This is a genomic window from Streptomyces sp. NPDC101776, assembly GCF_044766845.1.
Classification (GTDB): Bacteria; Actinomycetota; Actinomycetes; order Streptomycetales; family Streptomycetaceae; genus Streptomyces.
In genome coordinates this window covers 1-112,475 of sequence record NZ_JBIWMV010000006.1, presented here as the reverse complement: position 1 = coordinate 112,475, position 112,475 = coordinate 1, and the positions used below count along the sequence as shown (strand labels likewise).

General features: G+C 69.8%; 101 protein-coding genes, 1 tRNA gene and 1 pseudogene (1 of these 103 running past the window's edge). 58 read left to right on the top strand and 45 right to left on the bottom strand.

Going from position 1 to position 112,475, the window contains the following annotated elements:
* Positions 1-640 carry the 3' portion of a Zn-dependent alcohol dehydrogenase gene (locus tag ACIRRY_RS21110; protein WP_403974848.1) on the top strand. The gene continues 410 nt to the left of window position 1, outside the view, so only the last 640 of its 1,050 coding nucleotides appear in the window; its start codon lies off the left edge, out of view; it ends in the stop codon at positions 638-640.
* Positions 641-703: 63 nt separating this feature from the next.
* On the opposite strand, the gene ACIRRY_RS21105 is transcribed toward ACIRRY_RS21110, so the two are convergent.
* Positions 704-1,768 carry a GlxA family transcriptional regulator gene (locus ACIRRY_RS21105; protein ID WP_403974846.1) on the bottom strand — a complete coding sequence of 355 codons (1,065 nt, stop codon included), beginning with the start codon at positions 1,766-1,768 and terminating at the stop codon, positions 704-706.
* An 85-nt stretch (positions 1,769-1,853) separates the two neighbouring features.
* On the opposite strand from ACIRRY_RS21105, the gene ACIRRY_RS21100 reads away from it, so the two are divergent.
* Positions 1,854-3,254, top strand: coding sequence for an MFS transporter (locus tag ACIRRY_RS21100; protein ID WP_403974844.1), 1,401 nt, complete (start codon positions 1,854-1,856; stop codon positions 3,252-3,254).
* A gap of 3 nt (positions 3,255-3,257) precedes the next feature.
* Here ACIRRY_RS21100 and ACIRRY_RS21095 read toward each other — a convergent pair whose 3' ends face one another.
* The 3 genes from ACIRRY_RS21095 to ACIRRY_RS21085 form a co-directional block, all read right to left on the bottom strand.
* The gene (locus ACIRRY_RS21095; RefSeq protein WP_403974841.1) at positions 3,258-3,551 is read right to left on the bottom strand and encodes an SCO0607 family lipoprotein; all 294 of its coding nucleotides are present in this window, start codon (positions 3,549-3,551) and stop codon (positions 3,258-3,260) included.
* A gap of 101 nt (positions 3,552-3,652) precedes the next feature.
* The gene (locus tag ACIRRY_RS21090) at positions 3,653-4,210 is read right to left on the bottom strand and encodes a VOC family protein (RefSeq protein WP_403974839.1); all 558 of its coding nucleotides are present in this window, start codon (positions 4,208-4,210) and stop codon (positions 3,653-3,655) included.
* 76 nt (positions 4,211-4,286) lie between these two features.
* The gene (locus tag ACIRRY_RS21085) at positions 4,287-4,931 is read right to left on the bottom strand and encodes a flavin reductase family protein (RefSeq protein ID WP_403974836.1); all 645 of its coding nucleotides are present in this window, start codon (positions 4,929-4,931) and stop codon (positions 4,287-4,289) included.
* 251 nt (positions 4,932-5,182) lie between these two features.
* On the opposite strand from ACIRRY_RS21085, the gene ACIRRY_RS21080 reads away from it, so the two are divergent.
* On the top strand, positions 5,183-5,773 hold the full coding sequence (locus ACIRRY_RS21080) for an HAD family acid phosphatase (RefSeq protein WP_403974834.1): 591 nt from the start codon (positions 5,183-5,185) through the stop codon (positions 5,771-5,773).
* Positions 5,774-5,795: 22 nt separating this feature from the next.
* Here ACIRRY_RS21080 and ACIRRY_RS21075 read toward each other — a convergent pair whose 3' ends face one another.
* The 4 genes from ACIRRY_RS21075 to ACIRRY_RS21060 form a co-directional block, all read right to left on the bottom strand.
* Positions 5,796-6,593: an enoyl-CoA hydratase/isomerase family protein gene (locus tag ACIRRY_RS21075; protein WP_403974831.1), complete on the bottom strand. Its 798-nt coding sequence runs from the start codon at positions 6,591-6,593 to the stop codon at positions 5,796-5,798.
* A complete protein-coding gene (locus tag ACIRRY_RS21070; protein ID WP_403974829.1) occupies positions 6,590-8,815 on the bottom strand; it encodes an acetate--CoA ligase family protein in 2,226 nt (741 codons plus the stop codon). Before ACIRRY_RS21070 ends, ACIRRY_RS21075 begins: the two co-directional genes overlap by 4 nt.
* A gap of 138 nt (positions 8,816-8,953) precedes the next feature.
* Entirely contained in the window at positions 8,954-10,147 is a 1,194-nt protein-coding gene (locus ACIRRY_RS21065; RefSeq protein WP_403974827.1) for a flavin-containing monooxygenase, read from the bottom strand.
* 288 nt (positions 10,148-10,435) lie between these two features.
* Positions 10,436-12,043: a subtype B tannase gene (locus ACIRRY_RS21060; protein ID WP_403975567.1), complete on the bottom strand. Its 1,608-nt coding sequence runs from the start codon at positions 12,041-12,043 to the stop codon at positions 10,436-10,438.
* A 221-nt stretch (positions 12,044-12,264) separates the two neighbouring features.
* On the opposite strand from ACIRRY_RS21060, the gene ACIRRY_RS21055 reads away from it, so the two are divergent.
* From ACIRRY_RS21055 to ACIRRY_RS21035, 5 genes are read left to right on the top strand one after another with little or no spacing between them, the layout of a single operon-like run.
* Entirely contained in the window at positions 12,265-12,714 is a 450-nt protein-coding gene (locus ACIRRY_RS21055) for a DoxX family protein (RefSeq protein WP_403974825.1), read from the top strand.
* The gene (locus ACIRRY_RS21050) at positions 12,714-13,142 is read left to right on the top strand and encodes a Zn-ribbon domain-containing OB-fold protein (RefSeq protein ID WP_403974822.1); all 429 of its coding nucleotides are present in this window, start codon (positions 12,714-12,716) and stop codon (positions 13,140-13,142) included. Before ACIRRY_RS21055 ends, ACIRRY_RS21050 begins: the two co-directional genes overlap by 1 nt.
* 12 nt (positions 13,143-13,154) lie before the next feature.
* Complete coding sequence (locus tag ACIRRY_RS21045) at positions 13,155-13,754, top strand: GNAT family N-acetyltransferase (RefSeq protein WP_403974820.1); 600 nt, start codon at positions 13,155-13,157, stop codon at positions 13,752-13,754.
* Complete coding sequence (locus ACIRRY_RS21040; RefSeq protein WP_403974818.1) at positions 13,754-14,647, top strand: GNAT family N-acetyltransferase; 894 nt, start codon at positions 13,754-13,756, stop codon at positions 14,645-14,647. Before ACIRRY_RS21045 ends, ACIRRY_RS21040 begins: the two co-directional genes overlap by 1 nt.
* Positions 14,648-14,657: 10 nt before the next feature.
* The gene (locus ACIRRY_RS21035) at positions 14,658-15,353 is read left to right on the top strand and encodes a pyridoxal 5'-phosphate synthase (RefSeq protein WP_403974815.1); all 696 of its coding nucleotides are present in this window, start codon (positions 14,658-14,660) and stop codon (positions 15,351-15,353) included.
* A 1,379-nt stretch (positions 15,354-16,732) separates the two neighbouring features.
* On the opposite strand, the gene ACIRRY_RS21030 is transcribed toward ACIRRY_RS21035, so the two are convergent.
* Positions 16,733-17,047: a hypothetical protein gene (locus ACIRRY_RS21030; RefSeq protein WP_403974812.1), complete on the bottom strand. Its 315-nt coding sequence runs from the start codon at positions 17,045-17,047 to the stop codon at positions 16,733-16,735.
* Positions 17,048-17,241: 194 nt separating this feature from the next.
* On the opposite strand from ACIRRY_RS21030, the gene ACIRRY_RS21025 reads away from it, so the two are divergent.
* Together ACIRRY_RS21025 and ACIRRY_RS21020 are read left to right on the top strand one after the other, a co-directional pair.
* Positions 17,242-18,057, top strand: coding sequence for a helix-turn-helix transcriptional regulator (locus ACIRRY_RS21025; protein WP_403974809.1), 816 nt, complete (start codon positions 17,242-17,244; stop codon positions 18,055-18,057).
* Positions 18,058-18,059: 2 nt separating this feature from the next.
* On the top strand, positions 18,060-18,233 hold the full coding sequence (locus ACIRRY_RS21020) for a DUF397 domain-containing protein (protein ID WP_403974806.1): 174 nt from the start codon (positions 18,060-18,062) through the stop codon (positions 18,231-18,233).
* 373 nt (positions 18,234-18,606) lie between these two features.
* Here ACIRRY_RS21020 and ACIRRY_RS21015 read toward each other — a convergent pair whose 3' ends face one another.
* Positions 18,607-18,732 carry a hypothetical protein gene (locus ACIRRY_RS21015; RefSeq protein WP_403974803.1) on the bottom strand — a complete coding sequence of 42 codons (126 nt, stop codon included), beginning with the start codon at positions 18,730-18,732 and terminating at the stop codon, positions 18,607-18,609.
* Between the two features lie 180 nt (positions 18,733-18,912).
* Here ACIRRY_RS21015 and ACIRRY_RS21010 point away from each other — a divergent pair, with 180 nt between their 5' ends.
* Entirely contained in the window at positions 18,913-19,158 is a 246-nt protein-coding gene (locus ACIRRY_RS21010) for a hypothetical protein (protein WP_403974800.1), read from the top strand.
* 130 nt (positions 19,159-19,288) lie between these two features.
* The gene (locus tag ACIRRY_RS21005) at positions 19,289-20,482 is read left to right on the top strand and encodes an acyltransferase family protein (RefSeq protein WP_403974797.1); all 1,194 of its coding nucleotides are present in this window, start codon (positions 19,289-19,291) and stop codon (positions 20,480-20,482) included.
* Here the strand turns inward: ACIRRY_RS21005 and ACIRRY_RS21000 are convergent.
* Positions 20,380-21,552 (bottom strand): thiolase C-terminal domain-containing protein, encoded by a 1,173-nt coding sequence (locus ACIRRY_RS21000; protein ID WP_403974795.1) that lies wholly within the window; start codon positions 21,550-21,552, stop codon positions 20,380-20,382. The genes ACIRRY_RS21005 and ACIRRY_RS21000 overlap by 103 nt on opposite strands.
* 76 nt (positions 21,553-21,628) lie before the next feature.
* On the opposite strand from ACIRRY_RS21000, the gene ACIRRY_RS20995 reads away from it, so the two are divergent.
* The gene (locus tag ACIRRY_RS20995) at positions 21,629-22,819 is read left to right on the top strand and encodes an acyl-CoA dehydrogenase family protein (protein WP_403974793.1); all 1,191 of its coding nucleotides are present in this window, start codon (positions 21,629-21,631) and stop codon (positions 22,817-22,819) included.
* Positions 22,816-23,301 (top strand): nitroreductase/quinone reductase family protein, encoded by a 486-nt coding sequence (locus tag ACIRRY_RS20990; RefSeq protein WP_403974791.1) that lies wholly within the window; start codon positions 22,816-22,818, stop codon positions 23,299-23,301. The genes ACIRRY_RS20995 and ACIRRY_RS20990 overlap by 4 nt, the downstream gene beginning before the upstream one ends.
* 60 nt (positions 23,302-23,361) lie before the next feature.
* On the opposite strand, the gene ACIRRY_RS20985 is transcribed toward ACIRRY_RS20990, so the two are convergent.
* A complete protein-coding gene (locus tag ACIRRY_RS20985) occupies positions 23,362-23,997 on the bottom strand; it encodes a TetR family transcriptional regulator (RefSeq protein ID WP_200685729.1) in 636 nt (211 codons plus the stop codon).
* A gap of 134 nt (positions 23,998-24,131) precedes the next feature.
* On the opposite strand from ACIRRY_RS20985, the gene ACIRRY_RS20980 reads away from it, so the two are divergent.
* From ACIRRY_RS20980 to ACIRRY_RS20970, 3 genes are all read left to right on the top strand, one after another.
* Positions 24,132-24,854: a VOC family protein gene (locus ACIRRY_RS20980; protein WP_403974789.1), complete on the top strand. Its 723-nt coding sequence runs from the start codon at positions 24,132-24,134 to the stop codon at positions 24,852-24,854.
* Positions 24,855-25,033: 179 nt separating this feature from the next.
* On the top strand, positions 25,034-27,379 hold the full coding sequence (locus ACIRRY_RS20975; protein ID WP_403974787.1) for a PQQ-binding-like beta-propeller repeat protein: 2,346 nt from the start codon (positions 25,034-25,036) through the stop codon (positions 27,377-27,379).
* Between the two features lie 32 nt (positions 27,380-27,411).
* Positions 27,412-27,909, top strand: a complete 498-nt coding sequence (locus ACIRRY_RS20970) for a hypothetical protein (RefSeq protein ID WP_403974785.1) — start codon at positions 27,412-27,414, stop codon at positions 27,907-27,909.
* Positions 27,910-27,912: 3 nt separating this feature from the next.
* On the opposite strand, the gene ACIRRY_RS20965 is transcribed toward ACIRRY_RS20970, so the two are convergent.
* From ACIRRY_RS20965 to ACIRRY_RS20955, 3 genes are read right to left on the bottom strand one after another with little or no spacing between them, the layout of a single operon-like run.
* Positions 27,913-28,686 carry an enoyl-CoA hydratase/isomerase family protein gene (locus ACIRRY_RS20965; RefSeq protein WP_403974783.1) on the bottom strand — a complete coding sequence of 258 codons (774 nt, stop codon included), beginning with the start codon at positions 28,684-28,686 and terminating at the stop codon, positions 27,913-27,915.
* Positions 28,683-29,099: a Zn-ribbon domain-containing OB-fold protein gene (locus ACIRRY_RS20960; protein WP_403974781.1), complete on the bottom strand. Its 417-nt coding sequence runs from the start codon at positions 29,097-29,099 to the stop codon at positions 28,683-28,685. The genes ACIRRY_RS20965 and ACIRRY_RS20960 overlap by 4 nt, the downstream gene beginning before the upstream one ends.
* 4 nt (positions 29,100-29,103) lie before the next feature.
* Positions 29,104-30,252 (bottom strand): lipid-transfer protein, encoded by a 1,149-nt coding sequence (locus tag ACIRRY_RS20955; protein ID WP_403975564.1) that lies wholly within the window; start codon positions 30,250-30,252, stop codon positions 29,104-29,106.
* 114 nt (positions 30,253-30,366) lie between these two features.
* Between ACIRRY_RS20955 and ACIRRY_RS20950 the strand changes: the two genes are divergently transcribed.
* Positions 30,367-31,953, top strand: coding sequence for a FadD3 family acyl-CoA ligase (locus ACIRRY_RS20950; RefSeq protein ID WP_403974779.1), 1,587 nt, complete (start codon positions 30,367-30,369; stop codon positions 31,951-31,953).
* A 128-nt stretch (positions 31,954-32,081) separates the two neighbouring features.
* On the opposite strand, the gene ACIRRY_RS20945 is transcribed toward ACIRRY_RS20950, so the two are convergent.
* Both ACIRRY_RS20945 and ACIRRY_RS20940 read right to left on the bottom strand, forming a co-directional pair.
* Entirely contained in the window at positions 32,082-32,318 is a 237-nt protein-coding gene (locus tag ACIRRY_RS20945; RefSeq protein WP_403974776.1) for a hypothetical protein, read from the bottom strand.
* Between the two features lie 230 nt (positions 32,319-32,548).
* A complete protein-coding gene (locus ACIRRY_RS20940; protein WP_403974773.1) occupies positions 32,549-35,506 on the bottom strand; it encodes a BTAD domain-containing putative transcriptional regulator in 2,958 nt (985 codons plus the stop codon).
* Positions 35,507-35,716: 210 nt separating this feature from the next.
* Between ACIRRY_RS20940 and ACIRRY_RS20935 the strand changes: the two genes are divergently transcribed.
* From ACIRRY_RS20935 to ACIRRY_RS20925, 3 genes are all read left to right on the top strand, one after another.
* Positions 35,717-36,961 carry an amidohydrolase family protein gene (locus ACIRRY_RS20935; protein ID WP_403974770.1) on the top strand — a complete coding sequence of 415 codons (1,245 nt, stop codon included), beginning with the start codon at positions 35,717-35,719 and terminating at the stop codon, positions 36,959-36,961.
* Positions 36,958-37,881, top strand: coding sequence for an LLM class F420-dependent oxidoreductase (locus ACIRRY_RS20930; RefSeq protein WP_403974767.1), 924 nt, complete (start codon positions 36,958-36,960; stop codon positions 37,879-37,881). Before ACIRRY_RS20935 ends, ACIRRY_RS20930 begins: the two co-directional genes overlap by 4 nt.
* Before the next feature lie 105 nt (positions 37,882-37,986).
* Positions 37,987-38,637: a response regulator transcription factor gene (locus tag ACIRRY_RS20925; RefSeq protein ID WP_403974764.1), complete on the top strand. Its 651-nt coding sequence runs from the start codon at positions 37,987-37,989 to the stop codon at positions 38,635-38,637.
* A gap of 31 nt (positions 38,638-38,668) precedes the next feature.
* Here ACIRRY_RS20925 and ACIRRY_RS20920 read toward each other — a convergent pair whose 3' ends face one another.
* Positions 38,669-39,463, bottom strand: coding sequence for a hypothetical protein (locus ACIRRY_RS20920; RefSeq protein WP_403974761.1), 795 nt, complete (start codon positions 39,461-39,463; stop codon positions 38,669-38,671).
* A gap of 62 nt (positions 39,464-39,525) precedes the next feature.
* Positions 39,526-40,260 carry a hypothetical protein gene (locus tag ACIRRY_RS20915; RefSeq protein WP_403974758.1) on the bottom strand — a complete coding sequence of 245 codons (735 nt, stop codon included), beginning with the start codon at positions 40,258-40,260 and terminating at the stop codon, positions 39,526-39,528.
* Positions 40,261-40,440: 180 nt separating this feature from the next.
* Here ACIRRY_RS20915 and ACIRRY_RS20910 point away from each other — a divergent pair, with 180 nt between their 5' ends.
* From ACIRRY_RS20910 to ACIRRY_RS20895, 4 genes are all read left to right on the top strand, one after another.
* The gene (locus ACIRRY_RS20910) at positions 40,441-41,211 is read left to right on the top strand and encodes an SDR family NAD(P)-dependent oxidoreductase (RefSeq protein WP_403975563.1); all 771 of its coding nucleotides are present in this window, start codon (positions 40,441-40,443) and stop codon (positions 41,209-41,211) included.
* Positions 41,212-41,299: 88 nt separating this feature from the next.
* On the top strand, positions 41,300-42,418 hold the full coding sequence (locus tag ACIRRY_RS20905; protein WP_403974755.1) for an LLM class flavin-dependent oxidoreductase: 1,119 nt from the start codon (positions 41,300-41,302) through the stop codon (positions 42,416-42,418).
* 86 nt (positions 42,419-42,504) lie between these two features.
* A complete protein-coding gene (locus tag ACIRRY_RS20900) occupies positions 42,505-44,226 on the top strand; it encodes an amidohydrolase family protein (RefSeq protein WP_403974752.1) in 1,722 nt (573 codons plus the stop codon).
* Between the two features lie 50 nt (positions 44,227-44,276).
* The gene (locus ACIRRY_RS20895) at positions 44,277-45,710 is read left to right on the top strand and encodes an aldehyde dehydrogenase family protein (protein ID WP_403974749.1); all 1,434 of its coding nucleotides are present in this window, start codon (positions 44,277-44,279) and stop codon (positions 45,708-45,710) included.
* 22 nt (positions 45,711-45,732) lie between these two features.
* On the opposite strand, the gene ACIRRY_RS20890 is transcribed toward ACIRRY_RS20895, so the two are convergent.
* Positions 45,733-46,125 carry a nitroreductase/quinone reductase family protein gene (locus ACIRRY_RS20890; RefSeq protein WP_403974746.1) on the bottom strand — a complete coding sequence of 131 codons (393 nt, stop codon included), beginning with the start codon at positions 46,123-46,125 and terminating at the stop codon, positions 45,733-45,735.
* A 51-nt stretch (positions 46,126-46,176) separates the two neighbouring features.
* Between ACIRRY_RS20890 and ACIRRY_RS20885 the strand changes: the two genes are divergently transcribed.
* Positions 46,177-47,019: an endonuclease/exonuclease/phosphatase family protein gene (locus ACIRRY_RS20885; RefSeq protein WP_403974744.1), complete on the top strand. Its 843-nt coding sequence runs from the start codon at positions 46,177-46,179 to the stop codon at positions 47,017-47,019.
* On the opposite strand, the gene ACIRRY_RS20880 is transcribed toward ACIRRY_RS20885, so the two are convergent.
* Both ACIRRY_RS20880 and ACIRRY_RS20875 read right to left on the bottom strand, forming a co-directional pair.
* Positions 47,016-48,641 (bottom strand): WD40 repeat domain-containing protein, encoded by a 1,626-nt coding sequence (locus tag ACIRRY_RS20880; protein WP_403974741.1) that lies wholly within the window; start codon positions 48,639-48,641, stop codon positions 47,016-47,018. The two genes, ACIRRY_RS20885 and ACIRRY_RS20880, sit on opposite strands and share 4 nt — an antisense overlap.
* Positions 48,642-48,723: 82 nt before the next feature.
* Complete coding sequence (locus ACIRRY_RS20875; protein WP_403974738.1) at positions 48,724-50,265, bottom strand: CehA/McbA family metallohydrolase; 1,542 nt, start codon at positions 50,263-50,265, stop codon at positions 48,724-48,726.
* Positions 50,266-50,503: 238 nt separating this feature from the next.
* Here ACIRRY_RS20875 and ACIRRY_RS20870 point away from each other — a divergent pair, with 238 nt between their 5' ends.
* From ACIRRY_RS20870 to ACIRRY_RS20860, 3 genes are all read left to right on the top strand, one after another.
* Entirely contained in the window at positions 50,504-53,089 is a 2,586-nt protein-coding gene (locus tag ACIRRY_RS20870; RefSeq protein WP_403974736.1) for a bifunctional FO biosynthesis protein CofGH, read from the top strand.
* A gap of 93 nt (positions 53,090-53,182) precedes the next feature.
* Complete coding sequence (locus tag ACIRRY_RS20865; RefSeq protein ID WP_403974733.1) at positions 53,183-53,737, top strand: hypothetical protein; 555 nt, start codon at positions 53,183-53,185, stop codon at positions 53,735-53,737.
* A gap of 949 nt (positions 53,738-54,686) precedes the next feature.
* Entirely contained in the window at positions 54,687-55,805 is a 1,119-nt protein-coding gene (locus ACIRRY_RS20860; protein ID WP_403974730.1) for an ADP-ribosylglycohydrolase family protein, read from the top strand.
* Position 55,806: 1 nt separating this feature from the next.
* On the opposite strand, the gene ACIRRY_RS20855 is transcribed toward ACIRRY_RS20860, so the two are convergent.
* Positions 55,807-57,384: a sodium:solute symporter family protein gene (locus ACIRRY_RS20855; RefSeq protein ID WP_403974728.1), complete on the bottom strand. Its 1,578-nt coding sequence runs from the start codon at positions 57,382-57,384 to the stop codon at positions 55,807-55,809.
* 135 nt (positions 57,385-57,519) lie between these two features.
* Positions 57,520-58,308: an SDR family oxidoreductase gene (locus ACIRRY_RS20850; RefSeq protein WP_403974726.1), complete on the bottom strand. Its 789-nt coding sequence runs from the start codon at positions 58,306-58,308 to the stop codon at positions 57,520-57,522.
* An 89-nt stretch (positions 58,309-58,397) separates the two neighbouring features.
* Here ACIRRY_RS20850 and ACIRRY_RS20845 point away from each other — a divergent pair, with 89 nt between their 5' ends.
* Positions 58,398-59,237, top strand: coding sequence for a hypothetical protein (locus ACIRRY_RS20845; protein WP_403974723.1), 840 nt, complete (start codon positions 58,398-58,400; stop codon positions 59,235-59,237).
* On the opposite strand, the gene ACIRRY_RS20840 is transcribed toward ACIRRY_RS20845, so the two are convergent.
* Positions 59,238-61,184: an MFS transporter gene (locus ACIRRY_RS20840; protein ID WP_403974720.1), complete on the bottom strand. Its 1,947-nt coding sequence runs from the start codon at positions 61,182-61,184 to the stop codon at positions 59,238-59,240.
* Between the two features lie 188 nt (positions 61,185-61,372).
* On the bottom strand, positions 61,373-64,516 hold the full coding sequence (locus ACIRRY_RS20835; protein ID WP_403974718.1) for a D-alanyl-D-alanine carboxypeptidase: 3,144 nt from the start codon (positions 64,514-64,516) through the stop codon (positions 61,373-61,375).
* Between the two features lie 302 nt (positions 64,517-64,818).
* On the opposite strand from ACIRRY_RS20835, the gene ACIRRY_RS20830 reads away from it, so the two are divergent.
* From ACIRRY_RS20830 to ACIRRY_RS20820, 3 genes are all read left to right on the top strand, one after another.
* Positions 64,819-65,571 carry a GPP34 family phosphoprotein gene (locus tag ACIRRY_RS20830; RefSeq protein ID WP_403974716.1) on the top strand — a complete coding sequence of 251 codons (753 nt, stop codon included), beginning with the start codon at positions 64,819-64,821 and terminating at the stop codon, positions 65,569-65,571.
* 370 nt (positions 65,572-65,941) lie between these two features.
* Positions 65,942-66,799, top strand: coding sequence for a helix-turn-helix transcriptional regulator (locus ACIRRY_RS20825; RefSeq protein WP_200691425.1), 858 nt, complete (start codon positions 65,942-65,944; stop codon positions 66,797-66,799).
* Positions 66,800-67,074: 275 nt separating this feature from the next.
* Positions 67,075-67,284 carry a DUF397 domain-containing protein gene (locus ACIRRY_RS20820; RefSeq protein ID WP_200691424.1) on the top strand — a complete coding sequence of 70 codons (210 nt, stop codon included), beginning with the start codon at positions 67,075-67,077 and terminating at the stop codon, positions 67,282-67,284.
* 161 nt (positions 67,285-67,445) lie between these two features.
* Here ACIRRY_RS20820 and ACIRRY_RS20815 read toward each other — a convergent pair whose 3' ends face one another.
* The 3 genes from ACIRRY_RS20815 to ACIRRY_RS20805 all read right to left on the bottom strand — a co-directional run bounded on the left by ACIRRY_RS20815 (position 67,446) and on the right by ACIRRY_RS20805 (position 69,922).
* The gene (locus ACIRRY_RS20815; RefSeq protein WP_403974712.1) at positions 67,446-68,303 is read right to left on the bottom strand and encodes a MerR family transcriptional regulator; all 858 of its coding nucleotides are present in this window, start codon (positions 68,301-68,303) and stop codon (positions 67,446-67,448) included.
* Between the two features lie 80 nt (positions 68,304-68,383).
* Positions 68,384-68,887 (bottom strand): glutathione peroxidase, encoded by a 504-nt coding sequence (locus tag ACIRRY_RS20810; RefSeq protein ID WP_403974709.1) that lies wholly within the window; start codon positions 68,885-68,887, stop codon positions 68,384-68,386.
* A gap of 69 nt (positions 68,888-68,956) precedes the next feature.
* The gene (locus ACIRRY_RS20805; RefSeq protein ID WP_403975562.1) at positions 68,957-69,922 is read right to left on the bottom strand and encodes an ArsR/SmtB family transcription factor; all 966 of its coding nucleotides are present in this window, start codon (positions 69,920-69,922) and stop codon (positions 68,957-68,959) included.
* A gap of 72 nt (positions 69,923-69,994) precedes the next feature.
* Between ACIRRY_RS20805 and ACIRRY_RS20800 the strand changes: the two genes are divergently transcribed.
* The 3 genes from ACIRRY_RS20800 to ACIRRY_RS20790 all read left to right on the top strand — a co-directional run bounded on the left by ACIRRY_RS20800 (position 69,995) and on the right by ACIRRY_RS20790 (position 73,923).
* A complete protein-coding gene (locus ACIRRY_RS20800; RefSeq protein WP_403974707.1) occupies positions 69,995-71,206 on the top strand; it encodes an MFS transporter in 1,212 nt (403 codons plus the stop codon).
* A 285-nt stretch (positions 71,207-71,491) separates the two neighbouring features.
* Positions 71,492-72,613, top strand: coding sequence for a GNAT family N-acetyltransferase (locus ACIRRY_RS20795; RefSeq protein WP_403975559.1), 1,122 nt, complete (start codon positions 71,492-71,494; stop codon positions 72,611-72,613).
* A gap of 197 nt (positions 72,614-72,810) precedes the next feature.
* On the top strand, positions 72,811-73,923 hold the full coding sequence (locus ACIRRY_RS20790; RefSeq protein WP_403974705.1) for a DUF475 domain-containing protein: 1,113 nt from the start codon (positions 72,811-72,813) through the stop codon (positions 73,921-73,923).
* On the opposite strand, the gene ACIRRY_RS20785 is transcribed toward ACIRRY_RS20790, so the two are convergent.
* The 3 genes from ACIRRY_RS20785 to ACIRRY_RS20775 form a co-directional block, all read right to left on the bottom strand.
* A complete protein-coding gene (locus tag ACIRRY_RS20785; protein ID WP_403974703.1) occupies positions 73,920-74,330 on the bottom strand; it encodes a hypothetical protein in 411 nt (136 codons plus the stop codon). The genes ACIRRY_RS20790 and ACIRRY_RS20785 overlap by 4 nt on opposite strands.
* 103 nt (positions 74,331-74,433) lie before the next feature.
* Positions 74,434-74,506 (bottom strand) — tRNA-Arg (locus ACIRRY_RS20780).
* Positions 74,507-74,895: 389 nt separating this feature from the next.
* Complete coding sequence (locus tag ACIRRY_RS20775; protein ID WP_403974700.1) at positions 74,896-75,807, bottom strand: helix-turn-helix transcriptional regulator; 912 nt, start codon at positions 75,805-75,807, stop codon at positions 74,896-74,898.
* A 143-nt stretch (positions 75,808-75,950) separates the two neighbouring features.
* Between ACIRRY_RS20775 and ACIRRY_RS20770 the strand changes: the two genes are divergently transcribed.
* Positions 75,951-76,892 carry an NADP-dependent oxidoreductase gene (locus ACIRRY_RS20770; RefSeq protein ID WP_403974698.1) on the top strand — a complete coding sequence of 314 codons (942 nt, stop codon included), beginning with the start codon at positions 75,951-75,953 and terminating at the stop codon, positions 76,890-76,892.
* A gap of 543 nt (positions 76,893-77,435) precedes the next feature.
* Here ACIRRY_RS20770 and ACIRRY_RS20765 read toward each other — a convergent pair.
* Complete coding sequence (locus ACIRRY_RS20765; RefSeq protein ID WP_403974695.1) at positions 77,436-77,606, bottom strand: hypothetical protein; 171 nt, start codon at positions 77,604-77,606, stop codon at positions 77,436-77,438.
* A gap of 236 nt (positions 77,607-77,842) precedes the next feature.
* Here ACIRRY_RS20765 and ACIRRY_RS20760 point away from each other — a divergent pair, with 236 nt between their 5' ends.
* Positions 77,843-79,330, top strand: a complete 1,488-nt coding sequence (locus ACIRRY_RS20760; protein ID WP_403974692.1) for an aldehyde dehydrogenase — start codon at positions 77,843-77,845, stop codon at positions 79,328-79,330.
* A gap of 164 nt (positions 79,331-79,494) precedes the next feature.
* Here ACIRRY_RS20760 and ACIRRY_RS20755 read toward each other — a convergent pair whose 3' ends face one another.
* Entirely contained in the window at positions 79,495-79,995 is a 501-nt protein-coding gene (locus tag ACIRRY_RS20755; RefSeq protein ID WP_403974690.1) for a flavin reductase family protein, read from the bottom strand.
* 262 nt (positions 79,996-80,257) lie between these two features.
* Positions 80,258-80,707: a hypothetical protein gene (locus ACIRRY_RS20750; RefSeq protein ID WP_403974688.1), complete on the bottom strand. Its 450-nt coding sequence runs from the start codon at positions 80,705-80,707 to the stop codon at positions 80,258-80,260.
* Here ACIRRY_RS20750 and ACIRRY_RS20745 point away from each other — a divergent pair.
* From ACIRRY_RS20745 to ACIRRY_RS20715, 7 genes are all read left to right on the top strand, one after another.
* Positions 80,694-81,809 carry an MFS transporter gene (locus ACIRRY_RS20745; protein ID WP_403974685.1) on the top strand — a complete coding sequence of 372 codons (1,116 nt, stop codon included), beginning with the start codon at positions 80,694-80,696 and terminating at the stop codon, positions 81,807-81,809. The genes ACIRRY_RS20750 and ACIRRY_RS20745 overlap by 14 nt on opposite strands.
* A gap of 712 nt (positions 81,810-82,521) precedes the next feature.
* Positions 82,522-83,520, top strand: coding sequence for a LacI family DNA-binding transcriptional regulator (locus ACIRRY_RS20740; RefSeq protein ID WP_403974682.1), 999 nt, complete (start codon positions 82,522-82,524; stop codon positions 83,518-83,520).
* Positions 83,521-84,008: 488 nt separating this feature from the next.
* Positions 84,009-85,307, top strand: a complete 1,299-nt coding sequence (locus tag ACIRRY_RS20735) for an ABC transporter substrate-binding protein (RefSeq protein ID WP_403974680.1) — start codon at positions 84,009-84,011, stop codon at positions 85,305-85,307.
* 51 nt (positions 85,308-85,358) lie between these two features.
* Positions 85,359-86,243, top strand: a complete 885-nt coding sequence (locus ACIRRY_RS20730) for a carbohydrate ABC transporter permease (RefSeq protein ID WP_403974677.1) — start codon at positions 85,359-85,361, stop codon at positions 86,241-86,243.
* Between the two features lie 6 nt (positions 86,244-86,249).
* Positions 86,250-87,146, top strand: a complete 897-nt coding sequence (locus tag ACIRRY_RS20725; protein ID WP_403974674.1) for a carbohydrate ABC transporter permease — start codon at positions 86,250-86,252, stop codon at positions 87,144-87,146.
* Positions 87,143-89,776, top strand: a complete 2,634-nt coding sequence (locus ACIRRY_RS20720; RefSeq protein ID WP_403974671.1) for a family 78 glycoside hydrolase catalytic domain — start codon at positions 87,143-87,145, stop codon at positions 89,774-89,776. The genes ACIRRY_RS20725 and ACIRRY_RS20720 overlap by 4 nt, the downstream gene beginning before the upstream one ends.
* A 58-nt stretch (positions 89,777-89,834) precedes the next feature.
* Positions 89,835-91,268 carry a family 43 glycosylhydrolase gene (locus tag ACIRRY_RS20715; RefSeq protein WP_403974669.1) on the top strand — a complete coding sequence of 478 codons (1,434 nt, stop codon included), beginning with the start codon at positions 89,835-89,837 and terminating at the stop codon, positions 91,266-91,268.
* A 194-nt stretch (positions 91,269-91,462) separates the two neighbouring features.
* Here ACIRRY_RS20715 and ACIRRY_RS20710 read toward each other — a convergent pair whose 3' ends face one another.
* Positions 91,463-91,873: a winged helix-turn-helix transcriptional regulator gene (locus ACIRRY_RS20710; protein ID WP_403974667.1), complete on the bottom strand. Its 411-nt coding sequence runs from the start codon at positions 91,871-91,873 to the stop codon at positions 91,463-91,465.
* Between the two features lie 252 nt (positions 91,874-92,125).
* Here ACIRRY_RS20710 and ACIRRY_RS20705 point away from each other — a divergent pair, with 252 nt between their 5' ends.
* The 6 genes and pseudogenes from ACIRRY_RS20705 to ACIRRY_RS20680 form a co-directional block, all read left to right on the top strand.
* Positions 92,126-92,620 (top strand): MarR family winged helix-turn-helix transcriptional regulator, encoded by a 495-nt coding sequence (locus ACIRRY_RS20705; RefSeq protein ID WP_403974664.1) that lies wholly within the window; start codon positions 92,126-92,128, stop codon positions 92,618-92,620.
* A gap of 155 nt (positions 92,621-92,775) precedes the next feature.
* Positions 92,776-93,384 carry a DsbA family protein gene (locus ACIRRY_RS20700; RefSeq protein WP_403974661.1) on the top strand — a complete coding sequence of 203 codons (609 nt, stop codon included), beginning with the start codon at positions 92,776-92,778 and terminating at the stop codon, positions 93,382-93,384.
* Between the two features lie 46 nt (positions 93,385-93,430).
* Positions 93,431-94,240, top strand: coding sequence for an MBL fold metallo-hydrolase (locus ACIRRY_RS20695; RefSeq protein ID WP_403974659.1), 810 nt, complete (start codon positions 93,431-93,433; stop codon positions 94,238-94,240).
* 2 nt (positions 94,241-94,242) lie between these two features.
* Entirely contained in the window at positions 94,243-94,653 is a 411-nt protein-coding gene (locus ACIRRY_RS20690; RefSeq protein WP_403974657.1) for a nuclear transport factor 2 family protein, read from the top strand.
* Between the two features lie 36 nt (positions 94,654-94,689).
* Positions 94,690-95,070 (top strand): nuclear transport factor 2 family protein, encoded by a 381-nt coding sequence (locus ACIRRY_RS20685; protein WP_403974654.1) that lies wholly within the window; start codon positions 94,690-94,692, stop codon positions 95,068-95,070.
* Positions 95,071-95,283: 213 nt separating this feature from the next.
* Positions 95,284-95,461, top strand: a pseudogene (locus ACIRRY_RS20680) (ABC transporter substrate-binding protein); the annotation flags it as partial.
* Positions 95,462-95,478: 17 nt separating this feature from the next.
* On the opposite strand, the gene ACIRRY_RS20675 reads toward ACIRRY_RS20680, so the two are convergent.
* Positions 95,479-96,771: a cellulase-like family protein gene (locus ACIRRY_RS20675; protein ID WP_403974652.1), complete on the bottom strand. Its 1,293-nt coding sequence runs from the start codon at positions 96,769-96,771 to the stop codon at positions 95,479-95,481.
* A gap of 159 nt (positions 96,772-96,930) precedes the next feature.
* Between ACIRRY_RS20675 and ACIRRY_RS20670 the strand changes: the two genes are divergently transcribed.
* Positions 96,931-98,979, top strand: a complete 2,049-nt coding sequence (locus ACIRRY_RS20670) for a glycoside hydrolase family 2 protein (protein ID WP_403974649.1) — start codon at positions 96,931-96,933, stop codon at positions 98,977-98,979.
* Between the two features lie 81 nt (positions 98,980-99,060).
* Here ACIRRY_RS20670 and ACIRRY_RS20665 read toward each other — a convergent pair whose 3' ends face one another.
* The 4 genes from ACIRRY_RS20665 to ACIRRY_RS20650 form a co-directional block, all read right to left on the bottom strand.
* Positions 99,061-101,133, bottom strand: a complete 2,073-nt coding sequence (locus ACIRRY_RS20665) for a beta-galactosidase (protein ID WP_403974647.1) — start codon at positions 101,131-101,133, stop codon at positions 99,061-99,063.
* Positions 101,134-101,358: 225 nt separating this feature from the next.
* Entirely contained in the window at positions 101,359-102,288 is a 930-nt protein-coding gene (locus tag ACIRRY_RS20660; protein WP_403974645.1) for a carbohydrate ABC transporter permease, read from the bottom strand.
* A complete protein-coding gene (locus ACIRRY_RS20655; protein WP_403974642.1) occupies positions 102,285-103,196 on the bottom strand; it encodes a carbohydrate ABC transporter permease in 912 nt (303 codons plus the stop codon). Before ACIRRY_RS20655 ends, ACIRRY_RS20660 begins: the two co-directional genes overlap by 4 nt.
* Before the next feature lie 64 nt (positions 103,197-103,260).
* Positions 103,261-104,604, bottom strand: coding sequence for an ABC transporter substrate-binding protein (locus tag ACIRRY_RS20650; protein WP_403974640.1), 1,344 nt, complete (start codon positions 104,602-104,604; stop codon positions 103,261-103,263).
* Between the two features lie 148 nt (positions 104,605-104,752).
* On the opposite strand from ACIRRY_RS20650, the gene ACIRRY_RS20645 reads away from it, so the two are divergent.
* The 6 genes from ACIRRY_RS20645 (at position 104,753) to ACIRRY_RS20620 (ending at position 110,041) form a co-directional block, all read left to right on the top strand.
* Entirely contained in the window at positions 104,753-105,514 is a 762-nt protein-coding gene (locus ACIRRY_RS20645; RefSeq protein WP_403974637.1) for an SDR family NAD(P)-dependent oxidoreductase, read from the top strand.
* Positions 105,515-105,581: 67 nt separating this feature from the next.
* Positions 105,582-106,349 (top strand): FadR/GntR family transcriptional regulator, encoded by a 768-nt coding sequence (locus ACIRRY_RS20640; protein ID WP_403974635.1) that lies wholly within the window; start codon positions 105,582-105,584, stop codon positions 106,347-106,349.
* Positions 106,346-107,491 (top strand): galactonate dehydratase, encoded by a 1,146-nt coding sequence (gene dgoD / locus ACIRRY_RS20635; protein WP_403974633.1) that lies wholly within the window; start codon positions 106,346-106,348, stop codon positions 107,489-107,491. Before ACIRRY_RS20640 ends, dgoD begins: the two co-directional genes overlap by 4 nt.
* Positions 107,492-107,537: 46 nt before the next feature.
* The gene (locus tag ACIRRY_RS20630; RefSeq protein ID WP_403974631.1) at positions 107,538-108,158 is read left to right on the top strand and encodes a bifunctional 4-hydroxy-2-oxoglutarate aldolase/2-dehydro-3-deoxy-phosphogluconate aldolase; all 621 of its coding nucleotides are present in this window, start codon (positions 107,538-107,540) and stop codon (positions 108,156-108,158) included.
* 53 nt (positions 108,159-108,211) lie between these two features.
* Complete coding sequence (locus ACIRRY_RS20625) at positions 108,212-109,132, top strand: sugar kinase (protein ID WP_403975557.1); 921 nt, start codon at positions 108,212-108,214, stop codon at positions 109,130-109,132.
* Between the two features lie 15 nt (positions 109,133-109,147).
* Positions 109,148-110,041 (top strand): SMP-30/gluconolactonase/LRE family protein, encoded by an 894-nt coding sequence (locus ACIRRY_RS20620; RefSeq protein WP_403974628.1) that lies wholly within the window; start codon positions 109,148-109,150, stop codon positions 110,039-110,041.
* A 42-nt stretch (positions 110,042-110,083) separates the two neighbouring features.
* Here ACIRRY_RS20620 and ACIRRY_RS20615 read toward each other — a convergent pair whose 3' ends face one another.
* From ACIRRY_RS20615 to ACIRRY_RS20600, 4 genes are all read right to left on the bottom strand, one after another.
* On the bottom strand, positions 110,084-110,470 hold the full coding sequence (locus ACIRRY_RS20615) for a winged helix-turn-helix transcriptional regulator (protein ID WP_403974626.1): 387 nt from the start codon (positions 110,468-110,470) through the stop codon (positions 110,084-110,086).
* Positions 110,467-110,646 (bottom strand): hypothetical protein, encoded by a 180-nt coding sequence (locus ACIRRY_RS20610; protein WP_403974624.1) that lies wholly within the window; start codon positions 110,644-110,646, stop codon positions 110,467-110,469. Before ACIRRY_RS20610 ends, ACIRRY_RS20615 begins: the two co-directional genes overlap by 4 nt.
* A gap of 62 nt (positions 110,647-110,708) precedes the next feature.
* A complete protein-coding gene (locus tag ACIRRY_RS20605; RefSeq protein ID WP_403974622.1) occupies positions 110,709-111,386 on the bottom strand; it encodes an SDR family NAD(P)-dependent oxidoreductase in 678 nt (225 codons plus the stop codon).
* Between the two features lie 206 nt (positions 111,387-111,592).
* The gene (locus ACIRRY_RS20600; protein WP_403974619.1) at positions 111,593-112,285 is read right to left on the bottom strand and encodes a TetR/AcrR family transcriptional regulator; all 693 of its coding nucleotides are present in this window, start codon (positions 112,283-112,285) and stop codon (positions 111,593-111,595) included.
* Positions 112,286-112,475 lie beyond the last annotated feature (190 nt).

Here is a 112,475-nt window from a genome sequence, read left to right as displayed (position 1 = left end):
CGTGCAGGCCGTACGGATCCCCAAGGACATTCCGATGCCGTCCGCCGCGCTCATCGGGTGTGGGGTGCTGACGGGCGTCGGTGCGGTGCTCAACCGGGCCCGGGTCGATCGGGGGGACACGGTCGTCGTCATCGGGACCGGGGGGATCGGGCTCAACGTCATCCAAGGGGCGCGGATCGCGGGGGCGTCGCGGATCGTCGCGGTCGACGCGAACCCGGCGAAGGAGAAGGCGGCACGGCAGTTCGGCGCGACCGACTTCCTGCTGTCCACGGAAGGGGTGCGGGACCTGCTGCCCACGGGGGCGGACCACGCCTTCGAGTGCGTCGGCCGGGTCGAACTGGTCCGGCAGGCCGTCGACCTCCTCGACCGCCACGGCCAGGCGATCCTGCTCGGCACGGCACCGGCGACGGCGGAGGCGTCCTTCCTCGTCTCGTCGATGTTCCTGGACAAGTCGATCCTCGGCTGCCGGTACGGATCGTCCCGACCCCAGCGGGACATCCCGCTGTACACCCAGCTGTACCGCCAAGGGCGGCTGCTGCTCGACGAGTTGGTCACCAGGACGTATCCGGTGGAGGACTTCGAGGAGGCGGTGGGGGATCTGGGGGCGGGGCGGGTGGCCAGGGGCGTGCTCACCTTCTGACGGCCCGGGACGGCGTTCGGAGTTGTCCACAGGTGGGGGGAATTCGCGGGCCGTGGCGCTCGGTCAGTTGAGGGTGCCGACCGTGCCGTAGTCCTCGGAGTCGGTAGTTGCCTCCGTTGCTGCTCCCGTCGCCCCCGTCCGAAAGGTGCGCCGATATCCGGTCGGGGTGACGCCCAGGGCCGACTGCAAGTGCTGGCGCATGGACTGGGCCGTGCCGAAGCCGGCGTCCGTGGCGACCTGGTCCATGGAGAGGTCGGTGGACTCCAGGAGGTGGCGGGCGCGTTCGACGCGCTGTTGGGTGAGCCACTGGCCGGGGCTGATGCCGACCTCCTCGCGGAAGCGGCGGGTGAAGGTGCGGACGGACATCGCCTCCTGCTCGGCCATGTCCCGGAGCTGGATGGGTTCGTGGAGGCGGGCCAGGGCCCACGCGCGGGCGGCGGTCGTGGTCGCCACCTGCGGGTCCGGGACCGGGCGGTGGATGTACTGCGCCTGGCCGCCGTCCCGGTGGGGCGGTACGACGGTGCGGCGGGCGACGTCGTTGGCGACGGCGGTGCCGTGGTCGCGGCGCACCATGTGCAGGCACAGGTCGATGCCGGCGGCGACACCTGCGGAGGTGAGGACGTCGCCGTCGTCGATGAACAGGACGTCCGCGTCGACCTCGATCTGCGGGAACAGCTCCTGGAAGCGGTCGGCGTCGGCCCAGTGCGTGGTGGCGGGGCGGCCGTCGAGGAGTCCCGCGGCGGCGAGGACGTAGGCGCCGGTGCAGATGGAGGCGAGGCGGGTGCCGGGGCGGATGAGGGCGAGGGCGGCGGCGAGTTCGGGGGTGAGGACGCCCTGCTCGAAGACCGGGCCGAGTTCGTACGACGCCGGGACGATCACCGTGTCGGCGGTGGCCAGGGCCTCCGGGCCGTTCGGGACCTGGATGGCGAAGTCGGCGTCGGTGTCGACCGGGCCGGGCGGGCGCACCGAGCAGGTGACGACCTCGTACAGCAGCCGCCCCTCGGCGTCCCGGGGGCGGCCGAAGATGCGGTGCGGGATGCCCAGCTCGAAGGGGAGGAGACCGTCGAGGGCGAGGACGACGACGCGGTGCGGGCGGAAACCGTCGGTTGCGGTGGTGGCTGTGGCCATGGCCCGATTGTATGGCCCGATCCTAGCGAATGCTGGCCTTCGGGCCAGTGGCTCGGGAGGGGCGGAATGCCGGAAGCTCGTTGACGTGACGCAGACAAGCGATGCCACGTCCGGCACCACCGAGGAGCCCGAGCCCGCGCCCGAGGCCGAGCCCAAGCCCGAGGTCGGGGCCGGGGTCGGCTCCACGCCCCGTAGCCGTAGCCGAGTCCGCCCGTGGCGGAGCCGCGTGATGTCACTGCACCGCGGCTGGTTCGTCGCCGCTGTCACCTTCGTGACGATCATCGGTGCGGCGGCCTTCCGTTCGCTGCCCGGGCTGCTGATCGATCCGCTGCACCAGGAGTTCGGCTGGTCGCGCGGGACGATCGGGGCGGCGGCCTCGATCAACCTCGCGCTGTACGGGCTGACGGCCCCCTTCGCGGCGGCGCTGATGGACCGCTTCGGCATCCGGCGGGTGGTCGCGGTCGCGCTGACCGTGATCGCGCTGGGTTCGGGCCTGACGGTGTGGATGACGGCACCGTGGCAACTGCTGCTGTGCTGGGGCCTGTTGGTGGGTCTGGGCAGTGGTTCGATGGCGCTCGCGTTCGCGGCGACGGTCACCAACCGCTGGTTCACCACGCGGAAGGGCCTGGTCACCGGCATCCTCACGGCGGCGTCGGCGTCCGGCCAGTTGATCTTCCTGCCGCTGCTGTCCTGGATAGTCGAGGAGCACAGTTGGCGCCCGGCGGCGGTCACCGTCTCCCTCGCCGCCCTCGCGGTGGTCCCCTTCGTCTGGCTGCTGCTGCGGGACCACCCGGCGGACGTGGGCGTGAAGCCGTACGGCGCGACCGAGTTCGTACCCAAGCCGGAACCGGTCACGGGCGCGGCCCGCCGTACGGTCAACGTGCTCTTCAAGGCGGTCCGCACCGGCCCGTTCTGGCTGCTGGCCGGCACCTTCGCGATCTGCGGCGCGTCCACGAACGGCCTGATCCAGACCCACTTCGTGCCCGCCGCGCACGACCACGGCATGCCCATCACGGCGGCGGCCTCGCTGCTCGCGGTGATCGGTGTCTTCGACGTCGTCGGCACGATCGCCTCCGGCTGGTTCACCGACCGCTTCGAACCCCGCCGCCTGCTCGCCGTCTACTACGCCCTGCGCGGCATCTCCCTCCTCTTCCTCCCCATGCTGCTGGCCCCCACGGTCCACCCCCCGATGCTCTTCTTCATCGTCTTCTACGGCCTCGACTGGGTCGCCACGGTTCCCCCGACCCTCGCCCTGTGCCGCGAGCAGTACGGCGAGGACAGCGCGATCGTCTTCGGCTGGGTCCTCGCCTCGCACCAGATCGGCGCGGCTCTGGTCGCCTTCCTGGGCGGGGTCGCCCGGGACGCGTTCGGGTCGTACGACATGGTCTGGTACGTGTCTGGGGCGCTGTGCGCGGTGGCGGCGTTGATGGCGCTGGTGATCCGGAGGCGCCCGGTCGTGGGGATGGGTTCGGTGGCGGTGGCGTGACGGCTACGGGGCGGAGGTGATGTTCCCCTTCGCGTCCACGGTGTGGGTCTGCCAGTACGTGTCCCACTTGTCCTCGACGTGCTGCGGCACCTTCCCCTTCGGGTAGCGCGCATAGCCGCTCGGCGGGTTGTCGCCGTTCTTCACACAGGCACCGCCCGCGGTGCTGCCCACGGCCAGGACCGGGTACTCGCCCGAGCTGCACATGGCGTCCGCCGTGGTGAACGAGCAGGCGGACAGCAGCCCGGCGGCGGATATCAGGACGGACGTGAGAACGGCGACTCGTGTGCGCTTGCTCATGGTTGGGCTCCCCCGGTCAGATGCTCGAATCGGTCTGAGAGCAAGGCTGCCGGAGGCGGAGCCGACCTTCATGAGTACGTGGGCTCAGATCGGCGCGCGGGTTACTCAGGAGCACTCGTCCGCACGGGCGCGCTGCTGCGCCCGCGCTCCCGGCCGCTGAGTTCGGCGTCGAAGGTCTCCTGGGCGACGCGCATGGCCTCGGCGTACTCGGGTCGGCGGAGCCGCTCCCACATCTCCTCCTCGGGGACGTCCTCCACCTGGGCGACGACCCACCAGATGTTGCCGAAGGGGTCCTTGACCCGCCCGCCGCGCTGTCCGAAGGCGTGGTTCGCGAGAGGGGTGACGACCCGGGCGCCGGCGTCGACGGCCCGGGTGAAGGCGTGGTCCGCGTCGGGTACGAACACGCGCAACAGGCTCGGCAGCACGGGCCAGTCAGGGCTTCGGTCGAAGGCCGGCACGACGGTGTCCCCGACCCGGATCTCCCCGTGCCCGATCGCCCCGCCCTCGGTCACCACCCGCCCCAACTCCTCCCCGCCGAACGCCGCGGCGACGAAGTCGAGGAAGGCTCCGGTGTCGTCGGTGACGACCCAGGGCGCGATGGTGGTGTAGCCGTCCGGCGCGGAGCCGGTATCGGCATGGGTGTGCTGTCGGTCGGTCATCGGGGTGCCCTTCGTCGCTGCCGGGTGTCGGGGCGACGGTAGGGGCGGGTTAGGCCAGCTTCTGACCTACTGACAATTAGACGAACCGCCCCCGATGGAACAGCAGCGGAGCCCCGTCTCCCTCTCCCATGACGCCCAGCCCGTCCACCCGTCCCACCACGATCAGGTGGTCGCCCCCGGTGTGCACCGCGTGGATCGTGCAGTCGACCCAGGCCGCGGCGCCGGTGAGGCGCGGGGAGCCGGAGACGGGGGAGGCGTCGTACGGGACGCCGGTGAACTTGTCCGTGCCGCTGACCGCGAAGCCGCGGCACAACTCGCCCTGGTGGGCGCCGAGTACGTTGACGCAGAAGACGCCGGCGCGGGCGATGCGGGGCCAGGTCGTGGAGGTGCGGCCGACCATGAAGACGACGAGCGGCGGGTCGAGGGAGAGGGCCGAGAAGGACTGGCAGGCGAAGCCGGCCGGGCCGGGCTCGCCATCGGCCGCGGGGGCGGTGATCACGGTCACGCCGGTCGCGAAGTTGCCCAGTACGCGCCGGAATTCACCCGGGTCGACCGGTGCCCGCTCGTCGTCCGCGACGCACCGGAGCTCCGGCCGCGGCAGCGCCTCGACAGGCTGCGCGGCCGGAGCGCTTCCGGCCGACCTGGCTGACCCGGACGACCCGGCAGAACCGGCCGACCTGAGGTAGCGGACGGCGGCCGCTGCGGCCCCTGCTTGTCCCATCACCCACCCATTGAAGCTGACGGTTCATCAGATAGGAAGGGGTGCGCGCCCGCACTTGACCGGGCTTGACTGTGCTTGCCCGTGCCTCGCGTTGACGGCCGATTCACAGTTTCCCGGGCAGAACATGGGAGTCACGTCGCCGCACGGACCCCTTGGAGTCACCTCCGGCACACCCACCGTCAGCAGTGTTGCGGAACGACCGCCCCCGGTAACCACCGTTGGGCTGCCGTGACTTGAGGAGCCCGCACCCGATGAACCGTCTCACCGCACGCGGCGGCGCCCTGGCCGCCGTGGCCGGCGTCGCTCTCGCGCTCGCCGCCCTGCCCGCGCAGGCCGCCGACTCGACCGTGACCGAGTCCCAGTGGCTGACCGACGTCGCCGCCGTCACCGGCCCCGCGCAGACCTACATCGACTCCCGCGCCGCCGCCAACACCTCGGGCGCCAAGCAGGCGATCGTCCTCGACATCGACAACACCTCGCTGGAGACCTACTTCGAAGGCGGCATCACGCCCCCCGCCACCCCGCCGGTCCTCGCCCTCGCCAAGGACGCGCACGCCAAGGGCATCAGCGTCTTCTTCGTCAGCGCCCGCAGCAACCTCTTCAACGTGGTCACCAAGGCCAACCTGACCTCGGTCGGCTACACGGTCGACGGCCTCTACGCCCGCACCGTCGCCCAGTTGCTGACCGAGTCGATCGCCGACTTCAAGACCTCCCAGCGCAAGGCGATCGAGGCGAACGGCTACGACATCATCGCCAACATCGGCAACAACACGACCGACCTGACGGGCGGCTACGCCGACACGACGTACAAACTCCCTGATTACGACGGCCTGTTGGACTGACGACCCCCGCGGGCGCCCCGGGTCACCGCCCCCGGTACTCGGGGCTCCTGCGCTCCACGAAACTCGCCACGCCCTCCCGCGCGTCCTCCGTCGTCATGTTGATCTCCTGGGCCGCCGCCTCCGCCGCGAAGGCGGTCGTACGGTCGCTGTCCAGGGACGCGTTGACGAGCTGCTTGGTGAGGGCGAGGGCGCGGGTCGGGCCGCCGGCCAGGCGTTCCGCCCACTCGCGGGCCGTCTTCTCCAACTCCCCTTCCGGTACGACCCTGTTGACGAGACCGAGCCGTTCCGCGTCCGGTGCGGTCAGCGCGTCGCCGAAGAACATCAGCTCCTTCGCGCGCTGCGGGCCGATCAGCCGGGGCAGCAGATACGCGCCGCCGCCGTCCGGGACCAGGCCGCGCCGTACGAACACCTCGATGAACTTCGCCGATTCCGCGGCCAGTACGAGATCGCAGGCCAGGGCCAGATGAACGCCCAGCCCCGCCGCCGTGCCGTTCACCGCGGCGATCACCGGTTTCTCGCAGTCCAGGACGGCGGCGATCAGGCGCTGCGCGCCCTGGCGGATCACCCGGGCGACATCACCGGCGATCCGCTCCTCGCCCGCCGCCCCGCCCCGCAGATCCGCGCCCGCGCAGAACCCGCGCCCGGTACCGGTGAGGACCACCGCCCGTACGGAGGGGTCGGCCGATGCCTCGCCCAACAGGGCGATCAGACGGTCCCGTTGGGCCGGGGTGATCGCGTTCAGCGCCTCGGGGCGGTTGAGGGTGAGGTACGCGACGCCGCCCGTGATCGTCCGCGTGACCTCGTCCGTCGGCTCGCTCATCGGCACACCGCCAGCGCGTCCAAGGCCACCGCGCCCTGTCCCCGGGGCAGCACCATCAGCGGGTTGATGTCCAACTCCGAGAGGACGTCGCCCAGTTCGAGGGCCATCCGCTGCACGCGCAGGATCACCTCCACCAGTGCGTCCAGGTCGGCCGGTGGCCGTCCCCGCACCCCGTCCAGCAGCGGCCGCCCGCGCAACTCCCCCAGCATGTCCTGGGCGTCCTCCTCGCCGAACGGCGGCACCCGTACCGCGACGTCCCGCAACACCTCCACCAGGACCCCGCCCAGCCCGACCGTCACCGTCGGGCCGAACAGCTCGTCCTGGGTGACGCCGACGACCATCTCTACGCCCCGTTCGACCATCTGGCAGACCAGGACACCGTCGAGGGTCACGTCCTCGTAGCGCGCGATGTCCGTCAACTCCCGGTAGGCGTCGCGGACTTGGCTGGCCGAGGTCAGGCCCACCTTCACCAGGCCGAGCTCCGTCTTGTGCGCGATCTGCCCGCCGGACGCCTTCATCACCACCGGGTAGCCCACCAGCCCCGCCGCCCGTACGGCCGCCGCCGCGCTGGTCACCAACTGCTCGCGCGGGACCCGGATTCCGTACGCCCGCAGGAGCTGTTTCGCCGCGTGCTCGCTCAGTTGCTGGCCGGGGTGCATCAGGGCTTGGGCCTTGCGGAACGAGGGGGAGACGGTGCGGGGGGCCTCGTCGAAGGGGGAGCGGTAGGCGCGGACGAAGCGGTGGTGGGAGAAGTAGGCGCGCAGCGCCGTGATGCAGTTGCCCACGGTGCGGAAGGTTGCCACCCGCGACGACCCCAACAGCACCTCGCGGTACGCCGGTTCGGTGCCGACCGGCGATCCCCACACCACGCACACCAGCTTGTCCGTCCGCTCGGCCGCGGCCACCAGGTCGGCCACCAGCCGGTCGCTGAGCGGCGGGAACGGCCCGGTGATCGGGCAGACCAGCACCCCCACCTCAGGGTCGTCGAGGATCGCGTCGATGATCTTCCGGCCACGCCAGTCACCCACCGGGTGACCGCCGTTGTCGACCGGGTTCGCCACGCTCAGATACGGCGGTATCCACTCGTGGAGTTCGGCCTGCTTGGCGTCCGACAGCTGCGGGAGGTACAGACCCGCCTCGCTCGCCAGGTCGGCGAAGTGGGCGCCCGTGCCGCCGGAGATGGAGTACACGACGACCCCGTCGGCCGTAGGAGGCTTCGCCCGCGCCAACAGGGCTGCGGTGTCCTGGAGTTCGTCCAGGCCGTCGACGCGGATCACACCGAACTGACGCATCGCCGCGTCCACCACCGTGTCCGCGCCGGTGAGTTTGCCGGTGTGGGACGCGGCCGTACGGGCGCCGGTCTCGGTGCGGCCGACCTTGACCGCGACCACCGGGACCTTGCGGCGGGCGGCGCGGTCGGCGGCGAGGAGAAAGGAACGGCCGTCCTTGAGGCCCTCGACATAGCAGGCGATGGCGCCCACTTCGGGGCGCTCGGCGAAGTAGGAGATGAAGTCGGCCGTCTCCAGATCGGCCTCGTTGCCGGTGGGGGCCCAGTGGGAGAGGCGGATGCCGAGTTCCTGGAGCGCGAAGACCGGGCGGCCCTGGTGTCCGGACTGGGTGATGAGGGCGATCGCGGGCCCTTCGAGGTCCTCGCGGAAGTTCTCGAAGGCGTTGAGGTTGGTGTTCGGGCCGAGGAGACGGAGCCCCGACCGCCCTACGGCGGCGGCCAGTCGGGCCTGCGCGAGGGCGCCCGCCTCGCCCGTCTCGGCGAAGCCGGACGCGAAGGCGACGGCGAACTTCACCTTCGCCTCGGCGAGTCGCTCGATCACGGGGAGGGGGTCGGCCACCAGCACCACGGCCAGGTCGACCTGTTCGGGCAGTTCGGAGATGGAGGGGAAGCAGGGCACGCCGAAGACCGTGGCGCGGGTGGGGTGCACCGGATGCAGACGGGCCCCCACCCGTCCTGCCCAGGCCATGAGTTGGCGGGTGATGCCCGTGTTCGGGCGTCCCTCCGCGTCCGAGGCGCCGATCACGGCGACCGACTCGGGGCGGAAGAAGCGGTCCAGGTCGGGTACGCCGGCGTACAACGGCCGTCCGCCGACGTCGAGATCGTCGACGTCGGCGGGCCTGCCGTGGACGGCGGGGCCGGGTTGCTCCCCGCAGGCGATGACCCGGGCCCGGCGGGAGTCGGTGGTGAGGGTGCCGTGGGTTGATCCAAGCATCGGTCCGCCCCGCTCCTGTGTGACGGCAAAGTCAACTGACGCAGTGTCAGATTACTGAACTGACACTGCGTCAGGAACTGTCGTGCACGCAAAGAACGGACGGACCCCGCGTCCGCGGCATGATCCGCCGGGCAGGCCCTAGCTCACGGCACCTCTGCGGACGGACTTGGCGAGGGCCTTCGCGATCTTCTCCGCGTCGATGGCCAGTTCGCGGAACATGCCGCTGATGGGGTTGGTGAAGCCGGTGAAGTACAGGCCGGGCGCGTCCTTCGGGGTGTGCGCGCCGTTCACGACCGGCTTGCCGCGGGCGTCCAACACGCCCAGGTGGCCGACGAGTTGCTCCAGGGAGCGGTGGTATCCGGTGGCCGCGATCACGGCGTCCGGCTCGATGCGGTCGCCGCCGGCGAGGACCACCTTGCCGTCCTCGAAGCTCTCCACGGTCGCCACGACCTCGACCTTCCCCTTCCGCACGGCGTCGATGAGACCCACGTCCTGCACGGGGATCGACCCTTCCTTGACCCGGCTGTACAGCCCGGTGTCGGGGCGCGGCAGCCCCTGCTCCGTCAGGTCCGGCATGGTCAGCTTGGCCACCGGCCCCGCGAGCCGGTCGACCAGACGGACCGGCAGTCGTCGTACGAGAATGCCCGTGTACTGGGCCGCCCAACCCGCGGTCGAGCGGCGCAGGATGTGCGGAACCGTGCGGACGGCGAGCCGGACGCGGGACGCGCCGCCCTCCACCAGGTCCACGGCGATCTCCGCACCCGTGTTGCCGACGCCGACGACCAGGACGTCCCGGCCGGCGTAGGGCTGGGCGTTGCGGTAGTCGGCGGCGTGCAGGAGTTCGCCGGTGTAGGTGTCGCGGCCGGGCCAGTCGGGAATCCGGGGGGTGTGGTTGGTGCCGGTGGCGACGACGACCGCGCGGCCGGTCAGCTCCCGGCCGCCGGTGGCGTGCAGCAGCCAGCCGGTACCGTCGGCCGAGCGCTCGACGCGGGAGACCTCGACGCCGGTGACGATCTCCAGCTCATGGACCTCGGCGTACTTCTCCAGATAGCGCACCACGTCGTCCCGCGCGACCCAGCGGCCGAACCGGCGCGGCATCGTGAGCCCGGGCAGCCCCGACAGCCGGCGGGTGGTGTGCAGATGGAGCCGGTCGTAGTGGCCGCGCCAGGACGCGCCGACCCGGTCCGACTTCTCCAGTACGACGGCTCGGATGCCCTGCGCGCGCAGCGCGTACGCGGCGGCGAGTCCGCCGGGGCCGCCGCCGATGACGTACACGGGGCGGTCTGCGGTGTTCTGCGGCGCCGGGGTCAGGGACGCGGTGGAGTCGGCCATGAGCGCGAGCGTAATCACATCCCACGTTGATGGGTCTCGGTCAAGCCCGGAATTGGTTGCGGATTGATCACGGGTGTGGAGGGGCGGGTGAGGTCGGTGGCGTAGAGCCTCTGGTTGTGAGGGGCGGATGGGGGCGAATGGAGGGCGGATGCGGGTGGCGGACGCGGGTGGCGGAGGCGGGTCCGGACATGCCACGACGCCGAGCCCGCGCTGTCCGCGGTTGGGCTCGGCGTCGTGGGGCGGTGACCGGAATGTATGACGGGAAACCGGTACCGCGTCCTGGGGGGTCTACTTGCCGCGCTTGGCCTTGTGGCCCGTCACCTTCGCGATCCAGGTGATGAAGTCGCCCGGGTCGGTGTTGGCGCCGTGGCCCTCGTCCCAGTAGTAGATGTGGTTCACGTCGTCGCCCAGGTTGTCGAGGCGGGCGGCGAGGTTGGCGGCGACCGTCAGCGCGGTGTCCGAGTCCTTGGTGCCGAGGCGGATCCACCAGTGCTTCGAGCGGTTCGGGTTGACCTTCTCGACCAGGTGGAACATCGGGTTCATCAGGTCGAGCTTCGCGGGGATGTCGCTCGCAACTCGCTTGCCGCTCAGACCGGTTGAGTCGTTCTTCGCGCCGTACGCCGTGAAGTGGCGGGCCAGGGTCGTGCCCGTGCCGAACTCGTTGTTCTCGCCGGCCGACAGGTCGAAGGCGTCGAAGGCGGGGGTGTCCTTCTTGCGGGCGCCGACGTGGGTGAGGAAGTCGGCCCAGGTGAAGGTGGCCTTGCCGGCGGACCAGGTGATGAAGGTGTTGGCCTTCAGATAGGTCGCGCGGGCGGAGTCGGAGAGGGCGGCGAGGTACGTGGTGGCCGAGGGCTCCAGGTACTGCTCGACGAGGTACGAGTCGAGGTTGCGGGCATTCAACGGACCGAAGCCACCAAGACCGCGCAGCTTCAACCCGGCCTGGTACTCGGCGAATTGCCCCTGAAGCGCCTTGGAGACCGTCTGGTCGACGAGCTTGCCGGTGCTCAGGTCGTTGGCGCCCCAGTTCCACTCGTAGGCGCCGTCGGCGTGCTCCAGGTCGGTGATCGGGCACCATGCGCCGGTCGCGAAGATCGCGTCGGAGGCGTCGGCCGCGCCGATCTCCTTGAGGTACCTGTCGTAGATCGGGCTGTCGCCGGAGGCCCCGAGCAGCGAGGACAGCGCACCACCGGCACTCGTACCGGCGGAGACGATCCGCTCGACGTTGCCCGGGATGCGCCCCTTGTTGGACTTGATGTACCGGACGGCGGCCTTGAGGTCGACGATCGCGGTCGGGGCGGTGCCGTAGTACTCGCCGGCGGAGTTCTTGAGGGTACGGCCGCGGGCGCCGGGCTCGATGACGACGTAACCGGCGGCCAGCGCGAGGAGCTGGTTGCTGGAGGTGGCGCCGCCGGTGGCGTTGGTGTTGCCGTTGGCGCCGGGGGCGGCGGCGCTCGCGGACGCGGATGAGGACGCCGGCGCGCTGGGGGCGCCACTCGGTGCGGCCCCGCCGCCCATCGCCGAACCGCCGCCGCCGACCTCGGTGGCGGTCGCGACGGAGGCGGGCAGATAGCCGCCGATGGAGTTGGCGAGCAGGATCGGCGCGTTGCTCGCGTCGACGGTCTTGCCGTCGATCTCGACCGGGGAGCTGACGATCAGCGACTGATACGTGGCGTCGACCGGCTTGGCGACGTAGGTGATCGCCTTCCAGAAGTGGTAGACGACCGTGTGCTTCGTGCCCGCGGTGTCCGTGACGGTCTTCGTCAGCTTCGTGTAGGCGTCCGGGTCGAAGACCAGGGAGTCCGAGGAGGTTTTCGAGCCGCTCGCGTCACTGGAGGCGTTCGCGTTGAGCGCGATGCCACCGACCGCCGCGACCCCGGCGGTCGCGCCGATGCCCATGACCACCGTCCTGCGCTTCACTGCCCTGTGCTTCACCGTGCTGCCTCTCGTCTGCCCGACCACTTCTTCCTGACCTTGCGCTTGCGAACGTATTCGGCGGCGAACAAAATCGTCAACAATCCGCGAGTGATTCATGGGGGACCCACAGCGGCACGGCCGGACCACAGGAATTCCATGGCTGCCTCTCGGCTTTCTTCAGGTTCTGACGTACCGTCAGATTCATGGATGCGATCTGGCTCAGCGGAGCGGACTGGCTCGCGGTCCTCCGCATAGGACTCGGGCTTTGGTGGCTGGAGAGCTGGCGGCACAAGGACAAGAAGGCGTGGTTCGAGCGCGGCACGGGCATCGCGTGGGCGGCCGACGTGGCGGCCAAACACCGTTGGACGACGGTCCGTTCGGGCTTCGACGTGATGGTCGCGCCGCGCCCGCGGACGATGTCGTACGTCGTCGTCTACGCGGAGTTGGCGGTCGCCCTGGGCCTGATCGCGGGCTTCCTCACCCCGGTCGCCCTGGTCGGAGGCCTGCTCCTCAACATCCTCTACTTCACGCTCATGATCCACGACTGGGCGGAGCAGGGCCAGAACGCGATGATGGCCCTTATCTCTCTCGTGGCCCTGTTCGCGATGTCCTGGCAGGTGTGGTCGGTGGACGCGGCGCTGGGATGGTTCTGATGCCTGAGAGTGCTGTGCGCCACGACCTCCCCGAGCCGGACGCGTTCACCCGCCCCTACTGGGAGGCGGCCGCACAGGGCCGACTCCTCCTCCGCCGCTGCGCGGACTGCGGCCGGCCCCACCACTACCCCCGCGAGTTCTGCCCCCACTGCTGGAGCGACAACGTCACCTGGGAACCCGCGAGCGGCCACGCCACGCTCTACACCTGGTCCGTCGTCCACCGCAACGACCTGCCGCCCTTCGGGGAGCGGGTGCCGTACGTGGCGGCGGTGGTCGATCTCGCGGAGGGCCCGCGGATGATGACGGAGATCGTGGAGCCCGGGCCCACCGGACTACGGGCCGGGATGCCGGTCGAGGTGACGTTCCGGGACGGGGTACCGGTGTTCAGGCCACGAAAAAATGACGTACCCGGTGCGCCCGGCGCTTGATTCAATGGCGCGATGGCCCACATACGCGAGCGGTCTCCGCACCACCCCTTTCCCGAGCTGAAGGGTCATGGGCTTCGGCTGCGCCCCTGGGACGCCGACGCGGACAGTGATGTGAGGGACTGGCTGCGGGGAGTGTCCGACCCCGAGTTCCAGCGCTGGAACACCCCGTTGCGGCCGGTCACGGACGTCACCAGCGCCCGCGAGTCGCTGCGCTCCCGCGCCGAGAACGCGGCGGACGGTGTCAGCGCGTCGTACTGCGTCACGGACGCGGTCGGCGGTACGACGCTCGGGCACATCGGCGTCAACGACATCGACCACGTCATGAGCGTCGCCCGCGTCGGCTACTGGACCCTCCCCGAGGCCCGCGGCCGCAACGTCGCCACCCGTGCCCTCACCCTCGCCGCCCGCTGGGCCCTGACCGACCTGGGCCTGCACCGCCTCGAACTGGGCCACGCCCTGGGCCACGACGTCTCCTGCCGCGTCGCCGAACGCTGCGGCTTTCCGGCGGAGGGGACGTTGCGCGGGGCGATGTTCGAGGCGGGGCGACGGGACGTGTTCCGTGACGTACATCTGCACGGACGCCTGGCGACGGACCCGGAGGTGGAGCTCTGATGACCGACCACTGGCGCATCACCGAGGACCTGGACGAATTCCTCACCCGTGCCGGGGGCTTCCTGCGCTCCCGCCCGGCGCTGCACACGGTCCTGCTGACGGTGACGGACGGGCTGCGCAGCCGGGGGCTCCACATCTACGGCGCGGGCGACCCGGTGTTCGGCGTACTGGAACGCGACGGCGCTGTGAGTGCGGCCTGCTTCCGTACGCCACCGGGCCCCCTGGTGCTGACCGCCCTCACGGCCGCGGAGGCCACCGCACTGGCCGCCCAACTCGCCGATCGTGGCGACGAGTTGCCGGGAGTCACCGGCGAACGGGACACGGCGGAGGCCTTCGCGGAGGCGTGGGCACGGTGGGCCGGAGCGGTGTCCGAGCTCCATGTGCGCCAACGCCTCTATCGTCTGGGCGAGTTGACGATCCCGGCGCCCCTTCCACCGGGTCGGCCGAGAGTCGCGATGGCAAAGGACCGCGAACAACTCATGCGCTGGTTCGTCGAGTTCGCCGAGGCGGTCGGTGAGGGCGGGGGTGGCGCCATGCAGAGCCCCGGCGGTTGGGCCGACGCGCGGATCGCGTACGGCGGGGTCACGTTCTGGGAGACCTTGGACGGTACGCCGGTGTCGATGGCCGGGGTCACGGCGAAGGTGGCCGGCCAGATCAGGGTGGCGCCCGTCTATACCCCGGCGGACCTCAGGGGCCGGGGTTATGCCGGTGCGGTCACGGCGGAGGTGAGTCGGGTCGCGCGGGCGGCGGGCGCGGAGGAGGTACTCCTCTTCACAGACCTCGCGAACCCCACCAGCAACGCTTTGTATCAACGGATCGGGTACCGCCCGGTGGAGGACTTCGCCGGGTACGACTTCAGATCAGCCTCAGCCTCAACTCCATCCCCGAGGTGATACTCGACCCATGGCAACGGGAACGGGACCAGATCTTCACGAACTGCTGCGATCACTACGGGTGTGGGCCCCGGAGGTGACCAAGCTGCCGCCGCTGGACCCGACCACGGTCCCCGACACCCCCCTCGTCCTCTTCACCACCTGGTTCGCGGAGGCGGTGGCGGCGGGCGAGATCGAACCGCACGTGATGTCACTCGCGACGCGGGACGGTGACCCGGAGACGGAGGGCGGCGGTCTCCCGGACGTACGGATGGTGATGCTGCACGGCGCGGACAATGACGGCTGGTCCTTCGCCACCCACACCACGAGCCGCAAAGGCCACCAACTCACTGCCTTCCCCTACGCCGCCCTCTCCTTCTACTGGCCCCTCCTCGGCCGCCAAGTCCGCCTACGAGGCCCCGTCATCCCAACGACACCGACCGAATCCCAAGCTGACCTGCACGCCCACTCGACGGGTGCCCTGGCTGCGGCATTGACCGGCCACCAGAGTGAAGTCCTCTCATCCTTGGGCGAGTTGACGCGAGCGTCGGAAGAAGCCTGGGAAGTCGCCCAACGAGAACCGGAGACGCCGGCCCCGTCCTGGTCCCTGTACCGCGTGTTTCCTGACGAGGTCGAGTTCTTTCAAGGGGATGCGCTGCGGAGGCATGTGCGCCTGAGCTATGTCCGGGGGGAGCGGGGTTGGGAGAGGGGGTTGCTGTGGCCCTGAGCTGTGGTGTGACTGTTGGGCCACTCGCTTCTTTGTGAGTGTCGGGATTGTGTGAGCCGAGTAAAGGGCGCTCCCTGCGGTCGCGTCGGCTGCGCCGATTTCGCTGCGCTCCACCCTTGACTCGGCTCACACAATCCCGTTTGAGAAGCGAGCGAGCGGCCCGGAGGAATGGGTGGCCGACCTGTGAATACCCTTGCCTGTACTGCGTTGTGGCCCGGTGTGGAGGGTGCGCGCTGGCGTCTCGCCTGCACGCCGGGTGGGCTTAGCGGCCAACGGTGAGTGGGGACTTCCGAGGTGGGAGGGGAGCAAGAAGATATTCCGGGCCTGCGGTGTGCGGGGACGCGTCTGCGTGTCGCCTGCACGCCGGGCGGGCGGGCGGTTTAGCGGCCGGCAGTGGGTGGGGGGCCTTCGTGCGAGATTCTGGTTCTGCGTGCGTGTAGGGGTGGCTGGTGTCTTGCCGGTATGCCGGGTCGGCTTGGCGGCTTTCGCCTGGTGGGGACTTCCGTCGGAAGCCTCCGGGGACGGCAGGAAGCCTTCAGGTCGGCAGGGAGGTTACGCGCCAGCCAGCCAGCCAGCCAGCCAGCCAGCCAGCCAGCCAGCCAGCCAGCCAGCCAGCCGGTCATGGTCAGTCAGTTGGTCGGTTCTGGGGATGGCCTGGCCGGCGGCAGGTCCTCGTCTGCCGATCGGCCTCCCTGTCGGGGTGTCGGTCCGCAGAAGGGTGACAGTCCGGGGAGGAGTGTCACCCTTCCCTGACTCGGTAGCCCCCGCCCCGGGTCTTCCGTCCTGCCCTGCCGACCCTAGTCCTCTCTGGAAGCTGGGGTCTTTTCTAACCGGTCAAGGTGCATGACGGTGGTTAGTTTTACCCCCAGCCTCCAGCACCCACCCATCCCCTCCACCCATCTCCACCCGTCTCCCCTCACCGGCCGGTAGTCGCTGAGCCGGCCCGATGTGCAAGGCGGACTGTCGGCGCACGCCTGCGGGCCGCAGGTCTTGGGTCTCCTGTTCCGGAAGTCCCCACTCGCCGTTGGCCGCTGAGCCGGCCCGGCGTGCTGGTGAGACGCGAGTGCGCCCCTGCGCGTCGCAGGTCCGGAGTCTCGTACGGAAGTCCCCGCCGGGCGTTGGCCGCTGAGTCGGCCCGGCGTGCAGGCGAGACGGCAGCGCGAACCCTCCACACCGGCCCGCAACGCAGTACAGGCAAGGGCATTCACAGGTCGGCCACCCATTCCTCTGGGCTGCTCGCTCGCTTCTGGAACGGGGTGGAGCGGGTCGTGTCAAGGGTGGAGCGGAGCGGAATCGGCGTAGCCGACGCGACCGCAGGGAGCGCCCTTTACTCGGGCCGTGGAAGCCCGACACTGGCTGAGAAGCGAGTGGCCCAACGGTCACTGGTGATCGCGCTCGTCATCAACATCCGTTGTCAACTGCGCCATCAACACCCCATGCAATAACTCCGCGTCCACGAACTCCCCGACCTCCGGCGCCCCGCACCGCCAACTCAACGGATACGTGTTGCCCTCCGGCGCCGGCACCCCGATGTACTCGTCCTGCGTCGACCGCGAGAACCTCCGTACGCCAGGCGGCCAGTCGTGTTCCGCGCTCTCTCCGGGGGCCAGGAGGAAGTACGTCCACCTGCGACCGCTCCCTTCCCGTACGACGGGACCGGGGTGGCCGTCGGTGAAGGTGGAGAGGTGGTGCACGGCCGCTTCCCCTCGGATGCCGCCTACTCGGATCGCGTCGAAGTGGACTCCAGCCAGGCGTAGTTGAAGGCCAGACTTAGGGACCCAATTCGGGCTGAGTTTCTCCGTCATGGGTATGAGAGTCGCCGCGATTGCTTAGCGTGACTAGGCAGACACGATGCACATTGCCGTTTGTGGGGAGGAGCGTGGTTGTTGTGGGGGCCGAGGGTGAGGTGTCCATGGGGCGGAAACTTGTGGGGGACCTGCTGCGGATTCACCGGGCGAGGCTGGGCCTGACGCAGAAGGACGCCAGCGAGATCGTCCGAATCTCCGAGTCGCTGTTCGGAGCGTATGAACGGGCCGAGCGGATTCCGACGACACGGTTTCTGGAGGACGTCGACGGGGGTTTGGACGGGCGCGGTGCTTTTCTCGCCTGCATCGAGATGATGGAGGAGGAGAAGTACCCGCCGAAGTACTTGAACTGGGTCCGGCTTCAGCGGCTCGCCCGAATCATCAGCGGATACGAGACGTTGGTGATTCCGGGGCTTCTCCAGACGGAGGCCTACACGCGGGCCCTGTACGTGTCACGTGTACCCGCCTACACGGAAGAGGAGATCGAACGACACGTCGGCGCACGGTTGGAACGGCAGGCTGTGCTGACTCGCAACCCGCCGCCCCGCGTGAGCTTCGTGGTCGAAGAGTCGGCACTGGAGCGGGAGTTCGGCGGCCCGGGGGTGCTCAAAGAGCAGTTGCTGCACCTGCTCGAACTGATGCGGACGGTGAATCACCTGACGGTGCAGGTCATGCCGACGAAACGGCACGTGCACGCAGGTTTGCAGGGGCCGATGCAACTGATGAGCACCGAAGAGGGCCGTAATCTCGTCTTCGTCGAGTCGCAGGCAGGGAGTACGTTGATCTCCAAGCCGGAGCAGGTCAACGGGCTGTTCGACCTGTACGGCATGCTGCGGGCCCAGGCGCTCACGCCTTGGGAGTCTGCGGAGCTCATCGAAGACAAGGCGGGGAGACTGTGAACGTGAATGAGCTGACCTGGGTCAAGTCCAGCTACAGCACGAACGAGGGCGGTGAGTGCCTCGAAATAGCCCCCACCCCCCACGCCATCCACATCCGCGACTCAAAACACCTCACCGGCCCCACCCTCGAAGTAACCCCCACCACCTGGACCGAGTTCCTCCGCACCGTCCGTTGAGGCGTACGGCCGGCGTTGCCGTCGCGGTGTCGATCGGCTCCCTCACCTCCTTTGGCACCGGTGTGAGCGACAAGGCGCCCTCGATCACCGTGCCGGAGGTGTTCTACCTGCGGCCCGTCGGCGACAAGTCCGGGCCTCATGACAAGGCACCCTTCGCGTTCTCGGGAGACAACGGCAAGACCCTCACCGTGGACGTACTGTCCGGCGCGGAGACAGCGGTCGTACTCCGGAAGAGCGGGAACTGTACGGGCAGCCCCGCACATGTGACGTGTGAGGTGGGGGCTGAATACGACAGTTCGACGGGGAGCGGGAGTGTCTCCCCGGTCGCGGCCGAGGGCAGCACGCCGGGGGACGTGGGGGTGCTCCGGTTGACCTACACGGACCGGAACGGGAAGAAGAAGGTCACCGCGCGGACGAGGGCGGTGGTGGGGGAGCCGGTCGTCGTCCGGAACACCGGCGAGGTGCCGGTCAACGGGCTGGGGCTCGAAGTCAGCGTCAATGACCTGGAGTTCGAGGAGCAGTACGCCAACTGCCGTTATCCGGGCTTCTATCGGATGCACTGGGCTGTATGCCGGTTCCCGGACCTCCGTATCGCGCCGGGGCAGACCGTGGTCATCAAGCCCGCGCCGCGGCTCCGCACCCCGAAGACGAAGATGTACGTCTCCTTCAGCAGCAAGGCGTGGGTGGGGATCACGGTGAGGGGCCGGCCCTTCGGGCTGGAGCCGGGGTCGCCGGGACGGGCACGTATGCCAAGGGTGGCGGCTGGACCAACATCGTGCTCGACACCCACGCCGACTACTCCGTCTCCGACGTGGACCTGTACGGCAAGCCCGGCAAGACCCAGACCTTCACGTTCACGACGCGCCTCGGCGACCCGGACCCGGCCAACGACAAAGCCGTCATCACGGTCCACCCCGACCGTTGAACTGCCCGGCCGGACACCACGTACCACTTGCTGACAGAAGGACCAGAGAGAGCAAGGCGAGTGTCAGAGAGAGGGCCGAGCGATTTCCGTCGATACGAGCCGTCCGGTCGGAACAGCCGTCCGGCGGCAGGTGCTGGGCCTGGACGGACTGCGCGGGCTGGCCGCCCTGTACGTGGTGCTGTTCCACTGCTGGCTGTACACCTTCCCGGGCTATCCCGACAGCGCGGCGCCCGCATGGCTGGACGTGTTGATGTTCGGCCGTATCGCCGTCGTCTTCTTCCTGGTGCTGTCCGGTTTCTCCCTGGCGATCTCCCCGGCGCGGCACGGCTGGCGGTCGGGCGGTATCGCCGAGTTCCTGCGCCGCCGCGCCTGGCGCATCCTGCCGCCGTACTGGGCGGCGTTGGCGATCAGCCTCGTTGTTTCGCTGTATGTGGTGCCGGCTTCGCACTACGGGCCGCCTGACGGTTCGTCACTGCTCGTCTACGGCCTTGTCCTTCAGGACATGTTCTTCGCCCCGACGCCGAACGGGGCGTTCTGGTCGATCGGTGTGGAGGCCGAGCTGTATCTCCTCTTCCCGCTGATCCTTCTCGTCCGGCGACGGTTCGGCGCGGCGGCCGTGGCCGCGTGTGTGACCCTCCCGGTGATCGCTCTTGGGCTGCTGGCCACCGACGCGAACCCGGTCGAGGGCGACAACTGGCTCGCCCCGCATCTCGCTCCCGTCTTCGTCGCGGGAGTGCTCGGCGCGGGGATCGTGGTCGCCTCGGAGCGGGTTCGGCGGCTGCCGTGGGGGTGGTTCGCAGCCGCGGCCGCGGTGCCTGTGCTCGCCCTCGGGGTCGTCCAGGGGAACGTCTGGACCGTGCACCACTACTTCTGGGTCGATCTCGCCATCGCCCCCTCAATGGCCATGCTGCTGGCCGCGGTTGCCACCGGCCGGCCCGCCCCGCTCGTACGGCTGCTCATCACACGGCCCCTTCAGGCCCTCGGGAATTTCTCCTACAGCCTCTATCTGATCCATCTGCCGGTCGTCCTGGTCGTCGTGCGTCGCGTGGCCCCGCACTTCGTCGCGCCGGGCATGCCCACGTTCTGCTTCACCCTCGCCGTGGGCCTGCCCGTCTCGGTGCTCGGCGCCTGGCTGTTCGCCGAGCTCTTCGAGATGCCCTTCAAGCGGAACCGGTCCTGGAAGTCCCTCAGCGGCGTGCTTGGCCGTTCGCGCCCGGGTACTCAGTCCCGGCCCAGCACCACCGTTCCCGAGGAGCAGAACCAGCCGCCCGTCCCGGAGGCGACTCCGAGTCGCGGCAAGTCCCCGTCCGCGCCCGTCACTTGACGCGCCCCGGCCTCCCCGCGCAACTGCCGTACCGCCTCCACCAGCAGGAACAGGCCCCGCATACCGGGGTGTTGGGCCGACAGCCCGCCCCCGTCCGTGTTCACCGGCAACTCCCCGCCCGCGACCCGCAACCGTCCCTTCTCCACGAAGGCACCCCCCTCGCCCTTCGCGCAGAAACCCAGATCCTCCAGCGTCACCAACGTCATGTACGTGAACGCGTCGTAGATCTCCGCGAAGTCGATCTCCTCGGGTCCGACTCCGGCCCGTTCGAAGGCCAGTCGGCCGCTCACCGCCGCCGGTGACACCGTGAAGTCCGGCCACTCGGACATCGAGGCGTGCGAGACGTGTTCTCCGGTGCCGAGTACCCATACCGGTGGCGTACGGCAGTCGCGTACGTACTCCTCGGCCGCCAGCAGGATCGCCGCGCCGCCGTCGGACCGTATGCAGCAGTGGAGTTTGGTGAAGGGGTCCGCGATCATCGGGCCGGAGAGGACGTCGTCCACCGTGATCGGGGTGCGGAACATCGCCTCGGGGTTGAGTGCCGCGTTCGCGCGGGCCTGTACCGCCACCTCCGCCAACTGCTCGATCGTCGTGCCGAATTCGAGCATGTGGCGGCGCGCGGCCATCGCGTACTTGGCGATCAGCGTGTGGCCGTAGGGGACTTCGAACTGGAGCGGGCCCCGCGCGCCGAAGGAGAGGTTGCCGGTGCGGCGGCCCGCCTTGATGTCGGCGCGGGCCGTCGAGCCGTAGACCAGCAACACGGCGTTCGCGTGGCCCGCCGCTATCGCGTCCGCCGCGTGGGCCGCCATGACCTCCCAGGTCGAGCCGCCGACGGAGGTGGAGTCGACCCACGTCGGGCGCAGGCCCAGGTATTCGGCCACCTCGACCGGCGCGAGCGTGCCCAGGCCCGCCGACGCGAAGCCGTCCACCACGGATCGGTCCAGGCCCGCGTCCGCCAACGCGCGGCGGGCCGCCTGGGCGTGCAGGGCGTAGGGGGTCGTGTCGTCCACGCGTCCGCAATCGGACAGCGCCACGCCCACCACGGCGACCTTGCGGCTCCCCGGTGTCATGAGGCGCCTCCTCCCTCTGTGCATATCGTGCCCGGACTCCTAATATGACGGACCGTCAGATCTGGAGGGAAGTGTCATGGACGCCAGCTTCACCGCCGAGCAGGACGAGATCCGCCGTACCCTCCGCGAACTCCTCACCAAGCGCTGCGGACCGGCCGAACTCCGCGCCGCCGTCGACAGCCCGGTCGGGCACGATCCCGCGCTGTGGGCCGCGCTGGCCGACAAGTTGGGGCTGCCGGGGCTCGCGCTCCCGGAGTCGTACGACGGCGTCGGCGCCTCGGCCACCGAACTCGCCCTGGGGTGTGAGGAGATGGGCCGGGCTCTCGCCCCCTCGCCGCTCCTCGCCACCGCCGTGCTCGTCGCGCCGCTGGTGCTCGGAATCGGTACCGAGGCCCAGCGCGCCCGGTTGCTTCCCCGTATCGCCGCCGGGTCCTTGACCGCCGCCCTCGCGATACCCGGTCCCGCCCTCACCACCGCCCTCACCCTCACCGGTCCCAACGACGGCGAGTGGGCGGGCGGCGGGCGTGCGGGTGGTGTCCAGGCGCGGCAGGCCCCGGACTCCGGCTGGCGGCTGTACGGGGAGGTCGGGCAGGTCCTCGACGGGCACAGTGCCGAGCTGCTGCTCGTGGCCGCCCATGCCGGAGGGTTCGCCCGGTCGCGCACCTTGCTGTTTCTCGTGGCGGGGGACGCGGACGGGCTGGTGCGGGTGCGGCAGACCGCCCTTGATGCCACCCGGCCGCAGGCTCGCCTCGAACTGCGGGATGTGGAAGGGGAGTTGCTGGGTCTCGATGACGGTCCGCGACTGCTACGAGAGCTTTCCGCGCTCGGCGACTCCGCCGCCACCGTGCTCGCCGCCGAAGCCGTCGGGGCCGCCGACCGGGCCTTGGAAGGGACCGTCCAACACGTCAAGCAGCGGGAGCAGTTCGGGCGGGCGATCGGGTCGTTCCAGGCGGTGAAGCACCGGCTGGCCGATGTGTATGTGCAGGTCCAGGCGGCCAAGTCCGCCGCCTACTACGCCGCTTGGGCGATCGGCAACGGGGAGCGGGTCGGCGGGCTCGCCCTCGCCCAGGCGCTGGAGGCGCTGCGCGGGGCCGCCGCCGAGGGGATCCAACTGCACGGCGGGATCGGGTTCACCTGGGAACACGAGGCCCATCTCTACTTCAAGCGTGCCGCCGGCGACGAGCTGCTCTTCGGGCCGGTGCACCGGCTGCGGGCGCATGCCGCCGAGGGTGTGCGCCTCTTCGAGAACCGTGAGGTGACGGTGTGATCGGTGTGCGTGCGGTGCAGAAGGTGTCGTCGACGCGGGCGTTCGCGCGGATCGCCCCGCATGTCATCCCCGCCATGGACCGGGCCGTGCACCGGCTCACGCGCGGGAAGGTGCTGCTCAGCGCCCAGATGCTGCCGGGGGTGATCCTGACCTCGACCGGGGCGCGGAGCGGGCAGCCGCGCCGTAGTCCCCTTGCCTGCATGCCGGAAGACGGCGGCTGGGTTCTCGTCGGGTCCAACTTCGGGCGTACCGGGCATCCCGCCTGGACGTACAACCTGATCGCCCGTCCCGACGCCGAGATCAGCTGGAAAGGGGATGAAATCCCCGTCACCGCAAGGCTGTTGGAGGGCGAGGAGCGGGCCGCGGTGTGGAAGACCGCGCTGGCGTTCTGGCCGCCGTACGCGACGTACCAGAAACGGATCGAGCGGGAGATCCGGCTGTTCCGGATCACACGCAGGGCAGGCGGCGGTCCACCGGAGTGAACCGCCGCCCGCGAGACAGGACTTGGGACCGTGGAAGTCAGAGCCTGGGAAGCAGAGCTCCTACTTCGTGGGCTTCTTGCCGGTCACGCCCAGGTGGACCAACAGCGCCAGGTTCGGCTTGAGTTCAGCCTGCTTGACGCCCCACGTCTGGAAACCCTTCTGGTGCGAGGCGACGGCCGCGAGCATCGCGACCAGTGAACCGGCGACCGCCGCCGGGTTCACGTCCTTGTCGACCTTGCCCTTGGCCTGCAACTCGGCTACCGCGTCCGAGAGGGAGTTGTTCACGGAGTTCAGGATCTTCATCCGGATCTTGTAGAACCGTTTGTCGCCCTCGGCGGCACCGAGGTCGACGACCCTGAGGATCGCGTCGTTCCGGCGCCAGAACTCCAGGAATCCGTCCACGAGTTCCTGCGAGGTCTGCCAGCCGGCCTTGCCGACCCATGACCGGCCGGCGAGCAGATCGGTCAACTGACCGCCCTCCGTGGCCATTTGCTCGGCGATCTCCAGGACGGCGCCTTCGACGTCCGGGAAGTACTGGTAGAAGGTCGCGGGCGAAGTACCCGCCTTCCGGGCGACATCGATGACTTTGACGTCCCGGTAAGGGGAAGAGCTCAGCATCTCGCTCAGGCAGTCGAGCAGCTTCTGCCGGGTCGCCTGCCCACGCCGGCCGGCCACGCGGCCGTCGACGGTACGCACTTGTCCTGTCATGCCGTCAGCTTACCGAGGGGTGATCGGAGCGCGATTCGGCCGACTGCAAATGGGGTGCACGAGGGTCCAGAGGGTGGTGTGCCTGGTCTGCGGGGTGCGTGCGTCGCCGTTACTTTGACGGTATGGCCGAAAACAGGGCATCCGCGTACGGAGAGGGCGTCCCCTGCTGGGTGGACGCGCAGCTTCCGGACCTGGCGGCGGGCAGGCGGTTCTACGGTGAGCTCTTCGGGTGGACCTTCGAGGAGGCGTACGGCGGCTCCGTATGGGCCCGCAAGGACGGCGAGGCCGTCGCGGCGCTCGCCCACAAGGCGGACGGGCGGATGCCGACCGTGTGGACGGTCTACTTCGCGACGCCGGACGTGGTGCGGCTTGCGGGGCGGATCAGGGCGGCCGGCGGGCAGGTCGTGACGGCGCCGGTTTCCGTGGGGGAACTGGGCACGGCCGCCCTCGCGGCCGATCCGGAGGGGGCCGTCTTCGGGCTGTGGCAGGCGGCCCGCCATCCCGGTTTCGGCACTCGGCACAAGGCGGGCACCTTCGGCTGGGCCGAGCTGTACGCCCGCGACACGGCGACCGCCAACACCTTTTACGGCGGACTTTTCACAGACGCCCTGTTCGGACCGGAGGCCGCCCCCGACTTCGGGCGCGCGCCCGTCTCCGACGTCTTTCCGGTGGAGATGCCGCCGCATTTCCTCGTGCACTTCCGGGTCGAGGACATCGCCGCTGTTCTGGGGGCCGTGCGGCGGCTGGGCGGGCGGGTCCAGGTCCCGCCCTTCGAGACGTCGTACGGGAATGTGGCGGTCGTCACGGACAATCAAGGGGCGTCGTTCGCGTTGCTGCAACGCTGACACCTGGATGTTTGTCCGGAGATATGTCGAGACACCCCGATTAGTCGCCGGGTTCGCAACCTGTGGCCCGGCCAGGAAGAATCAGGGTGCGTGCCGCCATGGCGGTGCGGTGGTGAGACGCTGCACGGGGTCGCGTACATAAGTGGGTGGCGTGGCCCGTACGGGGAGGTGGCAGGCAAGTGGTGGATCAGCTGACGCAGCACGATCCGCGGCGGATCGGGCCGTTCGAGGTGCTCGGACGGCTGGGCGCGGGCGGCATGGGGCTGGTCTATCTCGCGCGCTCGGCGTCCGGCCGGCGGGTGGCGATCAAGACCGTGCGGACGGAACTCGCCGAGGACCAGCTCTTCCGGGTCCGTTTCACGCGTGAGGTGGAAGCCGCGCGGGCCGTCTCCGGGTTCTATACGGCCGCCGTGGTCGACGCCGATCCGCGGGCGGCCGTGCCGTGGCTGGCCACCGCGTACGTTCCCGCGCCCTCGCTGGAAGAGATAGTGAACGAGTGCGGGCCGATGCCGGCCCAGGCGGTGCGCTGGCTCGCGGCGGGGGTCGCGGAGGCGCTCCAGTCCATTCACGGCGCCGGGCTCGTGCACCGGGACCTGAAACCCTCCAACGTCCTCGTCGTCGAGGACGGGCCGCGGGTCATCGACTTCGGTATCGCCTCCGGTGTATCTAACACCCGTTTGACCATGACGAACGTGGCGGTGGGTACCCCCGCCTACATGTCCCCGGAGCAGGCGAAGGACTCCCGCAGCGTCACCGGCGCGAGCGACGTCTTCTCGCTCGGCTCGATGCTCGTGTTCGCCGCCACCGGACATCCCCCGTTCCACGGCGCCAACCCGGTCGAGACCGTCTTCATGCTGCTGCGCGAGGGCCCCGACCTCCAGGGCCTGCCGGACGAACTGCGCCCCCTCATCGAGTCCTGTATGCAGATGGAGGCCACCGGCCGGCCCAACCCGGCCGACCTCCAGGCCCAGCTCGCGCCCCATCTCTTCGGCTCCGGTTCCGACGACAGCGGTACGGCGTCGGCCTGGCTGCCCGAGCGCGCGGTGGGCCTGATCGAGACCCGGCGCGGCGGACGCCCGGCCGTGAAACCGGCGCCCACCGCGGGCCGCAGCGCCGGCGGGCGCGTGGCCGTACCGCCGCCGCCCTCGCACGACCCCGTGGTGCCCGTTCCGGTCGGCGCTCCCGACACCGGGCCCGTACGGCTGGCAGGCGCCCCGGTGCCCATCGGTCCAGGTCCCCGGGTCGCCGACGCCCGCGCCGCCGCCGTGAAGGCACCCCCTCCGGAGGCCGGCCTGGTCGCCTCCTGGTCCCGGGCCCGGCCCGGCGTCAACGGCACAGAACCCGCCGTAGGTCCCGCCGTGCCCGTACCGCCCCCGCTGCCCCCGGAAACCGCCTCCGGCTGGCGCCCCTGGCGGTTCCGCATGTCGAACGACGTCTGGGGCACCCCGACCGTCGCGGGCGACCTCGTCTACGTCACCTCCTTCGAGGTGCACGCGCTCGACGTGCAGACCGGCCGCCGTTCCTTCAAGACCCGGGACGTCGCCTGGTCGATGGCGGTCGCGGACGGCCGTATCCACGCCTCGGACGGCCCCACCCTCTTCGCCCTGGACGCCCGCGAGGGCGGTGACCTGTGGCGGCTGTCCACCGACGCCTGGGTGTACTCCCTCAAGGCCGAGCGCGGCACCGTCCTCACCGGGACGCGCGGCGGCGGAGTGCAGGCCTGGGAGGCGTCCACCGGGCAGCAGCTCTGGCAACTGACCGGCGCGCAGACCGACTTCGAGTCCCCGGAGGCGGGACCGGCGCTGCACGACGGCACGGTCTACGTGTGGCAGGACGCCCGGCTGCGCGCCCTGGACGCCCGGACGGGCGAGGAGCGCTGGGCGTACCCGATCGGCGACGCGGCCTCCTGCGGCGGCGTCCCCGTCCGGATCACCCCCGCCCCGGACGGCCAGGTCTACATCGCCGCCGGCACCCGCGTGCTGTCCGTCGAGGTGGCGAGCGGCCGGGTCCGCTGGCACTTCGAGGCGCCCGCGGTGTTCCTGTGCGCGCCCACCTTCGCCCCCGGCCCCGCGGTCACCGGCGGCGGCATCTACCTCGCCGACTACCTCGGCACGGTCTACGCCCTCGACGCCGCCGACGGCCGCGACCGCTGGCGCATCGCCACCGAGCCCCGGGCGTCGATCGAACCGGTCCTGGTCGCCGCGGGCCACGTCCACGTCGGCAGCGGCAAGGGCCTCTACACGCTCGACGCGGTCACCGGCACCCCCAAGTGGCGCTTCCAGGCGGGCGGCGACATCGTGGGCACCCCCGCGGTCGCCGAGGGCCGGATCCACTTCGGCTCCACCGACCACCTCCTCTACACCCTCAAGGCCGACGACGGCCGGCTCCGCTGGAAGCTCGCGACCGGCGGCGAGATCACCGGAGCACCGGTGGTGCGGGACGGCGTCGTGTACGCGTGCAGCAAGGACCGCTGCGTGTACGCCCTCGACGCGGAGAAGGGGACGGGCACCGCAAGAACCGCGTGAGCGGCGCCTGTTGGGATCGGTACCATGAGCGGATGCAAACGCGGGGGCGCAGGCTCAGATTCACGGCGGTACTGGCACTGACGGTTCTCACCCTCACCGGCTTCTCCACCGGACGGCACCACAGCGGCAGCCGCCATGGGAGCAGCGGGGGTGGGGGCGGGTGCAGCAGCTCCGGTCAGGATCACGACAGTTCGACATCACGCCGGTCCAACTACCGTTCCACGCCTGCCGCTACGGCCTCCTCCGGCAGCGGCACGAGCAGCCTGCTGGACGGTACGGCGAAGCTGGTGAGCTGTGCGACGGCGAGCAGGCAGTACGCCACCGTCGAGGTCAGCAACCCGAACGACCGCAAGGCCACCTTCTCCGTCAACGTCACCTTCGAGGACGCCCAGAACAACGAGGTCGACTACAACTACGCGGACGTCAAGGTGCCGGCCAACGGCAGGGCGACCGTGCGGGTGCGTTTTCTCGGCAGCTCCACTCCGGTGGACCACTGTGCCGTCGACCACCGCGCCACAGCGGTGAGTTGACCCTCACCGGGTCCGGAAGCCGCCGTTCCTCCGGTCGGCGAACAACTCCGCCTGCCGTTCGGTCGGCAGATTCCCGAGTGCGATGAGCGGTGGCGCCTGCGCATACGCCTGCGCCCGCGCCGCCTCCTTCGCCGACCACAGCGCCCGTACGGTGCCCTGGACGCCCTCCGTCGGATACCCGGCGATGACGGTCGCGCAGTCCACGGCGGCGGCCAACGCCCCGCCGGGCTCGGTGAGTTCGGACACCAGCCCGAGCTCGTACGCCCGCCGCGCGGAGACCCGCTCCGCCGTCCCCATCAGCATCATCCGCGCGACCTCGCCGTACGGCATCCGGTGGGCCAGCAGCACCGACTCGTACGCGCTGACCATGCCGTAGGTGGTGTGCGGGTCGAAGAACACGGCGGTCTGGTCGGCGATGACGAACTCGCTCTCGCCCAGCAGATAGAAGGCCCCGCCGCAGGCCATCCCGGACACGGCGGAGATCACCGGTTTCCAGAGGTCGTTGGCCTTGGGGCCGATGGTGAGCAGCGGATCGTCCTGCATGTAGGGCGAGTTGGGCTGCGGCACGACCGCGTCCCGGTCGAGCCCGGTGCAGAAGGCGCGCTCCCCGGCCCCGGTGAGGACGACGGCCCGTACGGAGTCGTCGAACCGCAACTCCCGCCACATGGCGATGAGTTCGGTGGCCGTCGCGAGGTCGATGGCGTTGAGCTTGCGCGGCCGGTCGAGGGTGACGACGGCTACGGCGGTGTCCTTGTCGACGGAGACCTGGAGGGTCATGGCCGCTCCAGGACCCACTGCGGAAGCCCGTCCGCGTCGAACACGACCTGTACCCGCGCCCCGATCCGAATCCGGGCCGGGGAGAGGGAGTCGAGTGCGGCCCCCGGACCGGTGACGAGGTTGCCGACCAGCCGGATGCGCGGGGCGTCGACCAGTTCGACCACGATCACGTTGTAGGGCGCGACGGCGGCGTAGTCGGGCAGGAGCGGGGGGTGCGGGAAGACGTACGACCAGACCCGCCCGCGCCCGCTCGTCAGCCGCCACTCGCTCGCGAAGGACTGGCAGTGCGGGCAGCAGGGGCGGGGCGGGAAGCGGGGCTCGGCGCAGTCGGCGCAGGTCTGGACGCGGAGTTCGCCCTCGCGGGCGTACTGCCAGAAGGGGGCGCCGTCGGTGTCGGTGACGGGGGAGAGCATGGGGTCAACTCCTCAGGAGCAGGGCGGAGGTGGGGACGCCCTCGCCCGCCGTCACCAGACAGGTGGCGGCGTCCGGGACCTGGGCGGTGCTGGTGCCGCGCAACTGCCGTACGCCCTCGTTGATCAGGTTGAAGCCGTGGACGTACGCCTCGGAGAGCCCGCCCCCGCTTGTGTTGAGGGGGAGTTGGCCGCCGATTTCGAGAGCGCCGCCCTCCGTGAAGGCGCCGCCCTCCCCCCTCCCACAGAAGCCGTAGCCCTCCAGGGAGAGCGGGACGAGGGCGGTGAACGCGTCGTAGATCTGGGCGACATCGACGTCCTGCGGGGTGAAGTCGGCGTGTTTCCACAGGTGTCGGGCGGCGGTCCAGGCGGGGCCGGTGAGGGGGTCGTCGTTCCAGTAGTTGACCATTCCGTGGTGCTGGGCGGGGAGGCCCTGGGCGGCGGAGTGGACGTAGACGGGGGTGCGCCGGCAGTCACGGGCACGCTCGCGGGAGACGACCACGCAGGCCAACGCCCCGTCCGTCTCGAGGCAGTTGTCGAAGAGGCAGAGGGGCTCGCTGATCCAGCGGGAGGTCATGTACATCTCGCGGGTGAGCGGGCGGTCGTACATGATCGCGGCCGGGTTCTGGTTGGCGCGGTTGCGGCAGGCGAGGGCGACGTTGAAGAGGTGGTCGCGGGTGGCGCCGTACTCGTACATGTAGCGGCGGGTGAGCAGGGCGATCTCGTCCGCCGGGCGGAGGAGGCCGAAGGGGCGGGTCCACTGGGCGGGGGTGGGGAGTTGGCGGGTGGTGTTGGTCCAGGGTCTCGCCCCGCTGCCGCGTTTCCGGGACCGCCAGGCCACGCCCACGGTCGCCTGTCCGGCGGCGATGGCGGTGGCGAGGTGGGCGACCGTCGCACAGGAACCGCCGCCTCCGTACCCGATCTTGCTGAAGAAGGTCAGGTCGCCGAAGCCGACCGCCTTCGCCAGTTCGACCTCGTCGGTCTCCTCCATCGTGTAGGAGGCGAGGGCGTCGACCTCGCTCGGGGAGATGCCCGCGTCGTCGAGGGCGGCGAGTACGGCACGACAGGCCAAGGTCCGTTCGTCCTCGGGGAGTTGCTTGGCGAAGGCGGTCTGTCCGATGCCGACGATCGCGGTCGCGTCCTTCAGTCCGGCCATGCGCTGTCCGGCCATGCTCCGTGCACCTCCGCGTGAACACCGGGGCTGCTGACAGGGCGTCAGGCTACAGCTAATCTGACGGACAGTCAGCTAGTGGGTGCAGGGAGGCCGTTCATGCGCACGGACGTGGAGTGGGGCAGCATCCCGGGCCTGGTGCGATCCGCCGCCGAGCGGTACGCGGACGCCGAGGCGGTGGTGGAGGGCCGGACGAGGATCTCGTACGCCGAACTGGGCGCCCGGGTGGAACGCGCGGCGGCGGCCTGTGTCGCGAGCGGGGTGGAGGTCGGCGACCGGGTGGGCATCTGGGCGCCGAACTCGACGGACTGGATCGTCGCGGCGCTGGGCGCGGTGTCGGCGGGCGCGGTACTGGTGCCGCTGAACACGCGCTTCAAGGGGAGCGAGGCCGCGTATGTGCTGCGCAGCAGCGGGGCGCGGCTGCTGTTCGTGACCGGGACGTTCCTGGGGACGTCGTACGTGGCCTCGCTGCGCCGCGCGGCGGGGGAGGGGCCCGGGGACGGTCCGCTGCCCGGGCTCCCGGCGCTGGAACAGGTGGTGGTGCTGGCGGACGACGCCCCCGCCGACTTCCGTACCTGGAAGGACTTCCTCGCCGGCGGGGAGGGGGTGGGCGCGGCGGAAGTGCGGGCGCGGGAAGGGGAGTTGGACGGCTCGTCCGTCTCGGACATCATCTTCACGTCGGGGACCACGGGCCGCCCCAAGGGCGCGGTGATCACGCATGCGCAGACGCTGCGGGGATACGAGATCTGGAGCGACCTGGCGGGGCTGCGGCAGGGCGACCGCTATCTGATCGTGAACCCCTTCTTCCACACCTTCGGCTACAAGGCGGGCGTGATCGCCTCGCTGATGCGGGGCGCGACGATGATCCCGCAGCCGGTGTTCAACGTCGACACGGTGCTCGCGAACATCGCGGCGGAGCGGGTGTCGGTCCTCCCCGGCCCGCCCACGCTCCACCAGTCCCTCCTCGACCACCCGGCCCGCGCCGCGCACGACCTGTCCGCTCTGCGGCTGGTGGTGACCGGGGCGGCGGTGGTGCCGTTGCGGCTGGTGGAGAGGTTGCGGGGCGAGCTGGGCGTGGGCACCGTCCTCACGGCGTACGGCCTCTCGGAGGCCAGCGGCATCGTGACCATGTGCCGGCGGGGGGACGATCCGTCGGTCATCGCGTCGACGTCGGGGCGCGCGATTCCGGGGACCGAGGTCCGGGTGGAGGCTCCTTCCGGCACCCCGGGCGAGGTGCTGGTCCGCGGCTTCAACGTCATGCGGGGCTACTACGAGGACCCGGCGGCCACGGCGGAGGTCCTGGGCGAGGACGGCTGGCTGCGCACGGGCGACGTCGGCGTGCTCGACGGGGAGGGCAACCTCCGCATCACCGACCGCATCAAGGACATGTTCATCGTCGGCGGCTTCAACGCGTACCCGGCGGAGATAGAACAGCTCCTCGGCATCCATCCCGATGTCGCGGACGTGGCGGTGATCGGCGTACCCGATTCCCGGCTCGGCGAGGTCGGGAAGGCGTATGTCGTACGGCGGCCGGGGGTGACCCTGACCGGCGACGACCTGATCGCCTGGGCGCGGCGCGAGATGGCGAACTACAAGGTGCCGCGGCTGGTGGAGTTCGTGGGGGAACTGCCCCGGAACGCCAGCGGGAAGGTCGTCAAGGGGGAGTTGCGGGCGTCGAATCCCTGACCCCGGACGCACATCGGCACCCCGGACGCACATCGGCACCCCGGACACGCGTCGGCACCCCGGACACACATCGGCCGCGACAGCTCCCCCCAGAGCTGCCGCGGCCGGTCCCCCGTGCGGTGGAGCCGTCAGACCGGCTCGCCCGTGGCGTGGACGTTGTCCGTCGACGCGTCCGTCTCCTCGGCGAGGACCGCGGTGATCGGCTCACCGGTGGCGTGGACGTTCTTCGTGGTGACGGGGCCGATGGTCGCGTGGACGTTGTCCGGCTGCACGATGACGGGGCCGATCGTGGCGTGGACGTTGTCCGGCGTCACGATGGGCTCGTCGGTGGCGTGGACGTTGTCGGTGCTGTTGTCGTCGCTCATGTCACTGGCTCCCCTGTTACGTGCGGTGATTGGGCGGGATCCGCCCGGCAACTCCCCCGAGAACTGCCGGACGGATCCTTGAAGGCCGGTTCACCATAGATCTCCGGCCGTTCGCCGTTCCGTCTGCCCCCCGACGCGACGGCCCGACACAGACGAGAGTGGCGGACCGCGATAAACGAACGATGAACGCCCGTGTCGAGGCAGTGGACACGGTGCTGGATCCGTCCGTGTCAGGCGGCGGCCGACGGGGTCAGCAGGCCCCTGACCGCGTCCGCCTCCGGTGCTCCCAGCGACTCGAAGAGGTCGAGGGCCTCGCGCCAGCACACCTGGGCGCGGCCGGGCTGTCCGATGCCGTTGAGCCCGCGGCCCAGCACGGTCAGGACGTTGCCGCGCCGCCACTCGCCGCCGATGCCGCGCAGCAGCGTCAGGGCGGCCTCGGCGTTGACCGCGGCCTGGGCGGGCCGGCGGGCCGCCAGGTCGAGTTCGGCGAGCCGGAACAGGGTCATGCCCTCCCACAGGCGCTGCCGGCTGTCCCGGAACACCTGGAGCGCAAGGTTGAGGCACTCGGTCGCCTCGGCCAACTGGCCGCTCTGGGTGAGCGCGAGACCCAGCGCGTACCGTCCGTTCGCGCCCCGCAGATCGTGCCCCATGTCGTCGTACATCGCCGTGCCCTGCTGGGCCAGCGCCACCGCGCTCGCCGTGCGCGAGGTGGCCAGGTGGATGCGCGAGAGGTTGCACAGGGCGCTCGCCTCGCCGGGCCGGTCCCCGAGGACGCGGAAGCTCTCGATGGCCCGGGTGAAGTGGGCGGCGCCCTCCTCGTGCCGGTTCTGGTAGAGCGCGACCACCCCGCTGATGTTGGAGGACCAGCAGCCGGTGAGCGGATCGGAGGCCCGCGCGGCCAACTCCGTCGCCTGCTCGGCCTCTTGGAGCGCCACGTCGAACCGGGAGCCGGAGATGTGGTGCACGAAGGCGAGCAGCGTCAGCGCCCGTGCCTCCGTGCGCGGATCCGCGAGCTGCCGCGCCGTGTTGCGCAGGAGGTCGGCGACGGCCTCGTACTCCTTGGAGTTGGTGCCCGACTCGGCCAGGTCGACCGCCGCCCACAGGGTGTCCACGGCCCGCCGCAGCGTCCCCGCCCGCGCGGCCTGGCGGACACAGGCCAGCAGGGAGACGGCCTCGGCGTACAGCCAGTCCTGCGCGGTGTGCCGGTCCGAGAACACCAGCCCCGGACGGTCGGTGTGCTCCAGGTGGTCCACCAGCCGGTCGCCGGGCCGCTCGATGAGGTAGACGCCCGAGACGGTGGCCAGGTAGAAGTCCAGCAACCGCGAGACCGCGGCAGCCGGTTCACTCGCCGACCGCTCGTCCCGCTCGGCGCACGCACGCGCGTAGAGCCGCACCAGATCGTGGTACCGGTAGCGCCCGGGCGCCGCCGATTCGACAAGTGACGTGTCCACGAGGGATTCCAGCAGGTCCTCGGTCTCCTCGACCGGAAGATTCAGCATCGCCGCCGCTGCCGCGAGGGAGATGTCCGGCCCGTCGGCGAGGCCCAGCAGGCGGAACGCGCGCGCCTGGGCCGGCTCCAACTGGCCGTAGCCCAGCTCGAAGGTGGCCTTCACGGCGAGGTCGCCGGCCTGGAGTTCGTCCAACCGCCGCCGCTCGTCGGCCAGTTTGGCGGCGAGCACCGAGACCGTCCAGGTCCGACGGGCCGCGAGGCGGGAGGCCGCGATCCGGATCGCCAGCGGCAGGAAGCCGCACGCTGCGACCACGTCGAGGGCGGATTCCCGTTCGGCCGCGACCCGTTCGGCGCCCACGATCCTCGTGAAGAGCTGGAGTGCCTCCTCGGGGGACATCACATCGAGGTCGATGAGATGCGCCCCGGCCAGGTCCACCATCCGCACCCGGGAGGTCACCAGCGCCGCGCAGCCCTCGGTGCCGGGGAGCAGGGGCCGCACCTGGGCCGCGTCCCGCGCGTTGTCCAGCAGCACCAGCACCCGGCGGCCGTCCAGCACCGACCGGTACAGCGCCGAGCGCTCCTCCAGGGAGTCCGGTATCGCGGAGTCCGCGGTGCCCAACGCCCGCAGGAACGCGCCCAGTACGGTCTCCGGCTCCGCCGCGCGGGAGCCCGCGCCCTGGAGGTCGACGTACAACTGCCCGTCGGGGAAGGCGGACCGGGCCTGGTGGGCCACGTGCACCGCGAGGGTCGTCTTGCCGACGCCGCCGATGCCCGCCAGCGCCGACACCGCCATCACCCGGCCCTCGGCCGAGGCGAGGACCTCGCTCAGTTCCGACACGAAGGACACGCGGCCGGTGAAGTCCGGGACGGTGGCCGGGAGTTGGTGGGGACGCATCGGCGCGGGCGCCGTCTCCGCCACCGGTGCGGAGGGTTCGGCCAGTTTCGGGTCGGCCTGGAGGATGCGCTGCTGGAGTTCGCGCAGGCCGGGGCGCGGGTCCACGCCCAGTTCGTCCGCGAGCAGCCGCCGGGTGTCCGCGTACACCGCGAGGGCCTCCGCCTGGCGGCCGGAGCGGTACAGCGCGAGCATCAGCAGCTCACGGAACCGTTCCCACAGCGGGTGGGCCGCCGTGAGCGCCGTCAGCTCGCTCACCGCCTCCGCGTGGCAGCCCTGCTCCAGGTCCATGTCCAGCCGGGACTCCAGGAGTTGGAGCCGCCACTCCTCCAGCCGGACCCGCTGCGTCTCCGCGTACGGCCCCGGCAGCCCGGCCAGCGCCTCCCCGTCCCACAGCGCCAGCGCCCGCGCCAGCAGGTCCCGCGCGTGACACAGATCACCCGCGGACTTCGCCTTCTCCGCCTCGCTCGCCAGGTCCTGCGCCACCGCCGCGTCCAACGCGCCCTCGGGCAGGCCGCGTACGGCATACCCGCCCGACTCGCTGACCAGGACCCCGGCGTCCAGCGCCTTGCGCAGCCGGGACGCATACGTGCGCACCGCGGCCAGCGCCTGCGACGGAGGGTCGTCACCCCACAGGGCGTCGATCAGCTCGCCGGCGGTCGCCGTCCGGCCCTCGCGCAGCAACAGCGCGGCCAGCAGGGCGCGTTGCTGAGGCGAGCCCGTGGGCAGCGAGACGGTGCCCCGCCAGGCACGCACCGGACCGAGCACGTCGAACCGCAGTGCCGTCGACTCTTCCGAGCCGGAGTCAGGGCGCCGCTGCTCCGGTACTCGCGGTCCACCGTCCATCGCCGTTCCCCCTAGGCAAGCCTGATAGCTACGACAGTTTGCCTTGTCCGCAGCGGCTGCGTCAGCTCTCGGAGACGCCGCTCACAGGTGGCCGCGCGGGATGTCACAAGGCTCTCACACGGCCTGCGCACAGTTCCGCACACAACCGAGCATCCCGAACCCCTTTCAAGCTAGCTGACGGGTCGTCAGATCGGCGCTACCGTGAGCGCCATGGACACCCAGAAGACCGACCGGACGCCCCTTCCGCCGATCATCTCCGTCGACGACCACACCGTGGAGCCCGCCGACGTCTGGCAGCACCGGCTGCCCAAGAAGTACCTGGACACCGGCCCCCGCGTGGTCCGCGCGCCACTGAAGGAAATGACCTTCCTGGGCGGCCGGTTCAAGCCCGTCATGGGCGAGCCCGGCGACGACGGACCCATCGGCGACTGGTGGGTCTACGAGGATCTGCACCGCCCCCTCACCCGCCTCGACACCGCCGTCGGCTACAGCAGGGACGAGATCAAGCTCGAAGTCATCACTTACGAGCAGATGCGTCCGGGCTCCTTCGACGTCCCGGCCCGCCTGGCCGACATGGACGTCAACCACGTCCAGTCCGCGCTCTGTTTCCCCACCTTCCCCCGCTTCTGCGGCCAGACCTTCACCGAGGCCGCCGACCGCGAACTCGGCCTGCTCTGCGTCCGCGCCTACAACGACTGGATGGTGGAGGAGTGGTGCGGCCCGGACGCGCGGGGCCGCCTGATCCCGCTCCCTCTCATCCCCTTGTGGGACCCGGAGTTGGCCGCGGCGGAGGTCCGCCGCAACGCGGCCCGCGGCACCCGCGCCGTCGCCTTCTCCGAGATACCCCCGCACCTCGGCCTGCCCTCCATCCACACCGACGACTGGGACCCGTTCCTCGCCGCCTGCGCCGAGACCGGCACGGTCATCGCCATGCACATCGGCTCCAGCAGCCGGATGCCCTCCACCTCGGCGGACGCCCCGCCGGCCGTCGGCTCCACGATCACCTTCGCCAACTGCTGCTATTCGATGGTGGATTGGCTGATGAGTGGCAAGTTCGAACGCTTCCCGGACCTCAAAGTCATGTACGCCGAGGGCCAGATCGGCTGGATCCCCTACATCCTGGAGCGCGCCGACGTGGTCTGGGAGGAGAACCGCGCCTGGGGCGGAGTCGCCGACAAGGTGCACCGCCCGCCGTCCGAACTCTTCACCGAGCACGTCTACGGCTGCTTCTTCGACGACGCGTTCGGCCTCCGCAATCTGGACGCCATCGGCGTCGGCAATGTGCTGTACGAGACCGACTACCCCCACTCCGACTCCACTTGGCCCAAGTCCCGCGAGGTCGGCGAGGCACAGATGGGACACCTGGCACCGGACGTGGTCGAGCGGATCGTCCGCGGCAACGCGATCGACCTCCTGGGCCTGACCCCGGACGGCCTCTGGGAGGGCACCGCATGACCGGCCTCGGCTACGGCATCCAACTCCCCGTCCAGTCCCAGAGCACCATCTACGCCGAGCCCTGGGAGGCCGACGCGGGTGCCGCCGACCTCGTGGAGATAGCCAGGGCCGCCGATCGAGCGGGCTTCGGCTACATCGCGAGCTGCGACCACGTGGGCGTCCCGCGTCGCCTCGCCACCGCCATGAGCACGATCTGGTACGACCCCGTCGCCACCCTCTCCTACCTCGCGGGCGTCACCGAACACGTCCAACTCCTCAGCCACGTAGCGGTCGTGGGACTCCGACACCCGCTGATCAGCGCCAAGCAGTACGCCACCCTCGACCACCTCAGCGGGGGCCGGCTGCTCCTCGGGGTCGGCGCCGGGCACGTCCAGGAGGAGTTCGAGGCGCTCGGGGTCGACTTCGAGCGGCGCGGGCCCGTCCTCGACGAGACGATCGACGCCCTGCGCGCCGCCCTCGGCCCCGACGAATTCCCGGAGCACCACGGCAAGTTGTACGACTTCGAGGGGCTCGGGCAGCGGCCCCGCCCCGCGCGGGAACACGTCCCCCTCTGGGTCGGCGGCTCGTCCCCCGCCGCCGTACGCCGGGCCGCGCTCAAGGGCGACGGCTGGCTGCCGCAGGGCGACCCGCGCGCGAAGCTGCCCGCGCAGATCGAGCGGATCCGGCGGCTGCGCCAAGAGGCCGCCGTAGAAGGGCCGTTCGTGTTCGGGGCGATCACCGAGCCGCTGTACGTCGGCGAGCCGGGGTGGGAGGTCGGGCGGCGCACGCTCACCGGGGCGCCCGAAGCTCTCGCCGAGTCGCTGCGGGCTTATGGGGCGATGGGCGTGGACCAGATCCAGGTGCGGTTCCGCTGCCGCGACCGTGCCGAACTGACGGACCAGATAGGCGAGTTCGGGGCGGAGGTGGGACCCCTGCTCTGATCACCTGCTGTTGGAACATGATCACGGCCTGTTTGAACACGGTCACGCCGAGCCGCGTATGTATGGACGTACGGACGTCATGGCTCCGGCGGAAGGACCTCCCACGTGCGATCCTCCCAGCGATTGGTGGTCGCACTGGCCTCCGCCGGCCGCACCTGGCCGCACGAGGACTGGCCGCCCCCGGACGATCCGTACGTGAGCGGTGTCCTGTATGTCTCCCCGCCCTACGACGGGCTGGCGGAGACCGCCGCGGACGTCGTCGTGCTGCACTGCGAGGCCCCTGCCGTGTCCTTTCCGGGGCTGCTGGACGTGCTCCGCGCCCAGCGCGTCCCGGCGCTCGTGGTCAGTCCGCGCCGGGACACCGAAGCGGTGGTCGAGGTGTTCCGGGCCGGGGCGGGCTATCTGGTCGAGGGCGACCACTGCCCCGCGATGATGTCCTCGGCGGTCGTCGCGGCCACCGTCGGGCACACGTACCTCTCCCCGTCCGCCTGTGACGCCCTGCGGGAGGGAGCCGGTCGGATGGCCGCGACCGATGACACGATGCAGCGGCTGCGCGCACTCCTCTCGCCGCGCGAGCAACAGATCATGGAACTGCTCTCGACCGGCCTGGGCGCACGGCAGATCGGGCAGCGACTACGGCTGAGCGAGAAGACCGTCCGCAACAACCTCAGCAACATCTACGCCAAGCTGGACGCCAGGAGCGGCACGGACGCGGTTCTGCGCTGGCTGGGAACCACGCCCGTACTTCGCACCTGAGAACCTTCTTGAACCTTCGAGGAGCGTCTGATCAGGGCGCCGGGATCTCCGTCAGTGGAATTTCCACATCGGTGACATCGGCGCCGCCCTCACCGAATCCGGGTTCTTCGTCCTGAAGGGCCTTCGTCGAATTCGGTGCGCTGTCGGCCTCGGCGGTCCCGCATTTCACGTTCCGCAGCCAAAGGCGCCCGTCGGGTGTTCCGTTGTTCAGGATCTGCGGATAGAAGACGTGCACGGTCGCGGCGCCCTCGCTCGGCGCGAAGAACACCGTCCGACCGTCCTGTGCCTCCTTGTACGTGGCCTTCAGGAATCCGCTCACATCGGTGCGCTTGGCGGACCACATGAAGAAGCCGGTGCTGTCCGCCTGCACGGTGTCCGTCCGGCTGAACGCCAGCGTGGTCGTCTTGTCGTCACGTGTGATGTTGATGGTCGACGTGCTGAACTTCAGGCCGATCTCGAAGAACGAGTTCCCGAGCTTCGTGCCGGCCTCGGTGGTGGACCCTTCCTCCAGCTGAACGGTCCGCGTGACCGAGGCGCTCACGTTGAAGGTCTTCGTCGCGGTGCCGGTGGAACCGCAGTTGTCGGTCACCGCGGAGACGCGTTCGTTGGGCCCGAGACTGTTCGCCTTGAACTGGACGTCGACGAAATCGCAGTCGGCCAGCCTGTCCGAGTCCGAGGCGCAGTCGGCGGTCACTTCGGAGGAGGTGGCGGCGTTCGCCTGGTTCATCAGCGGGACGATCACCGCGAGGGCTGCCACGGGGGCCAGGGCCAGGGTGATGCGCTTCTTCTTGCTCCGGTGGCTTCTGGTGCGGCCGTTCCGGGACATGGGTTTCTCCTGTGGGGGTGTAAGGGAGTTGAACTGCGGTTTCCTGAAGGTCGGCCGGAGGCTCAGCAGTCCTCCAGGACCGCCTTGGAGGTGCCGTCCACGACACCGGGGGCGCCCGCGGCGCCCGGCAGGATCACGGGTCCCTCGACGACGTCCGGTGCCACGAAGTTCTGCTCGGGAGACGGATTGACGGCGAAACTGCCGGGATCGGCGTCGATGCGCACCCGCCACTCACCGGTCATGCGCTGGAGTCTCGGCGTGAACTCCATGTGGAGCACCTTGCCGACCGGTACGTCCCGCGTCTCCGTGTCGCCGGCCGTCGCCGACTTCACGGTCATGTCGAGGGTGCCCTTGTGCTTGACCCAGGACCCGCTCAGGAATCCGAACAGACCACCGCCGCCGCCCTGTTGGGTGGAGACGTACTTTCCCTGACCCTGGGCGGCCGTCGCCGACCAGGTGATGGACACCTTGCCCGCTTCGGTGGCGTTCGACTCGCAGTTCGGGAAGTCGATGGAGGACTTCTCGGTGGGTCCGTCGAAGGTCTCGAAGTTCGTCTCGACGAAATCACAGTTGTCGGCCTGGAAACCGTCCGCGAAAGCGCCCCCGAAATCCTCCACCGACCGTTTCGCGCCATTCACTACGGCTGATCTTTCACACATGGTCATGATCTGGTCCGGCGTCTTCGCGTCGGCCGCGTTCGCCGACGGCAGCAGGATGACGATCGCCCCGCCGGTCGCGAGTGCCGCACCGATCGCCACGTACCTGACTTTTCTGTTGCGCAGTCTCCGTTGTGCCATGACAGGAATTGTTGGAGTCAAGGCGAGGTATGGCCAGGGTCAAATATCCCTACTCTTCGGTCACTTCAAGTGTGCTTGTGCAAGCCATCGGCTGTGCGCAAGGAGGCCCCGTTCTGCATCTGACGCTTCGTCAGATGCGGCGCTACGATGCCCGCATCCACCGATCCCGAGGAGGCCCGCATGGGCAAGCTGGACGGGCGTGTCGTTCTGGTCACCGGAGCGGCGCGCGGGCAGGGGGAGCAGGAGGCGCGGTTGTTCGCGGCGGAGGGCGCGAGCGTCGTCGTGGCGGATGTGCTGGATGAGCAAGGGGAGGCGCTGGCCAAGGAGTTGGGCGCGTCCTACGTCCATCTCGATGTCGGCGAGGAGGCGGACTGGGGGGCCGCCGTCAGGGCCGTCAAGGAGACGTACGGGCGGATCGACGGGCTGGTCAACAACGCGGGGATCCTGCGGTTCAACTCCCTTGTGGACACGCCCCTCGAGGAGTTCATGCAGGTCGTGCGGGTCAACCAGGTCGGCTGCTTCCTCGGGATCAAGACCGTGGGGGCGGTGATGGAGGACGGCGGCACGATCGTCAACACCGCGTCGTACACGGCGGTGACGGGGATGGCGGCCGTGGGGACGTACACCGCCACCAAGCACGCCATCCTCGGGCTCACCCGGGTCGCCGCGCTGGAGTTGGCGAGCCGGCGGATCCGGGTCAACGCCGTCTGCCCCGGGGCCGTGGACACCGCGATGTCCAACCCCTCGCGGCTCGACCCGGACGCGGATCCGGAGGAGATGACCCGCGCCCTGGACGAGCTGTACCGCAAGCTCGTGCCGCTCGGGCGGATCGGGAGGGCCGACGAGGTGGCGAAGCTCGCGCTGTTCCTGACGTCGGACGACTCGTCGTACATCACCGGGCAGCCGTTCGTGATCGACGGGGGCTGGCTGGCGGGGGTCAGTGTCATCTGACGGGGCGTCATCTATTGACGAATCTGACGCTACGTCAGAAAGTCGTAGCACTCATAGGGACCACCTGGACTTGGGACGGTGAACCTCCTTGGAATTCGGGCTCTTTGTACAGGGATACGTGGGCAAGCGTGCCGAAACGGACCCGCTGGCCGAGCACAAGGCGCTGATGGAGGAGACCGAGTACGTCATCCAGGCGGACAAGTCCGGGTTCAAGTACGCCTGGGCGTCCGAGCACCACTTCCTGGAGGAGTACTCGCACCTCTCGGCCAACGACGTCTACCTCGGCTACCTCGCCCACGCGACGGAACGGATCCACCTGGGGTCGGGGATCTTCAACCCCCTCGCCCAGGTCAACCACCCGGTGAAGGTCGCCGAGAAGGTGGCCATGCTCGACCATCTCTCGGGCAACCGCTTCGAGTTCGGGAGCGGGCGGGGTGCGGGCTCGCACGAGATCCTCGGGTTCATACCGGGCGTCACCGACATGAACTACACCAAGGAGATCTGGGAAGAGACCATCGCCGAGTTCCCCAAGATGTGGCTCCAGGACGAGTACGTCGGCTTCCAGGGCAAGCACTGGCAGCTGCCGCCGCGCAAGATCCTCCCCAAGCCGTACGGCAAGGCGCACCCGGCGATGTGGTACGCCGCCGGGTCGCCTCCCTCGTACGCCATGGCCGCGCGGAAGGGGCTCGGCGTCCTCGGGTTCAGCATCCAGAAGGTCTCCGACATGGAGTGGGTGCTGGAGCAGTACAAGACGGCGATCGTGAACGCCGAGCCGGTCGGGGCGTTCGTCAACGACAACGTGATGGTGACGACGACGGCGATCTGTGCGCCTACGCACGACGAGGCGATCCGGATCGCCTGCAGTGGTGGGCTGCACTATCTGCCCTCGTTGGTGTTCCGGTACCACGACACGTTCCCCCGGCCCGAGGGGTTCCCCGTGTGGCCGGAGACGTTGCCGGAGTACACGCCGGAGTTCGTCGAACTCCTCGTGGAGGAGGAGCTGTTGATCTGTGGGGATCCGGACGAGGTGCTCACCCAGTGCAAGCGGTGGGAGCAGGCCGGGGCGGATCAGTTGAGCTTCGGGTTGCCGGTGGGGGTGCCGAAGGAGGAGACGTTGCAGACGATTCGGTTGATCGGGGAACACGTGGTTCCGAAGATCGACACGGATCCTGTGCACCGGACTACGCGGTTCCGGGATGCGGCCTGAGGTTGTACGGCGGGTGCGGGTGCGTGGGGGGCTGGTCGCGCAGTTCCCCGCGCCCCTGAAAACAAGCGGAGTCGAGGAGGCGCCCCATGCTTGATCACGTCATCAAAGGTGTCACCGTCGTTGATGGGACCGGGGCGCCTGGGTTCGTCGCCGATGTTGGCATACGGGACGGGCGGATTGCCGTTATAGGGACGGTGGTTGAGGAGTCCCGTACCAGCGAGGACGCGCATGGTCTCGTGCTTGCGCCCGGGTTCGTCGACCCCCACACCCATTACGACGCCCAGCTTTTCTGGGATCCGTATGCCACGCCCTCGCTCAACCATGGGGTGACGACCGTGGCCGCCGGGAACTGTGGGTTCACGCTTGCGCCCCTGAAGCCGCAGGATGCCGACTACACGCGGCGGATGATGTCCAAGGTCGAGGGGATGTCGCTGGTCGCGCTGGAGGAGGGGGCGCCCTGGAGCTGGCGTGGGTTCGGGGAGTATCTGGACGCGCTCGAAGGGCGGATCGCGGTCAACGCCGGGTTCATGGTGGGGCACTGTGCGCTGCGCCGGTACGTGATGGGGCCGGACGCGGTCGGCGGGCAGCCCAGTGAGGAGCAACTCGCGGCGATTGTGCGGCTGTTGCACGAGGCCATGGACGCGGGCGCCTGGGGTTTCTCCACCACCCAGTCCTCCACGCACTCGGACGGCGACGGACAACCGGTCGCCTCCCGGCACGCCCGCCCGGCGGAACTGCTGGCCCTCTCAAAGGCTGTCGGGGAGCACGAAGGGACGCAGATCGAGGCGATCGTCGCCGGGTGTCTGGATCAGTTCAGTGACGCGGAGATCGATCTGTTCGTCGAGATGAGCGCGGTGGCGGGGCGGCCGTTGAACTGGAACGTGCTGACCGTCGACGCCGCCGTCCCTGAGCGGGTGCCCCGGCAGTTGTTCGCCAGTGAGCGGGCTCGGAAGGCCGGGGGGCGGGTCGTCGCGCTGACCATGCCGATCCTCACGCCGATGAACATGTCCCTCGGCACCTTCTGCGCGCTGAACCTGATACCCGGGTGGGGGCCGATCCTGAGCCTGCCCGTGCCGGAGCGGATCGCCAAGCTGCGTGAACCCGAGGTACGGGCCGAGATGTTGGTGCGGGCGAACAGCAAGGAGGCCGGGGTCTTCCGGCGGCTCGCCAACTTCGGGCGGTATGTCATCGGGGACACGTACAGCGCGGCCAACGAAGGGCTGACCGGGCGGGTGGTGAAGGACATCGCCGCCGAGCGGGGGCAGGAAGCCTTCGAGTGTCTGGTCGAGATCTGTGCCGCCGATGAGCTGCGGACGGTGTTGTGGCCGATGCCTTCCGACAACGATCCGGCCTCGTGGGCGCTGCGTGCCGAGACCTGGCAGCACGAGGATGTGCTGCTCGGCGGGTCCGACGCGGGGGCGCATCTGGACCGGATGTGCGGGGCGCCGTACACGACGCGGTTCATCGGGGACTGTCTGCGCGGGCGGAAGTTGGTGGGGCTTGAGCAGGCGGTGAAGATGCTGACCGATGATCCGGCGCGGTTGTTCGGGCTGCGGGAGCGGGGGCAGTTGCGGGAGGGCTGGCATGCGGACCTGGTGCTCTTCGACCCGGAGCGGATCGACGCCGGCAAGGCCACCCTGGTGCACGACCTGCCGGGTGACAGTCCGCGCCTCGACTCCAAGGCGATCGGCATAACCGCCGTATGGGTCAACGGGGTTGAGGCGATCCGGGGCGACGTGGTGAGCGGGTCCGTGCCGGGGCGGGTGCTGCGGTCGGGGCGGGACACCAGGACGGTGAGCACCAAGTGAGTTCCGGGGGCGGGTCGGAAGTCGGCTCTGAAGTAGCTGATGGGCAGCGGTTGTTCGTCGGTGGGGAGTGGGTCGAGCCCGACGGTGGGTACTACGCCGTGGTCGATCCCGCCACCGAGGAGACCGTGGGGTGGGCGCCGGAGGCCTCGCGGGATCAGGTGTTCGCCGCTGCCGCCGCCGCCCGGGACGCCTTCGGAGCGTGGTCGCGTACGCCGGCCGAGGAGCGCGCGGCGATTCTGGGGCGGGCGGCCGACCTCGTACGGGAGCGGCTCGTGCCGTATGCCGAACTCGCCCAGGCGGAGACGGGTGCGACCACCGGGACCGCGCGGGGCATGCAAGTGGGCGTGGCCGCCGCCCGGTTCCGGCGGTACGCGACCGTGGAACCGGCCGAGTGGGCGATCGCGCCGCAGGTCAACGACGCCGGGCCGTTCGGGCGGGCGGCCGTGATGGGGGCGATTGCCGTACGGCAGCCGGTCGGCGTCGTCACCTGCATCACGTCGTACAACAACCCGTGGGCGAACCCCGCCGGGAAGATCGCTCCCGCGCTCGCCATGGGCAACACGGTGGTCGTGAAGCCCGCCCCGCAGGATCCGCTGTCCGTCTACCGGATGGCGGAGGCGCTGGAGGCGGCCGGGGTGCCGCGCGGGGTCGTGAACGTGGTCAACGGGCAGGCCGTGGAGGTCGGTGAGGCGGCCGTGGAGTCGCCGGACGTCGACATGGTCAGCTTCACCGGGTCCACGGCCGTCGGGCAGCGGATCGCCGAGGTGTGCGGGCGGGGCATGAAGCGGCAGTTGATGGAGCTGGGCGGCAAGGGAGCGGCTGTCGTCTTCGACGACGCGGACCTCGACGCTGCCGTGTCCGGGATCGGTACGACCTTCTCCTTCTACAGCGGGCAGATCTGTACGGCGCCTACGCGGGTGCTGGCCCAACGGGGCGTGTACGAACGGGTTGTTGAGCAACTGGCGGGCTACGCCGGGCGGTTGAAGGTCGGAGATCCGAGGGCGCGGGACACGGTGGTTGGGCCGGTCATCTCGGCTGCCCACCGGGAGCGCGTCGAGTCGTATGTCGAACTGGGCCGGAAGGAAGGGGCGGTGGTCGTCGCGGGCGGCGAACGGCCGTCCGACGGGCCCGGGTTCCATGTCGCCCCCACCGTCCTCGCCGACTGCACCGCCGAGATGCGGGTCGTCCGGGAGGAGATCTTCGGGCCCGTCGTCGTGGTCGTCCCCTTCGACGAGGAGGAGGAAGGGATCGCCCTCGCCAACGACAGCGACTACGGCCTCATCGACTACGTCTGGTCGGGAGACGTGGCCCGCGCCTTCCGCGTGGCCCGGCTGCTGCGGGCCGGCGGGGTGGGCGTCAACACGGTGGGCCGCAACATGGAGGCGCCGTTCGGCGGCTTCAAGAAGAGCGGGGTCGGACGGGACGTCGGCTCGTACGCGCTGCACGCCTACAGCGAGGTGCAGGCGATCGTCTGGCCGGGGTGAGGCCGGCACCTCGCCCCTTGGTTCAGTCCCGCAGATCCACCCGTACTGTCAGCAGACTCGACCCCATCGCCTTCACCGCCGCGCTGTTGAAGCGGGGCAGGGTGCGCAGGCGGGCCCGCGGGTCGTCGTCGGGGAGGAGGTGGGCCGTGCCGGTGTGCCAGCGGCCCAGGATCCTGACCCGTACCTCCGGGTTCGCCTTGATGTTGCGGACGTAGTGGGAGAGTTCGCCGAACTCCGAGACCAGCCAGAAGGTGTCGCCGACCCGGCGGCCGCCGAGCGGAGTGCGGCGGGGCTCGCCGGAGACGCGGCCGGTGGTCTCCAGGACGGTCTGGGTGGGGAGGCGGCGGGTGACCGCGTTCAGCACGCGTTGGATTCGCGTGACATTGCGGTACTTGGTCTCGAGAGTGCTCGGCATCGTTTCCGGATCTCCTGTCGGCTGGCTGCGTCCGTGGACTTCAATGATCCCGTGCGCGTCGTGACATGGAACCTGTGGTGGCGGTACGGGCCCTGGGAGGCCCGGCAGAAGGCGATTCTCGCCGTGTTGCGGGAGCTGGAGCCCGATGTGGTCGGGTTGCAGGAGGTGTGGGACACCGGGGGTGCCGGTGAGAATCTCGCCGCTTGGCTCGCCGGGAAACTCGGTATGCACTGGACCTGGGGAGCCTCCCACGATCCCGGGTTCTGGCAGCGGCGGCTCGGCGATCCGACCGTCGGTATCGGCAACGCCGTCCTCAGCCGCTGGCCCATCGCCGAGCGGGCCGTACTGCCGCTGCCGCCCGGGGACGGGGACGGCGGCCGGACCGCGCTGTACGCGGGGCTGGACGCGCCCGGGTACCGCGTCCCCTTCTTCACCGTGCACCTCTCCTCCGCCGTCGAGGCCTCGGCCGTACGGTGTCGACAAGTCACCGCACTCGCGGAGTTCGTCGCCGCCCACGGTGGTGACGGGGCGTCCTTTCCCGCCGTCGTCACCGGTGACTTCAACGCCTGGCCGGACTCGGACGAGGTGCGGCTGTTCGGCGGGTACCGGACGGCGCCGGCCGTGCCCGGTCAAGTCCTCATGGATGCCTGGGACTTCGCCGAGCCCGGGGCTCCCTCGGTCACCTGGGATCTCGGGAATCCTTACGTGGCGGGCTCGTTCGGGCCCAGCGTCCGCATCGACTACGTCTTCGTGGAGCCGATGGAGCGGGGCCGGCCCGGCCACATACGGGGCGTACGGCGGGCGGGGGACGGGCCGGTCGACGGGGTGTGGCCGACCGACCACTCGGCCGTCGTCGTGGATCTGAGCGAGGGCGATGGACCGGGTGCCCGCTAAGGAACGATGGCCGCCGCGTCCCACACGACGAGGGTGCCGCCGCGGTCGACGGACATCAGGTAGGTCCCGCCGGGCGACATACGGCAGTCGAGTACGACGTCCGTGTGGGCCTCGAGGGTGGTCAGGAGCCGGCCGTCGCGGGTCGACCGGATCTGCACGCGTTCCTTGGCGGGGATCGCCAGCCATTTCCCGGTGGTGGCGAACCGTGTCCCCATCTGCTTGCGCGCGAACCGCTCGCGAAGGCCGGGCAGTTCCAGAATCCGGAGCCGGTCCAGGTCGCCGATCGCGATCCACGAGCCGTCGTCGGCCAGCCCGAGCTGGTGGACCGAGTCCGGCTGGTCGGGCAGTTCCGCGAGCTGTCGGCCGGTACGCGGGTCCCAGAGCAGGATCTGAGGGCCGCGGCCACGCGTCGCCAGGGTTTTCCCGTCGGCGCTGAGCGCCAGATGTGACATGTTCTTCGTCGTGGGCTTCGTTCCCCGGCGTTCGTCGGTGAGCGGGTCGACGAAGCTGCCGGTGAAGCTGTTGTAGGCGATCCACATGCCGTCCGGACCGTGCACGGACTCACCCACCGTGCCGACCTTGAAGGGGAGTATCTCCTCGCCGCTGACGGGGTCCCAGGCTTGTGCCTTCTCACCCACGCTGCTGGTCATGATGAAATCGCCGTCCGGAGAGACGTCGCAGTGGTCGATCGTGCAGGTCGGGCCCTGGATCACTCGTCGCAGGGCCTGCCTCTCCACGTCGTAGACCTGGAAGAGCCCCCTGAGCCCGACCACCACCAGCCAGGTGCCGTCCGGTGACAGCGCGAAGTCCCAGGGATTCGAGCCCAGTCGGAGCACGCCACGGACCGCCGACAGCTGCCGGCCACCGCCCGGTTCGCCGGCGGTGGGCCGCTCATGGCCAAGGGCTCGCAGCAGTTCGCTCCGCTTCCCCTGGTCCAGTCGGGAGCCGGGCTCCGCCTCGCCCATGACCTCGTTGATCGTCGCGGCGACGGCCCGGGACTCCGCGGAGTCGACCACGGCCAGATCGGCCAGCAGGCTCTGCGCTCCGAACCGCCTGATCTTGGCGATCTGCCACTGGGGAGACGCCACGAGTGCGGCGGCCTGAGCCGGGTCGCAGTGGTGCAGGTGCCAGACCAGATGCCGCCACCAGTACCCGGCGGCGGCGGGCAGCGTCCACCACGGGTCACCGGTTTTCAGCAACGCGAAGGCGTTGTGCGTGAGTTGGGCGTGCCAGGCGGCTGCCTCCTCCGCCGACCAGCGCGACAGCAGGCGCTCGTGCAGCCCCTGCGGGACGGTCAGCCACCGCTTGCCGTCGTCGGTCTTCCTGATACGCATGAGACCCACGCGATTGAAGTGCTCGAACAGGCCCAGGGTGGCGTGGACGTGGCCGTGTGTGTCGTGGCCCACCTTGTCCCAGGCCTGGGTGAGCTCGTTCACGCTCAGTTCGATGCCCGGGGGGACGGCCGACAGACGCCGGAGATTGAGGGCGTCCTGGGTGTAGAGGTCCAGGCTCTCCAGTGCCCTGCCGATCCGGTCGTCGCCCCAGTCCTCGTGGCCTGTCTGCTGCTCCCAGTACTCCCGTCGGTGGCGCTCGCCCCGGCGCCGAGCCCAGGGTGTTCGCATTGCCTGTTCCTCTCGCCCGCCCGGACGCCCAGTGAAACAGCCCGAACGCCTGTACGCAGGTATTCCCACCAAACCGCCCGGTTCACCCCTCGGCTTCGCCCAGGACGATCGGATTGGTGAACGCGGCCAGCGCCCCCGGTACCGGTCCCGCCGCCGTCTCGTGCCTCAACTCGGCCCGTACGTACGCCGCGTAGGCCGGAGTCGTCCGCCACTCCACGGTGCCCGCGCCGCCGACCGGCAGCGGATCGCTGGTGAACAGCACCCCTTGGTCCGTCACGAGGCGGACGGTGCAGCGCGGGGCGCCGGTCACCTCCAGACGAATGGTGGCCGGGGCGTCCCGGGCGATCTCCAACCGCCCGCCGATACCGGCGTGTTCGCCCTTCGGCCCCGTCGCCGTGAAGGCGAGCGAGACGTTCTTCGACTCGGCGACATAGGAGTGCCCCGCGCGGATGCCGTCCTGGATCGCCTCCCGCGTCAAGTCCTCGGCCAGGACGACGGTCTGGGGCAGGCCGATCGCGTCCGGGTCGCGATGGGCGTCGCTGTTGCCCATCGCCGGGAGCCACTCCCGGTTCGCCCTCACGGACGCCACCAGCGTCGCGTCCCAGGAGGCCAGGGCGATCTCGTCGTCGGGCGTGTAGGGCCCGTTCCACACCTCGACGGCGTCCGCCTCGCCGAAGCCGAACTTCCAGGCGCAGCCGATGCAGGTGGCGTGCGGATGGGCGGGTACGACGAGGCCGCCGGCCCGGCGGATCTCGCGGGCGAACCGTCCGAAGCGGTTGTCGCGCGCCCGGTAGCGCCAGTCGACGAAGGTGCCGGGCTCGGTGCCGACGGCGACGACGTGACCGTTGCGGGTCGTCACCTCCTCGCCGAGCAGGATCAGCAGTTCGCCGTCTGGATGGGGGCCCGCCTCCGGGGCCCAATGGGGGTGCGAGGACTGGGTGTTGTGGTCGGAGGAGTTGATGAAGTCCAGGCCCGCCGCCCGCGCCAGCGCCGCGATCTCGGCGGGGGTGCGGCGCCCGTCCGAGTACCAGGAGTGCAGATGGCAGTCACCCCGGTACCAGGCCCGCCCGCGCCCCTTCGCCCGCTCCGGCGGATACACCGGCCGCGGCGCGAGCCCCGGTTCGCCGTAGGTGAGCGTGATCGTGAGCTCGTACGACAGTCCCTGCGGGGACACCGTGTACGGACCGAGCGCGATGTGCCAGACGCCGGCGTGCACCGGGCCGGGGAGATAGCCGGGCGTCGCGTCGTCCACCCGGAGGAAGAACTCCGAGCGCGCCCCGCCCGACCAGCCGCGGAAACCCCGGCCGCCCAGGTCCGTGCCGTGCTGGTCGAAGATGCCGATGTCGAGCGCGTTGCCCTGGGTACCGGCCGGGACGGACGGCCTGTCGTACGTATAGGCCACCTTGATCTCGGCGACCCCGGTGGGGACTTCGACCGGCACGTACACATAGTCGGGCGAACCGGTCGGGAGCCTGCCCCGTACCGTCCGCGTCTCCTGGGCGCCGCTCGCCGGGTTCGTCGCACCGCTCGCGAAGGTCACGCTTCCCAACGTAAGCGCGGCAGTGGCGCCCGTCACGAACAGAGCGCGCCGATTGATGCCGTTTCCGTGATCGTCGTCGCACATGCTGCTGCTCCCGGGGTGTCGTGAGTGACGGGGATGGTGCAGAGGTGGCCTGTACGACTCTGATAGTCGGCTGTGAACTCCCGGGCAAGGAAAGGGAATCGGCGGGTGTCGGGAAACCGGAGCCGGAACGGGGAGGGCCACGTGCTCCCCTGCCAGTGACACCGTGTAACGACCTGCCCGGACGGAACGAATCGGGCGCCCCTCTTTGGCCTGATCACACCGATCGTATGCTCGAAGGATGACGACTCCCGCGAGTTCCGGAACCGGCCCGACCGAGAACTCCATGCGTCGCGCCCTCAAACGAGCCCGTGACGGCGTCGCCCTCGATGTGACGGAGGCGGCGGTGCTGCTCCAGGCGCGCGGCGAGGCCCTCGACGACCTCACCGCGTCCGCCGCCCGGGTGCGCGACGCGGGCCTCGACACGGCCGGCCGGCCCGGCGTGATCACGTACTCGAAGAGCGTCTTCATCCCCCTCACCCGCCTCTGCCGCGACAAGTGCCACTACTGCACCTTCGTCACCGTCCCCGGCAAGCTCCGCCGCGCCGGCCACGGGATGTTCATGTCGCCGGACGAGGTCCTCGACATCGCGCGCAAGGGCGCGGCCCTGGGCTGCAAGGAAGCCCTCATCACCCTCGGCGACAAGCCCGAGGACCGCTGGCCGGAGGCGCGCGAGTGGCTCGACGCGCACGGCTACGACGACACGATCGCGTACGTCCGCGCCATCTCCATCCGCATCCTGGAGGAGACGGGCCTGCTCCCGCACCTCAACCCGGGTGTCATGACGTGGACGGACTTCCAGCGCCTGAAGCCGGTGGCCCCGTCCATGGGCATGATGCTGGAGACGACCGCGACCCGGCTCTGGTCGGAACCCGGTGCCCCGCACTACGGCTCCCCGGACAAGGAACCCGCCGTACGGCTACGGGTGTTGGAGGACGCGGGCCGTTCCTCCGTCCCCTTCACCTCCGGCATCCTGATCGGCATCGGCGAGACGTACGAGGAGCGGGCGGACTCCCTCTTCGCGCTGCGGAAGGTGTCGAGGGCCTACCACGGCGTCCAGGAACTGATCATCCAGAACTTCCGCGCCAAGCCGGACACGGCGATGCGGGGAATGCCGGACGCGGAACTCGACGAGTTGGTGGCGACGGTCGCGGTGGCCAGGCACATCATGGGCCCGTCCGCCTGCCTCCAGGCACCCCCCAACCTCGTCGACTCCGAGTACAAGCGCCTGATCGGCGCGGGCATCGACGACTGGGGCGGGGTGTCGCCCCTGACCATCGACCACGTGAACCCCGAACGCCCTTGGCCGCAGATCGAGTTGCTGCGCGAACAGTCGGCGGAGGCGGGCTTCGAACTCCGCGAACGCCTCTGCGTGTACCCCGAGTTCGTGGGCCGCGGCGAACCCTGGCTGGACCCGCGCCTGTTGCCGCACGTACGGGCACTGGCGGACCCGGAGACGGGTCTGGCCCTTCCCGACGCGGTCGTGGAGGGCCACGCGTGGCAGGAGCCGGAGGAGGCGTTCGTGTCCTCAGGCCGCACGGATCTGCACACCGCGATCGACACGGAGGGCCGTACGTCCGACCGCCGTGACGACTTCGACGAGGTCTACGGCGACTGGGCCGCCCTGCGCGAGGCGGCGGCGCCCGGCATGGTCCCCGAGCGCATCGACACGGACGTACGGCAGGCACTGGCGACGGCGGCCGACGACCCCACGAAGCTGACCGACGCGGAGGCCCTCGCCCTGCTGCACGCGGACGGTCCGGCGCTGGACGCGCTGACGCGGATCGCGGACGACGTGCGGAAGTCGGTGGTCGGGGACGAGGTGACGTACATCGTCACGCGGAACATCAACTTCACGAACGTCTGCTACACGGGCTGCCGTTTCTGCGCCTTCGCGCAGCGCCGTACGGACGCGGACGCGTACACACTCTCGCTGGACCAGGTGGCGGACCGGGCCCAACAGGCCTGGGAGGTCGGGGCAGTCGAGGTCTGCATGCAGGGCGGCATCCACCCCGACCTGCCCGGGACGGCGTACTTCGACATCGCGAAGGCGGTGAAGGAGCGGGTTCCCGGGATGCACGTCCACGCGTTCTCCCCCATGGAGGTCGTCAACGGCGCGACGCGCACCGGCCTTTCGATCCGCGAGTGGCTGACGGCGGCGAAGGAGGCGGGACTCGACACCATCCCCGGCACGGCGGCGGAGATCCTCGACGACGAGGTGCGGTGGGTCCTGACGAAGGGCAAGCTGCCGACGGCGACCTGGATCGAAGTCGTCACGACGGCCCACGAGTTGGGCATCCGTTCGTCCTCGACGATGATGTACGGCCATGTGGACCAGCCGCGACACTGGCTGGGCCACCTGCGGACCCTCGCCGGAATCCAGCAACAGACCGGCGGCTTCACGGAGTTCGTGACGCTGCCGTTCATCCACACGAACGCGCCGGTGTATCTGGCGGGGATCGCGCGCCCGGGTCCGACGATGCGGGACAACAGGGCGGTGGTGGCGATGGCGCGGCTCCTGCTGCACCCGTACATCCCCAACATCCAGACGAGCTGGGTGAAGCTGGGCTCGGAGGGGGCGGCGGAGATGCTGCGCTCCGGGGCGAACGATCTCGGCGGCACGTTGATGGAGGAGACGATCTCGCGGATGGCGGGTTCGTCGTACGGCTCCTACAAGTCGGTGCGCGATCTGGTCGCCGTGGCGGAACTGGCGGGACGGCCGGCGCGGCCCCGCACCACCCTCTACGGAGAGGTCTCGGAGGAGCGGCAACGGACGGCGTCCGTCTCGGACGGGCACCTGCCGGAGCTGCTGCCGGTGCTGGACTGAGGGTCCGGGTGGGCGGATGGGGGCCGGTACGATGATCCGACCCCTGTTCGATCGGGATGCGGGGGCTGTGAGTAGCTGAGGAGATGCGTGCCCGTGCCTGCCTCCAAGGTCTGGGTGACCGGTCTGACGGTGGGAGCGATCGCCGCGGTCACGGTCCTGGCCGTCCAGGCCAACAAGGGCCCGCACCCGAAGGCGCCCGCCGCCGCCCGCCCGAACGCCTCGGCGTCCGCGCACGCGTCCACGTCCCCGAAGCCGCACGTGACGGCCGCCGCGGTGCCGGCCTCCTCCGGGACCGGGCGGCGCATCGTCTACGCCGTGGGGCAGAAAAGGGTCTGGCTGGTCGACGCGAGCGACAAGGCCGGCCGTACGTTCGCTGTCTGGCCCGGCACGGTGAGCCCTGAACCGGGTAAGTACACGGTGTCCGTCCGCAAGGACGCCACGACGGGTTCCGACGGCGTCCAGATCGAGAACATCGTCTACTTCGCCACCAAGTCCGGCCTCAACATCGCCTTCTCCAACGCGGTGGACGGCTCCTCGCCGCCGCCGGCTGCGGGCAAGGAGACGGGCGGAGTGCGGATGGGCAAGGCGGACGGGGCGGCGTTGTGGGCGTTCGGGACGACGAGTACGAAGGTGATCGTGGTCAAGTAGGGGGTTGCTGTGGCCGTGGGTTGTGGTGTGAGCGTTGGGCCACTCGCTTCTTTGTGAGTGTCGGGATTGTGTGAGCCGAGTAAAGGGCGCTCCCTGCGGTCGCGTCGGCTGCGCCGATTTCGCTGCGCTCCACCCTTGACTCGGCTCACACAATCCCGTTTGAGAAGCGAGCGAGTGGCCCGGAGGAATGGGTGGCCAGGCATGAAGTCCCTTGCCTGTGCTGCGTTGTGGGCCGGTGTGGAGGGTGCGCGGTGGCGTGTCGCCTGCACGCCGGGTGGGCTTAGCGGCCAACGGTGAGTGGGGACTTCCGAGACGCAGAAATGGGACAGCCGGGGGTGGGCGGGGTGGCACATCTCCCCGCCCCGGGTCTTCCGTCCCGCCCTGCCGACCCTGTCCTCTCTGGAAGCTGGGGTCTTTTCTAACCGGTCAAGATGTGTGTGAGTGGTTAGTTTTGCCCCCAGCTTCCAGCACCCACCCATCCGCCCATCCCATCCCTTCCCGCCCGCTGTTGGCCGCCGAGCCGACCGGCCCGGTGTGCCGCACTGGGGTGTTGTCTTGTCTCGGAAGTCCCCACTCGCTCTTGGCCGCTGAGCCGACCCGGCGTGCTGGCGAGGCGCGAGCGCGCTCCCTCGCTCCGGCCGAGAACGCAGTACAGGTAAGGGACTTCATGCCTGGCCACCCGTTCCTCCGGGCCGCTCGCTCGCTTCTGAAACGGGGTGGAGCGGGTCGTGTCAAGGGTGGCCCGCAGGGCCATCGCCGTAGGCGACGCGTAGCGCAGCGGAGCGCCCTTTACTCGGGCCGTGGAAGCCCGACACTGGCTGAGAAGCGAGTGGCCCAACGTTCACATCGAAACGAAGGTGCCTCCAACTCCCCCCCTCAACCCACCGTCCCCGTTCGATTACAGTGCTGAACTGACTCGTACGTACGGACGGAGCCCGAGGAGGTCTTGGTGGGTACGGCAATCGGGGCCGTCTGGGGCCGGGTCGAGCAGCAGGATTTTCGTAGTCGGGTGCGGGGGACGCTGCTGGGGGCCGCGGTCGGGGACGCGCTCGGTGCGCCTGTCGACCTGTTGGCGATCGACGAGATCCGGGAGGCCTACGGGGCGGAGGGTGTCGTAGATCTCGCGTTCGGGTACGGGCGGCGTGGGGCCGTCACTCATCTCACGCAGCTCACGCTGTTCAGCGTGGACGGGCTGATCCGGGCGCAGGTGAGGAGGGACACCGGGGCCTGGCATCCGCCGACCGATCTGCATCGGGCCTATCTGCGGTGGGCCGCCACTCAGCATGACTGGGGGCCCGATGAGCGCCGTAAGGATGACGGGTGGCTTGCGCGGGAAGAATGGCTCTACGCTCGGCGGGATCCAACTCGGGCCTGTTTGCTGGGGTTTGGGGACGAGCGGATGGGGACTCTCGACGCGCCCAAGAATCCCGGTGAGGTGGGGGGCGAGGCGACCGCCCGTTCCGCGCCGTTCGGGCTGCTCGTGGGGTGGGAGCCGCAACTCGTGATGCAGCTTGCCGTGGAGTGTGCCGCGCAGACCCATGGGCATCCCGTGGGGTATCTCTCCGCCGGTGCGTACGCCGTCATCGTGCACGGGCTGGCGCGGGGCGAGAGCCTCGACTCCGCCGTGCAGCGGGCGCTCGCCCTGCTGGCCGCCAGGCCGGGGCATCAACCCGTGTCCGACGGCCTTCAGCGTGCCCTCGGTGCCGTACGGCAGGGCCTGCCCACCGCCGGGCGGATCGAGGAGCTGGTGGGGGAGGGGAGTGCGGATGGGCTGCTCGCGGGGGCCGTGTACTGCGCGCTCGTGGGGGACGACGTACGGCACGGGCTGTGTCTGGCCGTGAATCACGGCGGGCCCTCCGGGGCCGCGGGGGCGCTCACCGGTGGGCTGCTCGGGGCCCTGCACGGCGAGACGGCCCTCCCGCCGGCCTGGCTGGCCGAACTGGAGGGCCGTCCCACACTGCTCGTGCTCGCGGACGACTTCGCCGTGGAGATGACCCAGGGGCCCGCGTTGCACGGGCCCGCCGGGTCCTCTCCGGGCTGGATCGCCCGGTATCCCAGAGGTGCCTGAACTACGACTGCCTGCCCACCACGTCGTCCTCCGCCCCCGCCTGCGCCGGTACCGCCACGGCGGCCGCCTCGCCGTCGTCGTCCCCGCCGCCGTTGATCTTCTCGATCAGCGCGTCCCGTTCCGGGGTGTCCTCGGGCTTCACATAGCCGATGAGGATGTAGAGGATCAGGGAGACCGCGAGGGGGATCGACACCTGGTACTGGAGCGGGACCCCGCCGTCGACCTCCCAGTTGATGGGGTAGTTGACCAGCCAGAAGGCCAGCAGGCCCGCCGCCCAGCTCGTCAGCGCCGCCGTGGGGCCGGACTTGCGGAAGGGGCGGAGCAGACCCAGCATCATCGGGATCGCGATCGGGCCCATCAGGCCCGCGACCCACTTGATGACGACCGTGATGATGTCCTTGAACGTGGGCGAGTTGATCTGCGTCGCCACCGACATCGACAGGCCGAGGAAGACGACCGTCGTCACGCGGGCCGCGATCAGCCCCGAACGGTCGTTCCACGCACGGGCCTTGGCCGATACGACCGGTGCCACGTCCCTCGTGAAGACCGCCGCGATCGCGTTCGCGTCGGACGAGCACATCGCCATCGTGTGGGAGAAGAAGCCGACGACCACCAGGCCCAACAGGCCGTGTGGCAGCAGTTGTTCGGTCATCAGGCCGTACGAGTCGGAGCCGTCCGGTTTCTGCGCGTGGACCAGGAGCGGTGACATCCACATGGGGAAGAACAGGACCGTCGGCCAGATCAGCCACAGTGCCGCCGACAGCCGGGCCGAACGCTCGGCCGCCTGCGGGCTGGTGGTGGCCATGTAGCGCTGGGCCTGATTGAGCATGCCGCCGTTGTACTCGAAGAGCTTGATGAAGAGGAACGCGAGGAGGAACACCGTGCCGTAGGGGCCGACGAGTGGTTTGCCGTGGCCCTGGAGCGCCGGTTCGTCCCAGGCGCCGAAGAAGCCGATGCCCTTGTCGTTCAACTTCAGTACGACCGCCACGAACATGGAGACGCCCGCGAGCAACTGGATGACGAACTGGCCGAGTTCGGTCAGCGCGTCCGCCCACAGGCCGCCGATCGTGCAGTAGATCGCCGTGATCCCGCCGGTGATGAGGATGCCCTGGTTCAAGGACACACCCGTGAACACCGAGAGCAGGGTCGCGATCGCCGCCCACTTCGCGGCCACGTCCACGATCTTCAGGAGCATCCCGGACCAGGCGAGCGCCTGTTGGGTCTTCAGGTTGTAGCGGTTCTTCAAGTACTCGAGCGGGGACGCCACATGGAGCCGTGAGCGCAGCCGGTTGATGCGCGGCGCGAACAGCTTGGAACCGATGGCGATGCCCAGCGCGATCGGGAACGACCAGGTGATGAAGGATGTGACGCCGTACGTGTAGGCGATGCCCGCGTAGCCGGTGAACATCACCGCGCTGTAGCCCGACATGTGGTGCGAGATGCCGGACAGCCACCAGGGCATCTTTCCGCCGGCCGTGAAGAAGTCGCTCACGTTGTCGACGCGTTTGTGCGACCACACGCCGATCGCGACCATCACGCCGAAATAGCCGATGAGCACGGCCCAGTCGAGCCCGTTCATATGCGCCCTCCCACGATGGAGCCGGTTCAGCCCGGGGCTCATCGTGGGCGGTCGCGCGTGAGCACGACAAGTAAGCGTGAGGTCAAGGGGGAGTAAAATCGTTCGGATTGATGTTCCGTGTTCACCTACATGAACTCATCGCATCAGCTCCCCGGCGTTGACCAGCAACGACTGGCCCGTGATCGACCGCGCCCGGTCCGACGCCAGGAACACCGCCGCGTCCGCCACATCCCCGTCCGTCGCCAGTTCGGGCAGCGCCATCCGGTCGGACAGCCGCTTCAGCACCTCCGCCTCCGGCACCTTCTCCGTGTGCGCGGTGAACTGCACGTAGGCCTCCACCGGCGGCCCCCACATCCACCCCGGCAGCACGGTGTTCACCCGGATCCGGTACGGCCCCAACTCCCTTGCCAGCGAGTACATCGCGCTCGTCAACGCCCCCTTCGACGCCGCGTACGCCGCCTGCCGCACCTGCGACGGGGCGGCCACCGCCGACTGCGTCCCGATGAACACCACCGAGCCCCCGCCGGCCTCCTTCAGGGCCGGCAGGCACGCCCGCGTCATCCTCAGTGTGCCCAGCAGATTGACGTCGATCACCGACTGCCAGGTGGCGAAGTCCGCGTCCTCGACCCCGCCGAAGTAGCTGTCCCACGCGGCCACTTGGACCACCGCGTCGACCCGCCCGAACCGCTCCCGCGCCACCGCCGCGAGCGCCTCGCACTGCGCCTCGTCCGTGATGTCGGTGGCACGGTACGCCGTGTGCGTGCCGTCGGGATCGATCTCGGCGGCCGACTTGGCGAGATTCGCCTCCGTGCGCGCGCCGAGCACGGCGTTCCCTCCGTCCCGTACGACGGCCGCGGCGACCTGGTGGCCTAGTCCGGCCCCGACCCCCGACACGATGACGGTCTTGCCCGCGAGCAGCGACATGAGAGTCCTCCCGACCTGGCTATGGCGCATTTTCTGACGGGGCGTCAGAGTATGGGCGACCGGAGGAGGAAGGAAGGGGAGGAGCGCCCATGTCTGAGGACACCCGCAGCCAGACCTACGCCGAACTGGCCGCCGTGGGACCGTACGGGGTGCGGCCCGGCCATGCGCTGATCACCATGGTCGAACCGCATCCGGGACACGAGTACGCGTACAACCGCTGGTACGAGGACGACCACTACTACGCCGGCGCGATGGCCATGCCCTGGATGTACGCGGGCCGCCGCTGGGTCGCCACCCGGGACCTCCAACTCCTGCGCCACCCCGAGAAGTCGGCGATCGCCCAGCCCGTCACCGCCGGCTGCTACCTCTCCACGTACTGGGTCACCGAGGGCCGCTACGACGAGCACATGAAGTGGACCGTCGGCATCAACAAACGGCTGAACCGGGACGGGCGGGTGTACCAGGACCGTACGCACGTCTTCACGGCGTTCCAGGACCACGAGGCGACCGTCTACCGCGACGGCGCGGCCGGGCCGCGGGACTTCCACGCCCTCGACCACCCTTACGCCGGGCTGGTGTTGGAGGTCGTCGACAGCGAATCGGCCGAACAGCGCGCCGAGTTGCTGGAGTGGCTGCGCTCTCGGCACCTGCCGAAGCGGCTCGCGGGGTCCCCGGCCGCGATGGTGACGATCTTCCGCCCGACCCCGCTGCCGGGCGACCGCATGACCTACGTCAAGCAGGTCGAGGGGGTCGACACGCGGCTGACGTTGTTGTGGTTCCTGGAGGCGGATCCGCGGGAGTGCTGGGAGGGGTACTTCGCGGATCTCGAAGCGCCGGTGGCCGAATCGGGGCTGGGGAGGGTGGAGTTGGTCGCGCCCTTCATTCCGACGGTGCCGGGCACGGACCGGTACGTGGACCGGTTGCGGTGACTACTTCAGTTCATCGGGACACGGCGTACCCCGAGGCAACTGGTAAGGCGCCGCCAGTCGATACGTCCCCGCCTTCGGCGCCAGCAACATCGTCCACTTGTCGCCCTTCGAGTCCTCCTCCGTCTCCATCAGACAGCCGTTGAGGTTGTCGTACGTCTTCGGGGTGTCCTCGGCGCGATGCTTGGACGCGTCGGTCTCCTGCGGCGCCTTGAGGCTCTTGCCCTTCGCGTCGACGATGCTCAGCCAGGGCGAGTACGGGATGCGGATGAGGATCCGGCCCTTCTTCTTCACCTCGATGGTCAGCTCGCCCTGCTCGGCCCGGTCGACGACCGCGTTCGGCTCGGCGAGCGGCGCCGGGTCGGTGACCTGGAAGAGCTGCCAGTTCGCGTCGCCCCAGACCTGCTTCAGATACGGCATCCCGCGCTGCACCAGGGCGCGTTCGCGCTCGCCGCCGTCGCCGTCCGGCTGGTCCTTGGGCAGCACGACGTAGTGGACGGCCCAACGCTGAAGCCACTCGTGGTAGTTGGCCGAGTTGAGCGTGTCGTCGTAGAAGAGCGGGTTGCGCTCCATGTCGGCCTGGCGGTTCCAGCCGCGCGCGAGGTTGACGTACGGCGCGAGGGCGGAGGCCTCGATGTGGGAGCGGGACGGGGCGACCTCGACGCGACCGCGTTCGGCGCCGACCGTCTGGAGTTCGTTGACGAGCGGGGCAAGTTCGTGCGACCAGGACGCGGCCGGGGCGGTGTTGATGACGTCGTCGACCGACTTGAAGCCGATCCATCCGGTGAAGCCGACGAAGGCCAGCACGATCGCGTACCACTTGCGCGAGCGCGGCACCGCGAAGGGCAGGGCGGAGATCAGGGTCACCCCGGCGAACAGCATCGCCAGCCGGCTGATGTTCGAGCCGATCTGCGAACTGACCAGCCAGACGAGGACGACCCCGATGCTGTACACCGCCGCCGTGATCCGTACGGTCGTCCACTCGCGCGGCACCAGGAAGTAGACCAGCACTCCGGACGCCAGCGGCAGGATCATCGAGCCGAACAGCATCGGCTGCGTGCCGGAGAACGGGAACAGCCACGCCGACACCGCCACCACGGCCGCGGGCGCGAGCCCGAGGGCCCAGGCCCCTGGGCGCCGCTTCTGCAGGAACAGCGCCACGGCGACCAGGCCCACGAACAGGCCGGCCACCGGTGACGACATGGTCGCGAGCGCCGCCAGCGGGGCCGCGCACAGGGCCTTCGCCCAGCGTTTGTAGCGCCAGCGGTAGGGCCAGCAGAAGACGACGGCCACCGCGCCGAGCCCGAACACCAGGCCCAGGCCGTACGTCACCCGGCCCGACGCCGCGTTGCACAGCAGCGCGAAGACACCCGCGAGCGAGGCCCACAGCGGGTTCTTCACCGAGCGGCTGCGGATCAGGATCATGGTGAGCAGGCCCGCCGAGATCGTCCCGGCGATCATCATCGTCGTACGGACACCGAGGACCGACATCAGATACGGCGAGACCACGCTGTACGACACCGGGTGCATGCCGCCGTACCAGGCGAGGTTGTACGCCGAGTCGGGGTGCCGGCCGACGAACTCCGCCCAGGCGTCCTGCGCCGCGAGGTCGCCGCCACTGTTCGCGAACGTGAAGAACCAGACGACGTGGAGGATGCCGGAGAGGAGTGTGAAGCCGATCACCGGGTGGCGGAGGAAGGGGGCGCGGAGGCGGTCGATCAGGAGCGCCCACCGGGTGTTCCGCTCCGGCGTTGCGGTGGTGTCTCCGGCTCCGGCTGGGGCTGCGTCGGTGTCCGCGGCCGACGGGCAGGTGCTGTCGGTCGGGTGACGTGTGTCGTCAGTCGTGTGACGTGTGTCCGCTGTCGCGGTGTGCGCGGGCAGCTGTATTCGCGGGCCGGCTCCCGGGCCCGGATCGGCATCGTCGGCGCGTGTCGGCTCCGCTGTGGCCACCTGAAGGCACTCCCCGTGTCCCGTCTTCTGTTCTCGGCCGCGTCCTGTCCCGTTCCCGGCCTGTTCGACGCCGCGTCCCGCTTGACCGGCGACGTGCCCCGATTCGCGACGCTAGCACGCACCCCGCCGGTGAGCTCCCGGGTGGGTGCCCGGCCGGCGGGGTGCGGTGACGTACATCGCCTCGTGGGTCAGCCGAGACGGGTCAGCTTGGCGGTCAGGGCCGGTTCCGCGAGATCCTTCTGGAGAGCGACCGGCACCTTGACGGCACCGCTCGAACCGTCGCCCACGGTGAGCGTGCCCACCTTGGTGCCGGCCTTCGCGGTGTGCGGTACGGCGTCGGGGGCGAAGGACAGCTTCACCTCGAGGCCGGCCCAGCCGACCGCCGAGACGTCCTTGGTGACGACGACGGGGGTGTGACCGCCGAGCTGGTCGTCGACGTACCCGACGACGTCGCCCTTCTTCAGGATCTTCGCCGACTTCATCGCGTCCTGCGCCGCGAGCATCGCCGTCTTGCTGACCGCGTTGACCGTGTCGATGATCGGCGCGGTGTGCTGGCCGAGGATCGCGCCGACGACAACGGCCGTCTCACCGCCGACCTCCTTGGTGGCGGCGAAGAGCAGGTTGCCGCCGGCCGCGGTGGTGGTGCCGGTCTTGATGCCGAGCGAGTTGTTGTACGGCACCAGGCGGTTGTAGTTGGTCCACTTCTTGCCGGACGGGTCGACCCAGCTCGGCAGCTTGGTGATGTCCATCAGGGCCTGGATCTTGACCAGTTGGTTGCCCAGCTTCACCTGGTCCTCGGCGGTGGAGACCGTGGTCTCCTTCAGGCCCGAGGCGTCGGTGTACGTCGTGTTCGTCATGCCGAGCGACTTGGCGGTGTCGTTCATCTTCTTGATGAACGCGGCCTCGGAGCCCGCGTCCCAACGGGCCAGCAGGCGCGCGATGTTGTTCGCCGACGGGATCATGATCGCCGACAGGGCCTGCTTCTCGGTGAGGACGTCGCCGGCCTTGACGGTGTTGAGGGTGGACTCGCCGTCCTTGTCGTAACCGCCCTCCTTCTCGGCGGTCGCGTCGACGGTGATCTTCGCGCCCTCCGCGCCCGACTTCAGCGGGTGGTCCTTGAGGACGATGTACGCGGTCATCGCCTTCGCCACGGAGCCGATCGCGACCGGGGTCTGCTTGCCGAAGTCGCCCATCGTGCCGATGCCGTTGACGTCCATCCAGCCCTGGCCCTCGCTGGGCCACGGGAGGTCGGCCTTCGCGCCGTCGAAGGTGTACGAGTCTTCGGCGGTCAGGGTGAGGGCGGGGGTCGGGAGCGGGCGCAGGGCCTGTACTACCGCAAACACGATCGCCAGGAGGAGGACCAGGGGGGTCCAGATCTTGACCCTGCGGATCGCTGTGCGCACCGGAGTCTGCGCGGGTGGCGGGGTGTTGGTCAGTTCGGCGAGGAGGTCCAGCGGGGGCTTCGGGGGGAGCGGTTGCTGGGTGGTGTGTTCGGGGCCGACGTGGGGGACGGCGCGGGTGGCGTCCGGGCGGGGGGTGTCCCTGCGGGGCGCGCTGGGTGTGCGGGGTTCGTCGAGGGGCTTCAGTGCGACGAACTTGCTGGTGCGCTCGGCGGGGGTCTCCGGGGTCTCGGGGACCTTGGGTGCCTTGAGCATGGTGGTCGGCTGGTCCACCGGGGGCTTCGGTGGGCGTGGGGCCTTGAAGACGGCGGTGGGGTGATCGAGCGCCTCGGCTTCGCCGTCGCCGCCGTTCGTTTTCCCACCCGCACCGCCCGTGCGGGTCGCGTTGTCGGGTGCGGGTGGGGCCTGCGGGTGGCGATCGCCGTCGGCGGCCTTCGGACGAGGGGTGGGGGTGGCGTCTTTGGTGCCGGCGGCACCCGTGGCCCGGGGATCCGCGTCCGCGTCGCCTTCGGCGCCCACCGCGCCAAGCTCCGCGTCTGCGGTGGGGGCGGTGTCGCCTTCGGTGGCTTCCGGGCGGCTGTCTGTCTTGGGCGCGGTCGGGTCGGAAGTGGCCCTGTCTTCGGCGGAGTTGGGGCGGGCGTCCGTCTTCGGCGCGGGGGTGCCGGAGACGGGCTTGCCTTCGGCGGGCTCCAGGCGGTTGTCGGCCTTCGGCGCGGGTGAGTCGGAAGTAGCCCTGTTTTCAGTGGACTCGGGGCGGTCGTCCGGCTCCGGGCCGGTGGCTTCGAAGGACGTCTCGCCTTCGGTGACTTCCGGACGGATGTCCGCCTTTGGCCCGGTCGGATCGGAAGTGGCCCTGCCTTCAGCCGACTTGGGGTGGGCGTCCGTCTTCGGCTCGGTTGCGTCGGAGGCGGGCTCGTCTTCGGTGGGCTCTGGACGGGCGTCCCGCTCCGGGCCGGTCGCTTCGAGGGGTGACTTGCCCTCGGCGGGCTTCGGAGCGGTGTCGGTGTCGGCCGTGTCCGTCTCGGCTTCCGCAGATCCCGCTTCGGCGGTCTCGTCGGCCTTGGGGGTATCGCCCGAGGCGGAGTCGGCGGCGGTCGGGCGGGTGTCAGCAACCGCGTCGGCTTCGGCGGCTCTGTCGGTCTCGTCGGGCTTCGTGGCCGTGGGTGTCCTGTCCGACGGGGAAGCATCCTCCGCGTCGGAGACCGGCTCACTGGTGGTGGCGTCGCTCCCAGCGGCAGCGGCAGCGGCAGCTGGAGCGGGAGTGGCCGCGACAGCAGGAGCGGTAACGGCAGCCGCACCGTCAGTGACCCGATCGTCCTCGGTCGCGTCGCCGGTCTCGGGCTCGGACTCGGGCGCGGTTCCGGCCGTAGCCGAGTCGCGAGCCTCGTCGCCCGCGGAAGATGCCCCCGCGTCGCCGCCGTGCCCGGCCTCCAGGCCCTCCGTGGGCGTCTCCGCGTCCCCGGAGCCGTCCTCGGCCGTAGCGGCGTCCTCGGAGCCTTCAGCGCCCCCGTCAGGCTCGGGCGGCTCCGACTCCGACTCCGGCCCCGACGTCACCCATGCCGCCACAGCCGCCCGCAACCGCGCATCGCCGTCCGGACCGCCCTTGGCGGAAGGGTTCTGCGCCGGGGTGCCCTCGGAGGCCTCGGCGTCGACGGAGTCACCGGCATCGGTATCGGCGGACTCGTCGTCCGCCTCCGCCGTCTCCGGCCGCAACTCGCGAATCGAGAAGATCTTCGTCGCCGTGTCCACGCCCCCGCCCCCGCGCTGAACCGCCGCGGACGGTGCCGTGTCCTCTCGGGCCACCGCCAACCGGGGATCGCGTTCACCCCTGGCCTCAGGAACCGGACTCGCGCTCCCCGGCGTCGGTTCTGCCGACGACTCGCGCTGCTTCGACCTGTCGGGGGACTCGCCCGCCACCGATGCCTCCTCCATGCGCCGCACGTCCAGCGTGCGTCAAACCGAACCGACCGAGATAACCGGGTTAGCCACAAAAACAGCCACAGAATCAGCTGGAAAGTCAGCTGGTGACTCAGCTGGAAAATCTCTTACCCGTCGTCCGGACAACGCATCAACACCGTTGTCCGAACCATGTACCAGTGTCCTGTGTGCGGGCTTGGCCCCTGCGGTAGACGAGAACGACATACCTGCTGGTTCCATCACGAACCGGTCACGCACCCTCGACAGACCAATGTGAGAGGGGTCACCCTGTCATTCATCCACGCGGGGAGGCATGGATGGGCAAGAGCCGCAGAACTCTTCCGGAAGAGCTTCTGCTGCTGGCATTGGACCCGGCCACGGGTACCACTGCGCAGCCGCAGTCGCTCGACCTCGGTCTGGCCGGAGCGCAGCTAGTGGAGCTGGCGCTGGCCGGACGGATAGCCCCGGACGGGGATCGTATCGCCGTGGTGGTACCACGGCCGACCGGAGATCCGACTTTGGACTGCGCGTTGGAGTTGCTGCGAAGGCGTGGCGCTCCTGTACGGGCAGTGAACTGGATTGGCGGGCCCCGACTGGGACTTCGCCAGACCTACCTCTCGCATCTGGAGCGGTGCGGCATGGTGCATGCCGTGGCGGGACAGATGTGCGGGGTGTTGCCGACGACTCGCTACCAGGCGACGGACAACGAGATCAGCCGCGAGATCAGGGGCCGACTCGATTCCGCGATCCGCACCGGCGTACCGCCGGACCCGCGGACAGCCGCGCTCGCCGCACTGGCGCACGCGGTCGGTCTCGGCAAGCACCTGTATCCGGGTAATGAGGGACGCTCGTCCCGCTCCCGGCTGCGGGACCTGATCAGGCACGACCCCATGGGCGGACTCGTGGCGCACGCCGTGATGGACGTCCAGAACGGGGTGGCGGCACAGCCACGCCGTAGCCCGGCCCCGGCCGGCCGTCAGGCCGCGCCCGGATCAAGGCCACCGGAACCGGCTCGTGGCGTTCCGATGCAGCCGCACCGCGGCACCATGGCGCGCGCCGTGGCTCACTGAGCCGCAGTCCCACGGCACACGCCCGCACCGCGGAGCGGCACGCACGACCGGCACCACCGCAGTACGCACCACAGGCAGGACAACGCCGCACCGCCAGTCCCCAAGACCCGGTTCGGGAGCCGCTGGTCCGAGCGGGGTGGAGTAGACGTAACGTCTCTCCACCCCGCTCGGCCGCATCTACGGACGCCGTGGGCAACCGGAACCCGGCTCGTACCTGCCGCATATCCACCGTTTCCCAGCGGTAGAAACCACCTTGGTGGCAGTCTGCTCAACAGCAGATACGCAAAGTGGCAAGCAGTGAGCAGCAAGTAGCGGCAAGTAGCAGCAAGCAGTGGCAAGTAGAGGCATGCAGCCGGAGGTGCACGTTCCCGTGGCGTCAAGTGTCAATCCCACCGTCAGGCGACGCCGGTTGGGCCAGGAGTTGCGTCGGCTCCGCGAGCTCAAGGGCATGACGGCCGAAGAGGTCGCCGAGCGGCTGCTGGTGTCGCAGTCGAAGATCAGCCGGCTGGAGAACGGACGGCGCAGCATCAGCCAGCGCGACGTCCGTGACCTGTGCGGGGTCTACGAGGTCGAGGACGTCCGGATCGTCGACTCGCTCATGCAGATGGCCAAGGACTCGCGGCAGCAAGGCTGGTGGCACTCCTTCGGCGACATCCCGTACAGCGTCTACATCGGACTGGAGACGGACGCGGCGAGTCTGCGCGTCTACGATCCCCAGGTCGTCCCCGGCCTGTTGCAGACGCGGCAGTACGCCGAGGCGCTCATCACCGGGGCGTTGCCCGAGACCGCCCAGGCCGACGTCGACAAGCGGGTCCAGGTGCGGCTGCGCCGGCAGGAGCGGATCTCCGCGCCCGAGAACCCGCTGCGGCTGTGGACCGTGATGGACGAGTCCGCGGTGCGCCGCGTGGTCGGCAACCGCTCCCTGATGCGGGACCAGTTGGAGCACCTCGTCGAGCAGTCCCAACTCCCGCACGTGACCGTGCAGGTGATCCCGTTCGACATGGGCGCCCATCCCGGGCTCAACGGGCAGTACGCGATCCTGGAGTTCCCCGACGCGGCGGACTCCAGCGTCGTCTACATCGAGGGCGTCACCAGCGACCTGTACCTGGAGAAGGCGAACGACGTCCAGAAGTACAGCGTGATGTACGAGCACTTGAGGGCGCAGGCCCTGAACGTGGACCAGTCCCGTCAGTTCATCGCGGACATCGCGAAGGACTACGCGCGCTGAGCGGTGGTCCCGGCGGGGCGCGGGGGGTCCTGAGAGGCTCCTCCGGCGGAAGGTGCGGGAGAATACACCTTCCGCCGGGTCGAATGGAAGACACCAGGGGTATATGCCACCCGGTCGAGTGAATGGCCTCTCCGCCCGCCGATGTTGGCGAGTAGCGTCGATCACGCCATCGAGCAACAGGCTTTGGCGCAAACCGTGTTGTACGTCCGGAGTGTTCGTGGCCGGACGTGGATGCGCGGGGACAGCACTCATCAACTGGCATAACCGGAGCAAAAATGGCAATTCGTCAGGGCGCCACGGACATGTGGACCAAGTCCACGTACTCCACCGGGAACGGTGCATGCGTCGAGGTCAAGTCACCGGTTCTCGCGGCCATGGCCGTACGGGACTCCAAGGTCGACGGGGGTCCGGCGCTGGACTTCCCCGCGGACTCGTGGAACGCCTTCGTGGCGGAGGTCGCGCGGGGGGCGCACGACCTTCACTGATGCCGCTGGGTCACCTTTCACAACTCCATAAGCAGCAAAGGCAGTTCAACAAGTAAGAGCCCTCTCGACTGGCCCGCCGTCCTGGCCGAGGGGGCTCGGCTTGTGCCCGCGATCACTCCAGCTGGTTCACTCCACCGGAAGCGGCACGGGAAACATCGCCGTCACTCCACCGGGAACGCCACGTCGCACACCGCGTCCCCCGGCCCCGCCGCCCCCCAGTCCGCGAAGTACACCTCGCGGCACGGCCCGGCGTACCGCAGCCCCTGCCCGGCGACCCACTGCTCCACCGCCTCGAACGCGGCCAGGATCTGCGGATGCGCCACCTGCGCCTTGGTGATCCGGGTGTAGGCCAGCCGCCGGGCCGGCTCCACCCGGACCGTCGTCTGCCGGGCCTGGCCCTGCCGTGCGACCCACGCCCGCGCCGCCGCCTCGTCCGCGACCGGCACACAGGACTCGGCCGGGCCGTCGCTCTCCACCGACACCTCGGCGTGGTAGACGACGAACGGCGAGCCGCTCCCGCCCCCGCACTCCCGCGCCGCCGCCTCCAGGCGCCCCAGCGAGGCCCCGATCCAGGCCGGCAACTCGTCCGCGAGGGTGTGCCGGGTCTCGGTGATCAGCACCTGTTCCGGTACCTCGACCGTCTCGACCACGAACTTTCCGTACATCTCGGAGCTCCTCCCCGACAGTCGTGCACGGAGGTACTCGGCGAGCGTGCGCTGCCCGGCGATGCGGGTCTCGACGTCCGTCCAGTACGCGGCGAGGAGTGCGGCCGCGTCCGTCCCGTCCGCCTCCACCAGCTCGGCGATCCTGGCCAGCGGCATGTCCAACTGCCGTAGCAGCGCCACGAGTCGGGCTCGCTCGACCTGGTTCGCGCGGTAGTAGCGGTAGCCGCTCACCCCGTCGACACGATCCGGCTCCAGCAGCCCGAGCCGGTCGTACAGCCGCAGCGCCTTGGCCGAAAGCCGCGCCCGCGCCGCGAACGCGCCGATGGTCAGCAGTTCGTCGTCCACCCGAGTCATCCTCCGTCACCGGGCGGTATCTGTCCGCCCGGTGACAAGGAGGCTCGGCCCTGCCCCAGGGGCAAGGTCAACAGCCGGGACTAGGCGACGGCCGTCTCCACCGCCGCCACGACCTCCGCCGACTCCGGCTCGGTCTGCGGGGAGAAGCGGGCGACGACCGTGCCGTCGCGGCCGATCAGGAACTTCTCGAAGTTCCAGCGGATGTCACCGGTGTGGCCCTCGCCGTCCGCGAAGCCCACGAGCCGCTCGTACAGCGCGTGCCGGCCGTCCCCGTTGACCTCGACCTTCTCGGTCAGCGGGAAGGTCACGCCGTATGTCGCCGAGCAGAACTCGGCGATCTCCTCGGCGCTGCCGGGCTCCTGCCCGAGGAACTGGTTGCAGGGCACGCCGAGCACGGTGAAGCCCTGCGCCGCGTACCGCTCCTGGAGCCGCTCAAGGCCCGTGTACTGGGGGGTCAGCCCGCACTTGGAGGCCACGTTCACCACGAGGACGGCCTGGCCCGCGTACTGCGAGAGGTCCGCGGAGCCGCCCTTGAGCGACCCGATCTCGACGGCGAGGGGACCCGTGTTCTCTGTAGTCGTCATAACCGGATGCTAACTCCGGTAAATGTCGTTCTCCCCACGGGGGCATGCGCCTCCGCGCTCACAGGCGGTCTACAGCCCCGCCGCCTTCACCACGACCTCCCCCGCCGCCGTCCGCGAGTACAGCACCGACCGCCCCGCCCGCCGCCGCTCCACCAGCCCCGCGTCCAGCAGCACCCGCAGATGCCGCCCCACCGAGCCCAGCGCCTGCCCCGTCACGGCGGTCAGCTGGCTGGTGCTCATCGGCGACCCGAGCAGCGTCAGCACGCCCGCCCGCGCGGGGCCCAGCAGCGCCCCCAGGCTCGCGGGGACCGCCCGCGAGGCACGGTCGGCGAGGGCGCCCGAGCAGGAGTAGACGATGGCGTAGCGGTCCGGCTCCTCCCAGGACACCCAGCCGCTCCTGGGGGTGACGGGCACGAAGACCAGTTCCGCGCCGGAGATCTCCCGCGGCGGGTACTCGTGCAGATTGACCTGGAGCCGGTTCTCCCCGAGCCACCGCGTCCGCCCCGGCCGCAGCGCGTCCACCACGGCCGCCCAGCCGCCCTGGCTCACCTGTGCGGTCCGGGCGACGACATCGGCCTCCAGCACGAGCCGGCGCCGCTCCCAGGAGGGCCGTACGGTCTCCTCCCACACGTACTCCAGGAGCCGGGCCGCCCGCTCGGGCAGATCGTCGCGTTCCAGGGCGGCGGGGAGCGGACCGGGGAGGGAGACCGTGAGGTTGGCCCGCGCGGTGGCGGGAGGTGCCGCCCGCACCCGGGCGACGGCCGCCTCGAACGGCTCCCGGTCTCTCGGCGTGGGCGAGAGGAAGTCGGCGATCCAGGCCCGCCCGAGCCCCGCCCGCAGCAGCAGCCCGGTGACCGGATCGTCCGCCAACAGCCGCCGGTACGATGGCAGATGCTCCCGCAGCCACATCTGTTCACCGGGGTGCGAGGCCGCCCCCAGATGCAGCAGCTTGAGCGCGGCGAAGGCCTCGGCGAACGGCGACAGCACGAACCGGCTCCGCGCGAGGGTGTCGGCGTTGAGCTGCCACCAGCCCATCCGGACCCCCCTCATGTTTCGCGTCCGCGCGAAAGAATACGACCCCCGCGGGCACCCCCTCAGACTCACCGCATGCGCAGCTATCGCGAGCTCTTCCGCACCCCCGAATACACCCCGTTCTTCTTCTCCTTCGCCGCCCAGAACGCGGCCCTGACCATCAGCGGCCTGGCGCTCGCGACCCTCGTCTACCGCGCGACGGAGTCCCCCTTGCTGTCGGCGGTGAGCATGTTCGGGCCGCAGCTCGCCCAGATGCTCGGCGCGACCTTCTTCCTCTCGGGCGCGGACAGACTGCCCCCGCGCGTGACGCTCACCGGCATCAACTCCGCCTTCGCGGTCTGTACGGCGGTGCTGGCGACGCCCGGTCTGCCGATCGGAGCGGTCTTCGGCATCGTGTTCCTCCAGGGCCTGATCGCCTCGCTGGGCGGCGGGGTGAGCGGCGGCCTGCTGAACGAGATCCTCTCCAAGGACGGCTATCTGCTGGGCCGTTCGGTCTTCAACATGGCCTCGGGCCTGATGCAGGTCACCGGTTTCGCGACGGGCGGAGTCCTGCTGGCAGTGCTCTCCCCCCGCACCTGCCTCCTCCTGGCGGCGGCCCTGTACGCCACGACAGCGGTGCTCCTCCGCCTCGGCCTGACCGCCCGCCCACCCCGCACCGCGGGCCGCCCGTCCGTCGCGGCCACCTGGCGCACGAACGCCCTCCTGTGGTCCTCCCGCCCCCGCCGCCTCACCTACCTCGGCATGTGGGTCCCCAACGGCCTGGTGGTGGGCTGCGAATCCCTCTACGTCTCCTACGACTCCGGGTCCGCAGGTGTGCTGTTCGCGAGCGCGGCCCTGGGCATGTTCGTCGGCGATCTGACCCTGGGCCGTTTCGTCCCGCCCGCCCTGCGCGCCCGCCTGGACATCCCGCTCCGCCTCCTGCTGGCCACGCCGTACCTGTTCTTCGCGCTGCGCCCCGGCATGCCCTGGGCCGCCATCGCGGTGTGCGTGGCCTCCGTCGGCTACGGCGCGAGCCTGGTCCTCCAGGAACGCCTGATGGAACTCACCCCCGACGAACTGGCGGGCCACGCCCTCGGGTTGCGCTCCGCGGGCATGCTCACCATGCAGGGCATCGGCGCGGCCGTAGCGGGCACGATCGCCCAACTCACCTCCCCGCCGACGGCGATGACCCTGGCGGCCCTGGCGTCGGTGGCGGTGACCTTGACCCTGGGGGTGCTCGGCCGGCAGGTACGGCGGGAGGCGAAGCTCTCCGCGACACAACCGGCCCAACCGGCCCAACCCGCCTGAGGGCAATGGGTGTTGGGGCGCCGGGCCGGCCGGGGGTGAGCGAGGGGGGCCTGGTGCGCGTGGGTCAACTCATAGGAGAGGCGGGCAATTCCGGCAACACCGGTGGGCCCCCCGGGTGATCCGTACTTTTCCGTAGCCACAGGCGCCCTTGGCGGCGTCCGTACTGTTTCGCGACGTTTGGGCACTCCCGAACTGTTCGTGTCTCGTCGTACCTTGGGATACGTAGGCAGGACGCGGACGACGCGTCGTGGGGGAAATGTGGGGGGACGGTCGCCCATGCGATCCATGCGATCCGCCGGCAAGGCGGACATCACGATCCACAGACCGGAGGAGCTCGGTACCACGCTCCGCCAGGCCTGGCACAAGGCGATGGACGAGTCGCCGGACTACGCGAACCCTTTTCTGGCACCGGAGTTCGCGGACGGCGTCGGCCGCTATCGCGGCGGTGCGCAGGTGGCGGTTCTGCACGAGGGCGGGGAGCCGGTCGGCTTCCTCCCGTACGAGCGCAACGCCGTCGGTGTCGGCCGGGCCATCGGCCTGGGCCTCTCCGACTGCCAGGGCCTGGTGCACCGGCCCGGAGTCACCTGGGACGTCCAGCAACTCCTGCGCGCCTGCGGCCTGTCGGTCTTCGAGTTCGACCATCTCGTCGAGGAACAGCAGCCGTTCGGCCGCCATGTCACGGGCACCTTCGCGTCCCCGGTGATCGACCTGAAGGACGGCGACGGCGAGGTCCCCTACCCCGAGTGGCTGCGCGGCGCGTACCCGGGCATCGCCAAGACGACCCTGAAGAAGGAACGCAGACTCGGCCGCGACCTCGGCGAGATGCGCTTCGTCTACGACGACCGCGACCCCGAGGTGCTGCACACGCTGATGCGCTGGAAGTCGGCCCAGTACCGCAGGACCGGCCGCATGGACCGCTTCGCGCGCCCGTGGATCGTGGACCTGGTGGACCATCTCTTCCGCGTCCGCGAGGAGCACTTCACCGGCGTCCTGTCGGTCCTCTACGCCGGCGACCGCCCGGTGGCGGCCCACTTCGGCCCGACCTCCCGCACGCTGTTCGCGGCCTGGTTCACGGCGTACGACCCCGAACTCCGTTACTACTCACCGGGGTTGATCATGCACCTCAGGATGGCCGAGGAGGCGGGCCGGCACGGCGTACGCCTCATGGACCTGGGGCGCGGCGACAAGGAGTGGAAGGACTGGCTCAAGACCCGCGAACTGCGCGTCGGCGAGGGCTTCGCCACCCGCCCCCACCCGGTGGCGGCGGCCCACCGCCTGTGGCGCCGCCCGGTCCGCGGCCTGCGCAACACGGTCCTGGCCCACCCGTCCCTGCGCGACCCGGCGGACCGCCTCCTCAAAACGGTGGGCACGCTGCGGACGACGGGCAAGGTGCCGCCCAGGAAGTGACGATCCGGCACGGTGGACACCGCCGAGGAGGGGCCCTGGACCGGAAGGTCGAGGGCCTTTTCCGTGCCCCGCCGCGGTCCCGTTCCCGTCCCCCGACACCTGTACGACAGGCGGTCGTGGTAGACAACGCCGATGATGGTCAGGGCTGTTGATGCCCGGCCCGCGGGCGACCGCGCGACAACAGGAAGGGGCAACCCGTGCTTCTGAAGACCTTCCGCTGGTCGTTCGCGGTCACCGCGCTCGGCCTGGCACTGGGAGTCTGGTACGGCGGCTGGACGGCGTTCGGTGTCATCGCGATCCTCGCCGTGCTGGAGATCTCGCTGTCGTTCGACAACGCGGTGGTCAACGCCGGGATCCTGAAGAAGATGTCGGCCTTCTGGCAGAAGATCTTCCTCACGGTCGGCGTCCTGATCGCGGTCTTCGGCATGCGCCTGGCGTTCCCGGTGGTGATCGTCGCGGTCACCGCGAAGAAGAACCCCTTCGAGGCGGTGAACCTGGCGCTGACCGACAAGGACCGCTACGAACAGCTGGTCACCGACGCCCACCCGGCGATCGCGGCCTTCGGCGGCATGTTCCTGCTCATGATCTTCCTCGACTTCATCTTCGAGGACCGCGACATCAAGTGGCTGGGCTGGCTGGAACGCCCGCTCGCCAAACTCGGCAAGGTCGACATGCTGTCGGTCTGCATCGCCCTGATCGTCCTGCTGATCACCTCGTTCACCTTCGCGGCCCACGCCCACCAGCACGGCGGCACCCACGCGGACAAGGCCCAGACGGTCCTGGTCTCCGGCATCGCCGGCCTGATCACCTACATGATCGTCGGCGGCCTCTCCGGCTTCTTCGAGAACCGCCTGGAGGCGGAGGAGGAACGGGAACGCGAGAGCGACCGCTCGGCGGTGGTCCTGGCCGGCCAGGCCGCCTTCTTCATGTTCCTGTACCTGGAAGTCCTGGACGCGTCCTTCTCCTTCGACGGCGTGATCGGCGCGTTCGCCATCACCAACGACATCGTCCTGATGGCGCTGGGCCTGGGCATCGGCGCGATGTACGTCCGCTCACTGACGGTCTACCTGGTCCGCCAGGGCACGCTCGACGACTACGTCTACCTGGAGCACGGCGCCCACTACGCGATCGGCGCCCTGGCCGTGATCCTGATGGTCACCATCCAGTACCAGATCAACGAGGTCATCACGGGGCTGGTCGGCGTCGTCCTGATCGGCTGGTCGTTCTGGTCGTCGGTACGGCGGAACCGGGCGTTGGCGGAGACGGGGCAAGGGGCGGCCGAGGCTGTGGACACGGCGAGGGTTCCCTAGCGCCGGCGCTGGGACACCGACGCCGTGTGCAGTGCGTCGAATGCCTCCTCAAGTTCCGACGTCGCGATCGGATCGATCTCGAACTGCACATGGCACGCGGTGTCGTCGCCGTTCGGGGTCAAGCGCACGAAGAAGGCGAAACCGTCCCCGACCGGCTCCGCGTTCAGCGTCAGTGGGTTGTCACGACCAGGAGTGACTGCCGCCGAGAAGCGCCCACGCGACGGCGCGACCAGGTGAGAGCGGATCCGCGTCACGAAGTCCGCGACCTCCGCGGTGCCGAGCTCCACGGTGAAGTCGGCCCTCAGGCAGGAGTACCAGTCCGCGGTGACCCGCCAGACGTCCCCACCGGCACGAGCCGGCTCCCACCACGCGCCGTCGTCGCCGAGGCGTATCCGCGGCTGCTCCATCGTCGCCCCTCGCCGTCCGTCCCCGGGCGCAGGTTCCCATGAAACGGCCCCGAACCCTGTCGCGGGTTCGGGGCCGTCGTCGTTGTCCTGGCACTTCACACTGTGCCCTCGGCAGGATTCGAACCTGCGACACCGGCTTTAGGAGAGCCGTGCTCTATCCCCTGAGCTACGAAGGCGGGGGCTTGTGGAACCTTGGAGAAAACCCAGGAGACGGATCTTCGGCGAGGATCACAAGCCCGCTGGTCAGACATGGTGCAACAGCCTCCGCAGTCTTGCTTGAGCAGACGACGCAGCGCACCAACAGCCGACCAGGGACAGCGTAGCGGATGCGCGCCAGCGAGCGGCATCGGTATGAGGCGCAGACGAACAGGGCGGCAGGCCAGAGCGCATCTGGCCTGCTGCTTCTGGAGTCTGCGCCGCTTGATTGGTGGACACTGAGGGACCGGGAGTCGACGGCGGCAGGTCCGTTCTGTTCCCTGCGTCAGCTTGTGTGTGTTGAGGGGACTTGGCACATCTCTCGGTGCCTGGCCCGACAGGACACTTTCGAAGCAGGACCAACGGACGCTCAAGCGGTTGGCGAACTCGCGTCCCCGTCGGACTCGGATACCGCGGCGGGAACTTCCTGACCGGCCGGGTCGGATCGGTCGGCGACCCAGCTCAGCAGCATCCCGAGGGCCTCAGCCGTCGGTGAGCCGGGCTGCGGCAGGTAGGTGAGCAGTGAGCGATCGGGGCGTGCGGGCACGCTCAGTACGTGGTAGTCGAACTGGAGCGTGCCGACGACCGGGTGCACGATACGGATGACCCCCAGCCGCTTCTCCCGTACGTCGCCGGTCGCCCACAGCTGCCGGAACGGCTCGCTGCGGATGGCCAGTTCACCGACCAGCGCTGCCAGCTTGGCGTCGTCGGGCCGACGCCCCGTGAGCAGGCGCAGTTGGGCGACCGTCTCAGCGGCGATCGCCTCCCAGTTCGCGTACCGGGCCCGGGCCTCGGGGTGCAGGAACATCTCTCGTGCCGCGTTGCGGGGCTGCGGCATGCCGCTCACGTCGAACACGGCCTCGGCCGCGGCGTTTGCCGCCACGATGTCGAGGCGGGCGTCGAGCAGCAACGCGGGTGCGTCTCCCATGGCCTCCAGCAGCCGAATCAGCGGCTCGTCGGGCACCACTCTCGATGCCCGTCGCGTGGTTCTCGCCTCGGCGTCGGCTCGACGCGGGCGGGCCAGGTTTCGAAGGTGCTCGCTCTCCACGTCCGAGAGGGAGAGCGCCTGTGCGACGGCGTCGAGCACCTGGTCGGAGACCTGCGCGGTCCGCCCCTGCTCCAGGCGTTGGTAGTAGTCCGGGCTGACCCCGGCGAGCAGGGCGACCTCCTCGCGTCGCAGCCCCGGCACCCGCCGCCGCGTGAGAGTCGGGGGCAGCCCCGCCTGTTCAGGGGTGATGCGCTCGCGTCGGGTGCGCAGGAACTCACCGATGGTCGTCTCCATCCCATCGACGGTACGCCGTCGCCGACCGCCCTGCCTCGCCCTGCTGGACCCAGGTAACTGCGGACCTTCCTCGCAGCTCACCGGTGGACGAATGTCGGACCCGTGCCTTCCACACGGGACGCGCGGAGAGAAGGACAGGACAGATGCGTGCAGCAGTAGTCAGGGAGTTCGGCGGCCCCGAGACGATCGAGGTCGTCGAGGTGGCGACACCCGAACCGGGGCCCGGAGAAGTACTGGTCAAGGTGGCCGGCGCCACGGTCAACTTCGCCGACGTCATGACGCGCACGGGCCTCACCGTCCAGTACGGCGCGACCGCCGCACGCCCGCAGTTCGGCCTCGGCACGGATGTGGCCGGCACGGTCGCCGCGCTCGGCGAGGGCGTCACCAGGTTCGCCGTCGGCGACCCCGTCCTCGGCACGCAGGAGCGACTGGACCGGCCGTTGGGGACGCAGGCCGAGTACGTCGTAATGGAAGAGTGGGAACTCGCCCCGGCGCCGGGTGGAACAGACCTGGTGCACCTGGCCACGGTCGGGCTGAACGCGACCACCGCCGACCAGGCGCTGGACGCGCTGGCTCTGGAGCCGGGTCAGTGGCTGCTGGTCTCGGGCGCCGCCGGCGGGGTCGGGCTCTTCACGGTCGAGCTTGCGCGGCTGCGGGGGCTGAACGTGATCGCCCAGGCCGGACCGGGCGACGAGAAGCTCGTCCTTCAGGCCGGTGCGCAGCTTTTCGTCTCACGCGACGACGACCTTGTCCCCACGGTGCGCCGGCTGGTACCGGGCGGTGTGGACGGTGCGGTCGACGCGGCCAACCTGGCCGCGGGGGCGGCGGACGCCGTACGGCACGGCGGTGCGTTCGTGTCGCTGCTCAACTCCGCGCCCCAGTCGCGCCGCGAAGTGCGGATGACCGATCTGGCGTGGCACACCGACGCCGAGCGTCTGGCCAAGCTGGCGGCCTATGCGGGCGCCGGTCTGATCAGCCTGCGGGTGGCGAAGACCTACCCCCTGGAGCAGATCGCCGATGCCCACCACGCCCTCGCGGCGGGCGGGCTCCGAGGCCGGATCGTCTTGGTCCCCGACCATGCGTGACAGGAACCTGGTCGCGAAGTAGAGATGCGGGGGCGCACGGTGGTCGTCACCGGGTGGCTCCACTGGCCCGGGGCTCGGCGCCGCCGAGGGTGTCACCGTCTACCTTGTCGCCCGCCGGAAGTCCGAGCTCGACCTCGCGGTCGTCGGGCTGGGCCCTTCCACGGTCGCGGCCCGCTCCGACGTGACCCTCAACGACGATCTCGACCAGCTCTACGCCACGAGTGGCCAATGCCGGCGTACCGTCGTCCGGCAGTCCGGCAGGTGTGGGACCGGGTCGGTGACAAAGCACAGCAGCCGGTGATCACCGCTCTGGAGACCGGCTCGCTGCGCTGCACCGACCTGCAGCGCAGCGCGTCGAGCAGTGGTCCTTCGGTACAGCGATCATGCGCTCCACCCCGGTACGGAGCGGGCGCTGCCAGTTGGTCATCGCGTTCTGGGCTGCCGCGGCGACCTGGTCGAGGCTCCCGGCAAGGGGTTGCCCCATCGAGCCGATGGGGCAGCCCCAGTAGGGCTGTGCCCTGTAGACGGCCATGACGCCTCACGCTACTTCGGCCACAACTCCCAGGAGACGAGCCTCTCCAGGTAGGGCCGTTGGGCGCCCAGCAACCGTACGGACTGCCGTTGTGTGAGCGCCCCGCCGTGGGCGGGCCAGGTTGCGAAGGGCTCGGTCTCCACGTCCGAGAGGGCGAGCGCCTGTGCGACGGCATCGAGCATCTGGTCGGAGACCTGCGTGTACGCCCCTGCTCCAGGCGTTGGTAGCAGGGCGGGCTGACCACGGCGAGCAGGGCGACCTCCTCGTCTCCACCTCATCGACGTTACGCCGCCGCCGTCAGCCATGCCTGGCCCTGCCGGACCCAGGTAACAGCGGACCTTCCTCGCAGCTCACCGGCGGACGAGCGTCAGACCTGCGCCTTCCACACGGGACGCGCAGAGAGAAAGAGGAGTTCTCCATGGAACGCCAGGATCAGTCAGCCCCCGTGGTCGAGCGGGACCTGTTCATCGGCAACGAGTGGCGTCCGAGCGCGGACGGTCGCTCGCAGTCGCTGGTCAACCCGGCGACGGAAGAGCAGTTCGGCAGGGTCGCGCTGGCATCGAGTGCCGACGTGGATGCCGCGGTGCGGGCCGCGCGGACCGCGTTCGACGAAGGGCCCTGGCCCCACCTCTCCCTGAAGGAGCGGGCCGACTACATGCTCGCGCTCGCCGACGAGATCGAGCAGCACGCCGACGCCATCACCGAGGTGGTGACGGCCGAGACCGGGCTCGTTCTCGGTGCCGCCCGCGGAAACCCGCTGGCCTTCGCCGGCTTGCTGCGCTACTACGCGAGCCTCGCCGACTCGACCGAACTCCACGAGGTCCGCACCGGCCTGACCGGCGCCACCGCGCGCATCGAGAAGCGGCCCGTCGGTGTCGTGGCCGCGATCGTGCCGTGGAACGCGCCGCTCGGCCTTGCAGCCTTCAAGCTTCCCCCGGCGCTCCTGGCCGGCTGCACGATCATCATGAAGCCATCCGACTTCTCACCGCTGAGCGCCGGCTACGTCGCGGACGCCGCACTCAAGGTCGGGCTGCCTGCCGGTGTGATCAACGTCCTCACCGCCGGTCCCGAGCAGAGCCAGGAACTCGTCAGCCACCCGGGCGTGGACAAGGTCACGTTCACCGGATCGACGGGCGTCGGGCGCGCGATCGCCGCGGCCGCGGCCCCCACCCTCAAGCAGGTCACGCTCGAACTCGGTGGCAAGTCCCCGGCGGTGATCCTGCCGGACGCGGATCTCGACCGGATCGTCCACACGCTGACGATCAACGTCTGCAACAACAACGGCGCGGTGTGCACGAACCCGAGCCGGCTGATCGTTCCGGAAAGCCGCAAGGACGAGATCGTCGGGGCGCTCGCCGAAGCGTTCGCGCGTGTCAAGGTCGGGGATCCGACCGACCCGGACACGACGGTCGGCCCCATGATCAACAAGGCGCACTACGAGAAGGTCCTCGGCTTCTTCGAGACGGCCCGGCAGGAAGGCGCGACGTTCGCCGTCGGCGGTGGCCGCGCGCCCGGGTTCGACAAGGGCTACTACGTCCTGCCGACCATCATCACCGACGTGACGCCCGATTCCCGGGTCGCGCAGGAGGAGATCTTCGGCCCCGTGACCGCGGTGCTCACCTACCGCGACGAGGACGAGGACGAGGCGATCCGGCTGGCCAACGACACCGAGTTCGGGCTCAACGCCGCCGTCTTCAGCGGCGACGAGCAGCGTGCGCTCGAGGTCGCCCGCAAGATCCACAGCGGTACGGTATCGATCAACAACGGCATCACCATCGATCTCGGGGTGCCCTTCGGCGGCGTCAAGCAGTCGGGCTACGGGCGCGAACTCGGCCCCGAGGGTCTCGACGCCTTCTACAACACGCACGCGATCTTCCTCGACGGCGAGCCGGTCGTGACGCTCTAGCGTCGCGTGGACGACCGGGGTCCGACGCCACGGAGACGGAGCCCGGCCAACCCCAGGCCACCGCACTGGAGGCCCTTCTGTCCGGAAGGCCTCCGGTGCGCCCTACGAGTGGCCGAAGGGCGGAGGACGAGTTCCGATCGGCGGTATCACAGCCGAGCCAACTGTCATCGGCTTCGTACAAGCTCAAGGGGCTGGAAAACGCGCTGGTAATAGAGGGTTGGGGTGCCCTCGCCCAGGCGTGCGTCGTCGACGCGGCCGAGGAGGATGGTGTGATCGCCGGCCGGGTGGATGTCGTAGGTGCTGCATTCGAGGGTGACGGCGGCGGCGTCGAGCACGGGAAGTCCGTGCTCGTCGAGGGCGAAGCGGGGGTGCGCGGACTTGTCGGCGCCCCGGGTGGCGAACCGCGTGGCGAGTTCGGTGTGTTCGTCGGTGATGACGTGGACGAGCCAGTGTTCGCCGCTGGTGAAGGCGGGGTGGCATTCGGCGCTGTCCGCCAGGCACACCAGGATCAGCGGGGGTTCCATCGAGAGCGAGCAGAACGAGGTCGCCGTGAACCCGCGCCACTGTCCGGGCTCGTCGGCAGTGGTGACGATGGTGACGCCGGAGGGGAAGGACGCCATGGCCTCTCGGAAACGGCGTGTTGCGATGCTGATGGGGTCTGTCATACGGGCGTTCACTCCCGCCAAGTGCGTGATGGAGATCGGGCCTCGTGTGCGTGGTGCGCAGGAAGGCGATGAGGGTTGGGGGGCGCGGGTACGGCCGTTGGTTCGGGACAGCGCCGTCGTCGGTGACTTCTGTGGTGTTCCGGCCGGAGTGAGCCAGGCTGGGCTCGACGGGCTGGGCGAGTACGTCCTTGTGATGCCGCCGGGATGGTGACCCCACCCCGTGCCCGCTCCGATCAACCGCCGTGCGGAGACCGGGTCGGCCTCAGAGCACGCAGCCGATGTGCGCCTTGGTGAACGGCAGTTCCACCGGGGTGCCGAACAGCGTGGTGGCATACAGGCCGGCCTGGTTCTCGTAGATCGCGATGGGCTGGTTGCGCATGCCCATCAGGTCGCGCAGGTAGTGCTGGAACAGCTTGTCGCTGCCCATGACGGCGCCACCGCCGATCTCGAACACCTTGGTGACCGCGCCGAGGCACTGGCCGACGGCCTGGGAGGCCTCGAACCGGGACTGAACGCGCGTCTCGGCGGAGATCGGCACGCCCGCGACGACGTCGGCGTAGACGGGGTCCCAGGTGCGCGGGATGCGCGCACGCGCGTCCCTGACCATGGTCACGGCCTCGGCCAGCCGGGTGTGGAGGGCCGCGTTCTGGGCGGCCGGCCCGCCGGTCGTGGCCGACATGCGGCGCCGGTTGTCGTCGATGAAGGCGTCCACGACCTTTCCGGCCGGCAAGCCACGCAACACGGCCATGGGTGTGTACGCGGCCATGGCAGGCGTCGGCGCCACCGTCGGCCTGCTGCTGGGCGGTGTGCTGACCGACGCGCTCGACTGGCGCTGGGTGTTCTTCATCAACATCCCCATCGGCCTGGCCGTCCTCGCCGGCACGAAGTCCCTCGTCGAGGCCGAGCGGCACCCCGGCCGCCTGGACGTCCCCGGCGCCATCACCGGCACCGGCGGTCTGATAGCCCTCGTCTACGGCATCACGCGCGGCGGCGAGCACGGCTGGACCACCGGCCCGACGCTGGCGTCCTTCGCGACGGCCGCCGTACTCCTGGCGGCGTTCCTCGTCATCGAGGTACGCGCCGCGAAGCCGATGATGCCGCTGCGGCTGTTCAAGGACCGCAACCGCTCCGGCAGTTACGGCACGATGCTGTTCATCGGCGCGGGCCTGTTCGCCATGTTCTACTTCCTGACGCTCTACATGCAGCTGATCCTCGGCTACAGCGCCATCAGGACCGGCTTCGCCTTCCTGCCCTTCACCATCGGCATGGGTACCGCCGCCGGCCTGAGCTCCAAGTTGGTCACCCGCCTGTCCCCCCGGCTGATCGCCGGACCGGGCCTGCTGGTCGGCGCCGGCGGCATGCTCTGGTTCGCCGGCCTGGAGCCCGACTCCTCCTACGCCGGACATCTGCTGCCCGCGATGTTCGTCACCGCGGTCGGGCTCGGCCTGAGCTTCGTCCCGATGACGCTGGGCGCGGTGAGCGGGGTGGACCACCAGGACACCGGTATGGCCTCGGCGCTCCTGAACACCGCCCAGCAGATCGGCGGGGCACTCGGGCTCGCGGTCCTGTCGACCATCTCCACCTCCGCCGCGAACGACAAGCTGCCCGATGCCGCCTCGTCCTTCTTCAGGGGCCGGGCCACCCGGGATCTTCCCTTGGTCGCGAAGGCGAGCGAGGCGCTGACCCACGGCTACACCATGGCCTTCATCGCCTCGGGCGCCATGTTCCTGGGCGGACTGGCGGTCACGTTCCTGGCAATGAACGCGGGCAGGCAGGAGCACACCGAGGGTACGGCGCCCGTCCACATGGGCTGACCGCGGCCTCCGTCAACACCGACCGATCCCGCACCGGGCGGCGTACCGTGCCCGGCACGATCACGACCCTGTACGGCGGAGGCGCCACACCACGACGCCTCCGCCGTACAGGAGCGGGCACACATGACGCCCCCTCATCCGGCACTGAAAGGCGCTGAAAACCTGCCACCGTGCCGGTGAGCGCGGCCTGACGGATGTGCAGCGGCTCGTGGTTCGTGTTGCGCGGCAACAGTAGGCGGCCGTCTCGATGTCCTGAGGCCGGCGATCCGGCGGCCCGCCCAGCCACTCGGCAGACTGAAGCCGTGCCGTAGCGATGGCACACCTGGGGAGATGCCGTGGGGGTGGTGCGGCGCCTTGGGCTGCCGCGTGCGATGGCCCGCTGATTGATGCGCTTTAATGAGGCGGGCAGAGCAGACTCGCACACTCCCTGGCATACCGCTATGTTTCGGTCGGCGGGTGCTGGCCGGTGATCGCGTCGGAGGAGGTCGGTGCTGCACTGTGAACTGCTGTTATTCGATGGTCCTAGCCGTTCTTGGTGTTTTGTTGGACCCAAGGAATTAGAACGCTTCAACGCGCGTCATGTACTCTGCGACTTGTCCGCGGCAGCCTGGTCACTGTGGGTGCCGTGCGGTCCGGGGTTGAATGAGACCGGAAGTCGAGGAGCGCTGTGGCAACCGCCCGTCCGCGAGTACAGGGGCATGCCGGTCCGAGCATGCAGGACGTCGCCGACGCCGCGGGCGTCTCGGTCGGCACGGTCTCCAACGTCCTCAACCATCCGGCGAAGGTGAGTCCGGCGACGGCGCAACGCGTCCGCCAAGCCATCGGCCGACTGGGTTTCGTGCGCAATGACGCCGCCCGGTCGCTGGTGTCGGGCTCGACCAACAGCGTCGGCATGGTGCTCGCCGACATCGAGAACTCCCTGTTCATCGACATGGCGCACGGTGCGCAGGACGCCGCTCGCGCGGTCGGCCAGAACCTTCTGCTCGCGAACACGGCGTGCGACATGACGCTTCAGGACAACTACCTGGACCTCTTCGACGAGTCCCGGGTCACCGGTGTACTGCTGGCTCCGATGGAGGACTCCTCAGCCGGCATCGCCCGCATCCGGTCGCACGGGCGCCAGGTCGTGCTCCTCAACTACGCTCCGAGACCGGGAACTTGCTGCTCGGTGCTGGTCAACAACGAGCACGTCGGATATCTCGCGGCCCGCCATCTCATCGACACCGGGCGCACGCGACTGGCCTATGCGGTCGCGCACGACGACTATCAGCCCGTGCGCGACCGGCGCCGGGGGGTGCACGCGGCGGTCGAGGAAGCGGGCCCCGGTGTCACCCTGGAGGAGATCGACAGCGTCGGCCTGACCGCGGCTCACGGGCATGTGGTTGGGCAGGATCTCGCGCGACGTACCCCCGGCGAGCTGCCGGACGGCCTGATCGCCGTCACCGATGACCTGGCCAACGCCATCATTCATGAGCTGCACACCGTGGCGGGGGTCCGCGTGCCCGAACAGGTCGCGGTCGTCGGCTGCGAGAACAACCGCACGGCCGGCACCGCGGCGGTACCGCTGACCGCGGTGGACATGCCGGGCCGGATAATGGGGCAGGAAGCGATCCGGCTGCTGATGGACGAGGTGGCCTCGGGCGGCCAGCATCGTCATGCCACCGTCGTGCTGGAGCCCGAGCTGATCGTCCGCGCCAGCGCGCCGAGCTGATCCTCCGCGACACCGCGCCGACACTGCGCCAAGCTCTCCGCCGACAGCGTCGCGACGTGCTGTCGGCGCTCCGCGGCACCAGGCGACCGGGCGGGCAGTCAGTCCCCGCGCTCATCGGATTGCGGCCGAACCGAGTGGACTTCGCCCGAACTGCGCCCGTCCGCAGCGCTGATCGTCCACATCGGCCTGCCGCGCTGATCGGCAGTTCGTCACCTGAGCAGGCTGGGCGAAGTCGACTACGGTTCGACAACGCCCTCATGGGGCGCGGGGAACTGCGCGACCAGCCACGATGGCGCCGCAGCCGAACGACGGCACCACGCGGCACTTCCAGCGGAGCGTCTCGCGCTCACGGCGGTCCAGTCGGCCGCCCCCGCAGATGCGGTTCGGAAACATCCCCGACAGATCCTTGACACACGCAGAAACGGGTCATAGGTTCCCGGCATCCCTCCATTGAAGCGTTTCAACGCACTGCGCGCCGAGGAGCACCTGTGCACAAGACCCTCAGAACCCGCCGTATCACCCTGCTGGCGACCGCTGCCACCGGGAGTCTGCTGCTGAGCGCCTGCGGCGGCGGGAGCGCCTCGGGCAGCGACGTCAAGGCGTTCACCCTCACCATCAACGACGACAACCACATCGTGCAGCAGGAGCTCACCACCCTGGGCAAGGGCTCGTGCGCGGCGCAGGACAAGGCTCTGCCGCTGAAGATCCAGACGCTGCCGATCGGCAACGTCGACCAGAAGGTGCAGCTTCTCGCCGGTCAGAACGCCCTGCCGGTGCAGTTCGCGGCGGGAGGCACCCCGCAGCTCACCAAGACGCTGGACAAGGCCGGGCAGGTGCTCGACCTGGAGAAGACGCTCAAGGACCTCGGCGTCTGGAACGACATCCAGCCGGCCGCCGTCAAGACCGTCGAGAACCTCTACGGCAAGTTCAACGTGATGCCCTACCAGTTCAACATCGAGGGCATCTGGTACAACAAGAAGCTCTTCGCCGACCACGGCATCGCCGTCCCGGCCACGTACGACCAGTTGGTCGCGGCGGCGGCGAAGCTCAAGGGCGCCGGCGTCACCGCGTTCTCCGCGGACGGCAAGGAAGGCTGGCCCCTCACCCGCCTGATCAGCGGTTACATCTACCGCGAACTCGGCCCTGACGCCCTGCGGGCGGTCGCGGACGGCAAGGCCAAGCTGACGGACCCCGCCTATGTGAAGGCCGCGCAGGCCATCGCCGACCTGGGCAAGGCGGGCTACTTCGGCAAGGGCGTCGGATCGATCGACTACGACACGGCATCACAGCAGTTCCTGACCGGCAAGGCCGCGATGTACTACATGGGCAGTTGGGCGCTCGGCGACTTCAACGACCCGGCCAAGAACAAGATCGGCGCGGACAACGTCGGCTTCATGCCGTTCCCGGCCGTCGCGGGCGGTAAGGGCAGCACGGACCAGATCCCGGCCAACGTCGGCCTCCCGGTCGCCGTCTCCGCGAAGTCCTACAACGCCGAGGTCGGCGACTGGCTCTCCTGCATCAGCAAGAACTACGGCGCCGCCTCGCTGAAGGACCAGGGCACCGTCTCCGGGTTCAAGCCGAGCGGCGACACCGGCACACTGCCGCCGCTCACCCAGACCGTCCAGGACACCATCACCAAGACCAAGACCAGCACCCTGTGGTTCGAGGCGCTCTTCAACACCAAGGCGACCGAGACCAGCCAGACGAACGCCGCGTCGCTCGTCAACGGATCCCTCTCGGCCAAGGACTTCATGCAGAAGATCCAGGCGGATCTCGACAACGGCTGACCCGTCCGCACCACCGTGATCCGCGCCAACCCCCTTTGTGAGAGAGCCGTCATGCGTTCCGTTCTGGGAGACCGCCGTGCCATCGCCGTCCTGCTGGGCCCGGCGCTGCTGGTGTACACCCTGGTCATGCTGGTACCGATGGGCTGGTCCCTCGGCTACACCTTCTTCAAGGGCAACGTCATCGAGGGCTTCACCTTCGGGGGGCTCGGCAACTTCGACAAGCTCTGGCACGACCCGCAGGCGCACTCGGCGCTGTGGTTCACCTTCAAGTACGCGATCGCCGTCAGTGCCGGGCAGGTCCTCTGCGGGTATCTGCTCGCGCTGCTCTACGTGTTCGTCCTGCGCAAGTCGTCCGCGGTCGTCCGTACCCTGGTGTTCTTCCCGGTGATCCTGCCGACGGTCGCCGTGGCCCTGATGTTCCAGAAGCTCTTCGCCGTGGCGCCGCAGAACGGCCTGGCCAACGTCGCTCTCGAAGGGCTCGGCATCCACCACGGCGACTGGTTCGCCGGCGCGGGCGGCTCCTTCGTCGTCCTGGTCGTCATGGACGTATGGCGCTCCATGGGCTTCTACGGCGTCCTCATCTTCGCCGGGCTCCTCGACATCCCCGACGAGACCCTCGAGTCGGCGCGGATGGACGGCGCCACCGGATGGCGGCTGATCCGGCACATCGTCCTGCCCTTGTCCGCGCCCGTTCTGTTGTCCTCGGTCGTGTTCAGCATCAACGGCACCCTCAAGGTCTTCGACTCGGTCCTCGCCCTGACCAACGGCGGACCGGGCAGCGACACGACGCCCCTGACCCTCTACATGTTCCGCACCGCGTTCTCCTACGGCGACTACGGCTACGGCAGCACCATCGCCTCGCTGCTCACCGTCGTCTGCCTGGGGGTCACCCTCATCATCTTCCGCTTCTCGCGCCGCGACCTGACCAAGGGCTGAACCTCCATGACCGACACCATGACGGCTCCGCCGCGGGAAAACCTGGCCCGTCCCCGGCCGGGCGCCGTCCGAGGGCGAGCGTACGCCCGGCGCCTGACGCGGAACCTGCTCGTCGCCCTGCTGGTCGCCGTCGAGGTGGCGCCGCTGCTGTGGCTGCTGCTGAGCTCCTTCAAGAGCCAGTCCGAGTTCGTCAACGACCCCGCCTGGTCGCTGCCGGGCAAGTGGGACCTGCACAACTACGCCGACGCCTGGACGAGCGGGCACGTCGGCCTCTACATCCGCAACAGCCTCCTGGCCACCGCGCCCTCGCTCGCCCTCATCATCGTCCTCGGCACGGCCGCCGGCTTCGCCCTGGAGGTCATGATCTGGCGCGGACGCCACCAGGTCCTCCTGGTCTTCCTGCTGGGCATCATGGTGCCCAGCCAGATGATCCTGCTGCCCCTGTTCCGGGTGTACTTCCAGAGCGGGCTCTCCGGCACGATGTGGCCGCTGATCATCACCTACACCGCGGTCGGCCTCCCGCTCACCGTCTTCATGATGGCCACCTACTTCCGGGCCGTCCCGCGCGAGATCTTCGAAGCCGCCACCCTCGACGGGGCGAGCATGCTCACCGCGTTCTGGCGGATCGGATTCCCCGTCGTCCGCAACGCCGTCTTCACGGTCGCGCTGGTGCAGTTCTTCTTCATCTGGAACGACCTGCTCGTCTCGCTCACCTTCACCACCGACGACAGCCTGCGCACCATCCAGGTGGGGCTGCTCAACTTCACCGGGCAGTACGGCGAGACGGCCTACGGACCGCTGTTCGCCGCGATCAGCATCAACGTCGTCGGCGCCCTGGTGCTCTACCTGCTGATCAACCAGCGCATCATCAAGGGCCTGACCGCCGGGGCGGTGAAGGGATGAGCGACGCGCGGATACCCGCGGTGGACGTCCCGACCGCGGAACATCATCGGGAGCCGTTCGGCATCGGCGAGTCGTCGCCCCGTATCTCCTGGAAGACCACAGCACCTGCCGACTGGACGCAGCAGGCGTACCAGATCGAGGCCACCCGCGCCGACGGGAGGTACCGCACAAACTGGCTGACCTCGCGGGACTCCGTGCTCGTCCCCTGGCCCCTGCGGCCACTGGCGTCCAGGGAAGCCTGCGAGGTCCGGGTGCGGGTCCGCGGAAGTGACCAGGTGACCAGCGACTGGAGTCGACCACTGCGGATCGAGACGGGCCCGCTGACACCGACGGACTGGACGGCCCACGCGATCTCGCCGCACGAGCCGCACGAGCCGCACGAGCCGCACGAGCCGGATAGGCCGGACGCCGAGCGTCGTCCGCCCCTGCTGCGCAAGGAGTTCGCCGTCGCCGCGGACGTCGAGCGCGCACGGCTGTACGTCACCGCCCACGGCCTGTACGAGATCGAGATCAACGGCCGACGGGTCGGCGACCACGCCCTCGCGCCCGGCTGGACCAGCTACCACCACCGACTGCGCTATCAGACGCACGACGTCACCGACCACCTGCGCGCCGGCGCCAACGCCATCGGCGCATGGCTGGCCGACGGCTGGTACCGGGGGCGGCTGGGCTTCGGCGGCGGCCACGCCGACCTGTACGGCGACCGGGTCGCGCTCATCGCCCAACTGGAGATCGTCCACCGCGACGGAACCGTCACCGTCGTCGGCACCGACACCTCCTGGCGCGCCGGCCAGGGCCCCGTCCTCTCCTCGGGACTGCTCGACGGCGAGACCTACGACGCGCGCGAGGAAGCGCCCGGCTGGTCGAGTCCGGGGTTCGACGACGGCGACTGGTCGCCGGTGGACATCGTCGACCGGGACCCGGCGACCCTGGTCGCACCCACCGGCCCGCCGGTGCGCTGCACGCAGGAGATCAGCCCTGTGCTGGTGACCGCCCTCGACGACGACCGGATCCTGGTGGACTTCGGGCAGAACCTGGTCGGCAGGGTCCGTGTCACCGTGTCCGGTCCGGCCGGGCACACCGTCGTCATCCGCCACGCCGAGGTGCTCCAGGACGGAGAGCTGTGCGTGCGACCGCTGCGTGATGCGGTGTCCACCGACCGGTACACCCTGCGCGGCGGCGCCCCCGAAACCTGGGAGCCGCGCTTCACCCTCCACGGCTTCCGCTACGCGGAGATCACCGGATGGCGCGGCAGCGGGTTCCCGGGCCGCGACATCGTCGCCCGCGTCCACCACACCGACATGGCCCGCACCGGCTGGTTCGAGTGCTCCAACGAACAGGTCAACCGCTTGCACGAGAACGTGGTGTGGAGCCTGCGCGGCAACTTCGTCGACCTCCCCACCGACTGCCCACAACGTGACGAGCGGCTCGGCTGGACCGGTGACATCCAGGTCTTCGCGCCCACCGCCGCCTTCCTGTACGACTGCCACGGCATGCTCGCGTCCTGGCTGCGAGACGTCGCCGTGGAACAGCACGACGACGGGACCGTCCCCTGGTACGTCCCCGAGATCCCGGGGGGCGAGCAGTGGACCCCCGCCAGACCGGGCGCCGGCTGGGGCGACGTCGTGGCACTCACTCCCTGGGATCTCTACCGGGCCTCGGGCGACACCGCTCTCCTCGCCGCCCAGTACGAGAGCGCACGGCGATGGGTCGACCTCATCACCGAACTCGCCGACGAGTCGGGCCTGTGGAACCGCGGCTACCAACTAGGCGACTGGCTCGACCCGTTCGCACCCCCCGAGGACCCCAGCGCCGGCCGCACCGACCGCCACCTCATCGCCACGGCGTACTACGCCTGGTCCCTGCGGCATGTGGCATGGACCGCCGACGTCCTGGGGCGCGAGGACGACCGCGACCGCTACGGGGAACTCGCGCGACGCGTCCAACAGGCGTTCGCCGACGCGTACCTGCTGCCCGGCGGCCTGATGACCAGCGACACCCAGACCGCCTACGCCGTCGCCCTGCAGTTTGACCTCCTCCCCGATTCCGCGTCCCGGGCCGCCGCGGGACATCGCCTGGCCGAACTGGTCGCGGCGGGCGGGCACACCATCCAGACCGGCTTCATCGGCACTCCGCTCGTGGCACCCGCGCTGAGCGCCGCGCACCATGACGACACCGCCTACGCCCTGCTTCTCCAGCAGGAGTGCCCCTCGTGGCTGTACGCACTCAAACACGACGCCACCACCATCTGGGAACGCTGGGACAGCATGCTGCCCGACGGCACCGTCAATCCCGGCGAGATGACCTCGTTCAACCACTACGCCCTCGGCGCCGTCGCCCAGTGGCTGCACGCCACCGTCGCCGGGCTGACCATGGGCGCGCCGGGCTACCGGGACATCGTCTTCCGCCCGCGACCGGGCGGCGGCCTCACGTGGGCGAGCGCCGCCCACGAGTCACCGTACGGGCGCACGGCGATCCGATGGGAGCTGCGGGAAGCGCATCTCACCGTCGAAACGACCGTGCCCACGGGGACCACGGGACGGATCGAGTGGCCCGACGGAGACGTGAGCACCCTGCCGACCGGGACCACTACCAGCCGACGACGGTATCCCGTCTCCGACTCACACTGACCAGTCCGTGATCTTGGTCGGTTCGCGCCAACACCCCAGCGAAACAAAGGAGTCTCGCATGAGCGGCCATCACACCGCCGATTTGTCCCGCCTCGGAGCGGGCAGACATCGGCAGCGTTCCGTCCTCGCCACGATCCTCATCACCCTCCTGACGGTTCTCGGCCTGAGCACCGCCTCCCCCGCGCAGGCACTCAGCGGTGATCTGCGCATGCACGACCCGAGTGTCATCAAGGTGGGCAGCTGCTACTACGGCTTCTCCACCGGCTTCGAGAACGACCCGCTCAACCCCAGCGGATCCATCACCCTCCGCAAGACGTGCGCCGGCACCGCGGCCTCCGGATGGACCAAGGTCGGCAACATCTGGTCGTCGACCCCGTCCTGGATCACCGCCAAACTCGGTTCGACCCCGCCGAACATCTGGGCCCCGGACATCAAGTACTTCAACGGCGTCTACCACCTGTACTACGCCGGCTCGCTCTGGGGCTCGAACTACGCGGTGATGGGCCTGGCCACCGCCACGAACATCGAGGGCCCCTGGACCGACCAGGGCATGGTCACGGACGTCAACTACCCGATCGACCCCAACGTCGACTGGGGACCGGACGGCCGGCTGTACATCTCCTGGGGCTCATGGACCGGCAGCGGCACGTACATGCACGTCCTGGACCAGACCACGGGCAAGCTCTCCACCACCGACAACAACCTGTGGCACATCGCCGTCGGCATCGAGAACCCGACGATCATCCTCAACGGCGGCTACTACTACCTCTTCGGCTCCAAGGGCACCTGTTGCAGCGGCGTCAACAGCACCTACTACACCGTGGTCGGCCGCTCCAGCAGCATCACGGGGCCGTACCTGGACCAGAACGGCACCGACATGGCCTCCGGTGGCGGGACAACCGTCCTGACCGGCGCCTACCCCAGGGTGGCCGCCGGTGGCGCCGACGCCTACGACGACGGCACGTCCACGTTCCTCGCCTACCACTACTACGACGGCGACAACTCCGGGCAGGAGACCCTCGACATCCGGCAGGTGACCTTCGCGGGCGGCTGGCCGGTCATCGCCGGTCCGCTCGGGGCCTCGAACAACCACCTGCTGAACCGCAACAGCGCCAAGTGCGCGGACGTCTGGTCCCTGAGCACGGCAGACGGGGCGGCGGTGAACTCCGGCAACTGCAACTCCGGGGCAAACCAGCAGTGGGTGCCCACGCCCGTGGGTTCCAACTACGAGCTCGTCAACGTCAACAGCGGCAAGTGTCTGCAGATCTCCGGCGCCTCCACCGCCGACGGTGCGGTGGCCGTCCAGTCGACGTGCACCGGGGCCTCGCACCAGCTGTGGACGAGGACGGCGGTGATCGGCGGCTACGTCACCTTCACCAACGTGCGCAGCGGCAAGTGCCTGGAGGTCGCCGGGGCGTCGACCGCCAACGGCGCCGCCCTGGACCAGGCGGCGTGCACCGCCGGCCCCAACCACCAGTGGATGGTCGTCTGACGCGCAGGGCAACCGCCGACCGGCGGGGACTCCGGGCAGGCCATGCACCTCGGCCTGCCCGGAGTCCACATCCACGTCCGGGCTGTGGGCGCGAGGTCAGTGCCCCAGGGCCCGGCAGGCGAGGTCGAAACGAACAGAACGCCCCGGTGGCCGGGCGTCGTGTGGCGGCGCGCGCCGCCCGCCAGTCCCAGCGGTCAGGAACGCGCAGCCGCGTTCGCGGTGCCGGCCCGATGTTCCCGGATCTCGTCGTGGTGTTCGGCGGCCCAGGTGAGCAGGGACTTGAGGATGTCGTTGAGGCTGCGGCTGAGCGGGGTGAGGGCGTACTCCACGCGCGGCGGCACCTCCGCATAGGCGGTCCGCGTCAGCAGTCCGTCCTGCACGAGCTGGCGCAGGGTGAGGGTGAGCATGCGCTGGGAGATGCCGGGGACCTGGTGCTGCAGTTCGGTGTAGCGCAGCGGACCGGACTCCAGTACGGCGATCACCAGCACGCTCCACTTGTCACCGACACGTTCCAGCACCTGCCGGATGAAGTCCATCTGCTCGGCCGGGATGCCGGCACACGGCCCCCGGCCTGTGACGGAACCTGTCGTGGCCGTGACCTCCATGACGCACATTCCCCTCTGCCACAGACACGGATGTGCCTTTTGTGCGCGCTTCCGTACTGGTCCAGTATGGCGTTACGCACAAACAGTAGGAATTGAACCGCGTCATGCATATCACCTTGAACACCCGCAGGGACGCCGGGGGAAATGGGTGGGGCTGCTGTCGCTCGACCGGTCCGGTGGACTCGGGTGTCCTGCCTGTCCCCACGTGATCGGTACGGTGATACCGAGACGACAAGAGGGGGCGGCGCTGCCGTGGGTGAGGAAGCGGAGATCAGGACGGCGAAGGAGGCCGCCGACCACGAGCTCATCCTGGCGTTCGGGCGGCTGCAGGGGGCGGCGAACCGGCTGGAGTACATCCTCGGCCGGGCGCTGGAGGCGGAGTGCGGCATCAGCCATCTGGTCTTCGAGGTGCTGCTGATCCTCGGGCGCGCGGGCGAGCCGGGGCTTTCGATGCGGGCTATCGCCCAGGAGCAGGTGCTGACCACCGGCGGTGCCACCCGGGTGGTGGATCGCATGGAGGCGGCGGGCTTCGTGACGCGCGCGGACTCTCCCGACGACCGGCGCGGAAAGCTGGTTCGGCTGACGCCGCTGGGTGAGGAGACGGTCGTAGGCGCATCCCGGGTCCACCTGGAGAACATCAAGCGGTATCTCGTGGATCCCCTGCCCGCAGGGGATCGGAAGCGGTTCGCGGAGGATCTCCGGATCCTCAGCCACACGGCCCGGGATCTGCTGCCGCGCCTGCCCTGACCTGCGAAGTGGCGACATCGTTGGTGTAATGACGTTGTCACTCGTTCCCGTGTGCCCCACCTCACACGAACCTTGAAATATCTGACACGTCAGTTACTGTTCTGTCAGGTGAATCGCTCGCAATCGGCGGGCGCACATCCCTGCCGAGGTCTTCGATGAAGCTCGTCTACGTCTTCGACGCCTACTGCGGCTGGTCGCACGGGTTCTCCGGAACACTGAGCGAGGTCGCCGCCCGTCACCCCGAACTGCCGGTCGACGTCGTCTCCGGCGGCCTGTTCACCGGATCGCGGCGGGTACCCGTCCGCGAGTTCGGCTACGTCCAGGGCGCGAACGCCAAGATCGCCGAGCTGACCGGCGCCGAGTTCGGCGCAGCCTACGAGCAGCTGATCGCCGACGGCTCCTTCGTGATGGACTCCGAGGCCGCCGCCCGTGGCGTCGCCGCCCTGCGCCAGGCCGCCCCCGACCGCGCGGCGGAGCTGGCCGCCGCCCTGCAGGCCGCCTTCTACGTCGACGGACTCAGCCTGTCCGAGGCGGCCACCTACCGCACGGTCGCCCAAGCCGCCGGACTCGACGCGGATGCCGTCGTCGCCGCCTTCGAAGCACCCGACGCACAGACCGCGGCCCACGCCGACTTCCGCCGCGCGGTCCAGCTCGGCGTTACCGGGTTCCCCACTCTGCTGGCCGTCGACGGCGACTCCGTCACCGCGCTGGCCTACGGCCAAGCCACCGCCGACGAGGTCGACGCACGCTTCGCCGCCCACTGACCTTCCCCCGTCCCCACCCCATCCCTTGCGTACAGGAGCCACCCGCATGAGCATCCTCTCCTTCAAGGTCCTCGACCTGGACTTCCCGGCCGGCAGCAAGAACAAGACCGCCACCCTCGTCACCGGCGAGAACGACGCGCTGCTGGTCGACGCCGCCTTCACCCGCGCCGACGGCCACCGCCTCGCCGCCGAGATCCTCGACTCCGGCAAGAACCTCACCACCGTCTTCGTCAGCCACGCCGACCCCGACTTCTACTTCGGCGCCGAGGTGATCGCCGACGCCTTCCCCGACGCGGCCTTCGTGGCCACGCCGATCGTCATCGAGCACATCCAGCACTCCTACGAGGGCAAGCTCAAGGCCTGGGCGGCGCTCGGCCCGAACCTGCCCACCCGGCTGGTCGACCTCACCCCGCTGACCGGTGACGCCCTGACCCTGGAGGGCCACCGCTTCGAGCTCAAGGGCGGCCCGGACGCGCTGCCCGACCGCCACTACCTGTGGCAGGCCGAGCACCGCGCCCTCCTCGGCGGCGTCCTGCTCTTCCAGCAGGAGCACGTCTGGGTCGCCGACACCCCCACCCCGGGCGACCGTGCCGCGTGGATCGACCTGCTGGACGAAATGGCCGCCCTGGAGCCGGAGTTGGTCGTTCCGGGTCACCGTCTGCCCGGTACGGCGGCCGACGCCTCGGCCATCTCCGCCACCCGCGAGTACCTCCTCGCCTTCGAGGAGGAGCTCGGCAAGGCGGCCGACGGCGCGGCGCTGACCGAGGCGCTCGTGGCGCGGTACCCCGACAACGGCATGCTGATCGCCGCGCAGATCGGTGCGAAGGTCGCCAAGGGCGAGATGAAGTGGGGCTGACCATGGGCGACTTCGCGACCTCCACCGCCCCCGCCGACGTCGTACGACGTCAGTACCTCGCCTCCGCGGCAGGCGACCTGGAGGCACTTCGGGCCACCCTCGCTCCCGACGTGGAGTGGACGGAGATGGCCGGCTTCCCGCTTGCCGGTACGTACCGGACCCCTGACGGCGTCACCGCCGCTGTGATGGAGAAGCTCGGCCAGGACTGGGACGGCTGGACCGCCCACGACGACACCTACGTCGTCGACGGCGAGAACGTCGTCGTCCTCGCCCGCTACACGGCGGCCAACAAGGCGACCGGGAGGCCGATCGATGTCAGGGTGGCGCATCACTTCGTCGTGCGCGGTGGACTCATCGTCCGTTTCGAGCAGTTCGTCGACACGGCTCTTGTCCGCGACGCCATGACCGTTTAGGCGTACGGCCCAGCACCCAGAGAACAGGAGAAGCTCGTGTCCGCTGCCGACAACAAGGCACTCGTCATCGCGTTTTACGAGAGGGCGTTCAACGACTACCAGCCGGAACAGGCAGCTGCCGCGTATCTCGGCGAGAGCTATATCCAGCACAACCCGGAGGCGCAGGACAGCCGGCAGGCGTTCGTCGGCTACGTCCACTGGCTGCGTGGTCAGTTCCCCGACCTGCGCCTGGACATCAAGAGGGCGGTCGCCGAAGGGGACTTGGTCGTCACCCACAGCAACCTGCATCTCAAGCCCGGCGACCGTGGCATGGCCGTGGCGGACTTCTGGCGCCTGGTCGACGGAAAGATCGTGGAGCACTGGGACGTGATCCAGGAAGTGCCCGAGAAGAGCGCCAACGACAACACCATGTTCTGAGGTCCGCTCCGGCTCCGCGCGGGGATCTGTGCGCGCCACCCAGGTCGTGCGACCAGCCGTCACCTTGAGCCACCCGCCGTGCGCCGCGCCCCATGCCGCGGCGCACGGCGAACACGTGGGATTCTCCAGGCGAACGCCGTCCTGTCCCTGGTGTGGGGGCCCTACGGCTGTGCCCCGGCCACCGGGGAGCAGAAAGCCGCCACCAACGACTGATCGGTCCGCGTGGATGTCACCCTGCCCGCCGGTCTGAAGCCCGTCTGTCAGTACCCGAAAGGGAACTTCGGAGGATTCCCGCTCCATGGCCGACCGCGCCGCGATCGAGCGCTGGAAGCAGACCTTCGCTCTCTGCTTCGGCGAGGTCAGGGGAGACCCGTTGCCGGGCTCGCTCGGGCCGCCGCGGAATCGCGTTCAGCCTGTGGTGACACGGGCGTTGACCCGCCGCATCCAGTCCCGGTCGGTATGCCACATGGGGTGGTGCGGGGCCGCGTTGGAGGTGAGTACGACGCCCTGGAAGCCTGCGGCGAGGCAGCGGTCGACGACGTACTCCGCGATGTCCTTGCCGACGGCGTCCTCCTCGAAGCGGGTGAGGAGGGGGGTGTAGCCGACGACGCTCTCGCCGAGGACGGCGGGGATGCCGCGGTGGCGGGCGAACTCGGCGACGGCGTCGACCCAACCGGCCAGCGTGTCCCGCATGGCCTGTCGGTGCGCCGGATAGTTCTCGTAGAGCCACAAGTCCCAGCGGTCGGGGTCGACCCAGTCGTGGGCGTAGAACAGTTCGCGCGGGATTCCGGTGGCGGCCAGGCGCCAGGGTTCGTCCGGCTGGTAGTCGGCGAAGGCGGGTGCGTCGGGGCGCAGCATGGCGGCCAGTTCGGGGGTGGGCCAGGTGGCCGTCTCGGGCGCGGCTTCGGTGCCGTGGCCGAGTCCGACCGCCTCGTACAGGGCGCCGAGGACGCCGTAGACGTAGAAGTGGAAGTGCGCGATCTGGGCCTGCTCGGGCAGGTCGTCGAGTTCGTCGGGCCAGGGCTCGCCCAGGGAGTAGGTGACGGGGATGGCGGGGTGGCGGGCTTGCAGCAGCTTCACGGCGCGTTCGAGGGGGCCGCGCAGCCGGGCGTAGTGGCCGGGGGTGCCGTCGGCCGGTACGAGGGAGCAGTTGTCGACCTCGTTGTGGACTTCGACGTAGGCGACGTGGTCGGACAGCCCGCGCTCGGTGAGGAAGTCCAGCAGCCCGGCGAGCGATTCGGCCACCGCCTCGGCGCGGTCCGGGCCCGGAACTTCGGCCAGGGCGCGGTGCCAGGTGTCGGTGTCGGCGAAGCTGGGGGACTGCTGGTACTCCCACGAGGACACGATCACCTTGCAGTCGTGGCGCGCGGCTGCCTCGAAGAGTTCGACGAGTCGTCGGCGGCCGTCCAGCGGGTAGCCGCCGCGGACGTTGTACCAGCGGGTGCGCTGCCCGAACTGTTCGCCCAGGCCGCGGACTTGGATGGATTCCGGGGCGGGGACGCGTCCGGAGAACAGCAGGAAGGGCATGGCGCAGATCCGCACGGTGTTGAAGCCCCGCTCCACCGTCTCGGCGAAGGCGCGGTCGAGGTCGGCGAAGGGCTCACCGGGTCCGGCCTGCGTGTACCAGCTGAAGTCCCACAGCGTGATGGCGAGCCGGCCCGTGGTCTCGGGCGTGGTGGGTTGCTGCTGTGCGGTGGTCATGAGGTCACCCGTCGTTCGTGTGCGGTAGGACGCCGTCGGCCGCTCGGCGGCATCACGCTAGCTCAATTCATTATTTATGAATAATCCTTGACGAGGGTGGCGGGCTTGTCCAGGCTGTGGGGCGGACGAATACGTACGTGTCTCAAGGAGCCGCCCGTCATGACCGAATTCATCCAGCCGTCCCGGCGCACCGTCGTCACGGCACTCGGCGCCGCCGCCTTCGTCGCCCTGCCGGCCTGGCCGGCAGCCGCGCGAGCGGCAGACGGCGCGACCGGGGCCGTCGTGAACGGCCCGGTGCTCGACAGTCACCCGGCCACGGAGCCCTCCGGCACCCATGTGCGGGACATCGGCGGCACCAACGTCGTCTTCCAGTACGGCGCGGTGCTCCCGTCCTTCGACGGCTGGCGCACCCACGAGCCCACCCGCGACTACCTGTCCCTGGACAAGCGGTGGCGCTTCCGCTTCGATCCGGACGACCAGGGGCTCGGCGAGGGCTGGCAGTCCCCGCACCACGACGACACCACGTGGGGCCGCATCGACGTCCCGGCGGCCTGGGACCTGCTGGACACTCCCGGATTCGGTTCGGAGAGCGCCCCGTTCGCCAAGGGCACGGCGTTCAAGGACGGCTACGCCTGGTACCGCACCACCGTCGACGTGCCCGGGTCCTGGCGTGCCCGGCACGTCCGCATCGCCTTCCTGGCCGCCGGATACAGCGCCGAGGTCTGGGTCGACGGCACGCACCTCGGCAAGCACGAAGGCGCCAACTCGCCCTTCGCGCTGCCGGTTGCGGGGGCGCTCCGGCCGGGGACCCGCCAGACGATCGCCGTGCGGGTCTTCCGCCGGGCGAGCTACACCGACTACACCGCCTCGACTCCGCAGCCGGTGACCGACGACCACGAACTGCCGTACAAGCCCGTCGACTACTGGCCCTACGCGGGGCTGACCCGCTCGGCCTGGATCGAGGCGGTCCCGCAGGTCACCATCGCCAAACTGCTCGTGTCCGCCGCGAACGGGCGCCTTGAGGCGCATGCGGTCGTCGAGAACCACGGCGCCTCCGACTTCAACGGCCGATTCACCCTGGATCCCGGCCGGGGCAGTGGTGGCCGGCCCACCGTGGTCGCGGCCCGGATCGCGGCCCGCTCGGCGGGCGTCGTACGGGTCGTGCTCTCTGTGCCCGGCGCCCCGCGATGGAGTCCGGCCTCGCCGCACACGCTCACCGCCCGCGCCACGCTGACCGCCGGAAGACACTCGGGCGCGCGGGTGGACACGCTGTCCACCGTCTACGGCGTGCGTGAACTGACCGTCGGCGAAGCGCAGTTGAAGCTGAACGGCAAGCCCGTCTTCCTCAAGGGGCTCAACTGGCACGAGGAGACCGCCGCGCACGGCAGGGCGATGACACCGACCGAGTACGACCGCGAACTGGGCCACCTCACCACCCTGGGCGCCAACTTCATCCGCAACTGCGTCTACAACCGACACCCCTACGTCTACGACTGGGCGGACGCGCACGGCGTGTTGGTGATGGACGACATCGACACGATGTGGCTCAACACCGCCCAGGAGAAGCTCCAGACCGAGCGCTACGGCCTCGCCCGCGCCCTGGCCCTGACGATGGCGTGGAACCAGCACAACCACCCTTCGGTGATCCTCTGGGGGCTGCAGAACGAGTCGGAGATCGACGCCGACGGCGCCCCGGTCTACCGGGCCTGGCTCGCCGACCTGAAGGCGGCGGTGAAGGCGGTCGACCTGACCGCCCGTCCGGTGACCTGGGCCTCCAACACCAGCAACGACCCCGTCTTCGACCTCGCGGACGTGATCGGCTTCAACGAGTACTTCGGCTACTTCTACGGCAAGGACGCCGACCTCGGCACCACGCTGGACGCCGTGCACGCGAAGTACCCCGACAAGCCGATCCTGATCACCGAGAACGGCACCTGGTCGGAGGCCGGCACCCACGGCCCCGGCACCACGCAGGGCACCGAGGAATGGCAGGCGGCGAGCTTCAGCGCCCACTGGGCGCAGGTGACCGCACGCAGCGAGTTCGTCACCGGCTTCACCTACTGGGTCCTCAAGGACTACAAGGAGCGGGCCGGCTACAACCAGGCCTACAACGGCATCTCCGTCATGGGCCTGCTCACCTTCGCCGAGGAGCGGCCCAAGCTCGTCTACGAGGTGTTCCGCAAGGCGGTGAATCCCCGGGGCCGGTGACCTGGCGTGGTGCGGCGGAGGGGGGAGGGACGGTCCGTCTCTCCCCCCTCCGCTTCAGGACGCGCATCGCGGTGGTGAGCTTTACCTGTCTTCTTCTGTGGCTTGTTCGGTTGTCTGTGCCTCGATCAGGACGGCTACTCCGGCTCCCGGCAGCGTGACGCGGTCGGCGGGAGCCCCGCCCTGAGCCAGGGCGTCGGTCATCGGCTCGGGCAGTCTGATCTCCACCTCTGCCCGACCGTGGTTCAGCAGAAAGACGAACCGTCCGGCGTCGCCCTCGCGCACCGTCGCCTGCACGTGTTCCGGAAGATCGGGAAGAACGGGGCCGACGTACGCCGTACGGCAGACGTCGTCGATCAGTGCCCGCATGGCCTCCGGCGCGAGACGCGTCGCGACGTACCACGCGTGTCCCTCGCCGAAGGAGTGCCGGGTGACGGCCGGCTTCCCGGCCAGCGGCCCGGAGCCGAACTGGGCCACCGCCTGGGCTCCTTCGGGCAGGACGACCTCCGACCACAGGTCGGCGCGGCTGACCGACCCGTCGGGGTGGCGGATGTCGACGGTCTCTGTCTCCGCCAGCGGCCAGAACTCCTCGACGCGCAGGCCCAGTACGTCGCGCAGCGGGGCGGGGTACCCGCCCAGGTGTACGCGGTCGCAGTCGTCGACGATGCCGGAGAAGAACGACACCAGAAGGTGGCCGCCGCCGCGTACGAACTCGGTGAGACGTTCCGCGTCCCGTTCCTTCAGCAGGTACAGGTTGGGCGCGACGACGAGGCGGTAGCCGGAGAGGTCGCGGTCGGGGGGTACGACGTCGCAGGCGATGCCCGCCTCGAACAGCGGCCGGTAGTGGGCGAGCGCGATGTCCATCTGGCGCAGCGCGGTGGACGGGTGCGAGTCCAGCTCCAGGGCCCACCAGCTGTTCCAGTCCAGGACCAGGGCGACCTCGGCGGTGGAGCGGGTGCCGGCGATCTGCGGCACGGAGGCCAACTCCCGCCCCAGCTGGCGCACTTCGCGGAAGGTCCGGGTGTCGGTGCCGCCGTGCGGGACCATTGCCGAGTGGTACTTCTCGGCGCCGCCCCGGGACTGGCGCCACTGGAAGTACAGCACCGCGTCCGCACCCTGGGCGACCGCCTGCCAGCTCCACAGCCGCATCCGCCCCGGCGGCTTGGGGCTGTTGCGCTCACGCCAGTTGACCGCGCTGGGCGCCTGCTCCATCAGCATCCACGGCTGACCGGCGCGGGCGGAGCGGGTGACGTCGAAGATGAACCCCGCGGACACGTATGTGTCCTCCTCGTGCGGGTCCTGGTAGACGTCGACCGAGACGACGTCCTCCTCGGCGGCCCACCGGAAGGCGTCGACGGGCTTGTGCACGCCGATGAAGTTCGTGGTGACCGGGACGTCCGGGGTGATCCGCCGCAGCACCTCCCCCTCCACCAGGTAGCACTGCAGCAGCGCGTCGTCGGAGAACCGGGCGAAGTCCAGTTGCTGGGCGGGGTTCGGGAAGGTCGGTGCGAGCCGCGGCGGAAGCACCTCGTCGAAGCTGTCGTAGTGCTGCGCCCAGAAGGCCGTCGACCAGGCGTCGTTGAGGGACTCGACATCGCCGTACCGCTCGGACAGCCAGCGCCGGAAGTCGGCGGCCGACTCGTCGCACCAGCACTGCGGGGTGTGGCAGCCGTACTCGTTGCCGATGTGCCACATCTCCAGCGCGGGATGGCCGGCGTACCGGGTGGCAAGCCGCTCCACCAGGCGGACGGCGTGCTCGCGGTACACGGTGCTGGAGGGGCAGTAGTGCTGGCGTCCGCCGGGCCACAGCCGTCGGCCGTCGGCCGTCTCGGGGAGGATCTCCGGGTGCAATCGGGACAGCCACGGTGGCGGGGACGCCGTCATGGTGGCCAGGCATACGGCTACGCCGCCCCCGGCCAGGTTGTCCATGACCCGGTCGAACCAGTCGAAGTCGTACTCTCCGGGCCTCGGCTCCACCTTGGCCCAGGAGAAGATCCCGGCCGTGACCATGGAGACGCCGGCCTCCTTCATCAGCGCGACGTCCTCGGCCCACACCTCTTCGGGCCACTGCTCGGGGTTGTAGTCGCCGCCGAAGGCGATCCCGGACGGGCGCAGATGACGCCGACTGTCGAGCGGTACGGAAAGTGCCTGTTTCATGCTGGTCAGTCTTGAATCGGCATCGCTACGCCGTCAAGATATATTCATAATTAATTCAAAAAACTGGAGGGTGTGGGCATCAGAGGGCAGACGACTGGACCCAACGGACGGTGACCGGCGTGGCCGCCGCACACGCCGTCTACATGGCGGCCACGCGAACGGGCCGAGGAGCTGTGCCACGACGACCAGGACGCCGACATCCTGCGTCGCCGTGCCGTAACCGGGTCAGCCCTTCACGCTGCCCTCGGTCAGGCCGCTGCGCCAGAAGCGCTGGAGGGCGACCATGGCGATCATCAGGGGGACGACGGAGACGAAGGCACCTCCGACGGTCAGTTGGTAGAGCTGTGGTTGGCGGTCGGCGAAGGACTGCCACGACGTCAGACCGAGGGTGATGGGGTACAGCTTGGAGTCGGAGAGCATGACCAGCGGCAGGAAGTAGTTGTTCCAGATGCCGACGAACTGGAAGAGGAAGATCGTCACCAGGGCGGGGGTCATGATGCGCAGCGCGACGGTCGTGAAGATGCGGATCTCTCCCGCGCCGTCGATGCGGGCCGCCTCAAGCAGCTCGTCCGGTATGGATGCCGCGGCGTAGATCCGGCACAGGTACACGCCGAAGGGGCTGACGAAGCTCGGCAGCAGCACGGCCCAGTAGGTGTTGGCCAGGCCAGCCTTGCTGAACAGCAGGTACATGGGCAGCGCCAGCGCCGTGGCGGGGATCAGGACGCCACCCAGCACGATGTTGAAGATCGTGTCGCGGCCGGTGAAGGAGAACTTGGCCAGCGCGTAGCCGGACATCGCGGCCAGCAGCGTCGCCACGCCTGCGCCGACCCCCGCGTACAGCAGGCTGTTGGCGGCCCAGCGCAGGTAGATCGCGTGGTCGTAGGTGACCACCTGGTGCAGGTTGCTCAGGAACCGGGGATGGGAGAACCACAGCCCGAAGCTGCCGAACAGGTCGCCGGTGGACTTGGTGGACGCCACTGCCAGCCAGTACACCGGGAGCAGGAAGTAGCCGGCGGCTGCCACGAGCAGGCCGGTGACCAGGATGCGGCTGCGTGTGGTGACCCCGGTGATGCCGCCGTGCGGCGTCGTGCCCTCGTCGGAGGCCGGCGTCTCTTCCTGCGGAGGGACGGTGTGGGCCGGTGTCTGGAGACTCACGCGTCCCCACCTTTCTTGTTGATCAGCCGCAGGAAACCGAAGGAGAGCACGAACGCGGCGAGGGCGAGCAGCACCGCCTCGGCGGCGGCGAGGTGGTAGTTGTCGTTGGTGAACGCCTCGTTGTAGGCGCTGAGGTTGGGGGTGTAGGCGCTGTCGATACTCGACGAGACGGGCTTGAGCACCAGTGGTTCCGCGAACAGTTGCAGCGTGCCGATGATGGTGAAGACCGTGGTGAGGATCAACGCCGGGCGCAGCAGCGGCAGTTTGACGTGTCGGACCGTCATCCACGCGCTGGCGCCGTCGATGCGGGCTGCCTCGTACAACTCGGAGGGGATGGTCCGCAACTGGGCGACGAGAACCAGGACGTTGTAGCCGGCGAACTCCCAGGTGACGATGTTCGCGATGGACCACAGAACTGTGTTTCCGCCCAAGAGGTCGACCGATATGCCCAGATGGCGCATGCCGTCCACGAGAGGGCTGACTCCCGGAACGTACAAGAAGCCCCACAGGATGGACGCGATGACCCCCGGAACGCCGTAGGGCAGGAAGAAGGCGGCGCGGAAGAACCGCACGCCTCTGGCCGAGGCGCTGTCCAGCAGCAGCGCGAGCCCGGCGGACAACGCGACCATCACCGGCACCTGGACGGCCGCGAACAGCAGTACGCGGCCGATGCTGCGCAGGAAGGCGTGGTCGGACAAGGCGTCGGAGTAGTTGCGCAGGGCTACGAAGATGGTATGGCTGCCGCCGAGCCCCAGCGGTCCGGTGTGCTCGACATCCATGACGCTCTGGTAGACGGCGTAGCCGATGGGGACGGCGAAGGTCAGGAGGAACAGCAGGAGGAACGGCGCGACGAAGAGGACGGGCGCCAGGTTTCTGCGGCGGCGGGGTGCGCGGGTGCGGGTGGGCATCTGGGTGCTTTCTGGAGTCCGGAGGGGAGAACGGCGGCGGCCGTGTCGCGCCCTCCGGAGGTGGTCACTGGCCGGTGGAAACCTTCAGACCCTTCCGCTTCAGGTCCTCGACGGTCTGCTTCTGTGCCTGCTGGACCGCGGAGACGAACGTGCCCTTGCCGGCCAGGGCGGCCTGGAAGCCGTCGTTGAGGTGCTGGTACGTGGCGTCGATCGTCGGTATCCACTTCCACGAGGTGTCGATGCTCTTGTCCGCCTGCGCGAAGACCTCGTTGTACTTCTGGTCTCCGAAGAACTTCGACGGCTTGTCCAGCGAGGAGCCCTTGTACCCGTCGGCCGCCGCGGGCCAGCCGTATCCGCCCTGCAGCAGCAGGTCGACGCTCTTGGGGTCGGTGTTGAGCCACTCGGCGAACTTCAGGGCCTCGGGGATGTGCTTGGCGCCCTTGAGGACGGCCGTGGAGGATCCGCCCCAGTTCGCGGAAACGTTCGCGCCCTTCGTCCACTGCGGCATGGGTGCGACCGCCCATTTGCCCGTGGTCTGAGGAGCGTTACCGCTGATGATGGCGTCGCCCCACTGGGCACTGACCCACGAGGTGATGGCACCGGTCTGCAGGTCCTTGTACCAGCCGTTGGCGAAGTCGGGTTCGGTCTTGATCACCTTCTGGCTCCGCAGTTTGTCCCAGAAGGCGGCGACCTTGAGGGTCTGCGGGGAGTTGATGTTCACCGACCAGGTGTCGCCGTTGACGCCGAACCACTTGGCGCCGGCCTGCCATGCGAGTGCGGTGAACCAGGCGGAGTTGCCGGCGGGGAAGGTGCTGATGTAGGCCTTCGGGTCGGCGTCGTGGATCTTCTGCGCGGCCTGGGCGAACTCGTCCCAGGTGGTGGGCGGCGTGATGCCCCACTTCTTGAACAGGTCGGAGCGGTAGAACAGGCCCATCGGGCCGGACGCCTGGGGGATCGCGTAGACGGCCGAGCCGAAGACTCCCTGCTGCCACTGCCAGTCCGTGAACTTCGACCGGTCCTTGTCCGCGCCGTACTTGGACAGGTTCACCAGGCCGTTCTCCAGCAGGAACGAGGGGATCTCCTGGTACTCCACCTGCGCCAGGTCGGGCGCGTTGCCGCTCTTGAGGGCGGCGCGCATCTTGGCGTAGCCGCCGCTGCTGCCCGCCGGGATCTTCTCCAGTTTGACGTGGATGTCCGGGTGGGTGGCGTTCCACTGGTCGACTGCCTTGTCGACGCCGGGAACCCACGACCAGAAGCGCAGGTCGACCTTCTGGCCGGGCTTGGCGGGTGCCTGTGCCTTGTCCTGCGAACCGCTCGAACCGCCGCAGGCGGAGATGAGCAGAGAGGCGGCGGCAAGGGTCACTGCGAGTGCGCCCCGGCTTCTGTGGCGGGGAGTGGTGCGGCTCATGGGAGGGGGACCTTCCTGGCTTCGTACTGAAAGTGCCTGTTGTGCCGGTCAGTTTCGGAGTGGCACAGCCATGCCGTCAAGATATATTCATAATTAATTGAAACAGCTATGGTGAGCGCGTAGGCAAGAACGAGGGGAGACGCACGCGATGACGGAGTGCCGCAGGATGGCGGGGCGGGTGGCGGTGATCACCGGCGCCGCACACGGAATCGGCGCCGCCACGGCCCGAAGGCTGGCGGACGAGGGCGCGAGCGTCGTGGTCACGGACGTGGACGACACGGCGGGCAAGGCGCTCGCCGCGGGTATCGCGGAGAGCGGAGGACGCGCGGAGTACGTACGGTGCGACGTGACCTCGGCCGCCGACTGGGAGAACCTGGCCCGCCACGTCGACGAGCACCATGGGCGCCTGGACGTGCTGCACAGCAACGCCTTCGCCCAACTCAACAAGCCCGCCCACGAGTTGAGCGAGGACGAGTGGGACGGTCAGATGGCCGTGCTGCTCAAGCCGGCCTGGCGCGGGATGAAGACCTTCGCGGCCATGCTGCGCGAGGCGTCGGGGTCCGTCGTCCTCACCTCCTCGGTGCACGCGGTCATCGGCATCCCCGGCCATGCCGCCTACGCCGCCGCGAAGGGCGCGCTGTGCTCGCTGGGGCGGCAGTTGGCCGTCGAGTACGGACCGGACATCCGGGTCAACACGGTGCTGCCCGGACCCATCCTCACCGCCGCGTGGGAGGGCATCCCGGAGTCCGAGCGGGCGCGCAGCGTGGCGGCCACGGCGGCCAAGCGCTTCGGGCAGCCGGAGGAGGTGGCCGCCGCGGTCGCCTTCCTGGCATCGGCGGACGCCTCCTACGTGACCGGAGCCAGCCTCGTGGTCGACGGAGGATGGAGCGTCATGAAGGAGTCCTCGTGAGCGTCGCGCACCGCGCGGTACGTCGTACGAGGCCTTCGCGAACAGCACCGAGAGGAAACCGGACAACGTGGTGAGCAAACCCGGCAGGGGGCTGCACGGCCAAGCGGTGGAGGAACTGGGCCTGCGCATCATCCGCGGCGACTACCCCCCGGGCTCCGTGGTGGACCCGGCCAAGTTCGAGACCGAACTCGGCGTCAGCAAGACCGTCGTACGGGAAGCGCTGCGCGTGCTGGCGGCCAAGGGCCTGCTCGAATCACGGCAGAAACGCGGGACGACCATCCGGCCCCGCGCCGACTGGAACCTGCTCGACAGCGACCTGCTGCGCTGGCAGGGCAGCAGCGCTCCCACCGACGGCTTTTTTGGGGATCTCGCCGAGGTCCGCGCGATCGTCGAGCCCGCCGGAGCCCGGCTCGCCGCGACCCGCCGTACCCCGTCCGACCTGGACGCGCTACGCCACGCGCTCGACGCGATGGCGGCGGCGGGCACGGACGCGGACGCGATGGTGGAGGCGGACCTGGCCTTCCACCGCGCCCTGCTGGACGCCGCGCACAACGAACTCCTCAGCCGCATGGAGGTCGTCATCGAGGCCGGTCTGCGCGTGCGCGACCGGATCGTGCACGGTGCCCGGCACTTCGCCGACTCCATCCCCGTGCACCGGAAACTGCTCGACGCCGTCGAAGCCGGCGACCCGGACGCCGCCGTGGCCGCCGTCGCCTCACTCCTGGCGCAGGCCTCCGACGACCTGGAGGCCGCACAGGCACGGGAGAGCCGAAAAGACAGGAAAAAGCGCGCCGCCGACGTCGCGACCGACACGCCGCCGAAGGAAACTCCTTGAAAATAACCGGACTTGAGACCTTCCTGGTGGCCCCGCGCTGGCTGTTCCTGCGCGTCGCCACCGACGAGGGCGTCACCGGCTGGGGCGAGCCGCTCATCGAGGGCCGCGCCGAAACCGTCCGCGCGGCGGTCCACGAACTGGCCGACTACCTCGTAGGCCAGGATCCGTTGCGCATCGAGGACCACTGGCAGGTACTCACCAAGGGTGGCTTCTACCGGGGCGGCCCCATCCTCTCCAGCGCCGTCGCCGGCATCGACCAGGCCCTGTGGGACATCGCCGGCAAGACCTACGGCGTCCCCGTGCACCGCCTCCTCGGCGGCCCCGTCCGCGACCGCGTCCGGATGTACGCCTGGATCGGCGGGGACCGCCCCAGCGAGGTCGCGGAGCTGGCCGAGGAACAGATCCAGGCGGGTTTCACCGCCGTGAAGATGAACGGGTCGGCCGAACTCTCCCCGATCGACACGCCGGCCCGCACCGCCGAGGTCGTCGAACGCGTCGCGGCCGTCCGCGAAGTGCTGGGCGACGAGCGGGACATCGCCGTCGACTTCCACGGCCGCGCCTCCACCGCCATGTCACGCCGCCTGCTGCCCCAACTGGAGCCGCTGCACCCGCTGTTCGTCGAAGAACCCGTCTCACCGGAATACTCCGGCCACCTGCGCAGCCTGGTCGAGTCCACGAGCATCCCCATCGCGACCGGCGAACGCCTCTACTCCCGCTGGGACTTCCGCGAGGTCATGACCAGTGGCATCGCCGTAGCCCAGCCCGACCTCTCGCACGCCGGAGGAATCTCCGAGGTCCGCCGCATCGCGGCCATGGCCGAGACGTACGACGTCGCCCTGGCCCCCCACTGCCCCCTCGGCCCGATCGCCCTGGCCGCCAGCCTCCAGATCGCCTTCGCCGTACCGAACTTCCTCATCCAGGAACAGAGCATGGGCATCCACTACAACCAGCAGTGCGACCTGCTGGACTACGTCATCGACCCCGAACCCTTCCGGTTCCAGGGTGGATACGCCGTCGCCTCCACGCGCCCGGGGCTCGGCGTCGAGATCGACGAGAAGGCGGTACGTCGCGCCGCCGAGACCGGACACCGCTGGCGCAATCCCGTATGGCGCGGCCCCGACGGGGCGTTCACCGCATGGTGAGCACCGTCAGGCCCTCGCACCCCACGCCCAAGGAGAACTTGCTCCCATGAATTTGGTGGAATCGCTTCGAGCCCACCGCCTGTTGGCGATCGTGCGCGGCAAGGATCCCGCCGCGGCCCTGCGCACCGTACTCACCCTCGTCGAGGAGGGCATCGCGGCCGTCGAGGTCTCACTGACCACCGCCGACGCGCTGACCGTGATCAGGCAGGCGCGCACCGAACTGGGCCCCGACGCGCTGCTCGGCGCCGGAACCGTACGGTCGGCCGCGGACGCCGCACGTGCCGTCGACGCCGGCGCGTCCTACCTCGTCACCCCGGCGCTGGTCGCCGGACTGGAGCCCTACGGCATACCCGTGCTGATGGGAGCCCTGACACCGAGCGAGATCGAACTCGCCCTCGCGCGGGGCGCCGCCGCGATCAAACTCTTCCCCGGCACGCTCGGCGGACCCGGCTATCTGCGGGCCCTGCGCGCCCCGTTCCCCGACGTGCCGTTCGTCCCCGTCGGCGGAGTGGACGCACAGGCCGCCCGCGACTACCTGGACCGGGGCGCTCTCGCCGTCGGTGTCGGCTCACCCCTCGTCGGGGACGCGGCCGACGGCGGCGATCTGGACCAACTCCGCACCCGCGCCGCCGAGTTCCGCAAGGTCACCGCAGGGGAGACACCGTGACGACGACACCGGAACACCAGGCCCCGCCCGAAGTGGTGACCTTCGGTGAGACGATGGCGGCGCTCCGGGCTCAGGGCGCCCTGCGGCTCGGCGGCAACCTCGGCCTGTCCGTCGCGGGCGCCGAGTCCAACGTCGCCATCGGTCTCGCCCGGCTCGGGCACCGGGTGCGCTGGGTGGGCCGGGTCGGCGCGGACGAACTCGGCGCGCTGGTCCTGCGCACCCTGCGCGCCGAGGGCGTCGACACCGACCACGCGGTCACCGACGTCACCGGCCGCCCTACGGGACTGCTGCTGACCGAACCCCGCCTGGGCACACTCACGCGCGTCAACTACTACCGCGCCGGTTCCGCGGGTTCGGCCCTCTCACCGGCCGACGTACTGCCCGCGCTGGCCTCGGGACCCCGCATCCTGCATCTGACCGGCATCACACCGGCGCTCAGCACATCGGCGGCCGAGACCGCCCTGGCCGCCGCCACGGCCGCCCGAGACGCGGGCACCACGGTATGCCTCGACGTCAACTACCGCTCCCGGCTGTGGACTTCGGACCGCGCCCGCACAGCGCTCCGGCCGCTGCTGGCGCGCACCGACCTGCTCATCGCCTCCGAGGACGAGTTGCCGCTGATGCTGGAACATCCCGGCGCCGGTGAAGCCGAGGCCGTGCGCGGCATCCTGGCCGCGGGCGTGACCGAGGTGGTCATCAAACGCGGCGCACGTGGCGCGACCGCCTTCACCGCCGACGGGGCGACCGACTGCCCGGCGCGCGAGGTCGGCGCGGTCGACCTGGTCGGCGCGGGCGACGCCTTCGTGGCCGGGTACCTGTCCGGACACCTCCACGGCGTGGACATCCCCGCCCGTCTGCACCGGGCCGTCACCACCGCGGCCTTCGCCGTCGCCACCCGGGGCGACTGGGAGGGCCTTCCCACCCGGGACGAACTCGGCCTGTTCGACCAGCCCGAGGGCACAACCATCCGCTGACCCGGAGGACCGATCATGACATCCACGGCAGTACCGGCGGCGGTCGTCGTAGAGGGAGCGTACGAACTCGCGGAGGGCGGTCGCTGGGTCGACGGCCGGTACGTGTACGTCGACATCCTCAGCGGCCGGCTCTTCGAACTGCGCGACGGCACCGGGCCGGCGGCTCCACGCCAACTGGCCCGACTCGACGTGCCGTTGGGCGCTGTCGCACCGGTGAGCGGCCGGCCGGGCGCATGGATCGCCGCCGCGGGCACCGGCATCGCGCTGCTCACCCCCGACGGCACCCTCGAATGGCTGGACCGCCCCGAGGACCGCACCCCGGTCCCCAGCCGGATGAACGACGGCGTCGCCGACCCAGCCGGCCGCTTCTGGGCGGGCAGCATGGCCTACGACGGCACCCACGGCGCGGGCTCGCTCTACCGGACGGACCCCGACGGCACGGTCGTACGCGTCCTCGACGGCCTGACCATCGCCAACGGCCCGGCGTTCACCGCCGACGGCACGGTCCTGTACTTCGCCGACACGGCCGTCGGCACCATCCTCCGCTGCCGGGTCGACCCCGTCTCCGGCGGCCTCGTCGGCGGCCCGGAGGTCTTCGCCCGACTCGGCGACGGCGAAGGCGGCCCGGACGGAATGACCGTCGACGTCGAGGGCTGCCTGTGGGTCGCGATCTGGGGTGCGGGCGGGGTCCGCCGGTACCACCCCGACGGTCACCTGCTCCACACCGTGACCGTCCCGGCCCCGCACCCCACGTCGGTGTGCCTGCATCCCAGCGACAACCGTCTCTTCGTCACCACGGCCCGGTACGGGGTGGAGAACCCGACCGAGACCTCCGGCGCGGTGCTCGGCTTCCCCGTGTCGGTCAGGGGGACGGCGGCCTGCTCCTGGCGGGGCACCGTCAGCGCTTGACCGCTCCGGTGAGCACACCGGTCCTGAAGTGTACGGACGGCCTCAGTGGTCGGCCGGTCCTCCCGTCTCCGGCAGATGGGTCTGCGCCCATTGCGCGAGCCCCGTGAACGCGGGCTTCAGCGCCGTGCCCGCCTCCGTCAGCCGGTAGGACACTCGCGACGGCGGCCCTTCGTCCACCTCACGCACGATCAGTCCCGCGGTGGCGAGCTCGGTGAGGCGGTTGGAGAGCATGCGCTCGCTGATCCCGGGGATCGCCCGGCGCAGGTCGGCGAAGTACGCCGGCCCCGCAGTGAGCACGGACACGATCGGGCCGGTCCAGCGCTTTCCGAACAGTTGGAAGAAGAGCGTGACGCCGGCGTCGGCCTCTGTGCGGGTCCCCGGGTTGTGACGGTCCGCGTCGGGCGGGGCCGAGTGCGTCAGCCGCCTCATACGCCGAGGCCGCGGCGTGGCGCGGCGAGTACGCGTTTGCTTGCCGCGGATCCAGGGATGAGGCCTCCGTGCAGGACGCCGGGGTAGAGGGCGAGTTCGGTGGGGATGTCGGTGAACGGCCCGCTCGGGAGCGTCGTAAGCCGCGGTGTGATCACAGAGTCGTCCGCGTAGGTCATGGCTCCTCCTCGGCGGCCAGATGCGGGAAAGCTCGGGGGACTATCGATCGGCTGGCGCGGCGTCAGCCCCTGAGGATGCGCTCGGCCTCGTCGCGGTGAGTGGTGTGGAGGTCCCAGTAGGCGGGCGCGATCCGATCGGCCGTCACCCGCGCCTGTCCGTAGAAGGTGGGTGTGCCGATCGTCGCGTCGATGCCGACGTGGGCGGCCTGTATGCCGGCTTCGGCCAGTTCCTTGTGGAGGTTGATCGTCCAGTTGCGCAGAGCCGCGGCAGCAGTGTTGACGTCGGCGGTGGGCGGCTGAGGGGTGACGGAGCGAGCGCCGGTGGTGAACAGCAGAGTGCCGGCACGGACCTCGCGCATGGCCGGCAGTACGGCCCGGGTGGCGGTGATGGCTCCGTAGAGCTGGAACTCAAGCTCATGCTGCACGTGGGAGGGGTCCGTGTCGGCCGGGGTGGTCAGGGCGGTGGAGTCGAGATCGTCCAGCGGGGAGTACTCCAGGACGTCGATCCCCCCGAAACGTGTGGCGGCGTTCTTGAGGGCCTGGGTGAGCGCGTCGCGGTCGAGGACGTCCGCGGGGAAGGCGGCGGCGGTGATGCCCTCGGCGGTGAGCCTGCCGACGAGGTCGTCGAGCTTGTCGCGGTTGCGGGATATCAGGGCGACGTTCAGGCCCTGGGCGCCGAAGGTGCGGGCGATGGCCAGACCCAGCTGGGGGCCGGCTCCGATGATGGCGATGCTGGTCACAGCGATCCTTTTCGGATAGACCTATCCATTCCGTGATCCGGATAGGCCGCTCCGATTCACCTGGTCAGCCTAGCAGGAATTTGGATAGGCCTATCCGATTGCCGGGCCGGCCGGTATGTCCTGGAGGCTGGGCCATCACCCGCGCCTCTCTCCGGTCATGGGCGTCTCTGCACCCAGGGCGCCATCGCGCCCAGGTTGTCGCCGCCCTAGACGGCGCCCGGGCCTGTGCGTGAGAGGCGGACCATGGCGCGGTAGAGAGCGGTGGGCCTTGGGGCTTCGGGTACCGCGGGGATCGGCGCGCCGGGTGTGGCGTAGGAGCGGAGCATGTGGCCGACGAGGCGCCGCCAGGCGTCGGGGGCGTCATCGCCGGCGGCGGCGATGACGCCGGCGTTGGCCATGAGCAGGATGACCAGGTCCTGGTGGGTGAAGTCGTCGCGCAGGTGTCCGCTGTTCTTGGCGCGGGCGATGAGTTCGAGGAACCCGTTGTGCGACTCGGCGCGGCGGGCTTCCAGTGCTTTGGCGGCGGGGAACGTCATGGTCAGGACGTCGGCGAAGCCGCGGTCGGCGGCCTGCATGGCGCAGACGGCGTGGAGGTAGCCGGTGAAGCCGTGCCAGGGATCGGGGTCGGCCAGGGCCTCGGTGACGGCGTCGGCGTAGGCGTCCATGCGGTCGGCGAAGACCGCGTTGACGAGTTCCTCCCGGGTCGCGAAGCGCCGGCCGAGCGTGGCTTTGCCGACGCCTGCCTCGCGGGCGACCGAGGTCATGGAGACGCCGAGCCCTTCGGTGGCGTAGAGGCGGCGGGCGGCGGCCAGGATGCGGCAGCGGTTGCGTTCGGCGTCGACGCGCAGTCCCATGCCGGGCTGCGGGCCCGGCGTCTGGCCGGAAGGCGGGGAGGTCATACCTCCATTCTACCTAAGTGGAACGGGCGGACCGGTTCTGCTGTACGGTGGGCCGCAATGGAAGTGGGCCATGCGGTCCACTTAGGCGAAGGGCATTGGTGTGTCCAGAAGGTGAATGTGCGGTTCTGATGTAGAAGACGGAAACGAACAGTCGCCATGCTGTTGTGGAGATGAAGGTAGGTCCTTCGAC

Bases quoted from the DNA above. Each gene is read 5' to 3' on its own strand.
- ACIRRY_RS21105 (WP_403974846.1), bottom strand. From the start codon at position 1,768: ATGGCCACAGCCACCACCGCAACCGACGGTTTCCGCCCGCACCGCGTC.
- ACIRRY_RS21095 (WP_403974841.1), bottom strand. From the start codon at position 3,551: ATGAGCAAGCGCACACGAGTCGCCGTTCTCACGTCCGTCCTGATATCC.
- ACIRRY_RS21090 (WP_403974839.1), bottom strand. From the start codon at position 4,210: ATGACCGACCGACAGCACACCCATGCCGATACCGGCTCCGCGCCGGAC.
- ACIRRY_RS21085 (WP_403974836.1), bottom strand. From the start codon at position 4,931: ATGGGACAAGCAGGGGCCGCAGCGGCCGCCGTCCGCTACCTCAGGTCG.
- ACIRRY_RS21080 (WP_403974834.1), top strand. From the start codon at position 5,183: ATGAACCGTCTCACCGCACGCGGCGGCGCCCTGGCCGCCGTGGCCGGC.
- ACIRRY_RS21075 (WP_403974831.1), bottom strand. From the start codon at position 6,593: ATGAGCGAGCCGACGGACGAGGTCACGCGGACGATCACGGGCGGCGTC.
- ACIRRY_RS21070 (WP_403974829.1), bottom strand. From the start codon at position 8,815: ATGCTTGGATCAACCCACGGCACCCTCACCACCGACTCCCGCCGGGCC.
- ACIRRY_RS21065 (WP_403974827.1), bottom strand. From the start codon at position 10,147: ATGGCCGACTCCACCGCGTCCCTGACCCCGGCGCCGCAGAACACCGCA.
- ACIRRY_RS21060 (WP_403975567.1), bottom strand. From the start codon at position 12,043: ATGGGCATCGGCGCGACCGCCGGGGTCGCGGCGGTCGGTGGCATCGCG.
- ACIRRY_RS21055 (WP_403974825.1), top strand. From the start codon at position 12,265: ATGGATGCGATCTGGCTCAGCGGAGCGGACTGGCTCGCGGTCCTCCGC.
- ACIRRY_RS21050 (WP_403974822.1), top strand. From the start codon at position 12,714: ATGCCTGAGAGTGCTGTGCGCCACGACCTCCCCGAGCCGGACGCGTTC.
- ACIRRY_RS21045 (WP_403974820.1), top strand. From the start codon at position 13,155: ATGGCCCACATACGCGAGCGGTCTCCGCACCACCCCTTTCCCGAGCTG.
- ACIRRY_RS21040 (WP_403974818.1), top strand. From the start codon at position 13,754: ATGACCGACCACTGGCGCATCACCGAGGACCTGGACGAATTCCTCACC.
- ACIRRY_RS21035 (WP_403974815.1), top strand. From the start codon at position 14,658: ATGGCAACGGGAACGGGACCAGATCTTCACGAACTGCTGCGATCACTA.
- ACIRRY_RS21000 (WP_403974795.1), bottom strand. From the start codon at position 21,552: ATGACACCGGGGAGCCGCAAGGTCGCCGTGGTGGGCGTGGCGCTGTCC.
- ACIRRY_RS20995 (WP_403974793.1), top strand. From the start codon at position 21,629: ATGGACGCCAGCTTCACCGCCGAGCAGGACGAGATCCGCCGTACCCTC.
- ACIRRY_RS20980 (WP_403974789.1), top strand. From the start codon at position 24,132: ATGGCCGAAAACAGGGCATCCGCGTACGGAGAGGGCGTCCCCTGCTGG.
- ACIRRY_RS20970 (WP_403974785.1), top strand. From the start codon at position 27,412: ATGCAAACGCGGGGGCGCAGGCTCAGATTCACGGCGGTACTGGCACTG.
- ACIRRY_RS20965 (WP_403974783.1), bottom strand. From the start codon at position 28,686: ATGACCCTCCAGGTCTCCGTCGACAAGGACACCGCCGTAGCCGTCGTC.
- ACIRRY_RS20960 (WP_403974781.1), bottom strand. From the start codon at position 29,099: ATGCTCTCCCCCGTCACCGACACCGACGGCGCCCCCTTCTGGCAGTAC.
- ACIRRY_RS20955 (WP_403975564.1), bottom strand. From the start codon at position 30,252: ATGGCCGGACTGAAGGACGCGACCGCGATCGTCGGCATCGGACAGACC.
- ACIRRY_RS20950 (WP_403974779.1), top strand. From the start codon at position 30,367: ATGCGCACGGACGTGGAGTGGGGCAGCATCCCGGGCCTGGTGCGATCC.
- ACIRRY_RS20945 (WP_403974776.1), bottom strand. From the start codon at position 32,318: ATGAGCGACGACAACAGCACCGACAACGTCCACGCCACCGACGAGCCC.
- ACIRRY_RS20940 (WP_403974773.1), bottom strand. From the start codon at position 35,506: ATGGACGGTGGACCGCGAGTACCGGAGCAGCGGCGCCCTGACTCCGGC.
- ACIRRY_RS20935 (WP_403974770.1), top strand. From the start codon at position 35,717: ATGGACACCCAGAAGACCGACCGGACGCCCCTTCCGCCGATCATCTCC.
- ACIRRY_RS20930 (WP_403974767.1), top strand. From the start codon at position 36,958: ATGACCGGCCTCGGCTACGGCATCCAACTCCCCGTCCAGTCCCAGAGC.
- ACIRRY_RS20920 (WP_403974761.1), bottom strand. From the start codon at position 39,463: ATGTCCCGGAACGGCCGCACCAGAAGCCACCGGAGCAAGAAGAAGCGC.
- ACIRRY_RS20915 (WP_403974758.1), bottom strand. From the start codon at position 40,260: ATGGCACAACGGAGACTGCGCAACAGAAAAGTCAGGTACGTGGCGATC.
- ACIRRY_RS20910 (WP_403975563.1), top strand. From the start codon at position 40,441: ATGGGCAAGCTGGACGGGCGTGTCGTTCTGGTCACCGGAGCGGCGCGC.
- ACIRRY_RS20900 (WP_403974752.1), top strand. From the start codon at position 42,505: ATGCTTGATCACGTCATCAAAGGTGTCACCGTCGTTGATGGGACCGGG.
- ACIRRY_RS20890 (WP_403974746.1), bottom strand. From the start codon at position 46,125: ATGCCGAGCACTCTCGAGACCAAGTACCGCAATGTCACGCGAATCCAA.
- ACIRRY_RS20880 (WP_403974741.1), bottom strand. From the start codon at position 48,641: ATGCGAACACCCTGGGCTCGGCGCCGGGGCGAGCGCCACCGACGGGAG.
- ACIRRY_RS20875 (WP_403974738.1), bottom strand. From the start codon at position 50,265: ATGTGCGACGACGATCACGGAAACGGCATCAATCGGCGCGCTCTGTTC.
- ACIRRY_RS20870 (WP_403974736.1), top strand. From the start codon at position 50,504: ATGACGACTCCCGCGAGTTCCGGAACCGGCCCGACCGAGAACTCCATG.
- ACIRRY_RS20855 (WP_403974728.1), bottom strand. From the start codon at position 57,384: ATGAACGGGCTCGACTGGGCCGTGCTCATCGGCTATTTCGGCGTGATG.
- ACIRRY_RS20850 (WP_403974726.1), bottom strand. From the start codon at position 58,308: ATGTCGCTGCTCGCGGGCAAGACCGTCATCGTGTCGGGGGTCGGGGCC.
- ACIRRY_RS20845 (WP_403974723.1), top strand. From the start codon at position 58,398: ATGTCTGAGGACACCCGCAGCCAGACCTACGCCGAACTGGCCGCCGTG.
- ACIRRY_RS20835 (WP_403974718.1), bottom strand. From the start codon at position 64,516: ATGGAGGAGGCATCGGTGGCGGGCGAGTCCCCCGACAGGTCGAAGCAG.
- ACIRRY_RS20830 (WP_403974716.1), top strand. From the start codon at position 64,819: ATGGGCAAGAGCCGCAGAACTCTTCCGGAAGAGCTTCTGCTGCTGGCA.
- ACIRRY_RS20820 (WP_200691424.1), top strand. From the start codon at position 67,075: ATGGCAATTCGTCAGGGCGCCACGGACATGTGGACCAAGTCCACGTAC.
- ACIRRY_RS20815 (WP_403974712.1), bottom strand. From the start codon at position 68,303: ATGACTCGGGTGGACGACGAACTGCTGACCATCGGCGCGTTCGCGGCG.
- ACIRRY_RS20810 (WP_403974709.1), bottom strand. From the start codon at position 68,887: ATGACGACTACAGAGAACACGGGTCCCCTCGCCGTCGAGATCGGGTCG.
- ACIRRY_RS20805 (WP_403975562.1), bottom strand. From the start codon at position 69,922: ATGGGCTGGTGGCAGCTCAACGCCGACACCCTCGCGCGGAGCCGGTTC.
- ACIRRY_RS20800 (WP_403974707.1), top strand. From the start codon at position 69,995: ATGCGCAGCTATCGCGAGCTCTTCCGCACCCCCGAATACACCCCGTTC.
- ACIRRY_RS20795 (WP_403975559.1), top strand. From the start codon at position 71,492: ATGCGATCCGCCGGCAAGGCGGACATCACGATCCACAGACCGGAGGAG.
- ACIRRY_RS20785 (WP_403974703.1), bottom strand. From the start codon at position 74,330: ATGGAGCAGCCGCGGATACGCCTCGGCGACGACGGCGCGTGGTGGGAG.
- ACIRRY_RS20775 (WP_403974700.1), bottom strand. From the start codon at position 75,807: ATGGAGACGACCATCGGTGAGTTCCTGCGCACCCGACGCGAGCGCATC.
- ACIRRY_RS20770 (WP_403974698.1), top strand. From the start codon at position 75,951: ATGCGTGCAGCAGTAGTCAGGGAGTTCGGCGGCCCCGAGACGATCGAG.
- ACIRRY_RS20765 (WP_403974695.1), bottom strand. From the start codon at position 77,606: ATGCTCGATGCCGTCGCACAGGCGCTCGCCCTCTCGGACGTGGAGACC.
- ACIRRY_RS20760 (WP_403974692.1), top strand. From the start codon at position 77,843: ATGGAACGCCAGGATCAGTCAGCCCCCGTGGTCGAGCGGGACCTGTTC.
- ACIRRY_RS20755 (WP_403974690.1), bottom strand. From the start codon at position 79,995: ATGACAGACCCCATCAGCATCGCAACACGCCGTTTCCGAGAGGCCATG.
- ACIRRY_RS20745 (WP_403974685.1), top strand. From the start codon at position 80,694: ATGAAGGCGTCCACGACCTTTCCGGCCGGCAAGCCACGCAACACGGCC.
- ACIRRY_RS20740 (WP_403974682.1), top strand. From the start codon at position 82,522: ATGCAGGACGTCGCCGACGCCGCGGGCGTCTCGGTCGGCACGGTCTCC.
- ACIRRY_RS20730 (WP_403974677.1), top strand. From the start codon at position 85,359: ATGCGTTCCGTTCTGGGAGACCGCCGTGCCATCGCCGTCCTGCTGGGC.
- ACIRRY_RS20725 (WP_403974674.1), top strand. From the start codon at position 86,250: ATGACCGACACCATGACGGCTCCGCCGCGGGAAAACCTGGCCCGTCCC.
- ACIRRY_RS20720 (WP_403974671.1), top strand. From the start codon at position 87,143: ATGAGCGACGCGCGGATACCCGCGGTGGACGTCCCGACCGCGGAACAT.
- ACIRRY_RS20715 (WP_403974669.1), top strand. From the start codon at position 89,835: ATGAGCGGCCATCACACCGCCGATTTGTCCCGCCTCGGAGCGGGCAGA.
- ACIRRY_RS20710 (WP_403974667.1), bottom strand. From the start codon at position 91,873: ATGGAGGTCACGGCCACGACAGGTTCCGTCACAGGCCGGGGGCCGTGT.
- ACIRRY_RS20700 (WP_403974661.1), top strand. From the start codon at position 92,776: ATGAAGCTCGTCTACGTCTTCGACGCCTACTGCGGCTGGTCGCACGGG.
- ACIRRY_RS20695 (WP_403974659.1), top strand. From the start codon at position 93,431: ATGAGCATCCTCTCCTTCAAGGTCCTCGACCTGGACTTCCCGGCCGGC.
- ACIRRY_RS20690 (WP_403974657.1), top strand. From the start codon at position 94,243: ATGGGCGACTTCGCGACCTCCACCGCCCCCGCCGACGTCGTACGACGT.
- ACIRRY_RS20675 (WP_403974652.1), bottom strand. From the start codon at position 96,771: ATGACCACCGCACAGCAGCAACCCACCACGCCCGAGACCACGGGCCGG.
- ACIRRY_RS20670 (WP_403974649.1), top strand. From the start codon at position 96,931: ATGACCGAATTCATCCAGCCGTCCCGGCGCACCGTCGTCACGGCACTC.
- ACIRRY_RS20665 (WP_403974647.1), bottom strand. From the start codon at position 101,133: ATGAAACAGGCACTTTCCGTACCGCTCGACAGTCGGCGTCATCTGCGC.
- ACIRRY_RS20655 (WP_403974642.1), bottom strand. From the start codon at position 103,196: ATGCCCACCCGCACCCGCGCACCCCGCCGCCGCAGAAACCTGGCGCCC.
- ACIRRY_RS20650 (WP_403974640.1), bottom strand. From the start codon at position 104,604: ATGAGCCGCACCACTCCCCGCCACAGAAGCCGGGGCGCACTCGCAGTG.
- ACIRRY_RS20645 (WP_403974637.1), top strand. From the start codon at position 104,753: ATGACGGAGTGCCGCAGGATGGCGGGGCGGGTGGCGGTGATCACCGGC.
- ACIRRY_RS20630 (WP_403974631.1), top strand. From the start codon at position 107,538: ATGAATTTGGTGGAATCGCTTCGAGCCCACCGCCTGTTGGCGATCGTG.
- ACIRRY_RS20625 (WP_403975557.1), top strand. From the start codon at position 108,212: ATGGCGGCGCTCCGGGCTCAGGGCGCCCTGCGGCTCGGCGGCAACCTC.
- ACIRRY_RS20620 (WP_403974628.1), top strand. From the start codon at position 109,148: ATGACATCCACGGCAGTACCGGCGGCGGTCGTCGTAGAGGGAGCGTAC.
- ACIRRY_RS20615 (WP_403974626.1), bottom strand. From the start codon at position 110,470: ATGAGGCGGCTGACGCACTCGGCCCCGCCCGACGCGGACCGTCACAAC.
- ACIRRY_RS20610 (WP_403974624.1), bottom strand. From the start codon at position 110,646: ATGACCTACGCGGACGACTCTGTGATCACACCGCGGCTTACGACGCTC.
- ACIRRY_RS20600 (WP_403974619.1), bottom strand. From the start codon at position 112,285: ATGACCTCCCCGCCTTCCGGCCAGACGCCGGGCCCGCAGCCCGGCATG.